The organism is Albidovulum marisflavi (assembly GCF_025751435.1).
Taxonomy (GTDB): domain Bacteria; phylum Pseudomonadota; class Alphaproteobacteria; order Rhodobacterales; family Rhodobacteraceae; genus Albidovulum; species Albidovulum marisflavi.
Window position 1 is genome coordinate 449409 of sequence record NZ_JAOWKY010000002.1, and the last position, 113931, is coordinate 563339.

General features: G+C 64.5%; 96 protein-coding genes and 2 pseudogenes (2 of these 98 running past the window's edge). 36 read left to right on the forward strand and 62 right to left on the reverse strand.

The features are described from left to right. A protein-coding gene (locus OEW28_RS11045; protein WP_263734812.1) for a polysaccharide biosynthesis/export family protein crosses the window boundary here: on the reverse strand, positions 1 to 100 show its start. 1034 nt of this gene lie to the left of the window's left edge; only the first 100 of its 1134 coding nucleotides appear in the window; the start codon lies at positions 98 to 100; its stop codon lies off the left edge, out of view. Positions 101 to 176: 76 nt separating this feature from the next. Then, the gene (locus OEW28_RS11050; protein WP_263734813.1) at positions 177 to 1433 is read right to left on the reverse strand and encodes a capsule biosynthesis protein; all 1257 of its coding nucleotides are present in this window, start codon (positions 1431 to 1433) and stop codon (positions 177 to 179) included. 209 nt (positions 1434 to 1642) lie between these two features. On the opposite strand from OEW28_RS11050, the gene OEW28_RS11055 reads away from it, so the two are divergent. From OEW28_RS11055 to OEW28_RS11080, 6 genes are all read left to right on the forward strand, one after another. Next, positions 1643 to 2251 carry a riboflavin synthase gene (locus OEW28_RS11055; RefSeq protein WP_263734814.1) on the forward strand — a complete coding sequence of 203 codons (609 nt, stop codon included), beginning with the start codon at positions 1643 to 1645 and terminating at the stop codon, positions 2249 to 2251. Next, the gene (locus OEW28_RS11060; RefSeq protein WP_263734815.1) at positions 2248 to 2841 is read left to right on the forward strand and encodes a hypothetical protein; all 594 of its coding nucleotides are present in this window, start codon (positions 2248 to 2250) and stop codon (positions 2839 to 2841) included. Before OEW28_RS11055 ends, OEW28_RS11060 begins: the two co-directional genes overlap by 4 nt. Positions 2842 to 2917: 76 nt before the next feature. Continuing rightward, a complete protein-coding gene (ribB, locus tag OEW28_RS11065; RefSeq protein ID WP_263734816.1) occupies positions 2918 to 4012 on the forward strand; it encodes a 3,4-dihydroxy-2-butanone-4-phosphate synthase in 1095 nt (364 codons plus the stop codon). A 3-nt stretch (positions 4013 to 4015) separates the two neighbouring features. Continuing rightward, entirely contained in the window at positions 4016 to 4567 is a 552-nt protein-coding gene (locus tag OEW28_RS11070; protein ID WP_263734817.1) for a 6,7-dimethyl-8-ribityllumazine synthase, read from the forward strand. Next, entirely contained in the window at positions 4564 to 5046 is a 483-nt protein-coding gene (gene nusB, locus OEW28_RS11075; protein WP_263734818.1) for a transcription antitermination factor NusB, read from the forward strand. The genes OEW28_RS11070 and nusB overlap by 4 nt, the downstream gene beginning before the upstream one ends. Positions 5047 to 5113: 67 nt before the next feature. After that, on the forward strand, positions 5114 to 5434 hold the full coding sequence (locus tag OEW28_RS11080) for a hypothetical protein (RefSeq protein ID WP_263734819.1): 321 nt from the start codon (positions 5114 to 5116) through the stop codon (positions 5432 to 5434). Here the strand turns inward: OEW28_RS11080 and OEW28_RS11085 are convergent. From OEW28_RS11085 to OEW28_RS11115, 7 genes are all read right to left on the reverse strand, one after another. After that, positions 5421 to 6323 carry a phosphotransferase family protein gene (locus OEW28_RS11085; RefSeq protein WP_263734820.1) on the reverse strand — a complete coding sequence of 301 codons (903 nt, stop codon included), beginning with the start codon at positions 6321 to 6323 and terminating at the stop codon, positions 5421 to 5423. The two genes, OEW28_RS11080 and OEW28_RS11085, sit on opposite strands and share 14 nt — an antisense overlap. After that, a complete protein-coding gene (locus tag OEW28_RS11090; RefSeq protein ID WP_263734821.1) occupies positions 6320 to 8728 on the reverse strand; it encodes a GcvT family protein in 2409 nt (802 codons plus the stop codon). The genes OEW28_RS11085 and OEW28_RS11090 overlap by 4 nt, the downstream gene beginning before the upstream one ends. Next, entirely contained in the window at positions 8725 to 11163 is a 2439-nt protein-coding gene (locus OEW28_RS11095; RefSeq protein ID WP_263734822.1) for a GcvT family protein, read from the reverse strand. The genes OEW28_RS11090 and OEW28_RS11095 overlap by 4 nt, the downstream gene beginning before the upstream one ends. Further along, positions 11160 to 12047, reverse strand: coding sequence for a phosphotransferase family protein (locus OEW28_RS11100; RefSeq protein WP_263734823.1), 888 nt, complete (start codon positions 12045 to 12047; stop codon positions 11160 to 11162). Before OEW28_RS11100 ends, OEW28_RS11095 begins: the two co-directional genes overlap by 4 nt. 73 nt (positions 12048 to 12120) lie before the next feature. Continuing rightward, positions 12121 to 14112 carry an ABC transporter permease gene (locus OEW28_RS11105; RefSeq protein WP_263734824.1) on the reverse strand — a complete coding sequence of 664 codons (1992 nt, stop codon included), beginning with the start codon at positions 14110 to 14112 and terminating at the stop codon, positions 12121 to 12123. A 3-nt stretch (positions 14113 to 14115) separates the two neighbouring features. Next, positions 14116 to 15171 (reverse strand): quaternary amine ABC transporter ATP-binding protein, encoded by a 1056-nt coding sequence (locus tag OEW28_RS11110; RefSeq protein WP_263734825.1) that lies wholly within the window; start codon positions 15169 to 15171, stop codon positions 14116 to 14118. 73 nt (positions 15172 to 15244) lie between these two features. Continuing rightward, positions 15245 to 16198: an ABC transporter substrate-binding protein gene (locus OEW28_RS11115; protein ID WP_263734826.1), complete on the reverse strand. Its 954-nt coding sequence runs from the start codon at positions 16196 to 16198 to the stop codon at positions 15245 to 15247. 189 nt (positions 16199 to 16387) lie between these two features. On the opposite strand from OEW28_RS11115, the gene OEW28_RS11120 reads away from it, so the two are divergent. Next, a complete protein-coding gene (locus OEW28_RS11120; RefSeq protein WP_263734827.1) occupies positions 16388 to 17170 on the forward strand; it encodes a DeoR/GlpR family DNA-binding transcription regulator in 783 nt (260 codons plus the stop codon). Positions 17171 to 17178: 8 nt separating this feature from the next. On the opposite strand, the gene OEW28_RS11125 is transcribed toward OEW28_RS11120, so the two are convergent. Further along, positions 17179 to 18435, reverse strand: coding sequence for an NAD(P)/FAD-dependent oxidoreductase (locus OEW28_RS11125; protein WP_263734828.1), 1257 nt, complete (start codon positions 18433 to 18435; stop codon positions 17179 to 17181). A 180-nt stretch (positions 18436 to 18615) separates the two neighbouring features. On the opposite strand from OEW28_RS11125, the gene OEW28_RS11130 reads away from it, so the two are divergent. The 3 genes from OEW28_RS11130 to OEW28_RS11140 are packed head-to-tail and all read left to right on the forward strand — an operon-like array spanning position 18616 to position 22906. Next, positions 18616 to 19323, forward strand: coding sequence for an ABC transporter ATP-binding protein (locus OEW28_RS11130; RefSeq protein WP_263734829.1), 708 nt, complete (start codon positions 18616 to 18618; stop codon positions 19321 to 19323). Next, entirely contained in the window at positions 19323 to 21692 is a 2370-nt protein-coding gene (locus OEW28_RS11135; protein WP_263734830.1) for an ABC transporter permease, read from the forward strand. Before OEW28_RS11130 ends, OEW28_RS11135 begins: the two co-directional genes overlap by 1 nt. A gap of 2 nt (positions 21693 to 21694) precedes the next feature. Continuing rightward, a complete protein-coding gene (locus OEW28_RS11140; protein WP_263734831.1) occupies positions 21695 to 22906 on the forward strand; it encodes an efflux RND transporter periplasmic adaptor subunit in 1212 nt (403 codons plus the stop codon). 4 nt (positions 22907 to 22910) lie between these two features. Here OEW28_RS11140 and OEW28_RS11145 read toward each other — a convergent pair whose 3' ends face one another. Both OEW28_RS11145 and OEW28_RS11150 read right to left on the reverse strand, forming a co-directional pair. Further along, positions 22911 to 23963: a dipeptidase gene (locus tag OEW28_RS11145; protein WP_263734832.1), complete on the reverse strand. Its 1053-nt coding sequence runs from the start codon at positions 23961 to 23963 to the stop codon at positions 22911 to 22913. A gap of 103 nt (positions 23964 to 24066) precedes the next feature. Beyond that, positions 24067 to 24897 carry a M15 family metallopeptidase gene (locus OEW28_RS11150; RefSeq protein WP_263734833.1) on the reverse strand — a complete coding sequence of 277 codons (831 nt, stop codon included), beginning with the start codon at positions 24895 to 24897 and terminating at the stop codon, positions 24067 to 24069. A 178-nt stretch (positions 24898 to 25075) separates the two neighbouring features. On the opposite strand from OEW28_RS11150, the gene OEW28_RS11155 reads away from it, so the two are divergent. Beyond that, complete coding sequence (locus tag OEW28_RS11155) at positions 25076 to 25642, forward strand: OmpA family protein (RefSeq protein WP_263734834.1); 567 nt, start codon at positions 25076 to 25078, stop codon at positions 25640 to 25642. 35 nt (positions 25643 to 25677) lie between these two features. Continuing rightward, a complete protein-coding gene (locus tag OEW28_RS11160; RefSeq protein WP_263734835.1) occupies positions 25678 to 27822 on the forward strand; it encodes a serine/threonine protein kinase in 2145 nt (714 codons plus the stop codon). A gap of 9 nt (positions 27823 to 27831) precedes the next feature. Here OEW28_RS11160 and OEW28_RS11165 read toward each other — a convergent pair whose 3' ends face one another. From OEW28_RS11165 to tssA, 23 genes and pseudogenes are all read right to left on the reverse strand, one after another. After that, positions 27832 to 28554 carry a PP2C family protein-serine/threonine phosphatase gene (locus tag OEW28_RS11165; protein ID WP_263734836.1) on the reverse strand — a complete coding sequence of 241 codons (723 nt, stop codon included), beginning with the start codon at positions 28552 to 28554 and terminating at the stop codon, positions 27832 to 27834. Next, positions 28551 to 29228 carry a type VI secretion system-associated protein TagF gene (gene tagF, locus OEW28_RS11170; RefSeq protein WP_263734837.1) on the reverse strand — a complete coding sequence of 226 codons (678 nt, stop codon included), beginning with the start codon at positions 29226 to 29228 and terminating at the stop codon, positions 28551 to 28553. Before tagF ends, OEW28_RS11165 begins: the two co-directional genes overlap by 4 nt. Beyond that, positions 29228 to 32794 carry a type VI secretion system membrane subunit TssM gene (gene tssM, locus OEW28_RS11175; protein WP_263734838.1) on the reverse strand — a complete coding sequence of 1189 codons (3567 nt, stop codon included), beginning with the start codon at positions 32792 to 32794 and terminating at the stop codon, positions 29228 to 29230. Before tssM ends, tagF begins: the two co-directional genes overlap by 1 nt. Beyond that, positions 32794 to 34299: a type VI secretion system protein TssL, long form gene (gene tssL, locus OEW28_RS11180; RefSeq protein ID WP_263734839.1), complete on the reverse strand. Its 1506-nt coding sequence runs from the start codon at positions 34297 to 34299 to the stop codon at positions 32794 to 32796. The genes tssM and tssL overlap by 1 nt, the downstream gene beginning before the upstream one ends. Before the next feature lie 18 nt (positions 34300 to 34317). Next, a complete protein-coding gene (gene tssK, locus OEW28_RS11185; RefSeq protein ID WP_263734840.1) occupies positions 34318 to 35655 on the reverse strand; it encodes a type VI secretion system baseplate subunit TssK in 1338 nt (445 codons plus the stop codon). A 64-nt stretch (positions 35656 to 35719) separates the two neighbouring features. Then, positions 35720 to 37249: a type VI secretion system-associated FHA domain protein TagH gene (gene tagH, locus OEW28_RS11190; RefSeq protein WP_263734841.1), complete on the reverse strand. Its 1530-nt coding sequence runs from the start codon at positions 37247 to 37249 to the stop codon at positions 35720 to 35722. A gap of 9 nt (positions 37250 to 37258) precedes the next feature. Then, entirely contained in the window at positions 37259 to 37558 is a 300-nt protein-coding gene (locus OEW28_RS11195) for a PAAR domain-containing protein (protein WP_263734842.1), read from the reverse strand. Then, positions 37559 to 38167 (reverse strand): DUF6931 family protein, encoded by a 609-nt coding sequence (locus tag OEW28_RS11200; RefSeq protein ID WP_263734843.1) that lies wholly within the window; start codon positions 38165 to 38167, stop codon positions 37559 to 37561. Between the two features lie 7 nt (positions 38168 to 38174). Further along, a complete protein-coding gene (locus OEW28_RS11205; protein WP_263734844.1) occupies positions 38175 to 40304 on the reverse strand; it encodes a type VI secretion system Vgr family protein in 2130 nt (709 codons plus the stop codon). Between the two features lie 29 nt (positions 40305 to 40333). After that, the gene (locus tag OEW28_RS11210; RefSeq protein WP_263734845.1) at positions 40334 to 40612 is read right to left on the reverse strand and encodes a hypothetical protein; all 279 of its coding nucleotides are present in this window, start codon (positions 40610 to 40612) and stop codon (positions 40334 to 40336) included. After that, positions 40612 to 44739 (reverse strand): type VI secretion system contractile sheath domain-containing protein, encoded by a 4128-nt coding sequence (locus OEW28_RS18865; protein WP_318527543.1) that lies wholly within the window; start codon positions 44737 to 44739, stop codon positions 40612 to 40614. The genes OEW28_RS11210 and OEW28_RS18865 overlap by 1 nt, the downstream gene beginning before the upstream one ends. 24 nt (positions 44740 to 44763) lie before the next feature. Further along, a pseudogene (gene tssB, locus OEW28_RS11220) lies at positions 44764 to 45261 on the reverse strand (type VI secretion system contractile sheath small subunit); the annotation flags it as partial. Then, entirely contained in the window at positions 45254 to 46114 is an 861-nt protein-coding gene (locus tag OEW28_RS11225; protein ID WP_263734846.1) for an ion transporter, read from the reverse strand. The gene OEW28_RS11225 and the pseudogene tssB (OEW28_RS11220), both read right to left, overlap by 8 nt. A 38-nt stretch (positions 46115 to 46152) precedes the next feature. Beyond that, positions 46153 to 47154, reverse strand: a complete 1002-nt coding sequence (locus tag OEW28_RS11230) for a hypothetical protein (protein ID WP_263734847.1) — start codon at positions 47152 to 47154, stop codon at positions 46153 to 46155. Between the two features lie 21 nt (positions 47155 to 47175). Further along, positions 47176 to 49887, reverse strand: coding sequence for a type VI secretion system ATPase TssH (tssH, locus tag OEW28_RS11235; protein ID WP_263734848.1), 2712 nt, complete (start codon positions 49885 to 49887; stop codon positions 47176 to 47178). 40 nt (positions 49888 to 49927) lie between these two features. Further along, entirely contained in the window at positions 49928 to 50950 is a 1023-nt protein-coding gene (gene tssG, locus OEW28_RS11240) for a type VI secretion system baseplate subunit TssG (protein WP_263734849.1), read from the reverse strand. Further along, complete coding sequence (gene tssF, locus OEW28_RS11245; protein WP_263734850.1) at positions 50914 to 52791, reverse strand: type VI secretion system baseplate subunit TssF; 1878 nt, start codon at positions 52789 to 52791, stop codon at positions 50914 to 50916. The genes tssG and tssF overlap by 37 nt, the downstream gene beginning before the upstream one ends. A 1-nt stretch (position 52792) precedes the next feature. Then, a complete protein-coding gene (gene tssE / locus OEW28_RS11250; RefSeq protein ID WP_263734851.1) occupies positions 52793 to 53290 on the reverse strand; it encodes a type VI secretion system baseplate subunit TssE in 498 nt (165 codons plus the stop codon). Beyond that, entirely contained in the window at positions 53283 to 54101 is an 819-nt protein-coding gene (locus tag OEW28_RS11255) for a type VI secretion system accessory protein TagJ (RefSeq protein ID WP_263734852.1), read from the reverse strand. Before OEW28_RS11255 ends, tssE begins: the two co-directional genes overlap by 8 nt. A gap of 76 nt (positions 54102 to 54177) precedes the next feature. Continuing rightward, complete coding sequence (locus tag OEW28_RS11260) at positions 54178 to 54702, reverse strand: Hcp family type VI secretion system effector (protein WP_263734853.1); 525 nt, start codon at positions 54700 to 54702, stop codon at positions 54178 to 54180. 73 nt (positions 54703 to 54775) lie between these two features. Beyond that, the gene (gene tssC / locus OEW28_RS11265; RefSeq protein ID WP_263734854.1) at positions 54776 to 56269 is read right to left on the reverse strand and encodes a type VI secretion system contractile sheath large subunit; all 1494 of its coding nucleotides are present in this window, start codon (positions 56267 to 56269) and stop codon (positions 54776 to 54778) included. Between the two features lie 3 nt (positions 56270 to 56272). Further along, entirely contained in the window at positions 56273 to 56791 is a 519-nt protein-coding gene (tssB, locus tag OEW28_RS11270) for a type VI secretion system contractile sheath small subunit (protein ID WP_263734855.1), read from the reverse strand. Between the two features lie 60 nt (positions 56792 to 56851). Beyond that, entirely contained in the window at positions 56852 to 57889 is a 1038-nt protein-coding gene (tssA, locus tag OEW28_RS11275; RefSeq protein WP_263734856.1) for a type VI secretion system protein TssA, read from the reverse strand. A gap of 255 nt (positions 57890 to 58144) precedes the next feature. Here tssA and OEW28_RS11280 point away from each other — a divergent pair, with 255 nt between their 5' ends. From OEW28_RS11280 to OEW28_RS11300, 5 genes are read left to right on the forward strand one after another with little or no spacing between them, the layout of a single operon-like run. Next, positions 58145 to 58570 carry a hypothetical protein gene (locus OEW28_RS11280; protein ID WP_263734857.1) on the forward strand — a complete coding sequence of 142 codons (426 nt, stop codon included), beginning with the start codon at positions 58145 to 58147 and terminating at the stop codon, positions 58568 to 58570. Position 58571: 1 nt separating this feature from the next. Beyond that, a complete protein-coding gene (locus OEW28_RS11285; RefSeq protein WP_263734858.1) occupies positions 58572 to 59204 on the forward strand; it encodes a MotA/TolQ/ExbB proton channel family protein in 633 nt (210 codons plus the stop codon). 19 nt (positions 59205 to 59223) lie between these two features. Then, positions 59224 to 59646, forward strand: a complete 423-nt coding sequence (locus OEW28_RS11290; protein WP_263734859.1) for an ExbD/TolR family protein — start codon at positions 59224 to 59226, stop codon at positions 59644 to 59646. Further along, positions 59643 to 60047 carry an ExbD/TolR family protein gene (locus tag OEW28_RS11295; RefSeq protein WP_263734860.1) on the forward strand — a complete coding sequence of 135 codons (405 nt, stop codon included), beginning with the start codon at positions 59643 to 59645 and terminating at the stop codon, positions 60045 to 60047. Before OEW28_RS11290 ends, OEW28_RS11295 begins: the two co-directional genes overlap by 4 nt. Further along, on the forward strand, positions 60047 to 61402 hold the full coding sequence (locus OEW28_RS11300) for a DUF4384 domain-containing protein (RefSeq protein WP_263734861.1): 1356 nt from the start codon (positions 60047 to 60049) through the stop codon (positions 61400 to 61402). The genes OEW28_RS11295 and OEW28_RS11300 overlap by 1 nt, the downstream gene beginning before the upstream one ends. Positions 61403 to 61409: 7 nt before the next feature. Here the strand turns inward: OEW28_RS11300 and OEW28_RS11305 are convergent, their stop codons facing one another. Beyond that, positions 61410 to 63035 carry an amidohydrolase gene (locus tag OEW28_RS11305; RefSeq protein WP_263734862.1) on the reverse strand — a complete coding sequence of 542 codons (1626 nt, stop codon included), beginning with the start codon at positions 63033 to 63035 and terminating at the stop codon, positions 61410 to 61412. Positions 63036 to 63223: 188 nt separating this feature from the next. Here OEW28_RS11305 and OEW28_RS11310 point away from each other — a divergent pair, with 188 nt between their 5' ends. The 8 genes from OEW28_RS11310 (at position 63224) to OEW28_RS11345 (ending at position 73530) form a co-directional block, all read left to right on the forward strand. Further along, a complete protein-coding gene (locus tag OEW28_RS11310; protein ID WP_263734863.1) occupies positions 63224 to 64345 on the forward strand; it encodes an ABC transporter substrate-binding protein in 1122 nt (373 codons plus the stop codon). 125 nt (positions 64346 to 64470) lie between these two features. Beyond that, a complete protein-coding gene (locus OEW28_RS11315) occupies positions 64471 to 65325 on the forward strand; it encodes an ABC transporter permease (RefSeq protein WP_263734864.1) in 855 nt (284 codons plus the stop codon). 2 nt (positions 65326 to 65327) lie between these two features. Beyond that, positions 65328 to 66131 carry an ABC transporter permease gene (locus OEW28_RS11320; protein ID WP_263734865.1) on the forward strand — a complete coding sequence of 268 codons (804 nt, stop codon included), beginning with the start codon at positions 65328 to 65330 and terminating at the stop codon, positions 66129 to 66131. A gap of 3 nt (positions 66132 to 66134) precedes the next feature. Beyond that, a complete protein-coding gene (locus tag OEW28_RS11325) occupies positions 66135 to 67226 on the forward strand; it encodes an ABC transporter ATP-binding protein (protein WP_263734866.1) in 1092 nt (363 codons plus the stop codon). A gap of 101 nt (positions 67227 to 67327) precedes the next feature. Further along, on the forward strand, positions 67328 to 68296 hold the full coding sequence (locus tag OEW28_RS11330) for a carbon-nitrogen hydrolase family protein (RefSeq protein WP_263734867.1): 969 nt from the start codon (positions 67328 to 67330) through the stop codon (positions 68294 to 68296). A gap of 34 nt (positions 68297 to 68330) precedes the next feature. Continuing rightward, positions 68331 to 71078 (forward strand): aminotransferase class I/II-fold pyridoxal phosphate-dependent enzyme, encoded by a 2748-nt coding sequence (locus OEW28_RS11335; RefSeq protein ID WP_263734868.1) that lies wholly within the window; start codon positions 68331 to 68333, stop codon positions 71076 to 71078. A 20-nt stretch (positions 71079 to 71098) separates the two neighbouring features. Continuing rightward, the gene (locus tag OEW28_RS11340) at positions 71099 to 72550 is read left to right on the forward strand and encodes a biotin carboxylase (protein WP_263734869.1); all 1452 of its coding nucleotides are present in this window, start codon (positions 71099 to 71101) and stop codon (positions 72548 to 72550) included. A gap of 2 nt (positions 72551 to 72552) precedes the next feature. Then, on the forward strand, positions 72553 to 73530 hold the full coding sequence (locus OEW28_RS11345) for a C45 family autoproteolytic acyltransferase/hydolase (protein ID WP_263734870.1): 978 nt from the start codon (positions 72553 to 72555) through the stop codon (positions 73528 to 73530). 3 nt (positions 73531 to 73533) lie between these two features. Here OEW28_RS11345 and OEW28_RS11350 read toward each other — a convergent pair whose 3' ends face one another. The 10 genes from OEW28_RS11350 to OEW28_RS11395 form a co-directional block, all read right to left on the reverse strand. Continuing rightward, the gene (locus OEW28_RS11350; protein WP_263734871.1) at positions 73534 to 75555 is read right to left on the reverse strand and encodes a sensor histidine kinase; all 2022 of its coding nucleotides are present in this window, start codon (positions 75553 to 75555) and stop codon (positions 73534 to 73536) included. Next, the gene (locus tag OEW28_RS11355; protein WP_263734872.1) at positions 75548 to 76921 is read right to left on the reverse strand and encodes a sigma-54-dependent transcriptional regulator; all 1374 of its coding nucleotides are present in this window, start codon (positions 76919 to 76921) and stop codon (positions 75548 to 75550) included. Before OEW28_RS11355 ends, OEW28_RS11350 begins: the two co-directional genes overlap by 8 nt. A gap of 20 nt (positions 76922 to 76941) precedes the next feature. Then, positions 76942 to 77067: a hypothetical protein gene (locus OEW28_RS11360; protein WP_263734873.1), complete on the reverse strand. Its 126-nt coding sequence runs from the start codon at positions 77065 to 77067 to the stop codon at positions 76942 to 76944. Between the two features lie 19 nt (positions 77068 to 77086). Further along, positions 77087 to 78298 carry a formate dehydrogenase subunit gamma gene (locus tag OEW28_RS11365; RefSeq protein WP_263734874.1) on the reverse strand — a complete coding sequence of 404 codons (1212 nt, stop codon included), beginning with the start codon at positions 78296 to 78298 and terminating at the stop codon, positions 77087 to 77089. Between the two features lie 87 nt (positions 78299 to 78385). Further along, the gene (gene fdh3B / locus OEW28_RS11370) at positions 78386 to 78982 is read right to left on the reverse strand and encodes a formate dehydrogenase FDH3 subunit beta (RefSeq protein ID WP_263734875.1); all 597 of its coding nucleotides are present in this window, start codon (positions 78980 to 78982) and stop codon (positions 78386 to 78388) included. Positions 78983 to 78995: 13 nt separating this feature from the next. Next, the gene (locus OEW28_RS11375) at positions 78996 to 81908 is read right to left on the reverse strand and encodes a formate dehydrogenase subunit alpha (RefSeq protein WP_263734876.1); all 2913 of its coding nucleotides are present in this window, start codon (positions 81906 to 81908) and stop codon (positions 78996 to 78998) included. A 65-nt stretch (positions 81909 to 81973) separates the two neighbouring features. Next, entirely contained in the window at positions 81974 to 82165 is a 192-nt protein-coding gene (locus tag OEW28_RS11380) for a twin-arginine translocation signal domain-containing protein (protein WP_263734877.1), read from the reverse strand. Between the two features lie 50 nt (positions 82166 to 82215). Next, positions 82216 to 82824: a TorD/DmsD family molecular chaperone gene (locus OEW28_RS11385; protein ID WP_263734878.1), complete on the reverse strand. Its 609-nt coding sequence runs from the start codon at positions 82822 to 82824 to the stop codon at positions 82216 to 82218. Beyond that, on the reverse strand, positions 82821 to 83423 hold the full coding sequence (locus tag OEW28_RS11390) for a DUF3306 domain-containing protein (protein WP_263734879.1): 603 nt from the start codon (positions 83421 to 83423) through the stop codon (positions 82821 to 82823). Before OEW28_RS11390 ends, OEW28_RS11385 begins: the two co-directional genes overlap by 4 nt. After that, positions 83420 to 83986, reverse strand: coding sequence for a DUF3305 domain-containing protein (locus OEW28_RS11395; protein ID WP_263734881.1), 567 nt, complete (start codon positions 83984 to 83986; stop codon positions 83420 to 83422). The genes OEW28_RS11390 and OEW28_RS11395 overlap by 4 nt, the downstream gene beginning before the upstream one ends. Positions 83987 to 84305: 319 nt before the next feature. Here OEW28_RS11395 and OEW28_RS11400 point away from each other — a divergent pair, with 319 nt between their 5' ends. Then, a complete protein-coding gene (locus tag OEW28_RS11400) occupies positions 84306 to 86261 on the forward strand; it encodes a 4Fe-4S binding protein (protein ID WP_263734882.1) in 1956 nt (651 codons plus the stop codon). Between the two features lie 8 nt (positions 86262 to 86269). Here the strand turns inward: OEW28_RS11400 and OEW28_RS11405 are convergent, their stop codons facing one another. Continuing rightward, the gene (locus OEW28_RS11405) at positions 86270 to 87007 is read right to left on the reverse strand and encodes a c-type cytochrome (RefSeq protein ID WP_263734883.1); all 738 of its coding nucleotides are present in this window, start codon (positions 87005 to 87007) and stop codon (positions 86270 to 86272) included. A gap of 72 nt (positions 87008 to 87079) precedes the next feature. On the opposite strand from OEW28_RS11405, the gene OEW28_RS11410 reads away from it, so the two are divergent. Genes OEW28_RS11410 through OEW28_RS11425 form a run of 4 tightly spaced genes read left to right on the forward strand, consistent with a single transcriptional unit; the run spans position 87080 to position 89538 of the window. Next, entirely contained in the window at positions 87080 to 87280 is a 201-nt protein-coding gene (locus tag OEW28_RS11410) for a DUF6494 family protein (protein WP_263734884.1), read from the forward strand. Then, positions 87277 to 88338 (forward strand): Mrp/NBP35 family ATP-binding protein, encoded by a 1062-nt coding sequence (locus OEW28_RS11415; protein ID WP_263734885.1) that lies wholly within the window; start codon positions 87277 to 87279, stop codon positions 88336 to 88338. The genes OEW28_RS11410 and OEW28_RS11415 overlap by 4 nt, the downstream gene beginning before the upstream one ends. After that, positions 88335 to 89057 carry a biotin/lipoate--protein ligase family protein gene (locus OEW28_RS11420; protein WP_263734886.1) on the forward strand — a complete coding sequence of 241 codons (723 nt, stop codon included), beginning with the start codon at positions 88335 to 88337 and terminating at the stop codon, positions 89055 to 89057. The genes OEW28_RS11415 and OEW28_RS11420 overlap by 4 nt, the downstream gene beginning before the upstream one ends. 1 nt (position 89058) lies before the next feature. Beyond that, positions 89059 to 89538: a DUF6505 family protein gene (locus OEW28_RS11425; RefSeq protein WP_263734887.1), complete on the forward strand. Its 480-nt coding sequence runs from the start codon at positions 89059 to 89061 to the stop codon at positions 89536 to 89538. A gap of 24 nt (positions 89539 to 89562) precedes the next feature. Here the strand turns inward: OEW28_RS11425 and OEW28_RS11430 are convergent, their stop codons facing one another. The 4 genes from OEW28_RS11430 to OEW28_RS11445 all read right to left on the reverse strand — a co-directional run bounded on the left by OEW28_RS11430 (position 89563) and on the right by OEW28_RS11445 (position 92426). Continuing rightward, positions 89563 to 90369, reverse strand: coding sequence for an ABC transporter substrate-binding protein (locus OEW28_RS11430; RefSeq protein WP_412174796.1), 807 nt, complete (start codon positions 90367 to 90369; stop codon positions 89563 to 89565). Continuing rightward, complete coding sequence (locus OEW28_RS11435; protein WP_263734888.1) at positions 90366 to 91082, reverse strand: ATP-binding cassette domain-containing protein; 717 nt, start codon at positions 91080 to 91082, stop codon at positions 90366 to 90368. The genes OEW28_RS11430 and OEW28_RS11435 overlap by 4 nt, the downstream gene beginning before the upstream one ends. Continuing rightward, positions 91076 to 91780 (reverse strand): ABC transporter permease, encoded by a 705-nt coding sequence (locus OEW28_RS11440; protein WP_263734889.1) that lies wholly within the window; start codon positions 91778 to 91780, stop codon positions 91076 to 91078. The genes OEW28_RS11435 and OEW28_RS11440 overlap by 7 nt, the downstream gene beginning before the upstream one ends. A 142-nt stretch (positions 91781 to 91922) precedes the next feature. Further along, on the reverse strand, positions 91923 to 92426 hold the full coding sequence (locus OEW28_RS11445; RefSeq protein ID WP_263734890.1) for a DUF2478 domain-containing protein: 504 nt from the start codon (positions 92424 to 92426) through the stop codon (positions 91923 to 91925). Between the two features lie 83 nt (positions 92427 to 92509). On the opposite strand from OEW28_RS11445, the gene OEW28_RS11450 reads away from it, so the two are divergent. The 4 genes from OEW28_RS11450 (at position 92510) to OEW28_RS11465 (ending at position 95859) form a co-directional block, all read left to right on the forward strand. Continuing rightward, entirely contained in the window at positions 92510 to 93427 is a 918-nt protein-coding gene (locus tag OEW28_RS11450) for a formate dehydrogenase accessory sulfurtransferase FdhD (RefSeq protein WP_263734891.1), read from the forward strand. Next, positions 93424 to 94026: a molybdenum cofactor guanylyltransferase MobA gene (gene mobA / locus OEW28_RS11455; protein ID WP_263734892.1), complete on the forward strand. Its 603-nt coding sequence runs from the start codon at positions 93424 to 93426 to the stop codon at positions 94024 to 94026. Before OEW28_RS11450 ends, mobA begins: the two co-directional genes overlap by 4 nt. After that, entirely contained in the window at positions 94023 to 94517 is a 495-nt protein-coding gene (gene mobB / locus OEW28_RS11460) for a molybdopterin-guanine dinucleotide biosynthesis protein B (protein ID WP_263734893.1), read from the forward strand. Before mobA ends, mobB begins: the two co-directional genes overlap by 4 nt. Positions 94518 to 94587: 70 nt before the next feature. Then, the gene (locus tag OEW28_RS11465; RefSeq protein ID WP_263734894.1) at positions 94588 to 95859 is read left to right on the forward strand and encodes a molybdopterin-binding protein; all 1272 of its coding nucleotides are present in this window, start codon (positions 94588 to 94590) and stop codon (positions 95857 to 95859) included. Positions 95860 to 95885: 26 nt separating this feature from the next. Here OEW28_RS11465 and OEW28_RS11470 read toward each other — a convergent pair whose 3' ends face one another. Beyond that, positions 95886 to 96113: a sulfurtransferase TusA family protein gene (locus tag OEW28_RS11470; RefSeq protein WP_263734895.1), complete on the reverse strand. Its 228-nt coding sequence runs from the start codon at positions 96111 to 96113 to the stop codon at positions 95886 to 95888. Positions 96114 to 96317: 204 nt separating this feature from the next. Between OEW28_RS11470 and OEW28_RS11475 the strand changes: the two genes are divergently transcribed. Further along, positions 96318 to 98003 carry an NAD(P)H-dependent oxidoreductase subunit E gene (locus OEW28_RS11475; RefSeq protein WP_263734896.1) on the forward strand — a complete coding sequence of 562 codons (1686 nt, stop codon included), beginning with the start codon at positions 96318 to 96320 and terminating at the stop codon, positions 98001 to 98003. 1 nt (position 98004) lies between these two features. Beyond that, positions 98005 to 100764, forward strand: a complete 2760-nt coding sequence (gene fdhF, locus OEW28_RS11480; protein WP_263734898.1) for a formate dehydrogenase subunit alpha — start codon at positions 98005 to 98007, stop codon at positions 100762 to 100764. A gap of 60 nt (positions 100765 to 100824) precedes the next feature. Here fdhF and OEW28_RS11485 read toward each other — a convergent pair whose 3' ends face one another. From OEW28_RS11485 to OEW28_RS11530, 10 genes and pseudogenes are all read right to left on the reverse strand, one after another. Then, positions 100825 to 101214 (reverse strand): hypothetical protein, encoded by a 390-nt coding sequence (locus tag OEW28_RS11485; RefSeq protein WP_263734899.1) that lies wholly within the window; start codon positions 101212 to 101214, stop codon positions 100825 to 100827. 256 nt (positions 101215 to 101470) lie between these two features. Next, entirely contained in the window at positions 101471 to 102016 is a 546-nt protein-coding gene (locus tag OEW28_RS11490) for a DUF4256 domain-containing protein (protein ID WP_263734900.1), read from the reverse strand. 31 nt (positions 102017 to 102047) lie between these two features. Further along, on the reverse strand, positions 102048 to 104036 hold the full coding sequence (gene rpoD, locus OEW28_RS11495; protein WP_263734901.1) for an RNA polymerase sigma factor RpoD: 1989 nt from the start codon (positions 104034 to 104036) through the stop codon (positions 102048 to 102050). A 95-nt stretch (positions 104037 to 104131) separates the two neighbouring features. Next, positions 104132 to 106096 carry a DNA primase gene (gene dnaG, locus OEW28_RS11500; protein WP_263734902.1) on the reverse strand — a complete coding sequence of 655 codons (1965 nt, stop codon included), beginning with the start codon at positions 106094 to 106096 and terminating at the stop codon, positions 104132 to 104134. Positions 106097 to 106134: 38 nt separating this feature from the next. Beyond that, positions 106135 to 106674 carry a sarcosine oxidase subunit gamma gene (locus OEW28_RS11505; RefSeq protein WP_263734903.1) on the reverse strand — a complete coding sequence of 180 codons (540 nt, stop codon included), beginning with the start codon at positions 106672 to 106674 and terminating at the stop codon, positions 106135 to 106137. After that, on the reverse strand, positions 106667 to 109603 hold the full coding sequence (locus OEW28_RS11510) for a sarcosine oxidase subunit alpha family protein (protein WP_263734904.1): 2937 nt from the start codon (positions 109601 to 109603) through the stop codon (positions 106667 to 106669). Before OEW28_RS11510 ends, OEW28_RS11505 begins: the two co-directional genes overlap by 8 nt. Positions 109604 to 109698: 95 nt before the next feature. Beyond that, positions 109699 to 109950, reverse strand: a pseudogene (locus tag OEW28_RS11515) (sarcosine oxidase subunit delta); the annotation flags it as partial. A gap of 11 nt (positions 109951 to 109961) precedes the next feature. Further along, positions 109962 to 111212 (reverse strand): sarcosine oxidase subunit beta family protein, encoded by a 1251-nt coding sequence (locus OEW28_RS11520; protein ID WP_263734905.1) that lies wholly within the window; start codon positions 111210 to 111212, stop codon positions 109962 to 109964. 151 nt (positions 111213 to 111363) lie between these two features. Beyond that, on the reverse strand, positions 111364 to 112746 hold the full coding sequence (locus OEW28_RS11525) for a Tad domain-containing protein (protein ID WP_263734906.1): 1383 nt from the start codon (positions 112744 to 112746) through the stop codon (positions 111364 to 111366). Between the two features lie 120 nt (positions 112747 to 112866). After that, a protein-coding gene (locus tag OEW28_RS11530; protein ID WP_263734907.1) for a pilus assembly protein TadG-related protein crosses the window boundary here: on the reverse strand, positions 112867 to 113931 show its 3' portion. It continues 315 nt past the right edge of the window; 1065 of the gene's 1380 nt are visible here — the last part of the coding sequence; the start codon falls outside the window, past its right edge — the gene reads right to left on this strand; its stop codon occupies positions 112867 to 112869.

Sequence of the window (113931 nt, forward strand, 5' to 3'; positions counted from 1 at the left end):
TCTTGCTGGGACCCGAACGCGGCAGGCCGCAACCGGCAAGCGAGACCGAAAGAAGCAGGACGGCAACCGATCTCGTCCCAAGGCCATATGCGCGTTTCAATGAGTCCCCCGTCTGCCCGGTATTGTTCAACAAATTTGCGGGCACACTAATGAAGTCCCCGGTCAAAAAAAAGTGCCTAAGCAGAGCTTCGCAGGGGTTGTCGCGGCGAAGCCATACCCGCTGCCAGGGCGTCGTAGGGATCCAGCTCGGACAAGAGCATGTCCACCACTTGGCGCAGCAGAATACGCCGTCCCCGGCTTGAGTAGAAGCCGCCAGGAATCTGCGAAGTTTCAAGAAGGTACTGGCGATAGTCCGAATAGGCCACCATGTCTGGGCGGTCGCAGGACGCGAAGAAGCGGTCGATCGGCAGATCGGAGACGAATTCGGGCTTGCAATAGACCGCCTTCCCGAAAGCCCTTAGCGGCAGACCGCGCCATAGCGCCTGTTGCGCCGCAGTGGAATTGACCGTGACGACCGATCGCGCGGCGCCCAGCAGCGACGCCAGCTTGCCCCCACGCAGGAAGTGCACGCGATCGGCGACACCCAGACGCCGCGCCGCCGCGCGCACGGTCGCCCGGACGGGGGCCCGGCCATCCTCAAGCGGATGCGCCTTGAAGACCAGGTGGTGATGCCGCGGCGCTCCGGCCGCGAAGCCATCCAGGCAGAGTTCGATGAACTCGGTCTGAGACGCGAAGGGAGAATGCGTTCGGAAGCTTGCGTCGTGTTCAAGCTGCAACAGAACCAGGTGGTACGGGAAGCCCCCATTCTTGACCCGGCGCGTGCTGATCCAGCGTTCCACGCGGTGAATGGGCATCATGAGAAGGCGGCGCAGATGCAAGCGGAACTCCTGCCTGACAGAGACACCGCGATGGGGCACGAAATTCTGGTAGCGGCGGTTCAGGGCCATCACGAAGAAATGGTAGAGCGCGCCGTAGAACACATGCTGCCTGAGGTCGCCCCAAAGCGCGGGGACCTCGGGTGTGTCGACGCGGCTACGGGCAAGCGCGACGCGCATCGTGGCCACGTCGGTGTCCATCAGCCGCGAATGTCCGTTCGATCCGCCACGTTCATAGGTGACCCAGTAGGGCCTCAGGTACCCTTCCTCGAACACGTGGACGCGAATGCCCCGGTCGCGCGCCTGACGGACCGCTTCGGCATGGATGGGGCGCGTGTCGCCATAAAGAACCAGATCGGTGATCCGCATCGTGGCCAGCATGTCCGAACACACGCCCGGCCAGTCCTCGGCCCGACCAAGGTAGGGGACGTAGTTCTTGCGGCCGCGCCAGAAGAACTCGTCGCCACGATTGAAGCCCACACGCCAAACCGTCGCGCCGGCAGAGCGGAGCGCATCGGCCAGAAGGCCGAAGAAGGGCCCATGCGGCCCTTGCAGCATCAATACCCGCCGGTTTTCCAAGTTGTTCCGAATGTTCCTGTCAAATATCTTCGCCTCATTAGACCGCCATGATCGTTTGTGTCACCACAATCATTGCCTGCTTGCGCCCTTTCTCATCGCATTGGGGTTAATTAATGGCCAGTTTTGGCCGGGGCTTGCGACCCTGCCGTGCTCGGGATACGCATTTGACCAGATCAAGGAGCCTGAACATGTTCACCGGCATCGTTACCGACATGGGCGAAATCATCGCGCTGGAGCAGCAGGGCGATCTGAAGGCGCGGATCGCGACCGCCTACCCGGTCGAGACGATCGACATCGGCGCCTCGATCGCCTGCGAAGGCGTGTGCCTGACCGTGATCGACACGGGAAACGGCCCGCGCGGCTGGTTCGACGTGCAGATCTCGGCCGAGACCGTATCCAAGACAAACATCGGGCGCGACGGGTGGCGGATCGGAAAGCGGATCAACCTGGAACGCGCACTCAAGGTCGGGGATGAACTGGGCGGCCACATCGTTTCAGGCCACGTCGACGGCGTCGCCGAGATCCTGAGCGCGGTGCAGGAAGGCGATTCCACGCGCTTCACCTTTCGCGCGCCGGACCATCTGGCGGGCTTCATCGCGCCCAAGGGCTCCGTCGCGTTGAACGGCACCTCCTTGACCGTAAACGAGGTCGAGGGAGCGACCTTCGGCGTCAACATCATCCCGCACACAAAGGCGGTGACGACCTGGGGCACCGCGCAAGCGGGTGACCTGGTGAACCTGGAAATCGACACGCTGGCCCGATATGTCGCGCGGCTTCAGGACTGGGCTGGGCGGTGAGCGGACCGGGGCATAACGGCGGCCCCTCGCTTGAACCCGGCGTGGGCTGGCGCCGCCACTGCTGGCGCACGGCGCGAAGCGCACTTCTGCCCACCCTGCCGATCGAGGTCGTGCGCACCCGCGTGCGCCGCGCCGCAGAGCTTGGACTTGACTACAAGACCTACGCCGGCGTCCGCGCGACGACGGGGCGCGACCTCGTGGCCTTCCTGTTTTCGACCAACGCGCTCAGGCTTCTGCGCGACAGCGACCGAATGCGGCGGGAAGAGGCGCGCCGGCTTTCGCGGATCGCGGGCGCCGATCGCCTTCTGGCCGTCCAGCCGCCCCTTTCGCCCGATGCCGCGCGCGAGGCGCTTCGGGATCAGGGCGTCGCAATCCAGGACGCGCTTCACGCGCCCGGACTTTCCGCCAGCTGGTCCGAAACCGGCCAAAGGCTGCGCGGCTTCCTGGCCGGCTGCGGGTATCCCGCGGACGGCGTGCTGGTGATCGGTGAAACCGTGCTGGAACGCGACTGGGTCGCCGCCGCGCGCCTGGCGGGCTTTGTGTCGGCTGACGCCTACTTTGCGCGGACGGTGGCGTCGCAAACGCCCTGAGCGTCGCGTCCGGGCTGGCAAAACCTGCGCGCATCCGATATCGCCTGTCCTGACATTTCCGACATTGGCGAGCACGATGACAGACGACCTCAAATCCGCCATCTCCCCTTCGGACGAGATCATCGCAGAGGCCCGCGCGGGCCGAATGTTCATCCTGGTCGATCACGAGGACCGGGAAAACGAAGGCGACCTCGTGATCCCCGCACAGATGGCGACGCCCGAGGCGATCAATTTCATGGCCACCCACGGGCGCGGCCTGATCTGCCTGACGCTGACCGAAGCGCGGATCGACGCCTTGGGCCTGTCTCTCATGTCGATCAAGAATTCCTCGCGCCACGAAACCGCATTCACCGTGTCCATCGAGGCGCGCGAGGGGGTGGAAACCGGCATATCCGCCTATGACCGCGCCCGCACCATCGCGGTCGCCATCGACCCGGCCAAAGGGCCGGCCGACCTGGCGACCCCCGGGCACGTCTTCCCGCTGCGCGCGCGCGATGGGGGCGTCCTTGTCCGCGCGGGTCATACCGAGGCCGCGACCGACGTGGCGCGGCTTGCGGGGCTGATGCCCGCCGGCGTGATCTGCGAGATCATGAACGAGGACGGCACCATGGCGCGCCTGCCTGACCTGGTGAAATTCGCCAAGAAGCACGGGCTGAAGATCGGCACGATCTCCGACCTGATCGCGTATCGCCGGCGCCACGACAACCTTGTCCGGGAAACCGAGCGCCGGGTCGTGCATTCCGCCTACGGCGGCGAATGGACCATGCGCATCTTTACCGACCAGACCGAGGGCACCGAGCACGTCGTTCTTACCAAGGGCGACATCACCACGCCGGATCCCGTGCTGGTGCGCACGCATTCCCTGAACGTGCTTGAGGACGTGCTGGCCCTTGGGCCGACGCCGGAAGGCGAACTGGCCCATGCCATGCGCATCATCGCCGAAAAGGGCCGCGGCGCGGTCTGCCTGTTCCGCGACCCCCGCGCCAAGCTCGTCGTGGCCGAGGATGAAGGTCCCCGCACGGTCAAGCAGACCGGTCTGGGCGCGCAGATCCTTTCGAACATGGGCATCAGGCAGCTGATCCTGCTGACGGATTCCCCGATGACCCGCTACGTGGGTCTTGACGCCTACGATCTTCACATCGTCGGCACCCATCCGATCACCGGGAACTAAGCCATGGCCGCGAGCGAAACCCATTACATCCTGGACCTGCCGCGCTTCGACAAGCCGGTGAAGCTGCTCATCGTCGTCGCGCCCTACTACAAGGACATCGCCGACAACCTTGTCGCGGGGGCAAAGGCCGTCGCGGTCGAGGCGGGCGCCAGCGTCGACCTGGTCGAGGTGCCCGGCGCGCTTGAGGTTCCCACGGCCATCGGCATGGCTTTCCGCATGTCCGATTACGACGGCTTCGTCGCCCTTGGCTGCGTGATAAGGGGCGAAACGACGCACTACGACACGGTCTGCAACGACAGCTCGCGCGGGCTGACCATGCTGGGCCTGTCGGGCGCCTGCGTTGGCAACGGCATCCTGACGGTTGAGAACCGCGACCAGGCGGTCGTGCGCGCGGATCCGGCCGGTCAGAACAAGGGCGGCGGCGCCGCGGCAGCGGCCTTGCATCTGGTCGCGCTTTCCCGCAAATGGGCGCGCCAGACCAAGGGGATCGGCTTCAAGCCTGCGGGTGAGGAGTTTCGGATCGCCGGAGACAGTGAAGGATCCACCCGCGCATGACCGAGAAGCCGCGAAAGCTTTCCACCGAAGAAAAGCGCCAGATGCGCTCTGCCGCGCGGCTTTACGCCGTGCAGGCGCTGTTCCAGATGGAGGCGTCAGGCCAGGCGCTTGACCGCGTCGCGCGCGAATTCGAAACGCATCGTTTCGGCGCCGTCTACGAGGACGACGAAATGGCCGAGGGCGATCCGGGCCTGTTCCGCGCCATCCTGGAAGAGGCGGTCAGCCAGCAGGCCAAGATCGACCAGATGACAGATCGGGCGCTTGTCGCCAAATGGCCGATCGACCGCATCGACCCCGTGCTTCGCGCCCTGTTCCGCGCCGCCGGTGCCGAGCTTGTGCTTCCCGCCACCCCGCCCAAGGTGGTGATCACCGAATACGTCGACGTTGCGCGCGCCTTCTTCCCCGAGGGCAAGGAGCCGAAGTTCGTGAACGCCGTTCTTGACCACATGGCGCGCGAGGCGAAGCCCGAGGCGTTCTGAACTGCGGCGACGCGCCGCTGGCGGTTTTCCGGCAATCGGGTAGAATACCCCCTTGCAGGAGGACGCCATGCCCGCACTGGTCCGTCTTTACATCATCAACGTCTTGATCGGCTTTGTCCTGTCAGCGGTCTTTACCGGGCTGCTTCTCTGGCTCGACGTGGCGGGGTTGCGCCATCTGGCGACAGCCGTGAACGGCGGCTGGATCGGCGTGCTGATGCTGTTCGTTTCGAACGGCATCGTGTTTGCCGGTGTTCAGTTCGCCATCGTCATCATGGGCATGGCCGAAGACAGCAAGGGCGGCGGAACGCGACGCCCGATCGGGCGTGTGCCTGCTTTGGTGCGTGCGGTCGCGCGAACGGCTGGCCGGATCCCGCTCAACCGGCCCTGACCGCGGCCAGGTGACGCGCGAAGTCGGGATCTGCCATCAGCGCCTTGCAGCGGGCGAACCGGCCGTCGGCATAGGCGCGGAAATCGTCCGCCGGATTGTCATTGGCCAACTGGATCAAGCCCCACAGCGTCCACAACAGGTCGCACATCGCCTTGTAGATCACCATCCTGCCGCGATCGAACGGGCTGGGCCCCCCGCCGAAATAGGCGCGCAGCATCTCTTCCTCCTGCGCCGCGTCGAAGCCGCCTTCGACGGACAGGTCGCCCAGGTCCCACATGGGATCGTTCATGCCGGAATATTCCCAGTCGACGATCCACATCCTGTCACCGGTATCCAGGAAGTTTTCGCACAAAGGATCGCAGTGACACGGAGCCAGCGGCAGCGGACGCGCGGCCAGCGCACTGCGGACCCCTTCGGCCTCGGCAACCACGTCGTGATACCCTTCGGGCAGGGCGACATCCTTGGTGGCAAGAATGCCGAGGTATTCGTCGATCATTGCGAAAAGCTCGAACCGGAAGGGAAAAACCGCGCCGGAGTCATGGAGCTTGCGAAATGCCTTTCCCGCCCTCCCGGGCGCGCCGCCGCGGTTCCGGAAGGTTTCCGGGCTCATCGTCACCGCTCCTTCGATGAAGCGCGTGACCATGACACCTGTCGCCTCGTCCATGTGCGCGACCTCCGGGCTTACCCCCGCGCGGGCGGCCTCCTGCGCCGCGACGGCTTCGTTCGCCCGGTCGATGTATTCCTCGGTTCCCTTGCCGGGGATGCGCAGGCACCAGTCGCCCACACGAAACACGAGGTTCGTCAGCCCGCCCAGACGCTCGGGTTGACCCGAGCCATGAAGGGCCGGGATGCCCCGGATCGTGTCGCGTGCAAGGTCCAGATCGCTCATGCCTTCAGCCTTTCCATCTTTGCGTCGTACAGGCACCGCGGACCGCGCGTGGCGGCATAGGGGGTGCCGAAGGCCTCGATCGTGAAGCCCTGCTCACCGGCAAGCTCTGCCGGAAGATAGGCGAAGCCGATGGTCTTGCCCAAATGGTGACCATAGCCCGCGCTGGTCAGCGAAGCGACGGGTTTGCCGTCGTAGAGGACCGTCTCTCCGGACAGGAACGGGGCGAACCCCTCGACCGTCAGCGTCACAAGCTTCCGCTTCGGCTTGTCGGCCGCCTCAAGCGCCTTGCGCCCGGTGAAGTCGCCTTTGCCCATCGCCACGGCAAACCCAAGCCCAGCCTCGTAAGGCGTCGTTTCGGGCGTGATATCGGCGGACCAGTACAGGTAGCCCTTCTCCAGGCGGCAGCTTTCGATGGCCCTATAGCCGACGTCGCGGATGCCCGCCGCCGCGCCCGCCGCCTTGAGCGTTTCATAGACATGGGCCGCGTATTCGGTCGGGATGTAAAGTTCCCACCCAAGTTCGCCGACATAGCCCACGCGGACGGCGTAGGCGGGGGCGTGACCCACCACGATCTCGCGGGCGGAAAGGAAGGGGAAGGCACCGTTCGAAAGATCCGCATCCGTGAGCGAGGACAGGACGGTTCGCGCCATCGGCCCGCAGATATTCAGGACGACGTGGGCGTTGGTCACGTCGCGCAAGCCCATCCCCTCGGGCAACTGCCGCGTGATCCAGTTCGCGTCGCGCACCCCGAATCCGGACCCGGTGACGATCAGGAAATCCTCGTCTCCCCTGTGCAGGATCGTCAGATCGGCCTCGATCCCGCCCTTGTCATTCAACAGCTGAGTATAGATCGCGCGCCCCGGATCGCCCGCGATATCGGCGGCAGCGATGCGGTTCAGCGCCGCCTGCGCGCCGGGCCCGGATAGTTCGAATTTTGAAAATGACGTCTGGTCGATCAGCGCCACCCCTTCACGGATCGCGCGGACCTCGGCGGCGACGGCAGCGTGCCAGCCTGGCTTGTCCTCGAAGCTGGGCGTATCGGTCGCGGTCGCATCGGACGACTTGAACCAGTTGGCCCGTTCCCAGCCGAAGCGCGCGCCGAAGACAGCGCCGGCCGCCCTCAGCGGCTCGTATAAAGGTGATCGCCTAAGTCCACGTCCTGCATGGTGTTCTTCGCCTGGCCAGTGCACCTTGTAGTAGGCGGCATAGGCTTCGGCCGCGCGGGCGGCCAGCCACGAGGCGCGTGCATGCGGGACACCGAAACGGCGCGCATCGAAGGGCCAGAGGTCAAGCCCCGGATCGCCGTGCAGGATCCAGTTCGCCATCGCCTCCCCCGCCCCGCCCGAGGCGGCGATACCTGCGGTGAAGCCGCAGGCGAGGTAGAAATTGTCCAATTCCGGCGCAAGCCCCATGATAGGCTCGCCATCCGCGGAAACCGGGATGGGCCCATTGATCACCGTCTTGATGCCGATGTCGTTCAGCACCGGAAGCCGCTCTGCGGCCGGTAGCGCGAAAAGTTCGAGCCGATCCATGTTGGCTGGGAAAAGCTCGCGTGCGAAGTCGAAGGGTGCCCACTGGTTCCACAGCGCGCGCGTTCCTTCCTCCCACCCGCCGATTGCCCAGGATCCGCCGACCTCGGGCTTCAGATAGAAGTTGTGGTCCGGGTCGCGAAGCGTGGTGAGGTTGTCGGGAACGTCCAGCCCCTTTTCCGTGACGAAGTACTGGTGTTCGACCACGCCCGCGGCGACGGGGACACCGGCCATGGCGCCCACCCGGCGCGCCCAGTAGCCGGCGGCATTCACCACCACATCGGCCGAGATCGTGCCGTGGTCCGTCACCACCCCCAAGGCGCGCCGCCCCTTGACGACGATGCCGGTGACGGTCACGCCTTCCTCGATCCGGACGCCGCCTTTCCGCGCGCTGGAGGCGAAGGCCATGGTGACGGCGTAGGGGTCGATGTAGCCGTCCGTCGGGATCCATGCGGCGCCGACCACGCCCTTCGGGTCGATATGCGGAAACATCCGCCGCGCCTCGTCCGGGGAAACCAGATGCGCCTCGAACCCGAAGCTCTTGGCAAGCTGAACCGAGCGGCGGATTTCGCTCCACCGCGCGTCCGAGGCGGCCAGACGCAGCGAGCCCACCTTTTTCCAGTCGGTCGCCATGCCGCTTTCACCGGCCAACCGGTCGAAGACCGCGACCGAGTTCTGCATCAGGCGTGTCAGCGACCGCTTGCCCCGAAGCTGTCCGACCAGACCCGCGGCGTGCCAGGTCGATCCGTGCGTCACCTGCGCCTTTTCCAGCACCAGCACGTCTCGTTCGCCCTGTCGGGCAAGGTGGTAGGCGATGGCACAACCGATGGCGCCCGCGCCGATGATCACGATCTTGGCGTGGCGGTCAGCCTTCATGCCTTCACCTTCAGATTTTCGGGGTCGTAAAGCGATGTCAGCGCGATCCGCGCCGGAATTCGTTCGTTGGCCACCACCAGTTCGTAGCGGCCCAAAGCCAGGTAATCGTCGCTGACGCCGTCGGGATTTCGCACGTAGCCATAACCGATCGACTGGCCAAGCGTGTAGCCGTAGCCGCCCGAGGTCAGGTAGCCCACCGCCTGACCGTCCCTCAGGATCGTCTCGCGACCGACCAGCACGGCGTCCCTATCATCCAGCGTGAAGCCCACGAGCCGCTTCTTCAGGGGCTGGCCAGCGACTGCCTCAAGCGCGCTTCGCCCGATGAAATCGGCGTTCCGCCGCATCTTCACCGCCCAGCCCAGCCCCGCTTCGAACGGCGTGTCGTTCGGCGTGATATCCGAAGACCACGCCCGGTATCCCTTTTCAAGCCGCAGGGACTCGATCGCGCGGTAGCCCACGGGCCGGATGCCCTGATCTGCCCCTGCCGCCATAAGCGCGTCGAACACCGCGCCGGTCGCGGCGATGGGCACATGCAGTTCCCAACCAAGTTCCCCCACGTAGGTGATCCTCAGCGCCCGAACCGTGGCGCCCGCGATCACGATTTCACGGACGTGGCCGAAGGGGAATGCGGTGTTGGACACGTCGGCATCCGTCGCGCGCGCCAGCACATCCCGCGACCGTGGACCCATCAGAGACAGCGTGCCCCAATCTTCGGTGATGTCACGGATCGCGACGTCGCCTTGGGGCATATGTTCGGCGATCCAGGCAAGGTCATGGGTTCGAAACCCGGTGCCGGTCACGATGTAGAAGCGGTCTTCCGCCAGTCTTGCGACGGTCAGGTCGGCCTCGATCCCGCCGCGCGAGTTCAGAAGCTGCGTGTAGGTCAGACGCCCCGGCGCCCTGGTCACATCGTTGGCGCAGACGTGGTCCAGCGCGCGGGCCGCGTCGCGCCCGGTCACCTCGTATTTGGCAAAGGACGACTGGTCGAAAAGACCGACCGCCTCACGCACGTGCCGGTGCTCCTCGCCTACGTAGGGGAACCAGTTCTGCCGGCCCATGGAATAGACGTCGCGCGTTTCCACCCCTTCGGGCGCGAACCAGTTCGGCCTTTCCCAGCCAAGCTTCGACCCGAAGACCGCGCGGCGGGCCTTCAGCCGCTCGTACAGCGGCGAAACGATCCGCGGGCGACCCGATGTGTACTCTTCATGCGGAAAGCCGATGGTATAGTGTTTGCCATAGGCCTCGCACGTCCGGTCCGACACCCACTGCCGGTCGCGGTGCATGTCGGAAAAGCGGCGTATGTCCACGACCCACAGGTCAAGCGGCGCCTCGTCGTTCATTACCCAGTCGGCCAGAACCCAGCCCGCGCCCCCGCCCGAGGCGATACCGAAGGCGTTGAACCCCGCGCCTACGTACATGTTCGCGCATTCGGGCGCGGGGCCCAGGATGAAGTTGCCGTCCGGTGTAAAGCTTTCGGGGCCGTTGATCATCTGCTTGACCCCAACCTCGGCCAGTGCCGGCACCCGCTCGATCGCCTGCACGAGGTGCTGTTCGAAATGGTCGTAGTCGTCTTCGAACAGGTGGAACTGCCAGTCATTGGGGATATCGCCCGTGGGCAGGGGTTGCGGGTTCGGCTCGTATCCGCCCATGACCAGCCCGCCGACCTCTTCCTTGAAATACGTCCTCCGGTCGGGGTCACGGATGGTGGCCGCATCGGTGGCAAGGCCCGGGATCTTCTCGGTCACGATATACTGGTGGCGGACGGCCTGAAGGGGCACGTTGATCCCGGCCATCGCCCCCACCTGCCGCGCCCACTGCCCCGCGCAGTTCACCACCTTTTCGCAGGCGATATCACCCTGCGTGGTCCTGACCGTCGTGATGCGGTTTCCATTCATCGCGAAGCCGGTGACGCCGACTTCTTCGATGATCTTCGCGCCGTGTATCCGCGCGCCCTTGGCCAGCGACTGCGTGATGTCCGAGGGGCTGGCCTGCCCGTCCGTGGGCAGCCAGCTGGCGCCGACCAAATCCGATGTTTCCATCAGCGGCCACATCCGACTTACCTCTTGCGGAGAGATCAGGTGCATTTCCATCCCGAAGGACCGCGCGGTCGTGGCCAGCCGCTTGTATTCCGTCCATCGGTCCTGGTTCGTCGCGAGGCGAAGGCAGCCGGTCATCTTCCATCCGGTCTCAAGCCCCGTCTCGGCGGCAAGCTCCTTGTAAAGCTCGACCGAGTACTTCAGCACCCTGGTGATCGAGGCCGATGAGCGGAGCTGTCCAACCAGTCCTGCCGCGTGCCAGGTGGACCCCGACGTCAGCTTGCCCTGCTCAAGCAGCACGACATCGGCCTTGTGGTCGCGGGCCAGATGATAGGCCGTCGAACATCCGATGATCCCGCCGCCGATGACGACGATCTGGGCGTGGGTGGGTACAGTCATGACTGGGTCTTTCCGTAACGGGAGTGATAGCGGTCAAGCGCGGCGCCAAGCCGGCCCAGGTAGTCGCGGGCGTGGGCGTCGTAATCGGCGCCCGGCGCAGCCAGGAAGATTTCCGAGACCATCGCCCACATTGCCTCGCGCGCGAGGGAGGCGCATTGCATCGCCTCGAAGGCGCGCAGCATCGCCTCGTCCGGGACCGTCCCGAAATAGGCGATCAGCATGGCGCGCGCCTCTTGCGCGCTCATCCCCGCGTTCGACGCCGCACCGGCAAGGTCGAACATCGCCGTGCCGAAGGCGGCGTATTCGAAATCGATCAGCCAAAGCTGGCCGCCGGGACTTTCTAGGAAATTTCCGGGAAGCAGATCGTGATGACCGAAGATGATCGGCAGCGGCACCTGCGCCGCCTCCATCTCGGCCGCCACGCCGGTCAGCCAAGGCAGGTCCTGGCCGAAGCGGCTGCCATGATCGACGAGCGTCCGGGCATAGTCGCGGATGACGTGGAACACCCAGAAGATCATTCCCGGACCGGACACCTGGGCCGGCATCCTGGTGTGGAAGTCGCGCAGCAGCCGGCCGATGCGGCCGGGATTCGCCCGCATGTCGGTCTCGGACCAGGTCCGGGCCTCCAGAAATTCGGACACCATCACGCCGCGCCCAGAATGTTCAACCCTGGGGGCAAAACCTGCCTGGTGCGCCGCGCGGGCGGCCATGACCTCGGCGGCACGGCTCACATGGTGAAACGGAAAATCCTTGCCGAAGCGCACCACATGGTCGCCTTGCGCGTCGGTCACCTTCCAGCTTTCGTTCGAAAGGCCGCCCTGAAGCCGCACGGCCCTGATCTCGCCCTGCCAGCAGGGCAAAGAGCGGATGCGTCTCAGGCTCATCCTTCCGTCCTTTCAAGCTTCCACGACTCGGGCCGGCCCGCGCGCCCTGCCCGCATCTTTCCGGTCAGCCGGGTCATGCCGCCTCCAGCCCCAGCCGCGCCCGCGCAGCGCGGGCCGAGGCCGAAATCAGCCGATCGGTGATGATGGCTATGAAAGCGACTGCAAGGCCCGCGACCAGGCCACGGCCGGGGTCGGCCTTGGTCAGCGCGATATAGACCTCCTGCCCCAGGTCGCGCGTGCCGACGAGCGCGGTGATCACCAGCATCGACAACGCGAACATCACGGTCTGGTTAAGACCAAGCAGGATTTCGGGAAGCGCAAGGCGCAATTTGATTCGCCAAAGAATCTGCCCGGGCGTGCAGCCCATGGCGCGCCCCGCCTCGGTCAGGCGCGGATCCACGCCCTTCAGCCCAAGAACCGTGTAACGAACGGCGGGCACGACGGCATAGGCCACGACGGCGATCATCGCGGTGAAGTCGCCCACGCGGAACAGCATCACCGCAGGCATCAGATAGACGAAGGAGGGCAGTGTCTGCAGCGTGTCGATGATGATGCGAACGGGCGCCCACACGCCTTCGCGCTCGGACGCGAGGATGCCGATGGGAACGCCGATCAGCATCGCGAACACGGTGGAAATCCCGCACAGGTAAACGGTGATCGCGGCCTTTTCCCACTGGCCCGTCGCCGCGATCAGCCCGGCCAGGGACGCCACGAGGACCGCCAGACGCCAGCCGCCCAGACGCCAGCCGACATAAGCCAGAAGCGCGGTCACACCGGCCCAGGGCAGGCCGCCAAGGAAGCGCTTGAACGGCACCAGCAGGTTCAGAAGCACCGCGTTCTTGACCGCCTCGATCGTGTCGAAGAAGTTGACGTTGATCCACTGGACGACGTTGCTCCAGAACGCGCCGGTCGACAGTTCGAACGCGTCCGGCCAGGTCTGCAACGCGGGAACGGCCAGCCCCGCCAATCCGGCGGCAAGGATCAGCGCCACGCCCGACAGAAGGTAGGGATGGCGCGCGACCGGGCCGTTCCCCCTTGCCGGTTCGTTGCGAAGACGGGCAAAGGCCTGGCTCAGGCGGTCCAGAGCGACAGCCAATGCGACGATCGCCAGCCCCGCCTCGAGCCCCGCGCCGAAATCCAGCCGCCGAAGTGCGGCCAGGACGTCGAAGCCCAGCCCCCCGGCCCCGATCATGGACGCGATGATGACCATGTTCAGGCTCAGCATGATGACCTGGTTGACCCCGACCATCAGGGGATCCTTGGATGCGGGCACCAGCACGCGCCACATCATCTGCCGACGCGTGCAGCCGACCATGCGGCCGAGATCGGTCAATTCGGCGGGCACCCGCCGCAGCGCCAGTTCAGTGATGCGGGTCATCGGCGGCATGGCATAGATCAGCGTGGCCACCACCGCAGCCGTGGGCCCGAAGCCGAACAGGATCAGGATCGGAACCAGGTATGCAAACACCGGTATGGTCTGCATGAGGTCCAGAACCGGACGGATCGCACGTTCGAACCAGGAATGGCGGAAGGCCAGGATGCCAAGCAAGAGCCCGCCCGCCACGCCCAAGGGAACTGCGACCAGGATCGAGGCCAGCGTGACCATCGCGCTTTGCCACTGCCCGAAGACAAGGACGAAGGTCAGGCACCCGGCCACCAGCGCGGCAAGACGCGCGCCGCCCGCGTATCCGCCCAGGATCGCGCCCGTTCCGATGACCGCGACCCAGGACAGCGGTGGCAGGATCTGCACCGCCTGCGATCCCTCGCCGCTCTGGAAACCGGTCGAAAGCAGACTGAGCACGAAGCGATAGGGCACATCCAGCACGGCGGCAATGAAGCGGGTCAGTTCCGCGAAGGTGAACAGTCCAAAGGTCGCCTCGTTCAGCAACCACTTGGTGAAGGACGTTATCCAGCGCGCCGCGGGAATGCTGATCGACCTGGGATAGTCGAATGCCCAGGGGAAAAGCTGGCCCCCATAAAGCCAAAGCCCCACGAACAGGGCGAGGGTCAGGGCCCAGCCCGCCCAGCCGGAAAGGTCGCGTTCGTCAGTCGGGCGCCGCCTCATGGTTCAGCCCCCCAGCATCAGCGCAACGACATCTTCACGGATCAGGTGCCCGACCGTCCGCCCGTCGTCATCCGTGACGCGCAGCGCCGTGGCCCCCTCAAGGAACTTGGGCGCGGCCTCGGCAATCGTCGCGCGGGCGGAAATCGTGCCGGCGGGTTCTGCCCCGCTTGCCTTCCGCATGGCGGTCGCGACCCTGACGACCTTCGCACGTGGGACTGCCCGAGTGAACTCGCGCACATAGTCGGTCGCGGGCTGGAGCACGATTTCCTCTGGCGTGCCCTGCTGGACGATCGCGCCGTCCTTCATGATCGCGATGCGGTCCGCCAGCCGGATCGCCTCGTCGAAATCGTGGGTAATGAAGACGATGGTCTTTTTCAGAACCGATTGCAGGCGGATGAACTCATCCTGCATCTCGCGCCGGATCAGGGGGTCCAGCGCGGAAAACGGCTCATCCAGGAACCAGAGTTCCGGCTCGACGGCAAGCGAGCGCGCGATGCCCACGCGCTGCTGCTGCCCGCCCGACAACTGGCGCGGCAACGAGCTTTCTCGTCCGCCCAGCCCCACGAGCGCGATCATCTTTCTTGCGCGCGCTTCCCGTTCGGCCCTGGGCACGCCCTGCACGTCCAGCGGAAAGGCGACGTTGTCCAGCACGGTCAGATGCGGCAGCAGCGCAAAGTGCTGAAACACCATCCCCATCTTGTGCCGGCGGATCTCGATCATCTCGGCGTCCGAGGCGGACAGCAGGTCGCGGTTGTGAAATAGGACCTCTCCCGCCGTGGGTTCAACCAGCCGGGACATCAGGCGGACAAGTGTGGACTTGCCCGACCCCGAAAGCCCCATGATCACGAAGATCTCGCCCTCGCGCACCGAAAGGGTGACATCGCGAACGGCAGGCACCAGGCCCGACGCGGCAAGGCGTTCCGGCGTTGCCGCATCGCCGAGTGCCGCAAGCGTTTCGCGCGCACGCGGGCCGAACAGCTTCCACAAATTCCGGCAGACGAGTTTCGCGCCTTCGGCCGCATTGGCGCTGATCGCATCGGGGGCAGGCAATTCGGTCATGGGCATCCTGAGGGCGCAGCATCCCGGCCGCCCGCGCAACGCGGGCGGTCCGGCGTTTCATCCGGCAGGTTCGTTACTGACCGATCCAGGCCTTCCAGCGGCCTTCGTTCGCCGCCATCCACTCGGCCGTCACCTGTTCGACCGTCTTGCCGTCCAGGTCGACCTCGGTGATCATCTGGCCCATCTCATCATTGTCGATGGTGAAGGCCTTGATCGCATCATAGGCGCCCGGCCACTTGTCCTTGACGCCGGCCCAGCCGACCTTCCAGATTTCACCGAAGGGCTTGCCGCAGTCATAGGCCATGTCGGGGTTCGATCCCCATGCCGGATCATTGTAGCACTCGGCCGTGTATTCCGGGAATTCGACCCATTCGCCCTCGTATTTCGCGGGCGCCCAATGCGGAGCGTAGATCCACAGCATGATCGGAGCCTGGCGTTGATAGGCGCTTTCCAGTTCCGCGAACAGCGCCGCGTCGGTCCCAGCGTGGATCACCTCGAACGGCAGATCCAGCGCCTCGACACGCTCGTCATCAAACCCGCCCCAGGTGACGGGACCACCCAGATAGCGCCCTTTCGGCGCGGTCTCGGCGGTCGAGAATGCCTCGGCGCAGGCTTCGTCCTTCAACGCCTCCCAGTTTGGCAGACCGGGGCACTTTTCCTTCATGTAGGACGGATACCACCATTCCTCCTTGGCTTTCATGCCGGTCGGGCCGAACACCTCGGTCTTGCCGGTCGCGGTCGAGGCGTCCATGGCGTCGCGGCCCGTCGTTTCCCACATTTCCATCGCGACATGAAGGTCGCCGCTTTCCAGTCCCGCGAACTGCGCAAGATAGTCGGCCTGGACATATTCGACATTGTAGCCCGCCTGCTTCAGCACCTCTCCCATCAGGTTGGTGGTGATGAGCTGGCCGGTCCAGTCGTGCAACGTCAGCTTGATCGGGTCGCTTGATTCCTGCGCCCAGCCCGAGCCGGCCATCAAGGCTACGGCAGAAGCGGCAAGGCTCAACTTGAGAAAGGTCTTCGGCATGACAATCTCCCTGTTCGGCCGGACTTTGCCGGTCAAGTTGGGACGACACTGCGTGGACAAGCATCCTGCGGCCGCCCCTTACGTCAAGTAGGGACCGGGCAAACGATTCCGTCAATCCCGATTTGTGGCTTCTTGTGTTTTTTGTGCCCGATTGGCGACTGATGATTGTGTGTTTTCGTGGGATTTTCTATGATCTGCAAAAATTACGGTCACAACATGCTGTCAAAACGCCACGCGGACATCCTTCAGATCCTTGAGACAGAGGGTTCGGTCTCAATCTCGGCGCTGGCCGAGCGTCTGGGCGTTTCGCTTGAGACCGTGCGCCGCGACGTCAAGCCGCTGAGCGAGGCGGGAACCGTCGTGCGCATCCACGGCGCCGTCGGGCTGGCCGGCCAGATCGGAGAGGCACCCTTCCAGAAGCGGATGCGGGAAAACGCCGCCGCCAAGCAGGCGATCGCGCGCGCCGTGACGGAAATGATCCGTGACGGAGATTCCGTCATGCTGGATACAGGCACAACCACCAGCTATGTCGCGCGCGAACTGACACGGCGCAGGCGGCTGACTGTTGTCACCAATTCGTCGGACATCGCGCGCACGCTGGCGACGGTGAACGGCAACAGGGTCTACATGGCCGGGGGGGAACTGCGCAGTGACTCGGGCGCCGCTTTCGGCAAGTCGGCCCTGGACTTCGTCAGCCGCTTCGCCGTCACCCATGCCATCATCTCGGCCAGCGCGGTGGACCAGACCGGCGTCATGGACTTCGACCTTGAGGAGGCCGAGATCGGGCGGCTGCTGTTATCACGCGCAGAACGGCGGATGGTTGTAACCGACCAGACGAAGTTCGGGCGAAGGGGCCTGATCCATGTCTGCGGCTTCAGCGATCTTGACATGCTGGTGACCGACCGCGCCCCGCCACCGATTATCGCCCAGGCCCTCAAGGAAGCGAACACCTCGCTGAAGGTCGCCAGCTAGAGGCGGCTTCAGGCCGGCAGCATGTGGGTCAGCACCGCGCCGGTTTCGTAGTAAAGCGCGCGCAGCTTCGGAAGCGTCTCAGGCTGCTCGGGCCGGATCGGAACCGGGAAGGTATCGGAATCGCCCATTGCCCAGCCTGCCGCGGCACGGCCAAAGACCGTGCCGGGCGAAATCCCGCGCCCGGAATAGCCCCAGATCGAAACCGCGCCCGGCCCGATTTCCGCGACCTTGGGCATGTGATCGCCGGTCATGGCGATCCGGCCTGACCAGGCGGCCTCGATCCCGATACCGGCAAGCGACGGAAAGGTTGCAGCGATCCTGCGCCGCGCCCAATTCCGATGAACGCGGGCGCCCAGATCCTCAAGGTTGCCCACCGAGCCCAACAACAACCGACCCGCCCGATCCAGCCGGTAAGAGGTCATGACGGTCGCGGTATCCCAGCACCCCTCGCCGCCGGGAAGGATGGAGCCGCGCTGCGCCGGGCTCAGGGGTTCGGTCGCCAGTTGGAAGTAGTGGACCGGCGTGAACGGGCCCGGACGGGCCGCGCCGGCGGCGTAGCCGTTGGTGGCCTGGATCAGCCTTTCAGCCCGCACCTTGCCAGTCGCGGTGCGCACCGTCCACTGCCCGCCGTCCCGCTCGATGGACGTGGCGGGGCTGGCTTCGTGTATCTTCGCACCCGCCGCGATGGCCGCGCGCGCCAGTCCCATGGCATAGGCCAAGGGCTGGATCGTGCCAGCCCGACCGTCCCAAAGCGCACCGGCGAAGCGATCGCTGCCAACCCGCCTGGCGGTTTCGGCCGCATCCAGCAACCGGACCGGCGCCTGGCGGCGCACCTGCTGTTCGTGGCGGGACCGAAGGTCGCGCAGCCCGGCGGCGCTATGGGCCAGATGCAGCGTTCCGTTGCGAACGGCCTCGCAATCGATCCCGTGGCGTGAAATCAGATCGAAGACCAGTTCGGGACCTGCCGCCAGCGCCGCGTTCAGGCGCTGCCCGTCCGCAACGCCCATTGCCGCTTCGACCTCGTCCGGTGGCGTCCAGAGCCCGGCGTTCACCAGCCCCACGTTGCGACCCGAGCCGCCATGGCCGATGGTTTCGGCTTCCAGCAGCACGACGCGCACGCCGGACTCGGCCAGGTGCAGGGCGGCCGACAGCCCCGTGAAGCCGCCGCCGATCACGACGACATCGGCCGCTACCTCTCCCTCGACCGGGGCAAGGTTCAGCGCGGGGCCGCAGGTCATCCGCCAAAGGTTCTGGATCGCTTTCATCGCCGCTCTCCGATGCATGACTGGCGCCACTAAGCACGGAACGTGGCAGGTTGGAATAGCTTGTGCATCGCAACCGTTGTGCCGGACGCGACGGACTGCCAGACTGGGGAAATCCTTGCGCCAGATCAACGCGGGATGCCACGGCTTCCTGCATCTCTGGCCCAGCGAAAGCAGGGCGGGATGAGCGAACTGATTTTCCGAAGCGAGGGTCTGACCAAGGTCTATCGCACGGGCGACGTCAGCGTGTACGCGCTGCGGGGTGTGGATCTGCGCCTGCATGCGGGTGAACTGACCGTGCTGCTTGGCCCTTCCGGAAGCGGCAAGTCGACGCTTCTGAACATCCTTGGCGGGCTTGACCGCGCAAGCGAGGGCCAGGCCTGGTTCCGCGATGCCGAACTGACCGCCATGACGGACCGCGAACTGACCGTCTATCGCCGCGATCACGTCGGCTTCGTCTTTCAGTTCTACAACCTGGTGGCGTCCCTGACGGCGCGGGAAAACGTCGAGCTTGTGACTGAAATCGCCAAGGACCCGATGCCCGCCGCCGAGGCACTGGCGATGGTCGGGCTCGACAAGCGGCTTGACCACTTCCCTGCACAGCTTTCGGGCGGCGAACAACAGCGTGTGGCAATCGCCCGCGCCATCGCCAAGCGGCCCGAGGTCCTGCTGTGCGACGAACCAACCGGCGCCCTCGACAGCAAGACGGGCGTGCAGGTTCTGGAGGCACTGGAACGCATCAACACCGAACTGGGCACGACGACGATCGTGATCACCCACAACGCGGGCATCCAGGCGATGGCGCACCGCGTCGTGTTCTTCGCCGACGGACGGATCAGCGAGGTGCGTGAGAATGACAGCCGCGCCCAGCCCTCGGACATCACCTGGTGATGGCGATGCATGTTCTCGACCGTAAACTCCTTCGCGACCTGAAGCGCATGTGGGCACAGGTTCTGGCCATCGCGCTGGTTCTGGCCTGCGGGGTCATGATCCTCGTGCTGGCGATCGGGGTGCAGCGGTCGCTGCAGGACACACTTGATGCCTACTACGAACGCAACCGTTTCGCCGAGGTGTTTTCGGGGGCAAAGCGCGCGCCGGAAAGCCTGCTGGGCGAAATCCGGGCGCTGCCGGGCGTTCGGGTCGCCGAGACGCGGATCGTCGGGCAGGTCGTTCTGGACGTGCCGGGGCTTTCCGAACCGGCGGCGGGACGCGTCATCTCTTTGCCCGAGATCGATGTCCCGGCCCTGAACCTGCCGCTGGTTGTGACCGGCCGTCCGCCCGCGCAGGATTCCGTGGACGAGGTGATGGTCACCCGCGCCTTCGCGGATGCAAACGGCTTCGTCGCAGGCGATCGTTTTTCCGCCAACCTGAACGGGCGTAAACGCGAACTGACGATCACCGGCACCGCCCTGTCGCCGGAATACATCTACGTCCTGGGGCCGGGTGCGATGCTGCCCGACAACCGCCGCTTCGGCGTCCTGTGGATGCCGCGGCGGGCGCTGGCGGCGGCCTTCGACCTGCAGGGCGCCTTCAACGATGTGTCGCTGGCGCTGACGCGCGAAGGGCGCGCCGAAGAGGTCATCCCCGCCCTGGACCGCATCCTCGCGCCCTATGGCGGCGCCGGCGCCTACGGTCGCGCCGAACAGGCTTCGCACATCTTCATCGAGGGCGAGCTGACCCAGCTGCGCGCGCTGGCCCAAATCCTGCCGCCGATTTTCTTCGTGATTTCCGCCTTTCTCGTGAACATGGTGCTTGCACGGATCGTGACGCTTGAACGCGGAGTGATCGGCTTGCTCAAGGCACTTGGCTATTCCGACCTGGCCGTCGCGGGCCACTTCCTCAAGTTCGCGAGCCTTGTCGCCGCCATCGGCATCGTGATCGGCTGGGCGGTAGGAAGCTGGCTCGCGCAGGGGATGGCGCGGCTTTATACGGAATTCTTCGAGTTTCCCTATCTCGTCTTCGACCCAAGGGGCGACAGCTACGCAATCTCGGCGGCCGCGGGCCTTGTCGCGGCTGGTCTGGGGGCCGTCCAGGGCGTGCGCCGCGCGGTCAGGATGCCCCCTGCGGTTGCCATGGTGCCCCCTGCCCCGCCCACCTTCAAGCGTGGGCTTTCGGATCGCCTGGCGACATGGGCGCGCTTCTCGCAACCCTCGATGATGGTGCTGCGCGGGATCACCCGCTGGCCGGGACGCGCCACGTTTTCGGTGCTCGCGATATCGGCCGCGGTGGCGATGCTGATGTCGGCCTCCTTCTTTCCGGATTCGCTGGACGAGATCATCGACACCAGCTTCTTTCGCCAGAATCGGCAGGACGCGATGCTGATCCTGACGCGGGACCAAACCGAAAATGTCGTCGAGGATGTGCGCCACCTGCCCGGCGTGATTGCGGCGGAACCGATGCAATACCTGCCCGTGGTGCTGCGCCATGGGCACCTGTCGCGCCGCATCGCCATCGAAGCGCGGGACCCGGATGCGACGCTCAGCCGCGTGACGGACGCATCCGGCCAGCCGGTCGCGCCCGCCGGCGGCGGAATAATCCTGTCCGACCGGCTGGCGGAGCGCCTGGCCGTCAAGCCCGGCGACAAGGTGCAGGTCGAGGTCCTGACCGGACGGCGCGACACACTGACCGTTCCGGTCACCGACATCGCCACGGTCTACTTCGGCCTTGGCGCCTACATGGATCGCGGGGCACTGGCGCGGCTTCTGCGCTCGCCGCCGCAGGCGAGCGTCGTCAACATCGCGATGGACAGGCAAAGGGCCGACGCGCTTTATGCCGCCGCCAAGGAAACACCGGGCCTGGCGGGGACGGTGCTGCTGTTTCAGACGCGCGCATCCTTCCGCGAAACCATTTCACGCAACGTGCTGAACACGACCGTCGTCTACATCCTGATCGCCGTGCTCATCACCGTGGGCGTGACCTACAACGGCGCGCGCATCCAGCTTTCGGAACGGGCCCGCGAACTGGCCAGCCTGCGCATCCTGGGCTTCAGCCGGGCCGAGGTTTCCTACATCCTCATGGGCGAGCTGATGCTGCTCAGCATCCTGGCGCAACCGGTCGGCTGGCTGCTGGGATGGGCTTTTGCCTATGCGCAGGTAAAATCCTTTTCATCGGACCTTTATTCGCTGCCATTCGTGATGAACCCTGCAACCTACGCCAAGGCCAGCCTGGTCGTGCTGGCGGCATCCGCCGCATCTGCGCTGATCGTCAGGCGGCGGATCGACAGCCTGGACCTTGTGGCTGTCATGAAAACACGGGAGTGAACATGCCGACGAAGTTGCGTTCGATTGCGATGGGGGTCGCCGCCGCGGGTGCGGTCGGCGCGCTGATCTGGGTCGCGGTGCGCCCCGAAACCGTGCCGGTGGATCTCGCGACCGTCACGACGGGCGCGATGGAGGTCACGATCAACGGTGACGGCGTGACCCGCATACGCAACATCTACGAGGTGGCGGCGCCCGTGGCGGGAAAGGCGCTGCGCTCTCCGGTCGAGGTGGGCGACACCGTCGTCGCGGGCAAGACCATCGTCGCCCGGGTCGAGCCCGTGGACCCCGGCCTGCTGGACCGGCGCAGCCGCAACCAGGCCGAGGCCGCCGTCAAGGAGGCCGAGGCCGCCGTCAGCCTGGCGCTGACGCAGATCGCCAAGGCCGAGGCGGACGTGGACTATGCAAGGTCTCAGTACGACCGGGCCGAGGCGCTTTCGAACCGCGGTGTCTTTTCCCTGACCCAGCTGGAAGATGCCGCCCAGCTTCTGAAGGTTCAGGAGGCCGCCCTGGCGGCCGCCCGCGCGCAGCACCAGCTTTCCATCGGCGCGCTTGAACGGGCGCGCGCCGCGCTGATCGGGCCGGAGAGCGACGGGATGACAGGAACCTGCTGCGTCGAAATCGCGGCCCCAGCGGACGGCGCCGTGCTTTCGCTGGCCAATGCCAGCGAGCGCCCGGTGATTCCGGGAACCGTGCTATTGTCCGTCGGGCAGCCGCGGGACCTGGAGATCGTGGTCGACCTGCTGTCGTCGGACGCGGTTCGCGTGGAAGCCGGAGCGCGCGCCGAGATCCTGCGGTGGGGTGGCGAAGGCGCCCTTGCGGCAACGGTGCGCGAAGTCGAGCCCGCCGGTTTCACCAAGGTCAGCGCGCTTGGCATCGAGGAACAGCGGGTCAACGTCATCCTGGACCTTGAAAGCCCGGTCGAGATGCGCGCCGGCCTGGGTGATGGCTTTTCGGTCTTTGCCCGCATCGTCGAATGGAGCACCGACGCGGCGCTGCTTGTGCCGATCGGCGCGCTGTTCCGCGCAAACGGCGGCTGGGCCGTCTTCACTGCCCAGGACGGTCATGCGGCCTTGACGCAGGTGAGGGTCGGCCACATGAACGACACGGTCGCAGAGGTGCTTGAGGGCCTTCAGGAAGGCGTGCAGGTGATCACCCACCCAAGCGACCGTATCGAGGACGGCACCGGGATCACCGACCGTCAGTCGCTGGAATGATCCCTTAGCCGCCCCATGTGCGCTGAAGAAGCGCAAGCCAGTTTTCATGCGCGATCTTTCGCACCAGCTCTTCGCCGTATCCGTGCTGGGCCAAGGCGGTCAGAAGGGCCTGCTGGCCCGACACGTCGCCGATAGACGCCGGCATGGTGGCCCCGTCGAAATCCGATCCAAGGCCGACACGATCCTCGCCAAGGACCCCGATCAGATGATCAAGGTGGCGCAGGATCGGGTCCCAGCCCTCGAACGTGGATTTGCGCCCGTCCTCCCGCAGGAAGATCGTCGCGTAGTTCAGCCCCACCATACCGTTCGTGTCGCGTATGACGCGCAACTGCCGATCGGTAAGGTTGCGGGTCGAGGGCGTGACCGCATGGGCGTTTGAATGCGTCGCGACCAGCGGCGCATCCGAGATCGCGGCGATGTCGTCGAAACCCTTTTCGTTCAGATGGCTGAGGTCCAGCATGATCCGAAGCTGGTTGCATTCCTTGACCAGCCGCTTGCCGGCCTCCGTCAACCCGTCGCCCGTGTCGGGACCGCCGGGGAAGCGGAACGGCACGCCGTGGCCGAAGACGGTCGGGCGGGACCACACGGGCCCAAGCGATCGCAGGCCAGCCGCGTGCCAGACGTGCAGGGCGTCCAGATCCTCGCCGATCGCCTCGGCGCCTTCCATGTGCATGACCGCCGCTATCCGGCCCGCGTCCATCGCCCGGCGGATGTCGGCGACCGAGCGGCAGATCGTCAGATCGCCCGTTCGCTCAAGCCACATCAGGTGCCCTGCCATGGCCATCGCGACCGGCAGCGCCTCATCCACCCCGATCAAGGCGCCCAGCGGCAGGTCGTAGGGCGGCGCATCCATGATCGCCTCGTAATCGCCGCTGTCGAGCTCTTCGGGCGAAGGGATGTAGATTGCGAAGAAGCCACCGACGAACCCGCCCGCCCGCATCCGCGGCAGGTCTAGATGCCCCTTGCCCTCGCCCGGGTTCCAGATCTCTTGACGGTTGGCGGGATCGCGAAGCAGACGCAGCAGAAAGTCGTTGTGACCGTCGAACACGGGGATCATGGCTGCCCTTTCCATAGGAACCGAGTCGCCCGTGCCTCGGGCAGGGTCAGATTGCCCTGCCGATCAACTGGCGCGCAAGGGGCCGCAGATGTGGCCTTTGGGGTCAGATCTTTCCCTCTGCCCGCCACTCTTCAAGCTTTTCGCGGCTGACCTCGAAATGCATGCTGTCCTCGCGGCCAAAGCCCGCGCCCCAGATCCAGCCGGCATCGCGGAAGAAGTCCGCAAGGATCGTCAGGCCAAGCTGCGTCTGGCCGTCGCCCAGCGTGTCCAGGCGGCCATCGATGTTCAGGTCGATCGACAAGCCGAAGGCATGCGACGAAAGCGAGCTTTCCGACCCGCGCACGAAGCGCACGCACAGCGACCCCGCCGTATTGATACGGTCATAGAGGTCCTGATCGGTGGCGCGGATGCGCTCGAACACCTCGCGCAGGCTATCGACCGCGGGTTTCAGCATCTTGACCCGAACGGGTCCCACCTGTTCGGTCACGAGCATCGCTGCCAGCGTCGGGTTCGTCATATCCTGACACTGGTCGCTGTAGTCTTCACGCGGATGGCCGAACATATCGATCAGGAAGTTCGTCGTCGGTGCGTGAAGCGTTGTGTTCAGTTCCCTGCGTCCGGCGACCAGCACGACCTGGGCGTAGCTGTCGATGATGCCGTTCGGGCCGAAGTTGTCGACAAATCCCTGCTGGTCGGGTGCGAGGTTCGCCATCGGGGCCGAACCAATCCGCGCCACCTCTCCCTGAAGGCGGTCGACTGTCGTGCGAAGGGCCTCGACCTGTTCGCGCAGCATCTCGATCTCGATCCGCGCGCCGCTGTCGACCGCAGGTCCGCCGAAGTCATCCTCGGGGCTGAAAACCATGGGGGTGACGTACCAGATGACGGGGGCAAGCAAGATGGCGATCGCGATCAGGATGGCCGGCAAGAAACGCATGACAAACTCTCTTGTGCGTCCGCCTTCGGGGCGAACCTGATGATTCTGTTTCAGGCAGCGATACAAGTCAACAAAGGCGCGATCACGTCAACGACGGGACGCAAATTCGTTGTCGCCCGCATGGCACTGGTATAGACTTCCGGCGATAACCGCGAAGAAACCGGGAAAGTACAATACGATGCATAGAAACGCGCTTTTTGTTGCCGGCATTGCACTGGCAGTATCCCTGGCAGGCGCCCCCATTCACGCCCAGTCGGCAGACGGTGAACTGACCGCCGAGGAAATCGCGGAGCTTTTCGCCAAGCAGAAGACCCGCGGTCTGGTGCTGGCGCCTTCGACGGCGGCCACGACCGTTACCGACACCGCCGCCGCCGCCGCGACCGAGCCGGCCTACCAGCCGGTGGCCGCCGAGGAACAGATCAACCTGAGCATCTCGTTCGACTACAACTCGTCGTCCCTGCGCGCGGACCAGACGCCGAAGCTTGCCACGATGTGCGAAGTGATGAAATCGGTGGACGTCAACCGCTTCCAGGTCATCGGACACACCGATTCTTCGGGCAGCGAGGCGTACAACCAATCGCTGTCCGAGGCGCGCGCCGAAGCGGTCGTGCAGTACCTTGTCAACGACTGCGGCATCGCCGCGGACCAGTTGATGGCGGTTGGCGCAGGAGAATCGTCGCCGCTTGATGCTGCGAACCCGGGCGCGGACGTGAACCGCCGCGTCGAGTTCCAGGCGCTTGGCTGATACTCCCCCCGGAACGTGAAGACGGATAGCCGCCGATGAACGAGTCACGCCCAGGCGACGCCTTCCGGCCCGGGGACCTTCTTAACAACACCTACCGAATCGAAGCGCTGCTGGGGCGCGGCGGCACGTCCGAGGTGTATCGCGCAAGAAGCGAAATCTCGGGCCGGGTCGTCGCGCTCAAGGCGCTTCGGTCCGAGTTTTCGGGCAATGAGGACTTCCTGCTGTTGATGACGCGGGAAGAGGAGATGCGCGACATCCGCCATGACGCAGTCGTGCGCTATTCCGACAACCAGAGAACGCCCGAAGGCACGGTCTACCTGGTGATGGACTACGTCGACGGCCCCGGCCTGGACCGGAAACTGCGCGAAGGCGGCATGTCGGCCGAGGACCTGCTGGTCATCGGCGCGCGCGTGGCCGAGGGGCTTGAGGCCGCACATTCAAAGAACATCGTTCACCGCGATCTGTCGCCGGACAACATCATCCTGCGCAACGGCAACCCGGCCGAGGCGGTGATCATCGACTTCGGGATCGCCAAGGATACCAATCCCGGCGCGGCGACGATCGTCGGCAACGAATTCGCCGGGAAGTACGCCTACGCTGCGCCCGAGCAGCTTAGCGGCAGGACCGATGCGCGGTCCGACCTTTATTCCCTGGGCGCTCTGCTTCTGGCGACCTTCCGCGGACGCCCGCCTAACGCGGGCTCGAACCCGATGGAGGTGCTGCAGAAGAAGGGCGAGCCTCTTGACACCGAGGGCGTGCCCGAACCGCTGAAGTCGCTGATCGAAAAGATGTCGCATCCGGATCCGGACAAGCGGTTCCAGACCGCGGCTGAGGTCGTCTCGGCGATCCGGTCGGGCGGCAGCGTCACCTCGGCCAGCGCGCTTGAGGACCGCACCGTCATCGTTCCAAACCGCAAGAGCGAAGCGCCCCCGGCCATCGCGACGGCCACGCCCAGCAAACCCCAAACGGCGGCGAAGAAAAGCCGGCTTCCCATTGCGATGGCGGCCGTGCTGCTTCTGGCTGGCGGGGGCGGTGCGGGTGTCTACTTTTCCGGGATATTGACGCCTTCGCTGCCGCTTGCCGATCCGTTCGTTTTCACGGCTTCCAAGACCGATGGCGGTGTGCCGGAGGCGACGGGATACGCGCCCTCGCAGGATGTGCAGCGTGCCCTGACACAAGAGATCGCGCGACAGAGCGGCACTGCCGAGCTTTCGCTCGCCCGGGGCGACATCGGTGAAGGCTGGGGCTCGGATGTCGGCCTGCTTTTGTCGACGGTCGCGGTTCTGGACGACTGGGCGCTGAGCGTGAACGATATGACCTTCACCGTCTCCGGGCAGACCTCGGACGCGGCCAAGGAGGAAAGCGTCACCGCGCTTCTGAACACCGCCCTGCCGGGCGGAATGAGCGGGACCGTCGACATCACGCGGAAGATACAGGTTCTGGAAGCCCCTAAATTGCAGGCGATCATGGACCAGGTCGCCGATTGCGGGCCGTTGTCCCAGCAGGACGTCCCGGCTGGCGGATACGCCGAGGGCGACAAGATCGTGGTTTCGGGCAGGCTGGCGGACAACGGTTCGCGGATCCGCCTTTACGATGCCCTGCGCGAGATTTCGGCCGAGCGGGATGTGGTGATCGACGCCGAGATTCTGAACCCCGCGCTTTGCCTGATCGAGTCGCGGCTGCCCGCGGCACCCGGTGGCGGGTTCGACATCAAGTTCGGCTTCGGCGACAGTTCCGATCCCAATCCTTCGGGCCGGTATTTCGTCGGCGAAAACCCTGTCATCGACGTGAACATCCCCGCCGACGTCACTGATGGATACATCTATGTCTCTGTGCTCGACGTGTCAGGGAATGTCTTCCACCTGCTGCCGAACCAGACCCGGACCGACAACTCGGTTTCCGCGCTTCGGGGCGGCCAGTCGGGCGACTTTCCCGTGCGCGTGGCCTATGGCCTTGCCGAAGCTCAGGGAACGTCGAAACTGGCCTTCACGGTCGACGCCAGTTCGCTTGGAAAAAGCAAGGTCCTGGTGCTCTACTCGAAGACGCCGCTGTTCGAAAAGATGCGGGACATCTCGGAACCCGCAGCAACTTACGCGCAGGCGCTTGCCGATCTTCAGGCAGGCGGCGACACGTCGGTCGCCTCGATCGACAGCCGCATCCTGACGACGGCCCAGCCCTGAGGCGGGCCTTCAGATGACATCGACCACGATGACCGAGATGTTGTCGGCCCCCCCGCCTTCCAGTGCGACCTGAAGCAGGGTGTCGGCCACGGTTTCGATTGGTTCGCGCGCAAGGATGCGGCGGATCATGTCGGTCGTCGCGTACTTGTTCAGCCCATCCGAGCATATGAGGAAGCGGTCGCCGGGCATGACCTCGCCCCGGATCTTGTCCAGTTCCAGCTCGTCCCCGACGCCGACCGCACGCGTGATCGCATTCGACTGGGGATGGGCATCGGCCTCGTCCCAGGTCATCTGGCCGGAAAGAACGTACTGCGCGACGAAAGAATGATCGGTGGTCAGCACCTCGACCTGTCCATCGCGGAAGCGGTAAAGCCTGCTGTCCCCCGCCCAGAAACACAGGAAATGACCATTCGCCAGCATCAGGGTCACGACCGTCGCGCCGATCGTCGAAACGCCCCTCCGATCCGCCTCCTGACGGATCACGGCATGGGCACGGTGGATCGCAGCCCTGAGTTCCTGCATCTTTTCGCGCGGCTCTAGCCCCGCAGGCAGCATCGCGATGGCGTCGACTACGCTCTGGCTTGCGAACTCGCCGCCCTCGTGACCGCCCATCCCGTCCGACACGACCCAAACGTCCTGCTCTGGCATCGCCAGGATGGAATCCTCATTCAGTTTGCGGACACGGCCGACATGGGTCGTCGCGCTGAAGCGCACGTGAAAGCCTGAACTCATGCGGCCTCCCTTTTCTGCCAGATCGCGGCGGACAGGTCGAACAATCCGACCGAAGCGCTTTCGTCGGGCAATCCCTCAAGGACCATCAGACGTGGACCGGCGTCCGTCTCGGCGCTCCAGACGCTGGGCGCACGGAAATCGCGCGCGAGGCTTCGCGCCGCCAAAGCCGGCAACGCCCCCCCAGGCGAAGATCCAGACACGACGGCGCGGCCGGGTGACAACTCCACCCGGTCAGGTTCGGCCTCGAAATGCCAAACGATCTGGCCCAGACGCTCGGCCAGCGCATCCCGCGCCATATCGTCCAGCGCATCGAGCGCCAGGCTCTCAAGCTCCTGGAACAGGGGTACCGCCGCGAAATGGGCGGCGATTGGGTCCATCCCGGTCTGCAGCGTCGCGACCAGAGTCAGCGGAAACTGCCGTCCCACGCGATCGACCGAGGGCATCAGGACCCCGATCGTCGGATTGCCGCCTGCCAGGCCCGGCGAAAGTGTAAACCGCCATATCGGCGCGGACATATAGCAGTCGTGCCAGGCGTCACCCAGCCGATCGCGCGCGGCCAGGATGGCATTCTGAAGCCAGCCGTCCCAGGCAGTGACGAACCCCGGCGCGACCTCCAGCCGGAAGAAGTCGCCAAGCGCAGGCATTTTTCCGAAGGCGCCGAAAGCTCCTGCCATCAGAACGACTTCGGACAGGCAAACTTGGACAGCGCCGGCAGGGCAAAGGGATTGAACACCGATCCCGCCTGCAGCTGGAAGATCGCGATCCGGCCGCCTACGTTGAAGATGACGCGGTTGCGGTCGGCCACGTTTGTCGCCCGCACATCCGCGGCGTCCAACATGCGGAACCAGGCCCAGGGTCCGTCCTTCATGAAGCTGCTCTCGGCGTTCTTGGCCGACGGTTCGAGCTCAAGCTTTGCGACGCCGACACCGCCGGGCCAGGCGACGGCCGTGGGCGAGGGTTCCCGATGGTTGAACGTGATCTCGGTTCCGTCGATGTTCAGCGTCACCTTCTTGGCCTTGGGGTCAAGCGCCTCTGGCGTGACCTGGAAGCTGACCGCGGGTGTCGGCCCGCCGGCGAAGAAGGCGTCCCTGATCTCTGCCGCGTACTGGAACTGCTGCAGCACCGAGGCTGAGATGCCCAGGTCGACGTCATTGACCGTCTTCCAGCTCCACGGGCGTGAGCGCGTATCGACGTACTGGAACAGGTTCTCGTTGAAGAAGCTGTCTATCATGCCGTTCGGCGCGAACAGCTTGGCGAAGTCCGCCAGCGCGATGTCGGCGCGTGATCCGCGGGTGAAGGGATAGCGGTTGTCCAGCGCCTGTTCGCAGAAGGGCAGAACCGTCGCCTGCCAGCGCGCGTTGATCGAGGCGCGCGTGCCGCCGGCGGTGATCCCCGAGGACCCCGTCGCGATCTGCGCCGCCCAGCGCTGCATCGGCCCGGGCAGTCGACCGGCCTCCTGCTGGAACTGCTGCAACGCACTGACCTCTCCGGTTGGCTGAGCGACGCCGCCCGAGAAGGACATCTTGTTCAGTTCCTGGTAAACCAGCGTCAGCGTCTGCATCAGAAGGTCCAGCTGCGAAGGCTGGCCTTCGCCGCGCGCCACCAGATCGTGCAGCCAGCTGAACCTGTCGGTGACATATTCGCCCGGCTCTTTCGGGGCGACGGTCTGTTCGCCCTGAAGAACGGTGCTGCTGGACAGTGCTTGCAGAAAGATCTGGCTTTGCACGTCGAGGTTCGAGTGCAGTTCCAGCTGACCGACCTCGGTCAGTCCTTCGGTCACGCCGCTGGAGTCAACCAGACCTCGTTTTTGCGTCAGGTTCGTTTCGGCCGAGATCGCGGTCAGCACGTTGGTGATGGGCGAGGTCGGACCGGACAGAACGTTCGTGACCTCCACCGCGTGGCTGAGCGACTCCATTGGCACGATGTCCAGATCCGACAGGATGCCGTCATACCGCGCGATGTAGTCATTGTAATAAAGGTCAAGCACATCGCGGCTGATGGCAAGAAGCGCTGCTTCGCTCTGCTCGGACGCGCCGCGCGGCCCCAGCACCCAGCTTTCGCTCTGGATGCGCTTGGCGACCCCCAGGGCCTCGCCCAGGAAGACGTTGTTGAAGCCGTTGTAGGTATAGATCCCTTCGACGCCGTCTGTCAGGGCCTTGCCCGAATTGCGGATCATCACCCGAGACATTGCCGGCCCGCCCACGTCAGAGGGCCGCCATTCCGGCAAGGCTGTCGCGGCAGGGCTGTTCACGATGCCGTTGTAGATGCGCTGCGCCAGCGACATTTCAGACAGTATACCCTGCACCTGCTCGACCAGGGGACCGTTCAGCAGGATCTCCTGCATGGGCTGGGTCAAGAGCGCCTCAAGATGCTGCGAAAGATCGGCGCGCATCTGTTCGCGCGCGGGCCCCGGATAGGCAAGCGACCAGTCGATGTTCATCCACTCAGTGATCATGTCCTTGTTCATCGGCCCCTGCAGGCCAAGCATCAGGTATATCTTGAGCGCCTCGTACAGGAAGTCGTGGTTGTTCATGTTCGCCTGCATCTGCTCCTCAAGACGCAGAAGCAGACGAGGCAGGAAGTGGGTGTTGAGCGCCGAGCGATAGGTCTGGTGCGCCTGCGTGCCGATCACCTGGCCCTGGTACAGGCCCCAGGTCAGGGCTCCGTCGGGCTCCGGGTCGCCAAGTGCGGGGTTTCCGGGCATGTCGCGCAGGATGTTGAGCGCCGGCACGATCGACGGCAGATCCGTGTCGCCGATCGGGCTGCCGGGAATGGACTGGGCCATCTGCTGGAAGGTGTCGGCCTGGGTCGCGGCATTGGCGATCATGTCGCGATTGCCAAGGAAACTGCGGGTCCACAAGCCGAAGGCGCCGATCGCCAGTAGTGTCATTGCGGCGATGGCGATGCGCTTGGTCCAGCGGTACCGGCGTTCGACCTTGTCGTCGGCCGAAACCAGCCCCGCCTCGCGGAAGATCACGTTGTCGAACAGGCGGGTCAGGAAGAAGGACCGGCCGGTGCCGCGGCCCGACCCGATGGCCTGGCGCCCGATCCCGAAGGTGCGCGCCATGTTCATCATCAGGCGGTCGATGGGCGTGCCTTCCTGGGTGCCGGAGGTGAAATAGACCCCGCGCAGCATGTGGCGCTGTTCAAAGCGGTTGTCCTGGAAGACCTGCGCAAGGAAATCACGCGCCACCTGCCGGACCGAGGCCACCTGGCCGGGGAAAGCGGCGATCAGGCTGCGGCGCTGGTGATCGGTTTCCGCCTGCAGCTTCTCCAGCGATTGCGCGTTGAGCCGCTGCAGCAGAAGCGAGAACTCCTGCTCGAAGTTCGCGATCGGAGAGACTTCGCCCTTGGATTTCTCAAGCGGGAATGTGAAGCCCCAGACCTGCTCGCGGTCCTCCTTGCCAAGTGTGTCATAGAACTCGGTGAACCCGGCAATCAGGTCGGCCTTGGTGAACAGGACATAGACCGGGAAACGCACCCCCAGCTTTTCGCGCAGTTCGTGCAGGCGCCTGCGCACCGCGTTCGCATGTTCCTTCTGCGTGGTTTCGTCCTGCATCGACAGGTCCGAAAGCGAGATAGCGATCATGGCCCCGTTGATCGGCTGCCGCTTGCGGTATTTCTTGAGCAGGCCAAGGAAGCCGAGCCAGGTTCCGCCGTCGGTCTCGGCGTCGCTTTCCTGGGTGGTATAACGGCCCGCAGTATCAATCATCACGGCGTTGTCGGTGAACCACCAGTCGCAGTTGCGCGTGCCACCGACACCGCCGACAGCCGTCTTGCCCATCGCATCGGCCAACGGGAACTGAAGGCCGGAGTTTACGATGGCCGTGGTCTTGCCCGCGCCCGGCGGTCCGATCATGACGTACCAGGGCAGTTCGTAGAGGTGCCGGCGCCCCAGCTTTGACTTGCGAAGCGCGCCAAGCGCGGTCTTCATCTTGTCGCGCAGTTCGGCAAGTTCCTGCGCCGTCATGTCGGGCTCTGCCTCGACCGAGGTCAGGTCCTCTTCCATCTTGCGATTGCGGCGGCGGCGCAGGTACCAGCGCAAGGTGATCACGAAAAGCGCGATGAACACGATCACCGCGATCGCCACGACGCGCGACATGACCGTGTCCAGCGGTCTCCAGTCGCCCCAGTGGAACAGCGGTCCGAAGTACCATGTCAGGCCGCCGAAGATCACCGCCAAAAGCAGGATGACGAAGTTCAGCGTGCCAAGAATGTGGCGGATTCTGCGAAAGATCATTAGCCGTCAGCCTTCACCAGAAGAACCTCGATGCGGCGGTTCTTTGCCCGCCCCTCTTTGGTGTCGTTGCTATCGATGGGTTCCTTGTCGGCGCGCCCCTCCGCGCTCATGCGCGAGGTGTCCTCGAGCTTTTGCGCAAGCACCTTCATCACGCTTTCGGCGCGCGCGAGGGACAGGTGCATGTTCGAGGGGAAGCGCGACGACTTGATGGGTACGTTGTCCGAATGGCCCACCACGATGATGGGCCCCTTGGAATCGTTCAACGCCGTGGCGACTCGTTCCAGCTTGGTCAGGAATTCATCCTTCACCTGGTCGGAGCCGGACCCGAACATCCCCGCGCCTGCGATCCGGACGGTGATGGTGTTGCCCTTGTCCAGAACCGTCACCAGGCCCTCTTCGATTTCGGGCTTCAGGAACTCGGCAACCTTGACGGATTCGCTTTCGGGCTGCGGAGGCGGCGGCGGAGGTGGCGGGGCGCGCCGCTGAAGTTCCGGCACGACCGAGGTCTCAAGCGCCGAAAGCTGGCCGATGAGCCGCTCTGAGCGCACGCCAAGCGCGTAGGAAAGGCCGGCGTATCCCAGCGACATGATCACGGTCGCGACCCCGGCCGCGATCCACAGTGCCTTCCATGCCGACAGCGGCTTGTGCGGCATGTCGAGCCCGGCCCAGTGGGGCGACAGGTCGCGCTCGACCGGGCCGCGCTGGCCGCGGATGATCCGCGCAAGGCCATTGCGGATCTGGAGATGCTTTTCCCCCCCGCCCTGCTCGACGCGAAGCCGCCCTTCGAAACCAAGCGACAGGCACATGTAGAGAAACTCGAGCATGTCGATGTTCGGCCCGGGCGCCTGCTCCATGCGCGCCAGAAGGTCGTAGAAGCGGTCACCGCCCACGGTTTCACGGTGGAACGTCGCCACCATGGACTGCACCGCCCAGGATGACTGTCCGCCCCAAGGCGTATTCAGCACAACGTCGTCGATCGTGGCGCACAGCGCATAGCGCGCGACCTTGACGGTCTGCGCCTCGATCCCGGCCTGGAGCGCGCGGTTTTCAAAGGCGCGCACCTCGGCGATCACGCTTTGGCGCAGCTTGTCGGCATCCATGTGCTGCGCGCGGTTGCGGATGCGGCCGATGAGCGAAAACAAAGTCGCTGCGCAGGCGTTCAGCGTGTTCATCCCCGTCATCGAGAGCGCCAGCGCCGCTTCGCCGTCGGCGTCCTGGCGTGGTCCAGGCGACGCGGCGCGCTGCGGCTGCTGCGGCACGCCATAGGACATCGGATCGGCCATGGCGTCCTGACCCGGTGCGGGCTGCTGCGGCGGGTAGCCACCTTGCGGCGCGTGTCCGGGTTGCTGCGGGGGATAGCCGGGTTGCTGGGGATATCCGGCCTGCGGCGGGTATCCGGGCTGGGCCGGGCTTGCCCCGCCGGGCGTGCGCCGCCCACCGGGGTTCGGCCGGATCACAGTCCGTTCGTTGTCATCCGGTTCGGCAAAGGGGTCCTTGTTCGACATCTTCCGTTCCTTCCCCCATCAGCCCTGACGGATCGCCCAAAGCTCCATCGAGAGTCCGGGATAATCGCCCGACACATGCACCGCGATACCTCCCGAGGTCGTCATCTTGCCCCAGTATGCGCTTTCGCTGTCCAATTCGAAATAGACGACGCCTGCGTGATACGGGATCTGGCGCGGCGCCACGGGAAGCGGTCGCAGCGTGATGCCCGGCAGGGCGGAGTTCACAAGCTGCCGGATCTCCTCGACCGGACCGATCTTCGCGTGGCCGGAAAAGTGCCGCCGGATGGTTTCGGCCGGCACATCGGCCTTGACCGCCAGGACGAAGCCCGCGCGGCTGATCAGCTTGCGGTCGGCGATGATGCCGACGCTGATCCCGTACTTGCGCGGGTCCAGGGCGATCGCGATGGCGGTCTGTTCGATCACCGAAGACAGGTACTGCCTTAGCGTCCGTATCACCGGGTTGAAGGTCGAGGTCAGTTCGCCATGACGATAGGGCGGGAATTCCGGCGGGTGCTTTTCGCCCGCCATGAAGGTCGCAAGCTCGCCCGCGAGGGCCACGCATTCGCGGTAGGCGCGTTCGGGGTGAACGTTCTCGATCGAAAGCAGATGACGGAACACCGGAAGCGCGCGGTTGATCACGGTCAGCAGAAGGAAGTCGGACACATCCGCCACGCCCTTCGCGCCGCCCTCGGCCAGGCGACCCGACAGGGCCACCATGCGGTGCGCCAGAAGCCCCTCGATCTCGCGGACGAAATCGTTCAGCGGAGGCGCCGCGCTCAGGTCCAGCGCCGAAGCGATGAACCCCCGGTCGAGCACGATCTCGCGATCCGACTTCACCTCGATGATGCGCGCGATGGGCATCACAAGCCGGTCGGCAAGATCGTCCACCGCCAGCGCGAAGGACAGGCGCAACTTGGCGACGCCGATGTTGGTTGCCTTGCGATCACGGCCCATGGAATCCATGATCTCCAACTCGGCGGGCTTGTACCGGCTGGCCGACTGATCCGCGCCCGACAGGTCCACTTCGACCGCGCCGGCGCGTCTCTGGGGCACCGTCAGATAGACGACGCAATCCTTGACCGTTTCGGGAACCTCAAGCGAGATCGGATGGTCTTCGACCTGAGGCACGCGGAAGACAGCGCCGTCCGGCGTGATGCCAGAGCAAGAGCGGATCGCGAATTTGCCGATCTTGAGCAGTTCATCGTCGATTTCGAGCGTCGAACAGCCCCAGAAATACGGCACGACCCGCCGCGCCATGCCCGAGACCAGCGCCTCGGCGTACCGGTCCGATTGCTGGAAATGATGCGGCTGAAGGAACAGGCCTTCGGTCCACAGAACCTTGCTTTCCCAGGACAAACGCGCTTCTCCCTGCTTTCTCCGGCCGAACTTGGCGGCACGAATGACTTTGTTGTGGACCCGCCTACTTCAGCCGGTCCAGCTGTTCCTGATAGGCGCGCGAAAACTCGCGCGCGAAAAGGTCGTGGAAATCGTTCTCGGCCTGATCGGAGATTTCCGCATACATCTTTTCATAGACCTCCCAGTAGCGCGCCTTCTTGCCCTTCAGGAAGTCTCCGATGCCGCCGCCGCCCTGGATCTTTTCCTCGAGCGCCTTGGGGTCAAGCCGCTTCAGCACGCCTTTCAATGCGGCCTCCATCCCGGTCACCATCGCGACCTCGTGCGCCTTGATATCGTTCAGCGCCTGTTCGGTGGCGGCGGTGGCGGCCAGGTAACCGCGCTGCGTCGGCTTGACCATCGCCTCGACCGCCTGTTCGGGGCTGATCGAGAACTTCAGCGGGTTGTTGCCGCCCGCGCTGATCATGGTCTGGTTGATCCGGAATTCGCCCTTGATCGAGGTCCGGGTCATCAGGATTTCCCGGATCCCCTCGATCATCAGTTTCAGGACGGAGCCCATGCGGCCAAGCGTGGCGGCAAGGTCCTCGTCCTTGAGGCTCAGCTCGGCAACGCCCAGCGAGTCCAGGAACGCCCTTGCGGCCGCCGCGTCCGAAGCGTCCGGCCTCGCCGCGGGGGTCTGCGGCGCCCTGGGTTCAGCGGGCGCGACGGGCTTGGCCGGCGTCACCGGCGCCTCGGGCGGCCGCACGTCCTCCGGCGCTTCGGAAGGTTCGGGTGCGGCATCAGGAACGGACGGCGCCGCAGGTTCAGGGGGCTCTGCCGGGGCCAGGAAATCGTCGTCGAAATCCGTCACGTTCTGCGGCGGGGGCGCGGGTCTGGCGGGCGGCGCAGGCGGCGCGGCATCCTTCGGCGCGCTTGGGGCCAGGAAGTCCTCGTCCCAGTCATCGGGGATGATCGACGCGCGCTTGGAAGGCGTGAAGGAATCCTCGATCGAAGGATTGTGATACTTCTGGGTCGGCCGGTCCCATTCCGGTTCCGGAGCGGGGGCTAGCAGATCGTCCTCGCCCAAGGGCGGAAGCAGCGGATCATCGGGTTCTTCCCGCTTCAACCCCTTGGGTCCGGTAGGCTGCGGGGTCCCCAGGAGATCGTCCAGAAAGTCGCCCTTGCCCCCTTCATGCGTATCCTCGAGCAACGCCAGCGGATCCGGCGCCTGGGTGGCGCGGCCGTGCGAAACGGGGCCTTCGCCCAGCGGATCGGGAATATGCGCCATCGGATCGCGCGGCGCCTGGCCGAAGCTGACCAGAAGCTCGTACCCGCCAAGGCTGAGGATATCCCCGTCGTTCAACGGTGTCGGTACGTTGCCAAGTGGCACCTTGCCGTAGTTCAGGAAGGTGCCGTTGGTCGAAAGGTCGATCACCACGACGTTGCCGTTATGATCCTCGATCACGCAATGGCGCTTCGAGATCATCCGGTCCGGATCGGGCAGAACCAGGTCGTTTTCAGGCCCCCGACCAATGGTCAGGTTCGTGCCATGCATGACCACGGGCTGCGCCTGGCCCGGCACCGTGCCTGTAGACTGGAATCTAAGCGTTACTGCCATTCTTCTATCTTATCCGCCCGTCAGTACCGTGAAACATCCGAGCGTTATCGGCCCGCCGCAGGCGCAATTGTCAAGCACGCGCGCGGCAGGAAGGCTGCAGATCAGCACCGTGGCTGATCCCTTGATGATCGGGTGCGGCGGCACCGACGCAGTGTTGTCGGTCAGCCGAGCCGCCGGAAGTGAGCCGACAAGGACGGTAGGCGCGCCCGGCATCGCGATCGGCAGCGGGACCGGCAGAACCGGCGGGGGCGGAATCGACGGCGCCATGCAGCCGTGCAGGTCGGTCAGGCGTGCTTGCGGAAACCCCATCTACCCCTCCTTTGCCTTCTGCTTGCCGGGCTCGATCCGACCATTTCCGCCACGCGCGATGTCAACCGCGCGGTCGATCACCATCTGAGTGTATTGCTCAAACTTATCAGAGTGCTTGCCCATTGCCACGATGTTCATCGCAAAAGCCGACACCTCGGACGCGCCGACCGGGCCTTGATGATGGGACAACTCGCCCGGACCAAGCGTCCCGTCGGCAAAGACGACGGCATTCGCCAGATAGACCGTGTCGTCATCCACTTCGGCCGTGTCCAGCGTCGCGCGGGCACGTTCGCAGTTCTCGGCCGTCGGCTTGAAAACCCAGGCCTCGGCCGCGGCAAGCGAGGGCGTGTTGTTCTCCGGCGCCTCGCCGATGTAGTCCCGCGCGGCCAGGCACGCCCACCAGACACGCTCGCGCGCGGGAAGCGCGACCGACAGGAGCCGGATGATGTCGACCGTGGCGCCCTCGGCCTCCAGCGTCTCGAGCACCTTCTGAACCGGGGCGCTTGCAGGCAGCGACAGCTTCGTCTGCAGCTTGGCGTTGGCCATGGCCAGCATCCGCGCGGCGGGTTCCCTGGGGATTTTCTTCAGATCTGAAAAACGTTCGCTCATGATGCCCTCAGTTGATCATCGTAAGGCCGCCCTTGAGCGTCAGAATCCCGTCGCCCTTGACCGTGGTCATCGGGGACTTGGCTTCAAGCATGGCCGTTCCTTCGATCTTGACCATTGTGCCCTTGATCGTGACGCCCGAGCTGTCGATCTTCACCGAATTCGATCCCACCTTTAACAAGATCTCGGTGCCTGCGGTCACCGTGATCTTCTGCCCGGCATCGATCGTGATGTTTGAGCCGACATCCTCGGTCAGGTTATTGCCGATCGACACCGAAGTATCGTTGCCGATCGTCAGCGTCTGGTTGTTCCCGATATCCTCGGTGTGATCGTTCGAAATGGTCTCGGTGCGGTTGTTGCCGACGGTTCGGGTGACGTCGTTGCCGATGTCCTCGGTCTGGTCCGTCGCGATCGAGCGGATTTCATTGCCGGTCTCCACGGTGAAGGTGCTATCGCCCTGCTTCACCGTCTCGGTCCGGTTGTTGTAGATCGTCTGGGTGTAGTCGCCTGCGTCCTGTGTCTCCATCCCGATGGTGATGGTGGCGTTGTTCTTGATGATCTCGAAATAGTCCTTCTCGGACTGAAGCCGGACGAATTCCGCGTCCTTCTTGTCCTCGAATACCAGCTCGTTGAAATTGGTCTCCCCGCCGCTTTTCGTGCTGCGCGTCTTGATCCCGGTCTGGGTCATGTTGGCGGGCAGCGCGTAGGGCGGCATCGTTTCGGCGTTGTAGAGCATGCCGGTGCAGATCGGGCGGTCGGGATTGCCCTCCTCGAACATGATGGCGACTTCCTGGCCGATCCTTGGAACGGCGATCATCCCCCAGCCGCTGCCGGTCCAGGGCATGACGCAACGCACCCAACAGGTCGTGTTCTCGTTCTTCTCGCCGACGCGGTCCCAGTAGAACTGCACCTTGATGCGACCGTAGTCGTCCGTGTAGATCTCTTCACCCGAGGGGCCGACGACCAGGGCGGTCTGCATCCCCGCAATCTGGGGCCAAGGGGTCGTCTTGGGCGCGCGATACTGCGTTGACTTCGGGATCACCTCGAAGATGCAGCGATAGGTGTCCACCTGATCTTCGGTGACCTGTTGCGCGCTGCGCTCAAGCACAGGGCGCGTCATTTCATCGTCGTCGTAGTCGGTCTCGATCTTCAGATGGTGCGTCGCCCGCGTGACCAGGAATTCGGTCTGGTCATTCACGCGGGGGTGGTTCGACATCTGGAACGTCATGCCCACGCCCAACGTGCGCACGTTCGCCGCGCCCCGGAACGATTGGTGTCGGGCGGCTTCGCCCTCCTGCACCATGCGCGCCAGCACAGAGCCCCTATCGGAGTCATCGAAATGGCCCGGATAGTGATAGATCTCGTAGCTCTTGTGGCTGTGGGTGCCCTTTTCGATCACCGTCATGCTCATCAGGTTCGCACTTGGGGTTTCGAAATTGTAGTCGGTCATCGCCACCTTGCCGCCGACCACCGCTTCCGAGGGCGCCCACTCGAAGATGTGGTCCATGTCGCGCCGATACTTCTTTTCGCGGAAGTGGAACTCGATCGGCGTCGGGCCGGGCACCACCGAATGCGCGCCCACGCCATCGGCCAGCACAAGCTTTTCGTTGGATCCGCTGTGATCGAAGAAGAAGTAGATCCCCTCCTCCTCCATCAGCCGGGAAACGAAGTCGAAATCCGTTTCGCGATACTGGACGCAATAAACCCTTGGCGGGTAGGTGCCTGAAAGGGAGTCGGTGTAGTCGGTGAAACCCGCAGCCGAAAACACGTCCTTGATGATGTCGACCGCCGTCATGTCCTGGTAGATGCGGTTGTCCCGCCGCTTGGTCAGGAACCAGGGCCAGCCGTGCACCTTGGCCTCGAAATGACCGAAGCCCTCGTAAAGCCCAAGGAAACGGACCGCTGTGCAGGTTCCTGTGAAATTGCGCTCGCTCTCGTCCTCGGCGGTGACGACGACGGTCATCTTCTTGCCGGCGACGGTCGCCAGGTCCAGGGCCCTGTCCTTGGCAAGGAACTCCACCGTCATCTCGGTGATCTTGTTGAAACCCTCCTCGACCACCGCCGACTTGAGGAACGTATCGGCAATGTCGCTATCGAGCCGCAACTGGCGGTTTTCGAAGACGGGGTTCACGTTGGGCATTTCAGGTTCCTCCTGCCGTTCGGCAAAGGTCAGCCAAGCGGCGCTTCGGTTTCAAGCAGGTGTTCGTCGCGGCGCAACCGTTCCACGATGTCGGGGTTGATCCCCCAGAAATCGGTCATGGGCCGCCCCGCGCCGATGAAGGCGCGCAGGGTAAGGTGATCCTCGAAACGGTAGCAAATCACCGGAGTCGGGAAATATCCGCTGCCCTTGAGCATGGGCGAAAGGAACTCCTCTCCCTCGAAGAGCCAGTAGGTCTCGTTGATCCTGAGAAGGATCATCCGCGGTTCCTGTCCGTTTCCCGTCGTCATCAAAGCCCCTCCAGCAGCGCCGCAAGCTCGGGGTCCATCTCATCCGATCCGCCGTCCGAGGCCCCCAAGTCGTCAAATCCCGCCAGCAGCGCGTCAAGGTCGTCGTCCCCCCCCTGGGACCCGTCATCCGAACCGGTATCCAGCCCAGCCAGCAGCGCGTCCAGATCATCGTCCCCGGACGAGCCGGCATCGGCGTCCGCGTCCAGACCCGACAGCAATGAATCAAGATCGTCGTCGCCCTCGTCCTTGGGCGCGGGAATATCCATCTCAATGTCCGCGGGCCTTGCAGGCGTGCCTGGCATGGACGGTGGCGGGGTCCTTGCGGGCATCGGCACGCCGGTCCAGCGGCCGCGGATCTCGTCTCCGGCCAGAGACTGGAACGAGCCAAGCCGGATCTCATCCCGGCCGCGGATCGACAGCACGGGCTGGAAGCCCCGTGTCACGACATGCTGGACCTTGGACGTTGTCAGGTTGCGCTCGGTATGCGGCAGCGCGACCTGATCGCCGTGCCGGTCCCTGACGTAGTGGAACGGAATGTCGCCGATCGACATCACGGACCCAAGGCTCATCTGCTTGCCATGCTTCGACCAGCCCATGCCCAGAAGGACGGCGACAAGCAGGACCGGGTTGGCCCACAGCATGCCCGACAGACCCTCGGCCTCGGTGAACTCCTCGAAGTCGAAGGCGTCGATCGGGTCGGTCCGCTCTCCGTAGGGGCGCCTGAGCAGGAAGCGCGGTGAGGCCATGCCCAGATATGCGGCCTCTGGCAAGGCGCGCAGTTCGTCCCAGGCCTTGGCCACCAGCGGGTGCCGATCCTCCTTCGCGACCTCGAGGAAGGCGGGGGAAATTGCCGTGAAGAAGGGCGCGTCCACATGCGCCGCTGCCTGCGCTATTCGCGCCAGAAGTTCGGCATGGGGTGGCGTTTCCTCGAATGTGTAGAGGCCGAACAGGGCCGAGTACCCCCCCGGACCCTCTTCCCCCAGCGGCCGGTCGGTCAGAAGCCGAAGGAAACCGCTTTCCGACAGGTCATCCGCGGCCGCAAGATCGACCGCCAGTTCCTCGGCCGAGACGTCGTAGAGATCGATCGTCAGCTTGACGTCGGTCTCGATCCGGCGCGCCAGGAAATCGAGTGAACGCCACAGCGCCTCGACCGACTGGAACTCCGGGTGGTGCAGGATCAGGCGCATCGCGGACGAAAGCGCGGCATCGACCGCGCTGAGCATCGCGCCAGCGTCCGGGTTAGGCGCCTCGACCACATGCGGGCCGATTATGCGCGCCACCATGTCGTCGATCGGCGACGCCTCGGTCAATCGTCCGCCGGTATCACCGATCAGCTGCTGGAACGCACCGAGCTTGAGGTTCGCAGGCACCGCGGACCCCGAGGAGCTTCGCCGCGGCGCATGCAGGCGCTGGCCATGCGCCTCGCCCCATTTTTGAAGCTGCGCCATGGCGGCAGGCGCAAGCGAGGCGCTTTTCAGTCTCTGGCGCAGCCCCGAGATGCCCGCGAATATCTCGACATTGTCGAACAGTTCGTCCGGGTGAAGGGAATCCAGATCCGAAAGGCTTACCTTGATGCCCGCGCCGTCCTGACCGACAGGAAGGATCAGATCGGTCGCGAAGCCCTCGATCACCTCCTCGACGGTGTCGACGTCCAAGGGTATCGCCCGACGGTTCGCAAGCGCATCGCCGGGCTCGATCAGGCCGCGCGCCGCACGGCCGGTGAAATCGCCGAAGATCGCCATGCGAAAGCCTGTGCGCCGCAGCTCCTCGGGTGCCGGCCGCGGCGCAGAGATGAAGCCGTAGGGGTGCTCGACCTTCCTCGCGGTGGCGACGTCCTTCGACCCGGTGTCGCGACTTTCGGACAGATCTGGCATATCTTCCCCACCTTCGTCCCCGGATGTGTCTGCCTCTTCGCCCGCCGCATCCTCGTCCGCATCCACGTCCGCCAGAAGCGCGTCCAGATCGGTGTCCGCGTCCGTTTCTTCGTCACCGGCGAGCAATGCATCAAGGTCGGAGCTGTCTTCCCCGTCGCCGGCCAGAAGCGCATCCAGATCGGATAAATCGGTCTCGTCATCCGCCGGGTCATCGGCCAGCAGCGTGTCGAGATCCGCATCGGCGGCGGCGTCCCCTGACAGCAAAGTATCCAGGTCGGTGTCAGTGTCGTCGGATCCGTTATCCGCCAGAAGCGCGTCGAGGTCCGACGCAGCGTCGTCGTCACCTGCCAGCAAAGTATCCAGATCAGTGTCAGCGTCGTCCGAGCCATCGCCAGACAGCAACGCGTCAAGGTCAGCGCTGTCACCATCATCCGACAGCAAAGCATCAAGGTCGGGGTCAGCGTCGCCCCCCGACAGTACCGCGTCGAGGTCCGCGTCGGCAGCCCCGTCACCCGCCAACAAAGTATCCAGATCAGTGTCAGCGTCGTCCGTGCCATCGCCAGACAGCAACGCGTCAAGGTCAGCGCTGTCACCATCATCCGACAGCAAGGCATCAAGGTCGGGTTCAGCGTCGCCCCCCGACAGTACCGCGTCGAGGTCCGCGTCGGCAGCCCCGTCACCCGCCAGCAAAGTATCCAGTTCACTGTCAGCGTCGTCAGAGCCATCGCCAGACAGCAACGCGTCAAGGTCAGCGCTGTCACCATCATCCGACAGCAAAGCATCAAGGTCGGTGTCGGTGTCCTCTACCGCAGCGACCGTCAGAGCCTCATCCAGACCCACGACACCTTCCTCCGGTTCGCCCTGCAGGTCGGCCAGAAGATCGGCAAGATCATCGTCGGCGCCATCACCGGCAGGCGCTTGGTCAAGATCGGAGTCCGCAAGGGCCGCCAGCACGCTCTCGGAAGTATCCGCTTCCCCTTCAGGGGCGTCATCCTGTTCGATGTGCAGCCCACCCAGGATGTCCGCGATATCGTCGTCGCCGTTCGGCGCATCATCGCCCACGGTCCCTGCCATGCCCGACAGCAGGTCATCCAGGTCCGCTTCCGCCGCAGTTTCATCCGAAGCCGTCTGAGCCAGAGCAGAAAGAACCTCATCGTCGAGGTCTTGGTCGGGTTCGTCGTCCCCGGCGAGGGTGGCCATATCCGTCAGCACGGCATCATCCGCATCGTCCTGCACGACCTCATCCGGCGCGACAGCGGCCAGACCGCCCAGAATGTCGTCCGTGCCGTCACGCTCTGCCACGTCGACCGGCGCGGCGTCCGCAAGCCCGGAAAGAATGTCGGCGGTGTCGTCGGCCTCTGGTGTGTCGGCTTCGTCCGTCGCAAGCCCGGCAAGGACGCCGTCGACGTCCTCCGGCTGGGCCTCGTCAACCGGCAGGTCGCGCAGCGATCCGAGGATATCCGCAGCCTGATCTGCCTCGGGCGCGCCATCGCCCGCGACAGCGGCCAGACCGCCCAGAATGTCGTCCGTGCCGTCACGCTCTGCCACGTCAACCGGCGCGGCGTCCGCAAGCCCGGAAAGAATGTCGGCGGTGTCGTCGGCCTCTGGTGTGTCGGCTTCGTCCGTCGCAAGCCCGGCAAGGACGCCGTCGACGTCCTCCGGCTGGGCCTCGTCGACCGGCAGGTCGCGCAGCGATCCGAGGATATCCGCGGTCTGATCTGCCCCGGGCGCGTCATCGCCCGCGACAGCGGCCAGACCGCCCAGAATGTCGTCCGTGCCGTCAGGCTCTGCCACGTCAACCGGCGCGGCGTCCGCAAGCCCGGAAAGAATGTCGGCGGTATCGTCGGCCTCTGGTGTGTCGGCTTCGTCCGTCGCAAGACCAGCAAGGACGCCGTCGACGTCCTCCGGCTCCGCCTCGTCAACCGGCAGGTCGCGCAGCGATCCGAGGATATCCGCGGCCTGATCTGCCTCGGGCGCGTCATCGCCCGCGACAGCGGCCAGACCGCCCAGAATGTCGTCCGTGCCGTCAGGCTCTGCCACGTCAACCGGCGCGGCGTCCGCAAGCCCGGAAAGAATGTCGGCGGTATCGTCGGCCTCTGGTTCTTCTGCAGGAGCTGCCTCGCGCAGCGCGGCGAGCGCGTCATCGGCCCCGTCCGGCGCCTCTTCTGCCTGCGGAGCCGCGTCGCGAAGCGCTGCGAGCACACCGCTTGCCGCATCATCATGCTGCGCTTCATCAGGGGCGCGCCGCCGCATGGCGTCCAGCACTGCATCCCCACCCGAACCATCCGCGGGCGCCGCGTTGGCCAGCGCGGCCAAGAGCGTCGGATCCGTGAGAAGCTTTTCAATGAGCGATTCCGCGCCCGCCTTTCCGTCCATGTAGGTCAGAAGGTTTTGCAGCTGCGTTCGCGCCTCCAGCAGGGCGCGCAAGGGTTCCACCTTGGCCGCGACGGCGGCAGGGGAAAAATCCTGCATGCTCTCGAATGTCAAATCGACCGGAAGGTTGCCTTCACCGGTCAGCGTGTTCGCCACCGCAAAGCTCGCGCGCGGCGCCATCGCGCGCATCCGCTCGTCGAAGTTGTCGATGTCGATCTCAAGAAACTTGCGGTCGCCCACAGCCGGCTGAGGCACCGACGACTTGCCGGCAAGATCGGACAGGACCCCCATGACGAAGGGCAACTGCACCTTCTTTTCGGAGCCGTAAAGCTCCACGTCGTATTCGATCTGCACGCGCGGAGCGCGGTTTCGGGCGATGAATTTCTGCGATCCGCTAGCCATCGGTTCGCCCCCTGAGTCCCGCGATCTCGCGCCGGAGCGCGCTGATCTCGTCCTTCAGCTCAAGAACATGCGCATCGACCTGGTCGGTTTCGCTGCGCACAAGCTCGCGCAGAACCTCGAACTCCTGCTGTTCCTCCGCTTCCACCGCGCTTTGCATGGTGTTGACCAGCAGGCCGATGAAGAGGTTGAGGACGGAGAACGCGGTGATGATGATGAAGGGCACGAAAAAGGCCCAGGCGTAGGGGAATTCCTCCATCACGGGGCGCACGATGCCCATCGACCAGCTTTCCAGAGTCATGATCTGGAAGAGCGAGTAGAGCGAGCGCCCGAGCGTGCCAAACCATTCGTCGAACGCCGCGCCGAAGATGATCGTCGCCATGACCCCGAAGACGTAATAGACGATCCCCAGCATGATGATGACCGCGCCCATGCCGGGCAACGCATCGAAAAGCGCCTGAACGACGGCGCGCATCTGCGGAACGATCGACAGCAGTCGCAGAGCGCGGATGACGCGCAGCGCACGAAGGGCGGACAGGCTTTCCGTCGCTGGCAGCAAGCCGACCGTCACGACCGCAAGGTCGAAGATGTTCCAGGCGGACCGGAAGAAGGACAAGCGGTAGGCAAAGAACTTCATCCCCAGTTCAAGGACGAAGATTGTCAGCACAAGGTTGTCGATCAGTGGCAGCGCGCCGCCCAGGTGGGCCTTGGCCCACTGAGTGGTGGATATGCCAAGCGTGATCGCGTTGAAGATGATGACGGCAAGGATCGCGTTGCGGACGCTTTCGCGCTCGACGAACTCCCTCACCGCATCCCTTAGCGACCTTTCGTGACTTACGACACCGTTGCCTGCCATCTTTTCCCCCGGTCGAACCAGCGTGCCCGCTGGCGACTTTAACCAAGTTTCCCTTCGACCCGCTTGAAATGCGCGGCCAGATCAGCAAAGTCCTTGCGCGCCTGATCGGCCTTGCTGTCAAGACCGCCGGTCTTCCGTTCGAAGTCCTTGAGATCACTCTTGACGTTGTCGCAGTCGTCTCTGCCAGCTTCGACCTCGCCGCAGGCATCCATCAGATAATTCTCGAATTTTTCAAGCTGCTTCTGAAGCTTCCGCATCGCCGGGATCTTGCCGTCCACGTCTTTCGCGAAACCCTCGACCTCCGGAATGTCCATCCGCTTGAGGCTCTTGCGAAGCCCTTCGAGCGCATCGACGGCCGAGATGATCTGCTTGACGTTCTTTTCGTACTTGTCCTTCACCTGCTTCATCGTTCGCGCGCAACGGGTATAGGCAGCGTCCCGGCGCTTGTCGGCAGCTTTCTGGAACGCCCGCTTCTTCTTGTCGTCCTCTTCATCCTTGCCAAGCGCCTCGTCCGCCTCGGCCTTGCCCAGTTCCTTGATCAGGGCATTGTAGGCCACGGTGAACTCACCCGCGGGGCCGCTGAAAACGCCCTTGAGCGAAACGGAAGAGATTTCCCGAACGAATTCCAGCCCTTCCTTCAGGAATTTCTTCTCCTCCGCGGCGCCCTGGTTCTTGAGCTCCTCAAGCGCCTTCTTGCACTTCTTCTTGATCAGCTTCTTGGTGTCCTTGAGCGCGGCATCAAGATCCTTGTCGATGATCTTCTTCAGCTTGTCGGGCGACTTCTCCGCCTCCTTCTGCGCATTGCCGACCGCCGAGGCGAGGTACTTCAGTTCGTAGACGACAAGGCCCTCAAGGGCCTTGGCCAGCTTCTTTTCGCTCCATTTCGAGTCATCAAGCTCAAGCGACTCGGAATGCTCGAGGGGTTCCTTGAAAAGCTTTGCAAGATCCGGGTTCGACTTGATCCAGTCCTTCGACTTCTTGGTGAACTCGGAGCTTGGGCTGATCTTCAGCTCCGCCACCATCATCTTCTTGCCTGCCATCTCGACCTCCCGTTTCCTGTCTCACTCGAACGAGTAACTGAAGTCACCATCGGCCACGTCGATTTCGACCTTCTTCACCTCTTCCCCCGCCATCATCCGCATGAGGAACTCTCCCGAAATATCGGGCAGCATGGTGTTGGTAACGATCGCGTCGATCATGCGGCCACCACTCTCCAGTTCCTGACACCGTGATACGATCGTATCCACCACCGCGTCGGTGTAGGAGAAGGGGACATTGTGGGTGGATTTCACCCTCTTCCGGATCCGGTCCAGCTGCAACCGCGTGATCGCCGCGATCATCGAGGGCGAAAGCGGATAGTAGGGGATTGTGACAAGCCGTCCCAGCAGCGCCGCGGGGAAGATCTTCAGCAACGGTTCCCGCAGGGCTTTCGCGATCTCTTCCGGGTCGGGCATCAGTTCGGGATCCGAACACATGTCCATGATCAGATCCGACCCGGCGTTCGATGTCAGCAGGATCAACGTGTTCTTGAAGTCGATCAGCCGGCCCTCGCCATCCTCCATCACGCCCTTGTCGAAGACCTGGAAGAAGATCTCGTGCACGTCGGGATGGGCCTTTTCGACCTCGTCCAGGAGGACGACCGAATAGGGCTTGCGGCGCACGGCCTCGGTCAGCACGCCACCCTCTCCATATCCCACGTAGCCCGGAGGCGCGCCCTTCAGCGAGGACACCGTGTGGGCTTCCTGGTATTCCGACATGTTGATGGTGATGACGTTGTGCTCTCCACCGTACAGCAGTTCGGCCAGCGCCAGCGCGGTTTCCGTCTTGCCCACACCCGAGGTGCCGGCAAGCATGAAGACCCCGATGGGCTTCGACGGGTTGTCGAGCCCAGCCCGGCTGGTGCGGATGCGCTTGGCAATCATCTTCATCGCGTGGTCCTGTCCGATCACGCGCTTGGCCAGGTGGTCTTCCAAGTGAAGGACGGTGTCGATTTCATCCTTCATCATGCGGCCGACGGGAATGCCGGTCCAGTCCCCGACAACCGTCGCCACGGCCTGAGCGTCGACGATCGGCAGGATCAGGGGGCTTTCCCCCTGGATGGCGGTCAGCTCCGCATTCTTTGCCCGCAGATCCTCGACCAGTTTGGCGCGTTCTTCAGCCGACAGCGGACTGGCCTTCGCGGCTTCCTCGCCCGCGGCGTTCGGCGCATCGACCGGCGCGCCGCCCTCGCGCAGCTTGGCGCGGATGGCAAGGATGTCCTCGACCACCGCCTTTTCCTTTTCCCAGCGATCGTTCAGACCAGCCAGGCGGGCGTCTTCCTCGGCCTTGGCGTGACTGACGGCCGCCCGGCGCTCGGCGACATCGTAGCCCGCGCTCTCGTCCCGGTCGATGATTTCAAGCTCGATCTGCAGACCCTCGATCCGCTTCCTGCTGTCATCGACCTCGGCGGGGACCGCATGTTGGCTGATGGCGACACGCGCGCAGGCGGTGTCCAGCACGCTGACCGACTTGTCGGGCAGCTGCCGCGCGGGGATGTAGCGGGCGGACAGCGACACCGCCGCCTCGATCCCCTCGTCCAGAACCTGAACCCGGTGGTGCTTTTCCAGCATCGACGCGATGCCGCGCATCATGCGGATGGCCTTGGGCACGTCCGGCTCCTCGACCTGCACCACCTGGAAGCGGCGGGTCAGCGCGGGGTCCTTTTCGATGTGCTTCTTGTATTCGGCCCAGGTCGTCGCGCCGATGGTGCGCAGCGTGCCGCGCGCAAGCGCGGGCTTGAGCAGGTTCGCCGCATCGCCCGTGCCCGCGGCCCCGCCGGCCCCCACAAGCGTATGGGTTTCGTCGACGAACATGATGATCGGCACGGTGCTGGCCTGCACCTCTTCGATCACCTGGCGCAGGCGGTTCTCGAACTCGCCCTTCATCGAGGCGCCGGCCTGCAAGAGCCCCACGTCCAGCGACAGAAGCCGCGCGTCCTTCAACGATGGTGGCACGTCCCCGCGCGCGATGCGCAGGGCAAAGCCCTCGACGACGGCGGTCTTGCCCACGCCGGCCTCGCCGGTCAGGATCGGGTTGTTCTGCCGCCGCCGCATCAGCACGTCGACGACCTGTCGGATTTCCTCGTCCCGGCCGACGATCGGGTCGATCTTTCCGTCCCGCGCCTGCTGGGTCATGTCGGTGCAGAACTGGGCCAGCGCCTCTTCCTTGCCCATCTGCGCGGGTGCACGCGCGCCCGAGGCCTCGCCCGGCTCGGCCCCACCGCCCATGACGGACCCGTCCTGCGCGCGCAGCCCGTCCTCGGGAGAACCCTCGACCGCAGCGGCGAAACTGTCGGCCAGGTCATCTGCCTTGATCTTTCCGAACTCCGGCGAAATCCCGGTCAGGATCGCCCGCAGGTGCTTGGTGCGCAGCATGCCGAGCATCAGGAAACCGGTCCTGATCTGGCCCGAATTGAACTGGAGCGAACCATAGACCCAGGCGCGCTCGGTTGCGTCGTCAAGGTGCTCGGACAGGTCCGAAATCGCGCTGGCGCCGCGGGGCAGAGCATCCAGCGCGCGCGTCATGTCGGCGGCGATCCGGCCGGGGTCAAGGTCGAAGTGCCGGATGATCCGGTGGATGTCACTGTCCTGGCCCTGCAGGATCTGGTGAAGCCAATGGACGAGTTCCACATAGGGGTTGCCGCGCATCTTGCAGAAGACGGTCGCGCTTTCGATCGCCTGATAAGCCAGGCGGTTCAGTTTGCCGAACAGGGCAACCCTGCTGATCTCGCTCATCTCTTTCACTCCCTCCGGTGGGCCGGTAGCTCCGGTCCCGTTATCCCAATCGCGACCTTGGAACGACGCAGAGGTCACCTGCGTCGCCCTTTTCCAGCCGCCTGCCGATCCACGACGTCTGGCCCAGCTGTGTATCCGCACCAAGCCGTGCCCTTGGAACCTCCTCGGACTTGAGGATCAGGTTCACATCCCAGTCCAGCGTATCGCCGATGTAGTTCCGCACGATGGCCTCGACCCGCGCCAGGGAATCGCTGCCCGGCAAGAGCCGCTGGTAGTCTGCCAGTGTAAGGGGCCCGATCATCACGCGAAACTTGGCGCTGCGCGACCAGACCTTCTGACCGATGCTTGTCGCCCGTCCCAGTCCGGCCCGCCCGCCCAGTTGCCAGCGGTCGTCCGGCTCAAGTTCAAGCCAGGAGCCCACGAACTGGCGCAGATGCACCGGGACGCGAAAGAAGGCGGAGAGGACCGCGACCAGCCCCTCGGCGTTCTTGGCGCCGACCGCCAGGTGGCCGGCGAAGTACCGTTTGGCCAGGTCCGGCATCGCGTCGCGCTCGGCAAGGCCCTTGCCGACGTGACCGGAAATCGCGGCGATCTTGCGCTGTACGGGGTCATTGGCTGGCCGGTCGAAAGACGGCGCAGGCTGAGCCGAGGTCCATGCACGGTAAAGAAGGCCCATGAACCGGTGCGTCAGCATGTTCGCGAAGGCGACGAATGTCGGATCGCGGTGATTGCGTTGACGGTCACGGGCATATTCCGTCATGTGCAGCGGCAGCGGACCGTTCGGACCGAAGAAACCGAAGAACCGGTTGGTCAGCGAACCGGGGTTGGCATCGGTCGGCGGCTCGAACGCGGCGATCGTCGAGGGCGGAAAGGCCAGCTCTGCCTCCTGGCCCAGACGCACGCGGTCCTGAGAGGGCCGGCGGCTTTCGCCCAGCCGGGGCGAGGCCGGATGGGCGGCCTCGATCACCCTGAGAGCGTGGAAGATGTGGAAGGACTGGGGGTTTCCGGTCAGCTGAGCGAGATGCGTCAGATGATCCGGCCCAGTCCCTTTGCCGGACGCCATCGCGCGATCTCTCCTCGTTGGTGGGTGGTCAGAACGGTTTCGGTGAAGCTGTTAACGGCCACATATTTTTCGAAGAACTTCTGAAGCACGGCACCCAGAAGATAGACGCTGGTCCCCTCGAAGAAGGATTCGTCGAAATCGATCTTGATCTCGATGCCGCGGATCGCGGTCGACAGGACCTCATCCTGGATACGGCGAACGATGGGGCGGCTCGTGACCGACAGAATGCCTTCAAGCTGCTTTTCCATCACCCTGTCCCCTTGGGGCGCGTAGATGCCGATCAGTTCTTTCAGCGCCTCGATGCCGCCGCCCTGGGTCGTGTCGGCGACCGAAAGATAGTTGAGGCTCAGGTGACTGATGAGGCGCCAGGCCGTATCGCCCTGTGCCATCGTGGGCCGGGGTCGCGTCGGCGGCACGGGGGTGCGAACCGTCTTGACCGGACCACCCTCGGGCAGATGGAAGACGTTGTCGGACCCGGTCGCGAGCAGCAGGGGAAGGTCGCGATTGCTGCACTGCGCCGTGACGGCAAGCTGGTTCAGGTTCGCCGAGTACGGCGCCTGCCTGCTGTCGACAAGCGAGACATACATCTCGGATCCCAGGTAGGACGTGCGAACGCCCCGCAGCCTTTCCTTTTCCGACCGTTGCCGCATCCGCCGGTGCTGCGTGTAATAGGCAGGCCAGACGTCACCCGCGGCGGTGAAGTCGTCCGAGGAATAGAACGGCCGGAACTTGACGTCATCCTCGCCCTCGCCGCTGATCCCGGTCACGGATTCGATCTGGTAAATCTCGTAATCCAGGGGCGCGGTGCGGTCGGCGACGACATGCTGTTCGACGTCACTGGCCTTGAGATGTATGCGGTCGCAGCGCCGCTGGAACAGGTTTATCGCCGGCGTCGCGAACAGCGTGAACGCGGACGCAGAGATATCGGCCGCGATGCTGGGCCGGCCCTCGCGCAGAAGGATGTAAAGATCCAGCTGGTCATTGGCGGACTTGCGGACCGCAGGGGAAAGACCGCAAAGGTCTACAAAGTGGAACCGCTCAGGCATCGCGAAGTATTCCTGAAGCAGCCTGTAGCCGTCGAACGACCTGCGCGGTGTCGGCAACAACGCCTCGGACCGATCGAAGCCGCGGGGTCGCGTCTCTCCTTCCGGCAGCTGCAAGGTCCAGTCCGCGCGGCGGTCGGTCGAGCGGCCGATGATCCCCGTCACTTCGGTGCACAGAATCTCGTGCAGTTGCCAGTTCGCGCCGGACTGGCTGTTAAGGAACAGGCTCAGCCTGTCCAGCGCCAGATCCGCCATCGGGATCTGGCCAAGCGTGCGCAGCCTGAGCCGGATGCCCGCCTTGGCCTCAACGTCCTTGGCGACGCCAGCGGCGACCAGTTCCCCGCGGCCATCAATATATTCCGCCTCGGAGATCTCGATCGGCCAAAGCGTCACATCATGGGCAGTGCGGAACTGGCAGGCGGTCTGCGCGCCCTCGGCGATCTTGCTGCGCAGGCTTGTTCCGCGCGGCAGGGTGAAGCCATCCACCATCGGCGCTTTCGACGGATCGGGCTGGAACGAGGTCACCATGACCGACGGCGTCGGCGCAAGATAATGAGGATAAACGATTTCCAGAAGATGAGAGGTCAGCGTGGGAAACTGCAGCTCAAGTTCAAGCTGAACCCGCGCGGACAGAAAGGCCGCACCCTCGAGCAGGCGTTCGACATAGGGGTCGACCACCTCGAGCCCCTCCATCCCCAGCCGCGCCGCGATCTTCGGAAACGCCTTGGAGAATTCGGCGCCCATTTCGCGTAGAAAGGCAAGCTCGCCCTCGTAATGTCGAAGAAGCCGGGTATCCATCTCAGCCTCTCCGTTCCAGTTTCAGTTCGCCTGTGGTCACGTCGACCTCGGAGCGCAGATAAAGCTCCATCGGCACCGGTTGCGCCCACATGTCGGCCCGGATCTCGAAGGTGACAATCGACTGGCGCGCGCTGTCGCCCGGCAGCAGTTCGACATCAAGCGAGCCGGCGGCGATGCGCGGCTCGAACAGGGTGATCGCGCGGTTGATCGCGGCGCGGATCATCTGCGCGCGCTCGACCGAGGAATACTCTCCCGTCACCTCCTTGAGCCCGTAGTTCAGCACCGATTTCGACGCATTCGGAAACCGCGTCGCGTCGATCAGGTTTTCCGCGTTCTGCGAATTCAACAGCCAGGACAGGTCGCGCTGGATGATGTCCCTCAGCCTGCGGATGTCGATGACACGGCTGTCGCGTGTTTCGTTCGGATTGGTCGGGTCGGTATCAGTCAGCCTGTCGAGCAGAGACGGCTGAAGCCGCTCGGTGATCGTCAGGTCAGCCATTGCCCCCCGCTTCCCCGCTCTCATCCTGATGGATTGACAGCGTCCGCAGTTCCATGATCGGCGTTTCGCCGGCATCCGTCGCCAGAAGCCGCTGCCCGACACCAAGGAACGTGTCGGCGCCCGCGTCACGCCAGTCCGTCGAACGGGCGAGCTTGGCGGCGTCGTCTCCCTGGGCAAGCGTTCCCGGATAGCGCGTCGGAACCAGCGCCACGACGTCGCCGCCGTTGCGCAGCGTCAGTGTTGCCGGCATCCAGACGCAATCGCGCAGATCCTTGGGCGGTTCGACGATCATCGAACCGATCGCGGTGAAAGGCATCCAGAAGTAGCGCCCGTTGACGATGATCTCTAGCAGCGGGCCAAGCCGCATGTCGGCGTCGGCGATCCATTCGAAAGGCATGCCGTTGATTTCGCCGCGCGCGGCGGGGGCCGCGTCGAAAGCGCGTTCGCGAAGTGCCGCGGCCTCTTCGGGGCGCCCCTGCCCCAGCACCTTGACCGCCTCGACCATCAGGGCCGCCCATTCCTGGGGCTCACCGAAGATAAGCGGGCTCTTTTCACCGGCGAAGACCTTTTCGCGGAACACCTCGCAGATGATCGCTTCGCGGTAGGTCTGGGCCATCGGTACAGCGGATGGCTCCATCTCCGCCGACAGTTTCAACTGAGCGACGGCGCGGGTCCAGTCGCCGCGTACGCACAGAAGCTGAAAAAGGAAAATGCGCAGCTTGGGATCTGAGGCGCGCTTGCGCACCTCGGCCTGCAGTTCCTGAAGGGCGCCGTCCAGGTCCCCTGTTTTCAACAGTTCTTCGGCGCGCATAATCGGTCCTTCCCGGAAACTCGTATTCAGAATGGCAAGGGCCGCCCGAAATCCCGGACGGCCCGGAAGTTCTTGATCAGTAGATCATCGACTTGTTGTTCTTGACGCGGTTCCACATGGCTTCCTTCGGGGCGCCCATCTTGCCCTTCCCGTCCTGCGCCATGTAGTGGATCTTGATCGCGCCGTACTGAAGAACGACGGTTTCTTCGCAGACGTCGTCGCCGTCCGAACCCGACCAGGAAATGTCCTGCACCATCACGAGATGCATTTCGAACTTCATGAACACGCCGCCGGATTTGGTGTCTTCGTGACCCGAACGGCGCAGTTCGATGATCATGTTGTCGAAGTGCTTGCCCGTCACCAGCGCGTGGAACAGGCCCGTGGACGCGGTGTCGGTCTTCTTGGTGATCGAAACTTCCTTGAAGGTCGCCTTGCCGGCGCCGCCGCCGCCCGAGATCGAGCCGATGTTGATGTTGTTCTCGGCACCGAGTTCGAACGAGATGATCTCGAACGCCTTTTTCTCGTTATAGGTCTCGTCCTGGGTTTCGCCGGGAATGTCTTCAGCGTTGGTGGTCGAGTAGCAGAAAGCGTCAAACGACATTTGGTGTTCTCCTGAGTTTCAGATTTGCAACTTATTGTTTTTGCAGGGCGACCCTGTCCGGGTCGCCCTGATGTCAACCTTTCTCCGACGGCAGCTTCGACACGAGACGAAGCGACACAGAGAGCCCCTCAAGCTGATAGTGCGGTCTAAGGAAGAACTTGGAAGTGTAATAACCCGGGTTGCCCTCGACCTCCTCGACCACGACCTCCGCCGCGGCCAGCGGACGCTTGGCCTTTTCGCTTTCCGCCGATGTGTCGGCCGAGAAGTCGACGTACTGGTTGATCCAGTCCTGCAGCCACGCCTGCATGTCCGACCGGCTCTTGTACGACCCGATCTTGTCGCGAACGATGCACTTCAGGTAGTGCGCGAAGCGGCAGGTCGCGAACAGGTAGGGCAGACGCGCAGCGAGGTTGGCGTTCGCCGTTGCGTCCGAGTCGTCGTATTCCGCCGGCTTGTGCAGCGACTGTGCGCCGATGAAGGCCGCCACGTCCGAGTTCTTGCGGTGGATCAGCGGCATCATGCCGTTCTTGGCCAGTTCCGCTTCGCGACGGTCCGAAATCGCGATCTCGGTGGGGCACTTCTGGTCCACGCCGCCATCGTCGGTCGGGAAGGTGTGCGAGGGCAGGTTCTCAACCGCGCCGCCAGACTCGATCCCGCGGATGCGGGAACACCAGCCATACTGCTTGAACGAACGGTTGATGTTGACCGCCATGCCGAAGGCCGCATTGACCCAGCCATACTTGTTGGAATCCGCGCCCTCGGTGTCCTCCTCGAACGCGAACTCCTCGACCGGATCGGTCTTGGACCCGTAGGGCAGACGGCCCAGGAAGCGCGGCATCGCAAGGCCGACGTACTTTGAATCCTCGCTTTCGCGCAGGCTGCGCCAGGACGCGTACTCCGGCGTCTGGAAGATCTTGGTCAGGTCGCGCGGGTTGGCCAGTTCAGACCAGCTGTCCATCTGGAAAAGCGAAGGCTTGGCGCCGGTGATCAGGGGGGCGTGGGCCGCTGCGGCGATCTTGGCCATTTCGCCCAGCAGCTCGACGTCGGGGGGCGAATGGTCGAAATGGTAATCGGCAACCAGGCAGCCATACGGCTCACCACCGAACTGGCCGAATTCCTCTTCGTAGACCTTCTTGAAGATCGGCGACTGATCCCAGGCCGTTCCTTTGAACTTGCGCAGCGTCTTGTGCATGTCCTTCTTGGAGATGTTCATGACGCGGATCTTGAGTTGTTCGTCGGTCTCGGTGTTGTTCACCAGGTAGTGCAGACCGCGCCACGCGCTTTCCAGCTGCTGGAAATCCTCGTGGTGCAGGATCAGGTTGACCTGTTCGGTCAGCTTCTGGTCGATCACCGAGATGATGCTTTCGATCGAGCGCAGCGCGTCGTCGGAGATCAGTGCGGTGTTTTCCAGCGCCTGCTGGGCCAGCGTCTTGACGGCCTGCTCGACCGCGGACTTGGCCTGATCCGACTTCGGGCGGAACTCCTTCTGCAGGAGGTTTGCGAAATCGGACGACCCGAAGGCGGTTTCCGTCGCGGCGCCAGATTGGACTTGTTCAGCTTCGGCCATGTCTTACTCCGTCCCTTCCGCTTCGTCCGCCTTCGGCGCGGGCGTCGAGGCCAGCGCCTTCAAGAGAGCGGGATCCTGGATGATCTTGCCGATCAGGTTCTCGGCACCCGTCTTGCCGTCCATGTAGGTCATCAGGTTCGACAGCTGGGAGCGCGCATCCAGAAGCTTGCGCAGCGGCTCGACCTTGCGGGCGATCGCGGCGGGCGAAAAATCGTCCATGCTTTCGAAGGTGATATCCACCGCGAGGTTGCCGTCGCCCGTCAGGGTGTTCGGCACCGTGAAGGCCGCGCGCGGCTTCATGGACTTCATCCTGTCGTCAAAGTTGTCGACGTCGATTTCCAGGAACTTGCGGTCTGCCACGCCGGGCTGCGGCGCCTCGGACTTGCCAGCGAGATCGGACATCACGCCCATCACGAACGGCAGCTGAACCTTCTTTTCGGCGCCATAGAGCTCGACGTCGTATTCGATCTGCACCCTTGGCGCGCGATTGCGCGCTATGAACTTCTGTGAACTTCCCGCCATCTAGAACTCCCTCTTACGTCTTGCCGCTCCGGTTCCCGGGGCCGGTGGTCATTAAAAAAATCAATCGTCGTCAAGCCCGCCGATCAGGTTGACGTTCTCGACGCCCCTGGGCGCCATGTCCTTGATAATCGTTAGAAAATCGGCGTTAACAAGGCGCTTTGCCCGCACCAGCAGGATCGGCACCGGACTCGAAGGCTCCGCGCGCTTGTAGTAGGCGATGATGCGGTCCAACGCGTTCGAAACATCATTGGGCGAATTGATCGCGCCGCCGCCAGCGGCGGCCGGCTGCCCCGCGCGCGGCGCGGCGGCAGGCGCGGCCTCGGCTACGGCGCCCTCGCCTTCTGCGGCCGGATCAGACTCGGCGCCGCCGCCCATCGCGTTGCGAAGCCGCGCGACGATCTGGTTCATCATGCGCGTCAGTGGCTCAAGATCGGGGCCCTGACCCGGTGTCATCTCGTCGAAGCGCGCCGAGATCGCCTTGATGTTGTCCGCCGCGCGCTCTGCCGCGTCGCGCAACGCGCCCATCTTTTCGGGGCCGGTTTCCTGGAATGCCGCGCCGATCAGCGTCGTGTCCGGGACGTTTTCATCCTCGGGGCCAGCGACGATCTCGCCCTCGGCGATCAGGACGTCGCGCAGCGTGAAGCGCCCGAAGGCGCGGCTATCGGTGAGGGGCGCGCGGCGCAGCCCGCGAAGGATGGTGTTCGCATCGGCAAGCGCCAGCACGGCGTTGACCCGCATCGTCGGGTCGTCATCATCGTCGGCGTCAAGCTGCGGGTGGCAGGTATCCCAGTAATCCTGCAGGCAACCGCGGATATAGCCCGTCACTTCGGCAAAGCCGGGCAGCCCGCGCAGCGCAAGTTCGGCAGTGGCAAGGTAGACGGCGGCACGCAGATCATGGCTCTGCTCGAGAACGGCTGTCGCTTTTTCCGCGACCTCCCGCCAGTCGGGTTCCTCGGCGGCAAGCACGCTGTCGCCCATCTGACGCTCTTCGCCCGGCGCTGCCGCAAGCTCCATCTCTGTGAAAACCGGATCATACTCCAGGTTTTCGCCGCTGGGCTCCGCGTCACCGAAGCTTCGCAAGAGCGAAGTCACGTCCATGTTCCCTCCACTGGCACCGACCTGTCGGGCGCATCTGGCTGCTGCGCCATCGTTTCTTATTACGCTACGTTAACAAACAGTATTGGCGAATTCGTGACACCTTGCATAGCCTCAAATGCGGTATTTTTAAGGCCCCCCCGCGCCCAAATCCATTACGCTGAGGCTTCCGGACGCATCTTGACCGTCGCCGTTTCTTGCATCGAGACAGGCACCGTGCCCAAGATGCAAGGTAGGATCTGGACAGGGGAGCGAGGAATGGGAAAGTTTCGCGAAATTTCCATCTGCGTCGCGCTTGCGGTCTCGCAGGTGTCCGCCGCAGCGGCTCAGGAGGGCCGGCTGACCGTCGAGCTGAACAAGTTCGAATCGGCTGAAGGCGGCGGATGCCGCGCGTTCTTCCTGTTCCGAAATGAAACCGGCATGGCGCTTGAGCAGTTCGAGATGTCGCTTGCCGTTCTGGATCAGGGCGGCGTCATCGACAGGCTGCTGACGATCGACGCGGCCCCCCTGCCCGCCCATCGCACGACATTGAAACTGTTCGAAATTCCGGGACTTGGCTGCGATGCGGTTTCGGAAATCCTCATGCATGACATTCCGGCATGCAAGCCGCAGAACGCCGATCCGGTGGACTGCTATTCGTTCCTGTCGCTGTCCTCCAAGGCCAGCGCGCGTCTGGTTGAATGACATGGGCGGGCTTTCCCTGGAGATGCTCAAGTCCGGCGGTCCGATCCTGGCCGTCCTCGCGCTGCTCTCGATCGCATCGCTGGCCCTGATCGTGGTCAAGACGCTGGACCTGTGGACCTGTCGTTCCGGCGAATCTCTTCGCAGGGGCGCGATCGCAAAATGGGCGGCGGGCGACACGACGGGTGCGCGGGCCGCCGTGCTTTCCGGCAAGGCCCCGGCGGATCGGGTTACGGCCGCGGCAATGGCGGGTCTTCAGTCGGGCATGCCGCGCGAACATCTGGTCGCCGAGCTCACGCGCCGCGGGAACGCCGAGCTGGACCGCATGACGCGCCACATCCGGCTGCTCGAACTGATCGCCGTCATCAGCCCGCTTCTGGGGCTTCTGGGCACCGTCACCGGGATGATCCAGTCCTTCCAGGAACTTGCGGCGGCCGAAGGTGCGGCCAATGCATCGGTTCTGGCCGGCGGGATCTGGCAGGCGCTTCTGACCACCGCCGCAGGGCTTGTCGTCGCCATTCCTGCGGCGATCGCGGCCTCGATCCTGTCCGGGCGCGCAGAGGGTGCGGCGGCGATGATCGAACAATCCGTCGGTGCGCTTCTGGTGGCCGCGGACGGCCACCGTCTGGAAAGCTGAGGTCTGAAAGGGGGCGCGCGTGGAACTGCGTCGGCGATCACAAGAGAGGCGGCTGATCTCTCTGGTGCCGATGATCGACGTGATGCTGATCCTGCTCGTCTTCTTCATGGTCACGTCAAGCTACCTGGACCTGGACATGGTGCCCATGCTGGAGCGGCAGGATGAAACTGCGACCGCGCCTTCGGTGGGGGGCGGGGACGGCGGCGGTCCTCTGTTCGTGCGCATCGGCGCGGATGGGACGCTTCGTGTCGGCGCCAGAAGCCTGGACCGCGCAGGCTTCGGCGCGCTTCTGGCCGAGCGCCTGTTGCGGGACCCGGGCCTTCAGGTTCTGATCCTTCCCTCGGGCCACGCGCCCACACAAGCGCTGGTTTCGGTGATGGACCTTGCGACCGGCGTCGGGGTTCAACGGCTGAGGATCGTTCGGTTGCAGGGGGCGCCATGAAACTTCGTCGCGCCCCGCACCGCAACGAGCAGGAAACCATCGTCGCACTGATCGACGTGGTGTTGTTCCTGCTGATCTTCTTCATGCTGATCGGACGGATGGATGCGACCGCGCCCTTCATGGTGTTCCCTTCGACGGCCCGGACAGGTCAGGACCTGCCCGCTGGGGGCGCGACCGTGGCCATAGCCGCTGATGGGCGCATGGCGCTGAACGGGCATGAGATCGGGCCCGCCGCGCTTGAGGACGCGCTGGCCGAAGCCGTCCGGCGCAATCCGGAGCTGGTGGTGCGCATCAACGCCCACCGCGACGCCGAACTGCGGCACACGCTGGCGCTGACCGGTCGCCTGGACGAGATGGGGGTGAAGGACATCGTGCTGATCGTCACCCCGAAGGAGCCGTGATGCGCGGCGTGGCGCCTTGGCTGCTGGGCGGGTCGGTGTCGCTTGCCTTTCACGGGGCGGCGGTGCTTGTGCTGCCCGGCCTTTGGGCGCCTGATCCGGTCGAGGACCAGCCGATGCCGGAAGCGAAGCTCGAGATGACCACCTATGAGGTCGCCCGCGGCGAAGCGGTTCCAAGGGAAGCCGAGGGCGAGGCTGCCCCAGAGGCCAACACGACCGGTGTGCGGGCGCGCCAGGATGTGGTGCCTGTCGTGCGGGCCGAACCCTTCGCGCCCGAAATCAGCCAGGCCGCCACCGCGCCGATCGAGGCCGACCGGATCGCGCCCGCAGCCGCGCCCGCCGCAACCAAGGCGGATTTGCCCGACGCCGACGCGCTGGCTGCCGCCGCACCCGCGCCGGTTGTCCTCGCCGCGGCTGAGTTTGCGGGGGGCGATCGCCCGAACCAGATCACCCCCGAAGGCGCGCCGCTGCTGGCCGCGCCCCCGCCGTCCGTGGACACGCCGCCATCAGATATTCCGGGCGAACGCGCGACCGCCACGCTGGCATGGAGCGGCGACGGGGACGCGATCGTCGACCCAGTCTCGATTGCCGCGATACAGTCCTTCATGGAACCCGGCGATGCGGCTGCCTCCCAATCGAACGCGGGCGATGTGCGAGACGCGATCGGGCAGCTTCTGGCCTCGGTCCCCTGCGCGCGGCTGCAGGCAGCATTCATCCCCGAATCCGGCGCGTTGGAACTGCGCGGGCATGTGCCTGAGGAGGGGTTGCGCGGCCCTGTGCTTGACGCCTTGCGGGCGCAGATCGGCGACGCCATTCCGGTGACCGACAATGTGCTGATCCTGCCGCGGCCCCAGTGCGGCGCGCTGTCCGGCATCGCAGCGGCCGGACTGCCACAGTCGACCGACCAGGACACCGACGAGCGCCTCGTGGGCGAAAACGCCCATGCCCGCGAATATGCCTACGCCGAGGGCGAACGGTTGACCTTCGACCTCGTCACGCCCGACTATCCCGCCTTCGTCTATGTCGACTTCTTCGACGCCGACGGCAATGTCGTGCACCTTGTGCCGTCGGAATACGCCGCGCTGAGCTTGCTGGAACCGGCCTCGCGTCTGGTGGTTGGCGCTGACACAGGCGCGGCCGCCTTCCGCATCACTGTCGGCCCGCCCTTCGGACAGGAAATCGCAGCGGCCTTCGCAGCCTCCTCCCGGCTCTCGGACGCGCCGCGCCCGGTCGTGGAACCGGCTGGCCCCTACCTTGACTGGCTGAGGAACGCCGTCGCGGTGGCGCGGGCACAAGACCCCGACTTCAAGGGCGAATGGGTGTATTTCTTCATCTCGACCATGGCCGCGTCGAACTGACGCCGCATCAGCCGATCCCGCCGTGAACCACCTTTCCTCCGAGCATGGTCATCAGCACCTCGGTGTCACCGATGTCGCGTGGATCCGTCACCCAGAGGTCGCGGTCGATCACGATCAGGTCGGCCCACTTGCCCGGCGCCAGCGAGCCGGTCGTAGCCTCCCGCCAGCCTGCGCGGGCGGCGTTGATCGTGTAGCCCGCGACGCATTCGTCCAGAGTCAGGCGCTGTTCGGGCAGGAAGACGGGGAAGTCGCCCTCGGCCTTCGGCGGCTGGCGGGTGATCGCGGTTTCCATGATCTGGAACGGGTTCAGGGTCGAAACCGTCCAGTCGCTGGACAGCGCCGCCATCGCACCCGCGTCGACGAGCGAGCGGAAGGCGTACATCCAGCGCCCACGCTCTGGTCCCACCATTGGCAAGGCGACCTCGGAAACGGAGGGCTCCAGGCGCGCCCAGAGAGGTTGGATGTTCGCAACGACCCCAAGCTCTGCGAAGCGCGGGACGTCGGTGGGGTCGATGCATTGGATGTGCGCGATCTGGTGCCAGCTTGGCCACGGTGCATTCGCCCTGCGCGCGGCCGCCATCCCATCCAGCGCCGCGCGCACCGCAAGGTCGCCGATGGCGTGCACGTGGATCTGGAACCTTGCCGCGTCGAAGGCGGTGAACATGTCGCTGATCTGGTCGGGGGAAAACATCAGATCCGCGTTTCCGCCCTCGGCGTCCGAATAGTCCCGGATCATCGCGGCCGTTCGGTTTTCGATCACCCCGTCCAGAAAGAACTTGGCCGAATGAATGCGAAACATCTCGGACTGGTGCGCCGCGCGCAACGCGCTGACCCTGGCAAGCGCCCCCTCGGTCGTCTCCGAGGCTTCGACCCGAACGGTCGCCAGAATGCGCGCCGTCAGCGCATCGCGCTCCACCAACCGCTTGTAGACGCGCGCATGGCGTTCCCCGATCGAGGCGTCCAGAAGCCCTGTGAACCCGTTCCGGTTCGCGTGAGCCTGCGCAAAAAGCACGCCGCCCTCGTAGGACGAATCCGGGACCGGAGGCATCCTGTGTTCGGCCCACATCGTCGCGGTTTCATGCAAAAGCCCCGTCGGAACCCCGTTCGCGTCCACCACGAAATGCCCGTTTTCCGGGTCGGGCGTGCCCTTGACCAGCCCGACCGCCTCGCATCCCTTGCTGTTCAGGCAGCCGTTGTGACCGTCAGAGGCCATGATCAGGCAGGGACGATCCGGGACCGCCGCGTCCAGCACATGACGGTCCAGATTGTGCTCTCCAAGAACGCCGGAATAGTAGAAGCCGCCCAGCACCCAGGGGCGCTGATGCGTCGCGGCGAAGTCGCGCAACACCTGTTGCACCATCTGGACCGACATCGCGGCGGACAGGTCGGCGCTTTCGGCGTAGTGCTGCCCACCGTCCTGCACGTGTAGATGCGTGTCGTGAAATCCCGGCAGGACCTGCCTGCCCCGCGCATCGATCACTTCCGCGCCCTCGCCCGCCAGCGCAGATATCTCGGCGTCTGCACCCATAGCGAGAATTCTGCCCCCCGCCACCGCAAGCGCCGTCGCCCTGGGCTGCAAGGGGTCCATTGTCCGGATGTCGGCGTTCAGAAGGACAAGCTCGGCGCGGCGCATCGGGTAACTCCCATCGGACAAGGCCGTATCTTTCAGCGCGAACCCCTTGATACGCAAGTGAATGATGCAGACTGCCGAAAGATTTTGAAAATTCCACCAAAATGACGATGGCCGCCATACGTTTTGTACTTCCCAGACGGAAATCCGGTGTTACGCTTCCATCAAAATCACAACGGGGAGACGATCAAATGCAGCGGATCAAGTTCATTGACCGGATGAGCCAGGGCAAGGTCAGCCGGCGTGAGATGATGAAGGCGGCAACCGCGTTCGGGGTGGGTACGCTGGTCCTGCCGAAGGTGGCAAACGCCGCAGAAGTGCTGACCTGCCTCGAATGGGGCGGCTACGACTCCGCCGATTACTTCCAGGCCTATGTCGACAAGTATGGCGCCCAGCCCAACTTCTCGATCTTCGCGGGCGAAGAGGACGCTCTGGCCAAGGTACTTGCGGGTTTTGCCGCCGACGTCATGCACCCCTGCAACTATTCCGTCGCCAGGTTCGTGAACGCAGGTGTCGCCAGTGAGCTTGACACATCGCGCCTGTCGCACTGGAACGACGTCTTCCCCGCGCTGCAATCGGCCGAGGGCGTTATCTGGGAAGGCAAGACGGTGATGGCGCCAGCCGACTGGGGCAATTCCTCGCTTGCGTTCCGGCCCGATCTCATGCCCGCCGAATTCGCCGAGGATCCGACCTGGGCGATCTTCTACGACGAGGCCTACAAGGGCAAGGTCGCGATGAACGACAACGAGATGGCGATCATCATCGGCGCCATGGTCGGCGGGATGCCCTACGACGAAGCTTACAAGCTGGAAGGCGCGGCGCTCGAGGCGGCCGCCAAGGAATGGGGTGCCAAGGCCGTCAATGTCAGCCGCTTCCTGTGGAACGACAGTTCGGAAGTGCAGCAGGCCATGGCATCGGGCGAGATCGTCGCCTGCTATGCCTGGAACGACCTGGTCGCGAACCTGCGCGCCGAGGGCGTGCCGGTGACTTTCGCGAAGCCGAAAGAGGGCATGTTCACATGGTTCTGCGGGCTGACGCTTCTGAACACCGGCAAGGCGGACGAACAGGCGGCCTACGATTTCATCGACGCCTGGCTGTCGCCTGAAACCGGCAAGGCCCTGATCGAGGGTTCGGGCTACGGCCACGCCAACATGAAGGCGTTCGAGATCTCCGATCCCGAAGCGATCGCCAACATGGGCATCACCGATCCGGTCGAAATGATGAAGGACACCATCGTCTTCAAGACGCCGACGGACGAGGTTCAGGAAGGCTTCAACAAGGTGTGGTCGGATACCAAGGCGCTGAAGGGCTGACCTCCGCCGTGACCACCGCATCGATCGAAAGACCCGCGGAAAGACCGGCGGGGCCGCGCAGCGACCCCGCCGTCATCAGGAAGCGGCTTGCCGGTTTCGGGTTGCTTGCGCCGGCGCTCGTACTCATGTTCATGATGCTGGCGCTGCCAGTCGTGGCGCTGGTTTTGATGAGTTTCTGGACCCAGAGCGGGTTCGAGCTTGACCGCAGCATCTCGCTGGAAAACTACCGCCAGCTTGTCGCGCCATCGGACGAAACGACCTGGTGGTACGGCATCCCCTTTCCACTCGCCTATCCGGTTCCGGCGATCCTCATGCTGAAGTCGCTGGCGATGTCGCTAGTCGCGACGATCGCAGTGATCGCGGTGTCCTACCCGATGGCCTATTTCATGGCATTCCGGGTCACGCGCCACAAGGCGCTTTGGATCATCCTCATCACGATCCCCTTCTGGACAAGCTACCTGCTGCGCGTCTTTTCGTGGAAGATCGTGCTTGGCTTCAACGGGGCCATAAACTCGGGCCTCAAGGCGATGGGGCTGATCGAAGAGCCGCTTGAGTTCCTGCTTTACAACCCCACCGCCGTCGTCATCACGCTGGCGCACGCCTGGGTCGCCTTCGCGATCCTCCCGATCTATGTTTCGCTGGAAAAGATCGACCGGAACCTGCTTGAAGCCGCGTCCGACCTGGGCGATTCCCGGCTCAAGCGTTTCTTCCGCATCACGTTGCCGCTGTCCGCGCCCGGCACGATCGCGGCATCGCTGCTGGTATTCATTCCGACCGTGGGCGACTACGTGACGCCCGCACTTGTCGGTGGGCCGGGCGGCACGATGATCGGCAGCCTCGTGCAGGACCTGTTCCTGAAGCAGAACAACGCCCCCCTCGGCGCGGCGGTGTCGATCGTGATGATGCTGATCATCGCGGTGCTTGTGCTCTTGTTCCTCTGGGCCATCGGCTACGGCAAGCTCAGGGCGAGGAGGTCGTGACAATGCTCAGGCGTCCCGACTTCCTCTGGGTCTACGCGATCGTCTTCATCGCGTTCCTTTACGGCCCCGTGCTGCTGATGCCGCTCTTCAGCCTGAACGACGGCAACTTCGCCACCTTTCCGCTGAAGGGGTTCACGCTGCGCCACTACAGTTCGATGGCGGCGAATACCTCGATGATCCTCGCGCTGGAAAACAGCCTCAAGATCGCGGTCGTCGTGTCGGTGGTATCCACGGGCCTGGGCATTCCGGCGGCCCTTGCGCTGACGCGCTTCAGGCTGCCGGGGTCGCGCTCGATCGTCAGCTTCATGATGCTGCCGCTCGTGATCCCGTCGATCGTGATGGGCGTGGCGCTGCTGGTGATCATCCTGAAGTTTCTTGGCATTCAGCTTTCGCTTTGGACGGTGGCGGCCGGGCACATCCTGATCTGCCTGCCTTACTGCATGTCCGTCCTGATGTCGCGGCTTGAGGGGTTCGACCCCTCGCTTGAGGAGGCTTCGCGCGACCTTGGCTGCAACGCCTGGCAGACCTTCGTGCGGGTCACCCTGCCCCTGGCCATGCCGGGTGTGATCTCGAGCCTGCTGATGGGGTTCATCATCTCGTTCGACGAATTCGTCATCGCCTTCTTCCTGACCGGCACCGAAAACACGCTGCCCGTCTATCTTTACAGCCAGCTGCGCTTTCCGAACAAACTGCCCGGCACGCTGGCGCTTGGCTCGCTCATCCTGCTTGTATCGGCCGTGCTCGTCGTCGTGGCCGAGATCATCCGCAAGCGCGGCGTGCAGTCGGGCAACCCCGGAGACCTGTGACCCATGACCCAGACTGCCCCGATCATCGCGATGTCCGGCCTCGTGAAGCGTTTCGGAACGCTGACGGTGCTGCACGGCATCGACTTCAACATCGAGCGGGGGGAGTTCTTTTCGCTGCTTGGCCCGTCCGGCTGCGGCAAGACAACGCTGCTGCGCATCCTGGCGGGGATCGAGCAGCCGTCCGAGGGGGCGCTGCTGATCGATGGGCAGTCCATGTCGGGCGTTCCGGCGAACAAGCGCCCCACAAACATGGTCTTTCAAAGCTACGCGATCTTTCCGCATCTGAATGTCGAGGAAAACATCGGCTACGGGCTGAAGAACATCGCGATATCCAGGGCCGAGGCGGCAGAGCGGGTCGCCGAGGCGATATCGCTCGTCAAGCTCGAGGGCCTTGGCAAACGCAACGCGCACCAGCTTTCGGGCGGCCAGCGACAGCGGGTTGCACTTGCGCGCGCGCTGGTGTGCCGTCCCAAGGTCCTGCTGCTGGATGAACCGCTTTCAGCGCTGGACAAGAAGCTCAGGGAAGAGATGCAGCTGGAGCTGCGCGCACTGCAGCGCACCGTGGGGATCACCTTCGTCTTCGTCACCCATGATCAGGAAGAGGCTCTGACGCTGTCGGACAGGATCGCGGTGATGGACCGGGGCCACGTCCTTCAGATCGACACTCCGCGCGGGTTGTACGAGCGGCCCGCGAACCGAACCGTGGCCGAATTCATCGGTTCGATGAACCTTTTTTCGGGCCGCGTCACCCGCATCGACCCGGACGGCACCGTCGAGATCGAGGGGGCCGAGGGCACGTTCCGCGGAACGGCCAGATCTGGCTTCAAGGCCGGAGACGCAGCCGTCGCCGCTGTGCGGCCCGAACGCATACGGATCAATGCTGCCGCGCCCGAGGCCGGCGCAAACGGCGTTTCGGCGCGGCTTCAGGCCAGTTCGTACCTGGGTGACCGCAGCCTGCATGTCCTGACGAGCACGGCCAGCGGCCAGCAGATCACGGTCCAAAGCGGGCCTTCGGCCGAGGACATGCCAGCCGCCGGCGCAGGCGGTCTTTGGTTGCATTGGCCGACCGATGCCGGGTTGATCCTGCCGGATTGACGCAAGGGAACCGTGCCACTTGACTGTGCCATGCCTCTGGTGCCCTCCGTTAATGTGTGCAATCACTTGGGTAACAGCGCGCAAACGGAGCAGTCTAAAGCATGACGCCCTTCGCCATCGCCGGCATCCAGATGCATGTCGCGGCGGTCCATTCGAACGTCGAGGCCATGCGCCACCGGATAGAGATCGCCATGGCGCGATTTCCCTGGACACAGATGGTCCTGTTCTCCGAGCTTGCGCCCTTTGGCCCTCTGGACCATTACGCCCAGCCCTTCCCCAACCAGGTGCTCGACCAGTTCTGCGTCGATGCGCGCCGCTTCGGCATCTGGCTGATCCCCGGCTCGATGTTCGAAAAGACGCCCGACGGGCGGATCTTCAACACCTCTGTCGTGATCAACCCCGAGGGCGAGATCGTCGCGAAGTACTCCAAGATGTTCCCTTTCCGCCCGTATGAGGCCGGCATTTCCGCGGGAACCGAGTTCTGCGTGTTCGACGTGCCAGAGGTCGGGCGGTTCGGGCTTTCGATCTGTTATGACATCTGGTTTCCGGAAACCACGCGGCAGCTCACGTCCCAGGGCGTTGAGGTCCTGCTGCACCCTGTGCTGACGGGCACCACGGACCGCGACGCCGAACTGGCCATTGCGCGCGCGACCGCGGCGCAATTCCAGTGCTATGTCATCGACGTCAACGGTCTGGGCGCAGGCGGCGTGGGCCGGTCGCTGGTGGTGGACCCGACCGCGACGGTGTTGCACCAGTCGGCGGGCCAGGAGGACATCTTCCCGATCGAGATCGATCTGGACTACGTCCGGCGGCAACGGGAAACGGGCATCAAGGGCCTGGGCCAGGTGCTGAAAAGCTTCCGCGACCGGGAAGCGGACTTCTCCGTCTACGACCGCACCAGCGGCGCCGACGCCTATCTGCACACGCTTGGGCCGCTGGCCATGCCCCAGAAGGGATCGCGCCTTGGTGTGCATGCCGACAACCCCCGCAGCGCCCTGTCGGCGCTGACCGACAAGCAGACCAGCATCGGTCAGGTGACCTATCTGAAGGGGAGATCGGCCATCGACTAGACGCCCCGTCGGCGTCGCCACGGAGGGAGAAGGGATGAACGCTCAGACCCACGGCCGCAAGATACCGAGCATCGGCGACTATTACAGCGCCACGCAGCTTCGGGCGGACAGATGGAGCGCGCTGCGCGAAGCGGTCGAGGCGTTGAGCCGCCACGGTGTCGAGGGTCGTCAGGGCCAGAAGATACTCGCCTCGGTCGAGGAGCTTTTCGAAGCCTTGGCCCCCATCGAGCTCTACTGGGCGTTTCCGGGCGCGGGGGCCTTCGACCATCTGCGCCGCCTGCTTGAAAACCGCAACTTCGAAGACCTGACGACCGTCATACGGCGTGTGGTGCGGGCCCTGACCTCGGGCGCCTACCGCCGCCGCAGCATTCCCCTTGTGGCCAACGAAGCGGATGCGGAGGATTACGAGGACGAAGGCGCGCTCGCGCCCGAGGCGCGCGCGCTTGGTCGGCCCTACTTCGAGATCATGATCGTCGATCATGTGAACGAACACCAGGAAAGGTTCCTGAAATCGAGCCTGCAGCGGATGCGCCGGCCCGAGGACCCGTTCATCTACGAGGCCGTCATCGTGCCCTCGCTTGAGGATGCGCTCATCGGCATCCTGTTCAACCACAACGTCCAGGCGGTCGTCGTCCGCCCAGGATTGACGCTGAAGTCCCGCAACACCCTGGAGATCCTCAACAAGTACCTGCGCCGCGTCGGCGAGGAAGAGGACGTGGACGCGCTGGAGCCAAGCGACTACGGACCCGAGGCCTGCCGCCTGATCGCGAAGGTCCGCCCCGAGCTTGACGCCTACCTGGTCACGGATCGCTCGGCCGAGGAAATCGCCGGACTGGACCTGGGCCGGTGCCGTCGCGTCTTCTACAATCAGGAAGACTTTCTTGAATTGCACCTGAACCTGCTGCGGGGCGTGAACCGGCGCTTCAAGACGCCCTTCTTCAACGCCCTCAAGGAATATTCACGGCAACCGACGGGCGTCTTTCACGCGCTGCCCATCAGCCGCGGCAAGTCGATTTCCCGCAGTCACTGGATCCAGGACATGGGGGCTTTCTACGGCCCCAACATCTTCCTCGCGGAAACCTCCGCGACATCGGGAGGGCTCGACAGCCTGCTTGAGCCGCGCGGCCCGATCAAGGAGGCGCAGGAACTGGCTGCCCGCGCGTTTGGCGCAAAGCAGACCTTCTTTGCCACCAACGGCACATCCACCTGCAACAAGATCGTGGTTCAGGCGCTGGTGCGTCCGGGCGACATCGTCCTGATCGACCGGGACTGCCACAAGTCGCATCACTACGGCATGGTGCTTGCGGGGGCGAGCGTCGTCTACATGGAAAGCTATCCGCTTCATCCCTATTCGATGTACGGCGCGGTGCCGCTGAGCGAGATCAAGGGAAAGCTTCTTGCGCTTCGCGCGGCGGGCAAGCTTGAGAAGGTCCGCATGGTCCTGCTGACGAATTGCACGTTCGACGGCATCGTCTACGACGTCGAACGCGTCATGTCGGAATGTCTTGCCATCAAGAAGGACCTGATCTTCCTGTGGGACGAAGCCTGGTTCGCCTTCGCGCGTTTCGGCCCGACATACCGCCAGCGAACCGCGATGAATGCCGCGAACAACCTGCGCGAAAACCTGAAACGCCCCGCAACGGCAAAGGCGTTCGAAAAGCAGGCAAAGGCGCTTCAAGGAGCGGCGGACGACGTCTGGATCAGGACCCGGCTGGCTCCGCCACCGGACGCCCGCGTGCGCGTCTACGCGACCCATTCGACCCACAAGACGCTGACCGCGCTGAGGCAGGGATCGATGATCCATGTCAACGACCAGGACTTCAAGGGCGAGGTGGAACAAAGCTTCCACGAAGCCTACATGACCCACACTTCGACCTCGCCGAACTACCAGATCATCGCATCGCTCGACGTGGGCCGGCGGCAGGTCGAACTTGAGGGCTTCGAGTTCGTCCAGCGCCAGATCGAAAGTGCGATGTCGATCCGCCGCGCGGTTGCGACCCATCCGCTTTTGCAGAAGTATTTCAAGGTGCTGACCGCAGGTGACATGATCCCGGCGGAATACCGCGAAAGCGGCATGACCAGCTACTACGACCCCGAACAGGGCTGGCAGGACATCTGGCACAGCTGGGCGCAGGACGAATTCGTGCTGGACCCCACGCGGATCACGCTTGCCGTGGGCGGCACCGGCTGGGACGGCGACACGTTCAAGACGCAGATCCTGATGGACAAGTACGGGATCCAGATCAACAAGACCTCTCGCAATACGGTGCTGTTCATGACGAACATCGGCACCACGCGATCCTCGGTCGCCTACCTGATCGAGGTGCTGGTCGAGATCGCGAAGGAGCTGGACGAGCTGCTTGACGACGCCTCGCGGATGGAACGGATGGCATTCGAGCGCAGGGTGACAAGCCTTGTCGAACACGTCCCGCCGCTGCCCGATTTCTCGCGCTTTCACGCCGCCTTCCGCAGCGCCGAGGGGACGCCTGCGGGTGACATACGCAGCGCGTTCTTTCTCGCTTATGACGAGGACGATTGCGATTACGAGGAGCTGAGCAAGTCGCTGATCGAACGCGTCGAGGCGGGGGAGGAACTTGTTTCCGCCTCCTTCGTCATCCCCTACCCGCCCGGATTTCCGATCCTGATGCCGGGACAGGTCATCAGCGCCGAAATCCTGGCCTTCATGCGCGCGCTCGACGTGAGCGAGATCCATGGCTACCGCCACGATCTGGGGTTGAGGGTGTTCAACAAGGCCGCGCTCGCGCGCGCCGCCAATCGATAGACAGGGACAGGGAGGATCAGATGCCCAAGAAGGAACTCGGCAACATCTCGGAAATCCGCCGCTTCTTCCACACCAACAAGGACCCGATCTATTTCGTGTCGGCCACCAACTTCAACCTGCTCGGACTTGATGAGTGGGTGAAGAACTTCAAGTACATCTGCTACATCGACTGCTTCGACGGGCGCCACCCGAACGTCTTTGTCCCCTCTGAAGCCCCGCATGAGGAATTCCAGTCGATCGAGGACATCAACAACTACCTGCTGAGCCACAAGGAGGTCATCGACCTTGTCAAGCGGCGCGGCGGAAAGCCCAAGTTCGTGTTCCTGATGTTCGACAAGAAGACCGAGGAACTGGTCAAGCAGTTGGGCGGGGAACTGTGGTTCCCGAAGGCGAAGTTGCGCGAATACTGCGACAACAAGATCAACACCGTCCGCATCGGCAACAAGGCGGGCGTGCCCTCGGTCCCCAACACGCTGTCCGAGGTCAAGAGCTACGACCACTTGACGAAGGTCTGCGAAAAGGCCGGTCTTGGAAGCGACCTGGTGCTGCAATCGGCCTTCGGCGACAGCGGGCACACCACATTCTTCATCAAGTCCGCCGCCGATTTTCGCCGGCATGAACACGAGATCGTCGGGCAGGGCGAAATCAAGATCATGAAGCGGATCGACTGCCGCGGCTCGGCAATCGAGGCCTGCGCGACCAAGGAAGGAACGATCGTCGGTCCGCTGATGACGGAACTGGTGGGCTTCAAGGAGCTGACCCCGTATCGTGGCGGCTGGTGCGGAAACGAGATCTTTTCGACCGCCTTCCCCGCCAAGACCCGCCAAAGGGCGCGGGAGCTGACCTTCCAGTTCGGCGAGCAGCTTCGCAAGGAGGGTTACCGGGGCTATTTCGAGCTTGATTTCCTTGTCGACAAGAAGACCGGCGACATCTGGCTGGGTGAGTTGAACCCGCGCATCACGGGCGCATCCTCGATGACGAACCACGCGGCCTTCGCCCATGCCGACGCGCCGCTGTTCCTGTTCCACCTGCTGGAGTTCACCGGCCAGAAGTTCAAGCTGGACGTGGACGAACTGAACGCCCGCTGGGCCGACCCCGAGATGATCGACAGCTGGTCGCAGATGGTGATCAAGCACACCGAGGACACGGTCGACATCGTCACCCACGCGCCGCAATCGGGCATCTACCGGATGCTTGAGGACGGGCGGGTCGTCTATGACCGCTTCGACTATCACCGCCGAGCGGTCGAAAGCGAAAACGAGGCGTTCTTCCTGCGCATCGCGCGCCCGGGCGATTTCCGATACGAAGGCGCGGATCTTGGCATCCTCGTGACGCGCGGGCGGTCGATGACATCGGGCTTCAAGCTGACGGACCGGTCACAGCGCTGGATCCACGGCATCAAGCAGGCGTTTTCGGCCCGTCCGCTGCCAGCGGTCAACGCCTTTGAGGATCACGCCTTCAAGATCATGTGACGATGCACCTGACGTTCCGTGCAATATCGGAACCCCAGCCCGGCCCCCGCTGGGCCGGGCTTTTCGAGGAATACTGGCCCGCCTACCGCCGCTGGTGGGCAAAGGACGGGGTGTCGGTGCGCCCCTCCTTCGCGGAATGTCAGCGCGCGCTCAAGCGCCACATGCCCGAAATCCTGCCCCTGTGGGAAGAACTGACGGACCTTGCCGGCGGCGGCGACGACGCGGCGCGGTTTCTCAGTTTCTATGGTCCGCCAGCCTATCTTTCGGCCTGTTCGCAGGCGATCTGGCCGGGGGAAGAGCCGCTTCTGGTGCGCAACTACGACTACAGCCCCCGGGCTTTCGACGCCCTGATCCTTCGCAGCGAATGGCAGGGACGCTTGGTCCTGGGCATGACCGACGGGCTTTTCGGCCTGGTGGACGGGATGAACGACGCGGGCCTCTGCCTGTCTCTGACCTTCGGCGGACGGCGCGAAGTGGGTGAAGGCTTCGGCGTGCCGCTGATCCTGCGCTACATCCTTCAGACCTGCGAAACCACGGCCGAGGCGGGGGCGGCGCTGAAGCGCATCCCCTCGCACATGAGCTACAACGTCACCGTTATCGACCGTGACCGGCGCTACCTCACGGCCTATCTGGCGCCGGACCGTGAAACGATCCTGACCCACGCAGCGGTGGCGACGAACCACCAGGAGCGGGTCGAATGGGTGGGCCATGCGCGCTTTACCGCCACGATCGAACGCGAAAGGTTCCTGCTGCAGCGACTGACACTGCACGTCGACCCAGAGGACAAGTTCATCGGCGCCTTCCTGCGTCCGCCCCTTTACTCGACGGCTTTCGGACAGGGCTTCGGCACCCTCTACACCGCCGCGTACCGCCCCGCCCGCGGCCTTCTGGACATCCACTGGCCCGGATCTGTCTGGCCCCTGTCCATCGCTGACTTCGCCCAGGGCGGGCGTTCGATCGTGGTTCCGGTCTCTGGCTAGGTATCAGACGGCATTGGGCACCAGCGGAAGCAGGATCTCAAACGTTGTCCCCCGGCCTTCCACGCTTTCCGCACTGATCCGGCCCCCGGCCTGTGCAACGATCTTGCGGCTGATGGACAGGCCCAGGCCGGTGCCCAGGCTGCGCTTGGTGGTAAAGAACGGGTCGAATATCCGGTTCACGATTTCCGGCGGCATCCCGTGCCCGGTATCGCGGACGATGATGCGCATGGCCTGGCCGATCTCGCTTTCCTCGACGCGCTCCGTTCCCAGGGTCAGCGTCCCGCCATCCGGCATCGCCTGAATCGCATTGACCATCAGGTTCACGAGAACCTGCTGAAGCTCGGTGCCGTTCAAAGCGATCTGCCCGGCCGATCGGAGGTTCAGTTCGATCCGGATCTCGGACTTCGACAGGATATGCTGAACAAGCGGAAGCGTGTCATGGATCACCTGTCCCGGATCGGTGCCGGTGTCGTCGTCGGCATATTCTTCGGGGCGCGCGAAGCGCAGAAGCTTGCTGACGAGGACATGGATTGCCTGAATCTGTTCCTGGATCAGGGAAAACTCCGTCGAAAGCGGCTTGGCGCGCGCGCCCAGATCATCGCGCACGACGTCCAGGTTTCCCTGGATCACGGCAAGCGGGTTGTTGATCTCATGCGCGACGCCTGCGGTGATCTCGCCGATCGCGGCCAGCTTCTCGGACACGATCAGCTGGCGCGTCGTCGTTTCCAGTTCCCGGTTGGCATTCTCAAGGTCCAGGGTGCGCTCGGTGACCCGCCGCTCGAGTTCCTCCGCCCATTCCCGCAGACGCCGGTCGCGGTCCTGCAACTGATCCAGAAGCGTATCCAGATGGGCCGAGACGCGGCTGATCTCGTCCTGCCCGGTCTGCGCGCCCGTCCGCGCCCCAAGATCGCCCGCCTCGACCTGTTCGATCGTCGCGTTCATCCGTTCAAGCGGGGCGAAGATGCCCCGCGCCCATCGCAGCAGCACCGGCACCGCAATCGCAATAACAAGGGCAAAGGTTATGGCGATCTCGATCAGGGTGGCCCGCTGGGCATCCCGGAACGGTCGTTCCAGAAACCCGACATACAGCATCCCCACACGCTTGCCGAAGCTGTCGATGACTGGTTCGTAGGCTGAAACGTACCAGTCGTTCACCACGAATGCCCGATCACGCCATACCTGCCCGTCGTCCAGAACACTGGCGCGAACGGCGGCAGAGACTCGCGTGCCCAGGGCGCGAACGTCCTCGAACAGCCGGACGTTGGTGCTGATGCGTACGTCGTCAAGGAACAGCGTGGCGGTGCCCTGTCGATCGCCGGGCAGGCTGCCCACGGGGTAGACCAGGTTGTTGATCTCGTCGATGAAGCCAAGGTTGCGGTTCAGAAGCGTTCCACTGACCAATGCCCCGCCCGGCGCCGGCGCAGCGGCATGGACGATCATGCCCCGCTCTTCTTCGCTCCGGTCACTCGGCACTGCAGCCTCGGTCGGCACCAGTTGCAGGCTCGCGTGTTCGGCAAGGTGAGACGATATTTCCGCCAGGTCCGATGGCAAGAAGATGTCGATCTCGGTCCTGCTCTGCCCTTTCAGCGCCGCGGCCACCACAGGCCAGTCCAGCGGAGCGGACATGGTGCCGTTGCGCGGGGACATCGTGACCGCGCCCCGCCGATCCACGAAGTAGAGAAAATCCAGTCCCAACGCCTGACGCTGGCGTTCAAGGAAATCGGCAAGCGCATCGCCGCGTCGGGGATCGATCGAGGCGAATTCTGCGGAACGGCTCAGGGCCGCGACGTCGGCGCCGCGGCTTGCCAGAAGGCCCGCAAGGTGCTGGTGCGCGATCGTCAACTCGCCGCCGACCCTGTCGATCAGCACCTGTTCGAAACGGTCGGTCCAGTTCTTGGCGGTTGACAGAAGCAGAAGGGGCAGCAGGATCAGTGTCGGGATCAGCGCGATCAGCAGAAGACGGGCGCGTACCGACTTGCGGAAAGGCAGTCCGCCGAGGGACGCAGAGGACGCCCCTTCAGACATTCCACATCGCGCATTTCCGGTCGATGGTCTTGCGCGACACGCCCAGCCTTCGCGCGGCCTCTGCCCGATTGCCGCCGCAGGCCTCGAGCACGGACAGGATGTGCTGCCGTTCGACGGCATGAAGGGATTCGGTCGGTTCGCCCCCCGCACGTTCGCCGTCGTCGGCGAACTCTGGCGGGATCTCCCCCAGGATCAGCGACCGCTCGATGAGGTTTCGCAACTCGCGCACGTTACCCGGCCAGCGGTAGCGCGCGAAGTTCAGCAGTACCCCTTCGCTCAGCTTCAGGGGCGGCACGCCAAGCTGGCGGGCGAACTTGCCGACGAAAAGCTCTGCCAGTTCCGCGATATCCCCAACCCTTTCGCGCAGGGGCGGCATTTCGACCCGCAGGACGTTGATGCGGTGGAACAGGTCGCGCCGGAAGCGTCCCTGCTCCATCGCCTTTTCCAGGTCGGCATTCGTCGCGAACAGGAACCGCAGGTTCAGCGGCACCTCTCGTTCGGATGCGCCGGGCCTTATGCGATTGTCCTCGATCACCCTTAGCAGGGTTGCCTGCACGGGCAGCGGCAACTCGGTCACCTCGTCCAGAAGCATGACGCCGCCGCTGGCGTTCAGCAGCAAGCCATCCCGACCTGCCGCGCCGTCGCCTCCGAACAGTTCCGCCGCCATCCGATCGGGCGAAGTGGCCGCGCAGTTGAACGGAACAAAGGGTTTGTCCGCCCGATCGGACATGGCGTGCAGCGTGCGCGCGGCGATTTCCTTGCCGGTTCCGCTTTCGCCGGTGAACAGGACCGGCGTCGGCAAGGGCGCCAGCCTTTCCAGTGTCTTGCGGATCGCCTCGATACGGGGTGAGCGACCGATCAGCCGACCCTGGGCAGCCATCCGGTCGGTGCGCAGTTCGTACTTCAGCAGGAAATTTTCGCGACGAAGATAGCGTTGGTCCATGCAGCGCGCGACCGCATTGAGGATCTGGTTCGAGCGGAAGGGCTTGAGCACGAAGTCCGCGGCGCCGACCCGCAGCGCGTGGATCGCGGTCTCCAGATCCGCGTAGGCGGTCATAAGGATCGCCTCGGCAAAGAAACCGACGCGACGCTGCTCGGCCAGCCAGTCAAGACCGGACTGCCCCGGCATGACGTTGTCCAGAACGACAAGATCGAAATGATGGACATCCAGAAGGCGCGACGCTTCTTCGGCGCTGCCCGCCGCCTCGACCCTACGGCAGCGCGGGCCCAGCGTCCGCACGAGGAAGTTGCGCATTCCGGGTTCGTCGTCGACCACGAGGACCGACACATGTTGCAGAACACGCCCGATGCCCCCGGACGGAGCATCGTCCCCGCCCTGCCGGGAGGGTGTCGGTTCTTCTGGCATCAGCTCTCGAAATCCTTCGATCAATCCAGCCGGACGTCCGGTCCACTGGTCACATCGCGGGTGGAAAAGCCCGCGTAGTCAAGCCCGAAATGGGCTGCCACCGCGATCAGCGCAGAGGCCAGGAACGCGAGATACATCGACTTCATGCGTTTCCCCCTTTGCAACCTACTCTGCCGGCGCGCGATGGTGCGCATCCTGGCCCGTCACGTCCTCGTACCAGAGGCTGTGGTGTTCCTTTGCCCACTGCACGTCGACTTGGCCAGAGCCCATCGCGTCGAACGCGCCCTCCATGCCGACCGATCCGATGTAGATATGCGCGAGGATCACGGCAATGAAGACGAACGCGACGATCGCGTGCCAGCCCTGCGCGAACTGCATTTCCTGATGCGGGGTCATCGTGGCGGGCAGTTCGCCCAGTCCCAGCAACTGGGGCAGCCCGGTCGCGTTCAGGATGTCGAATGTCTTGGCGAACATCGGCATCTCGAACGGGAAAAGCAGGGAAAGCCCCGACAGCGATATCGACACGCCCAGCAGCACGACAAGCCAGAAGATGATCTTCTGTCCGGCGTTGAACTTGCGCGCCGGGGGATGGACACCCTTTGAAAACAGCCCGCCGCCCTTGGCAAGCCAGACAAGGTCCTGACGGTTGGGAATGTTGTGGGCGACCCACATCACGGTCACCATCGCCAGCCCCAGCATGAAGGCCCAGGCGACATTGTTGTGGACCCATTTTCCCGCCCCCATGATCGGGGCGTAGATATCCTTGCCGAAAAGGGGGATCAGGGCGACGCGGCCGAACAGCATCATCAGGCCGGTCAGGCCCAGGACGATGAAAGACCCGGCCATCAGCCAGTGGCCGAAACGTTCCAGGGAAGTGAATCGCAGGACTGTCTGCCCCGTCCAGCCGCCGTCGATGCGTATCCGCCCCCTGAGTAGATAGAACAATGCCAGAAGGGCCAGCATCGCCAGCAACAGATAGCCGCCGTATTCAAGCAGTGGGCCTTCGCGGAAACTGAGCCAGGTCATCCCGCTGTCCTGGATGATCACATCGGCTGCGGGGCTGCGCGACGCGACGGTCACGTCGGCCGAACCGAAGCGAAGCGCGCGCCAAAGGTCAGGATCGGAGGCGCCGCCGAGCGTGCCAAGCTGACCGGTGATCGGCGCCGCGCTGTCAGGGTCGCCCACAGCATCGCGTCGAAAGGATTGGTCGACCTTCAGCCCTTCTTGACGGGCCAGGATATCCTCGAGCGTCGTCGCGCCACCGGTGGCCTCGCGGTCGAAGGAAGCTTGCGCGATGGCCGGCGCACCCAAGCCGCCAAGCAGCAGGGCCGCCGTCAGCACCAGCGCCACGCAAATTCGAAGCGTCATCCGAGCCATCTTGTCCACCTTGCCCAGTTTCCCGACTTTGCCTGCGCGAGGGACTGCAGCGGCGCCCTGTTGAGGAACGCCGCCTGCCCCGGCAGGTCAGTTCCCGGCCTTCTGTTCGTAAGCCGTTCCCCAGCCCCAGGCGCCGGACCCGAAACCGCGCGCGACCACGCGTTCCCGGTAGATCGCCGACACGACGTCGCCGTCACCCGCAAGAAGCGCCTTGGTCGCACACATCTCGGCGCAGAGCGGCAGCTTGCCCTCGGCAATCCGGTTGCGACCGTACTTCTGGAACTCTGCCGCCGAATTGTCCTCTTCGGGACCACCCGCACAGAAGGTGCACTTGTCCATCTTGCCGCGCGACCCGAAGTTTCCGGCCTGCGGATACTGCGGCGCGCCGAAGGGGCAGGCGTAGAAGCAGTAGCCGCAGCCGATGCACAGGTCCTTGGAGTGAAGGACGATGCCGTCCTCGGTCTGGTAGAAGCAGTCCACCGGACAGACGGCCATACAGGGCGCGTCGGAACAATGCATGCAGGCGACCGAGATCGACCGTTCACCGGGCATGCCGTCGTTGATCGTCACGACGCGGCGGCGGTTGATGCCCCAGGGGACCTCATGCTCGTTCTTGCAGGCGGTGACGCAGGCATTGCACTCGATGCAGCGTTCGGCGTCACAGAGGAATTTTACACGTGCCATATCTCTGAACTCCTTAAGCGGCGCTGATCTTGCAAAGCGTGCACTTGGTTTCCTGCATCAGCGTGACCGAGTCGTAGCCGTAGGTCTGCGCTGTGTTTGAGGCTTCGCCCAGAACATAGGGGTCCGCGCCCTCCGGGTAGTTGCTTCGCAGATCCTTGCCCTGGAAATGCCCGCCGAAGTGGAAGGGCATGAAGGCGACGCCCGCCCCCACCCTTTCGGTGATCATCGCCATGACCTTCACCGCCGAGCCTTCGGCGCCCTCGACCCAGACCTGCTGCCGGTCGCGGATGCCAAGGTTGTTGGCGTCGCGCGGGTTGATCTCGACGAACATGTCCTGCTGAAGTTCCGCAAGCCAGGGGTTCGACCGGGTTTCGTCGCCGCCACCTTCGTACTCCACAAGGCGGCCAGAGGTCAGGATGATCGGGTATTCCTGGCTGAAGTCCTTCTGCTGGATCGACGCATAAAGCGTCGGCAGACGATATAGCCGCCGGTCGTCATAGGTCGGGTAGTCGGCGACCAGATCGCGGCGGTTGGTGTAAAGCGGCTCGCGATGCAGTGGCACCGGGTCGGGGAAGGTCCAGACCACCGCGCGGGCCTTCGCATTGCCGAAGGGCGCGCATTCGTGCTTGATCGCGACCCTCTGGATGCCGCCCGAAAGGTCGACCTTCCAGTTGGCCTTCGGACCGCCGGCCACCTCGATCGCGGCGCGCTCATCGTCTGTCAGGTCGCTATCCCAGCCCAGGTCCATCAGCATCTGCATGGTGAATTCGGGATAGCCGTCCTGGATCTCAGAACCCTGCGAATAGACACCCTCGGCCAGCAGGTTCTGGCCGTCACGCTCCACCCCGAAACGGGCGCGGAAGGTCAGGCCGCCCTTGGACACAGGCAGGGACATATCATACAGGTTCGCCGTGCCCGGGTGGTTCAGTTCGGGCGTTCCCCAGCATGGCCATGGCAGCCCGTAGAAGTCACCGTCGCAGGGGCCGCCGTTCGCGCGAAGCGTGGTCTTGTCGAACGTGTGCTGGTTCGCCATGTGCAACTTGAGCCGTTCAGGCGACTGGCCGGTGTAGCCGATGGTCCACATGCCGCGGTTGAACTCGCGGGTGATGTCCTCGACAACCGGTTCGCCGTTTTCAACGGCGATATTGCGGAACAGACGGTCGGCGAAACCGAACTTCTCGGCGAACTTCGCGATGATGGTCTGGTCCGGAAGGCTTTCGAACACCGGCGCCACGATCTCTTCGCGCCATTGCAGCGACCGGTTCGAAGCGGTGACCGACCCGCGCGTTTCGAACTGCGTCGACGCAGGCAGCAGATAGACGCCGTCGGTCCGGTCATGCATCACGGCCGAAACGGTCGGATAGGGATCGACGACGACGAGCGTGTCGAGCTTTTCCATCGCCGTCTTCATCTCGGCCCCGCGGGTTTGCGAGTTCGGCGCGTGGCCCCACAGCACCATGACACGGACGTTGTCGTTCTGTTCGATGTTCGCCTTGTCCTCCAGAACGCCATCGATCCAGCGGCTGACCGGGATGCCGTTTTCGTTCATCAGGCTGCGGTCGTTGCCGTCCTTGTCCTTGGCGACATTGCCATCCGCATCAAGAAGCATGGCGAACCGGCCCTTGAGCCAATCCAGATCCTCGCCCCAGACCCGCGCCCAGTGCGCCCAGGCGCCGGGGGCCAGGCCGTAGTAGCCAGGCAGGTCGTGCGACAGAACGCCCAGGTCGGTCGCGCCCTGCACGTTGTCGTGGCCGCGGAAGATGTTCGTGCCGCCGCCGGAAACCCCCATGTTCCCCAGGGCGAGTTGCAGCACGCAGTAGGCGCGCGTGTTGTTGTTGCCTGTGGTGTGCTGGGTGCCGCCCATGCACCAGATCACGGTGCCCGGCCGGTTGTTCGCCAGCGTCCGGGCGACACGCTCAAGCTGGCTGCCCGGCACGCCGGTGACCCGCTCGGTTTCCTCGGGCGTCCATTTCTTCACCTCGTCGCGGATCTGATCCATCCCCCAGACGCGGGTGCGGATGAACTCCCTGTCCTCCCACCCGTTCTCGAAGATGTGCCAGAGGATCCCCCAGACGAGCGCGACGTCCGTTCCCGGACGCAGGCGGACATATTCATCCGCATGGGCCGCGGTGCGGGTGAAGCGCGGGTCGCAGACGATCAGAGGCGCGTTATTCTCCTCTTTGGCCTTCAGGATGTGCATCAGCGAAACGGGATGCGCCTCGGCCGGGTTGCCGCCAATCAGGAAGATCGCCTTCGACTTGTGGATGTCGTTGTAGCTGTTGGTCATGGCGCCGTAGCCCCATGTGTTTGCAACACCCGCAACGGTCGTCGAATGGCAGATCCGCGCCTGGTGGTCGACGTTGTTCGATCCCCAGTACGCCGCGAACTTGCGGAACAGATAGGCCTGTTCGTTGGAATGCTTTGCCGATCCCAGCCAGTAGACGCTGTCCGGTCCGCTTTCCTCGCGCACCTGAAGCATCTTGTCGCCGATCTCGTTGATGGCGTCGTCCCAGCTCATGCGCTTCCAGACGCCGCCTTCCTTCTTCATCGGGTACTTCAGCCGGCGTTCGCCATGCGCGTGTTCGCGCACGGATGCGCCCTTGGCGCAATGCGCACCAAGGTTGAAGGGGCTGTCGAAGCCAGGCTCCTGTCCGACCCAGACCCCGTTGTCCAGTTCGGCGATCACCGTGCAGCCGACGGAACAGTGCGTGCAGACCGACTTGGCCGTGGTCAACGCGCCCGTCGCCGCCTGCGCCGCGGCCTTGGTCACGGTCCCGCCCGTCGCCCCGACAAGCGCCAGCCCGCCGATGGCAAGCCCCGACCCCCGCAGGAAGGCACGCCTGTCGACCTTGGCCTCGGCGACCTGCGACAGGATCGTCGAACGCTGCGCCTGCCTGGTAACTCCGCTGGTCTTTTTCCTGAGCATTCTCATCTCCCCATCTGTTCCGGCGCCACTGGCCGGGGGCGGCGCACCGCCCGCTCATGCCGGTGTCAGAACCGGGCGCTATCGTAGTAGGCGCGCGTATGCGCGGTATCCTGCAGGCCGCCGCTCTTGGCCGTTTCCGATGCCTCGGCCTCGGTGCCGGTCATGACACTGGCGGCAACCGCGGCGGGCGCCGCGGTGGTCGCGAGCTTGAGAAATCCGCGGCGGTTGGTGCCTTCGGTCTTGCTGGTGTTTCCCATCTGCATATCCTCCGTCCGTCTGCCTCGGCGGCTCACGCCGCCACGTTTGGTCACGCCCCGATCAGCCGGAACGCCTCTCTTTCAATCTGCATGAACAACCGCCCGATCGCGCCCACAGGCGTGTAGAATACCGAGGTCTTTGCGCCTTCGAGGTCCGCGAAGAAATGGCCCGCCCAGGGGCCGATGTTGCGGTTGAAAAAGTCGCGCTGCTCCTCGACAGATGCTGGCGGCCCAAACCGGCCCTCGATCAGGGAGGCCATCATCTCCATCAGGCTTGCGATGCCGTCTTCGGGTTCAAAGACGCCCTTGGCGCGGGCAAGGCCATGGCGCGCCATGTCGCCGCGCAGGACCGCCAACGGCTTCTCATTAAGAAAGCCCGTCAGGTAGAAACTGGCGTAGGGCACAAGTTCCCCGCGTCCAAGGCCGATGAAAAGATCGTTGAACTCACGCTCGACCGATCCCGGAGTCGCTGCCCTTGCGAGCTTGTTCAGGGTGGTGATCGCGGCGCCAAGCTGCGTCGCGTCGCCCTTCAACCGCGCGCATTTGTCCAGCAACTCTCGGCTGGGTGGCGCGGCGAGCAAGGCCGAAAGGAACGAATAAAGATCGGCGCGCATCCGGTCTTCTTCGGCAATCCGCGTATCCGTGGCAGCTTCGGTCATCTCATACCCTCTGATGCGGAACCCGCAAAGGTGAACCGCGGGCTGCGGCGCACGGGCTGGTTTTCAGGTTCTTCCTGCACAGGCGCAGCGACCGCTTCAACTTCCGCGTCCTCTTCGTCGATCGGCTCCGGAGGAACTGCGATTGCCGCAGGCTCGGCGACCGCCGGGGTTTCATGCTCCGCTTCGGCAGCGCGGGCGAGGGCCTCGATGTGGCCCATCATGCCGCGGCCGACCTGGTAGGCCGTCTTCATGCCATCCTGCACGGTGGCCGCATTTGAAAAATCCTCGCCGTGGTCCACAAGACCGTCAAGGTTAGCCAGAACCGGGTTCGAGCGCCACAGCCGCCGAAGTGCGCGCTGACGCAGATGCAGCGGCACGCTCTCTTTCAGGAACGCGGCGAAGTCATCGCCCTGTTCCATCGTGTCGGGATCCTTCAGCCCCAGTTCGGCAAGAATATCGGCGTCGGAGCGTTGCACTTCTGGCGCCTCTTCGACAGCCAAGTCCCTATTCGGCTCGCTGGACGCTTGCCGGGCCTCTTCCTCGGCGCGGACTGCGGCGCGGCGGCGAGACCAGAAATCCGTGGGGGCGTTCCGGCTCACTGGACATCCTCCCGGCCGCCGCCACGCGGGGCGCGGAACACGTCAGACATCTGGCGAATGCGCGCATCCCCCTTGCCGTCCTCGACAAGGTCCACCCTCATGCGGTCGCGCTTGCGTTTGATGAAGCCTTCCTCGACGTGGTGCTGCCTGACGAAGTCACGAACCCAGCCAATCATGCTCAGCGGCATCGGCACCAGTTCGATCAGGCCGTCGCCGCTGTCCATGTAATCCTGCCCCTCGTAAGGGGAGGCGGTGATGATTGCGGGCTTCCAGGGGATGTCCCTGTCCGGGTCCGGATCGTCGCGCAACACGACAACAACGCCGGGCGTCTTGGCTGCAAGCGCCGCGCGGTAGGCCTCGGTGTCGGAAGACCAAAGATCAAGCGTCAGCGTCGCGGCGTGGTATTCGACCGCATCGCCTTCGCGCCGAAGTTCGCGCCAGTTCGCCGGGGGCGCACCGGGAAGCACCGCGACAACTTTCCAGGCCCATTTTGCCCAACGCGTGACGCCCGGTGTTCTACGGACGACAATTCCGACGGGCATGCTCGCGCGTTCAAGCGCCATGGTTCCGTCCTTCCTCCCCTAGGGTCCTCCAACCCTCTGGTCGAAGCCTGTACCGAAGCTGTTGTCCCACCAAGGAAAAACAGCGTGATTCGCGGGAAAATTTCCGTGTACTCGAACGAGTTGGACAAAATGTCCCAACTTGAGCGGCAGCGCCCCGCCACGCCGGACGTAATGTCCAGTTTCGGCTTGCCGCCTGTTTTGGTCAGGAAAACAGACCAACAAATTACCCCCGAATCACACAGCTTTGATGGCAGGTCCTTTACGGGCGCGGCCCATTCATGCGTAGCTTCGTTCGAAGAAAGCACGACAAGGGGGGAGCATGACCAAAAGCGTCCTGCTTTGCGATTGCCTGGGAAGCCAGTCGGTCGACGGGAAGGCCATTGAAAAGGCAACCGGCCTTGCCTGTTCCCGTGTCCACAGCGCGCTTTGCACGCGTGAGATCGACCTCGCCGCAAAGGCGATGGCCGAGGGCGAGGTGATCATCGCCTGCGGCCAGGAAATGCAGCGATTTTCCGAACTTGCCGCCGATCTTGGCTGCTCGCCCCCCGATTGCGTGGACATTCGCGACCGCGCCGGCTGGAGCGATCATGACGGCACGACGCCGAAGATGGCGGCCCTGCTGGCGATGTCGCGTGTCGCGGTAAGCCCTGCCAGGACGATGGACGTGGAGTCCGAGGGCAGCTGCCTGATCATCGGCGGCGGGGACTGCGCCTTTCAGGCCGCCGACCGCCTGGCTGGATCGCTCGCGGTCACGGTTCTTCTGACCGAACCTTGCGACATCCCGCCGATCCGCGCCTACGAAGTGGCGTCCGGCCGAATCCGCTCGGCGACCGGAAGCCTGGGCCACTTTGTCCTCACGCTCGACGCCGTCCGGCAGCTTGAGCCAGGCGGCCGGGGCGCCCCTGCGCTTGGCGAAGCGCGCGATGGGGCGGAAACCCGGTGCGACGTCGTGCTGGACCTGTCCGGAAATGCGCCGCTGTTCCCGGCCTGGCGCAAGCGCGACGGATATCTGCGCGCCGATCCGGGCGATCCGGCCGCCGTGGCCAGCGCAGTCTTCGAGGCTGCACAGCATCAGGGAACCTTCGAAAAGACCGTCCATGTGAGGATGGAGGAACACCTTTGCGCGCATTCGCGGGCAGGCAAGACCGGCTGCACCCGCTGCCTGGACAACTGCCCGACCGGGGCCATCACCCCCGCGGGCGATCATGTTTCCGTCGATCCGCTGATCTGCGCCGGCTGCGGCGCCTGTTCATCGCTCTGCCCCTCGGGCGCGATCAACTATGACGCGCCGCCAGTGGGCGATGTGCTGCGGCAAGTGCGCGTGCTGGCCGAAACCTACGGCAAGGCGGGCGGCACTGCACCACGGCTCCTTGTGCACGATGCCGAACACGGATTGCCCATGATCGCCCTCGCAGCGCGCTTCGGACGCGGTCTGCCGGCCGACGTCCTGCCGCTTGAGGTGGCTGCCCTGACCGGCTTCGGCCATGCCGAGATCCTGGCGGCAGTGGCGATGGGCTTCGTCTCGGTCGATGTCCTGGCCGGACCACGCACGGAGCGACCGGTGCTTGAGCGCGAGATCGAGCTTGCGCGCGCGATGGGCGCCGACGGGCGTATCCGCCTTCTTGACCTGAACGACCCCGACGCTCTTTCGGACGCGCTTTATGACCAGCCACGGCAGGCGCCCGCCTCTGCGCCCATCCTTCCGATGGGAAGCCGCAGGCAGATCGCCCGGCTTGCCGCCCGGACCCTGTTGTCCGATGCGACGGAACCGGTTGCCCTGCCAGACGGCGCCCCCTACGGCGCCGTCGTCGTGGACACCGATGCCTGCACGCTGTGTCTGTCCTGCGCCTCGCTCTGCCCGTCTGGGGCCCTTCTGGACAACCCCGACAAGCCGCAGTTGCGGTTCCAGGAAGACGCCTGCCTGCAATGCGGACTTTGCGCCACGATCTGTCCTGAACGCGCGATCACGCTGGTGCCGCGCTTCGATCCAAGCGACGCAGCGCTGACGCAGAAGGTGATGCACGAAGAGGAACCCTTCGAATGTATCGAATGCGGCAAGCCCTTTGGCGTCAGGTCGACGATTGAAAAGATTATGGACAAGCTTGCGGGCAAGCATCCGATGTTCATGGAGACGGATGCCGGCCGGCTGATGCAGATGTGCGACGACTGCCGTGTCAGGGCGCACTATCACGGCACGTCCAATCCGATGCAGCTGGGGGAAAGGCCACGTCCGCGGACGACGGATGACTACCTGTCCAAGCGCCGGGATCATTGATGGTGGCCTCAGCGGTTCTGGATCTGCGCGCCGAGATCGGCGGGCTTCACGTCGCTGGCGTAGGCAAGAAGCGCCTCGAATTCATCCAGCGTGATCTTCAGCGGGACGATCGCCGGCGGGCTGGCCGGATCGAAAGGCGCGCTCAGATCCTCGATCTGGACGAAGGTGGGGTGCGGCCTTCGGACGAAGAACGTCTGAAACCGCTCGTCCCAGTCGGGCAGAGCTCTGAGCGCGGCAAAGGACGGGGTCGTGCCGATCCCCATCGCCTTGCCCTCCTCCACGCGGTGACAACGGGCGCAATGCCGCCGCGCGATCTCGCGGCCCAAGGCCGCGTCGCCTTCGAACGCCGCCTCGGCAAGGGCTTCCTTGCGTTCGGGGACGTGGAAGGCCGGCCCCTCACCGGGCTCGAATCCTGTGATCGCCGCCCGTCCGGGGGCCGAGGACAACCAGCCTGCGAAAAGCGCGGCTGCCGGGTTGTCGGTGACAAGCGTCAGGCTATAGCCGGTGTCGCCCCTGGCGAGTTGGGGCTGCTCATTCGGCCCGGCGACGCGGATTTCGGCATCGCCGTCCGAATTGACGATGACGGCGCGCCGTCCCGTCTTCAATGTGAAGCGCGGCAGGATATATTCGATAAGGCCTGTTTCGATGACTTCGGGCGTGACGAAAAGCGCAAAGCTACGCTCTTCTTCGGCCCGGACAGAGCCGGCCGCAAGACTTGCGACAAGAATGACAAGACGCAGAAGCATGACCGCCACCTTCGGCCCTGAATCTAGGAAAGATGGCGAAACGCGGTCAAGCAAAGACGAAGGGAGAAGACGATGGACGACGAATTCAACATGTCGATGCGGAAGTTCCTCAAGCAGGTCGGTGTGACCTCGCAGCAGGCGATCGAGGCGGCGATGCGCGATGCCGGGGCCTCGGCCACGGGCAAGACGTTCGAGGCCCGCGTGGTGCTGACCATCGACGGGCTCGACCTTGAACATGTCGTGACCGGAAAGATCGTGAGCCCCAGCGAATGAGCGTCACGCGTGAGGCGGTTCTGAAACTGCTGGGCACCGTCACCGATCCGATCGGCGGAAAAGACATCGTCAGCGCCGGGCTGGTCCGGGCGCTGAACATCGAGGACGGCAACGTCCGTTTCGTGCTTGAAATCGACCCGGCCCGCGCCTCGCGGATGGAGGCTGCGCGGGCCGAGGCGGAAGCGAAGCTGCGCGACGTGCCGGGCGTCGCCTCGGTCTCGGTCGTCATGACAGCCCACAGCGCCCCGCCACCCGACCTGAAACTTGGCGGCCACGCCAAGCCCAAGGGACCGGAGAAGATACCCGGCGTCGCGCGCGTGATCGCCATCGCCTCGGGCAAGGGCGGCGTCGGGAAATCGACGGTCGCGGCGAACCTTGCCGTGGCGCTTGCCGCCGAAGGGCGCCGCGTCGGGCTTCTGGACGCGGATGTCTACGGACCGTCTCAACCGCGAATGCTGGGCGTGTCGGGGCGCCCCGCATCGCCTGACGGAAAGACCATCCTGCCACTGCGAAACCATGGCGTGACGCTGATGTCATTGGGCCTTCTCACGCAAGAGGACGAGGCTGTCGTCTGGCGCGGGCCGATGCTGATGGGGGCGCTGCAGCAGATGCTGTTCCAGGTGCAGTGGGGGGCGCTCGACGTGCTGATCGTCGATCTTCCGCCGGGCACGGGCGACGTACAGATGACCCTGGCGCAGAAGGCCGAACTGGCAGGCGCCATCGTCGTCTCCACGCCGCAGGACATTGCACTGCTGGATGCGCGCAAGGGGATCGACATGTTCCGCAAGATGGGAACGCCGATCATCGGGCTGATCGAGAACATGGCCGTTCACATCTGTTCGAAGTGCGGCAATGCAGAGCATATCTTCGGCCACGGCGGCGTTGCCGCCGAGGCGGGAAAGCTGGGCGTACCCCTGCTGGCGGAAATTCCGCTGCACATCGGCATCCGCCGCGCCGCGGATGGTGGTGCGCCCATCGTCGTGTCGAACCCCGAGGCGGCCGAGGCGCGGGCCTTCCGCGACCTTGCCCGCGACCTTGTCGAACGAGGAGTCGCATGAGCAGGACGCCCGTCTTTCCGCCGCTGATGAAAGGGCTTGCGGCGGGACCGGCCAACCCCTTTGTCATCGCCTGTGATCAGGCGCGGCGCGGGGTGGACGCTGGCCTGATCGCCTGGTCGGTTTCGAATGAACGGTTGCGCGCGGCACTGGTGCTGGCCCCGGAGGAGCCGCTGGAAAAGGCCATGGTGGCCTTGATCGCCTGTGGCGTCGGGTTCCAGAACGCCTTCGGCGCGCTGGCGCCGTCCGAAACCGCCCTGCATCTGGAATGGGCGGGCGGCATCCGCGTGAACGGCGCCCATTGCGGCGCGCTTCACGTCGGCGCATCGACGGCCGATCCCACCGCCGTTCCAGGTTGGCTTGTCGTCGCGCTCGACCTGACACTCAGCCTTCCCGATGAGTGGGAGCCAGGCGAAACCCCGGACTGGACGGCGATCGACCAGGAAGGCTGCGGCCAGATCGACCCGATCGACCTTCTGGAAAGCTGGTCGCGCCACACGCTGCGGTGGATCAACACGCTGGAAGACCCGGACGGCCGCAGCGTCCTCGCGCGTGACTGGCAGGGGCTGGCTTGGAACCTTGGCAGCCAGATTTCCCTTGCCGCGGACGGGATCAGGCTGGATGGCACATTCCTTGGCGTCGACGAAAACTTCGGCATGCTGCTGAAAACCGGCGGGGAAACGCGCCTGATCCCGCTTACCGCCCTGCTTGAAGAGGTCTAGAATGCTTCTTGCCCGCGCCATTCACTTCGACGAAAGCGACCAGAACGTCTTTCACAACCCGGCCCGGACGGGCGAATGGGCCATCTCGGGCGGTTTCGAGTTCTCGAACTGGGCCGAGGCGGACTTGGTCGGTAAGTCGCGGCAGGCATTCGCCAATGGATGGCTGGGGGTCGAGACGTTCGGCCGCGTGACCTTCGTCGCGGTGACGCAGATCGAACCGGCCGAATACGATGCGCTGGTCGAGCGGCTTACACGGCACTTCGTGGACGTCTACGGCGCGCCCTCGCCCGAAGTCGCGCGCCCGGTGGCCGAGGAAGAGCTGTCGCAGATGGCCGCACTTTGTGCCGACCACGCGCCCAACACCATCCTGACCGTGATGCGCACCCTGACCGAGGCTGGGGTGCGCGAACAGTATCGCTTCATCGAACCCGGCGAGGCGGGGCTTGAGATGTTCGCCATCCACGCCACGCCGGAGGAATAGGCCCGCAGGCGCGGGACCGCCGGTTTATTCGGACGTTGCGTTGAAGTTGAACAGCTGCTGACCCGCGATCTGGTAGCCGTTGATCAGCTCTTTTGCCTTGTCCGAGGTGAGCCAGGCCTCAAGCTGTTCGGCAGCGGCGGCCTTGACATGCGGATATTTCGTCGGGCTCACCGGCAGGTAGGCATACTGGTTGAACAGCGCCGGGTCGCCTTCGAACAGCAGCTCAAGACCGGCCTTGTTCTCAAAGCTCAGCCAGGTCGCGCGATCCGAGAAGATGTAGGCGTCAAGCCCCGCGGCGGTGTTCAGAGCCGCGCCCATCCCCTGCCCGACAGCTTTGTACCAGTCGCCAGTCGGTTCGACGCCCGCGGCTTTCCAGAGCTTCAGTTCGGCCTTGTGGGTTCCGCTGTCGTCACCGCGCGATACGAAAGGCGCCTGCGCGGTCGCGATGGCGGCGAAGGCGTCGGCCGCGGTCGCGGCAGAATGCGCGCCGGCCGGATCGGCGGCAGGGCCGACCACGATGAAGTCGTTGTACATGATCTCGCGCCGGTGGGTGCCGTTGCCCTCGGCAAGCCACTTTTCCTCAGCCGCGCGGGAATGCACCAACACCGTATCCACGTCTCCGTTCGCGCCCAGTTCCAGCGCCTGGCCGGTGCCCACCACCAGCAGTTCGACGGTGATGCCCGTGTCCTTTTCGATCTCTGGAAGCAGAACCTCGGCCAGACCCGAGTTCGCGAAGGAGGTCGTGACCGACATCTTCATCGTTTCCGCAAGACCAGCGGTCGCCGTGAATGCGGCAAGTGCGATTGGCAAAAGGGCTTTCACAAGTTTCATGGCAACAGGTCTCCGTTGATATGCGCCCTTGCCTCGGGCGTCTTGGGTAAGGCGAAGAAGGCGTCGGACGGGGCGGCCTCGATCACCCGGCCGTCACAAAGGAACAGGATGTCCTGGGCAAGCCGCCGGGCCTGGCCCGAGTCGTGGGTCGACATCACGATCTTGGTTCCCGCATCCGCGGCCTTGCGCAGGATCGTCTCGATGTCGCGCATGGCGCGCGGGTCAAGGTTGGCGCAGGGCTCGTCCAGGAACAGGACCTCCGGCTCGCGCATCAGGGCGCGCGCGAGCGCGAGCTTCTGCTTCTCGCCGCCGGAAATGACCTGGGCGGGTCTGCCAAGCAATTCGCCCAGACCAACTTCTTCGGCCCGCGCGGCGGCCAGCGCCCGCGCCGCCTTGCGGGACATGCCGTCAAGGATCAGCGGATAGGCGATATTATCGACGACCGAGCGGCGCAGCACGATGGGCGACTGGAAGACGAACGCCTGGCGCGCGCGCGTCTCGATCTCGGGGACGCGCCAGTGCAGGCTTCCCGCGCTTAACCGCTCAAGCCCGTGCATGGCGCGCAACAGGCTGGTCTTGCCGCTTCCGTTGGGGCCCATCAGGATCGTGATGCCGCCCGCCTCGACGTTCAGCGACACCGGCCCCAGGATCCGCCGCCCTTGCCGGCGCAGCACGATTTCATCCAGGACGAGCGGGAGGATAGCGGCTACCATCTGCTGCTCCTTTCGGTCCGCGTTCCGTAGTGGATGGCAAGATTGACAAGCACCGCCAGCGCGATCAGCACGAACCCAAGCGCAAGGGCCAGGTCGAAGTTCCCCTTGCCGGTTTCAAGCGCGATGGCTGTGGTCAGCACCCGCGTGGAATGGTCGATATTACCGCCCACGATCATGATCGCCCCGACCTCTCCGATCGCGCGGCCGAAGCCTGCCAGCGATGCCGTCATCAAAGCGCGGCGCCCATCCCACAAAAGTGCGCCGATGCGCTGCCAGCGGCTGGCATGCAGCGATATCAGAAGGTCGTGGTAGTCGGCCCAAAGATCGCGAACCGCCTGGTGGGCAATCGAGGCGACGATCGGAGTGATTATGATGACCTGCGCGATCACCATCGCCGTGGGCGTGAACAGAAGCCCCAGCACCCCCAGCGGTCCTGACCGTGAAAACAGCACATAGACGAACAGACCGACGACCACCGGCGGCAAGCCCATGAGCGCGTTCAGGATCGCGATCACCAGCCTGCGGGCGCGAAATCGGTGAACGGCGATCCAGGCCCCCAGTGGCAGGCCGATCAGAGACGCGATGGCGGTCGCGCTGAGCGTTACAGCCATCGACAGCCGCGTGATCTCGACAAGGTCGGGGTCCAGCGTCACCACGCGCCGTGCGGCTTCAGCAAGCCCTAACAGGATATCATTCATGGGTTTTCTTCGGTCTTCCGTGGCGCCTTCGGATCTGATCTAGGTCTGAATAACTTGCGCAAACGCGCTCAAGAACGGACAAATTGGGGGTTAATGCGGCGCGACACGGACAAATTGTCCACGTCAAACCTGATCGCGCCCGTCAGCGCGCCATCGCGGCCTTGCACCAGCCAAGAACCGCGTCCGCTTCGGATGGCAGTTCCCTTTCCATCCCGGCGGCAAACTCGGCGAACTTGGCGGCGTTATCGCTGTTCACGGCGCAAAGCACCGGGACGCCATCGGCCAGCGCACGTCCGATCAGCGGGCGAAAGCCGCGCCCGTCCAGTTCCTGCTTGCCGAACTTGTTCACGATCAGCAGTTGCGGGCCGCGGTCCAGGGCGCGCTCCACATGGCCCACCACAGACTCAAGCGCGGCGGGATCAAGCCGGCACCCCTTGGCAAGCGCACCAAGGTTCTGGCTGATGCGGATGACCTTGTCCAAGGCCAGAACATGCAGGTCCATTTCGCAGGGGCGCCCATCGCGCGTCTCGACGTTGACCTGCACCGCGCCGGCCAGCTTGCAGCCGTCGGACATCAGCCGATCAGCGACATCGGCCAGAAGCAGATCGGCCTCGCCCCGCCCCCTGGATACGATAAAGCCAAGCATCGCCGCCCCCTGCCCCGCGAAATCCGGGGCCTTGCACCTGCCCGAACCTCATTACAAGATGCCCGGCACAGAGGAAACACCCCATGACGCCCGACCTGCCGATCCTTCCCAACCTGTCCGATCCCCGCCTGACGAGGCGCGTGACCGGCACCGATCAGACCGGCGCCGCGGTCGAGATATCGGTGGTCGAAGAACGCCCCCTGACGATCTACCTGAACTCTCAGGAAATCGTCACGGCGATGACGATCGGGGACTATCCCGAATACCTGGCGCTTGGCTTCCTGCGGAACCAGGGAATGTTGCGTCCCGACGACCGGGTAACTGCCGTCGATTTCGATGACGAGATCGAAACGGTCGTGGTGCGGACCGAAAGGGTCACGTCCTACGAAGAGAAGGTGAAGAAGAAGACCCGCACATCCGGCTGCGCGGTCGGGACCGTCTTTGGCGACATGATGGAGGGCCTTGAGGGCCTGCTCCTTCCCCGCTCAGAGGTGCGGACAAGCTGGCTTTACGCGCTTGCCCACCAGATCAACACGACGCCTTCGCTGTACCTCGAGGCGGGCGCCATCCATGGCACCGTTCTGTGCCAGGCCGACCAGCCGTTGGTCTACATGGAGGACGTGGGCCGGCACAACGCCGTCGACAAGATCGCCGGTTTCATGTTCCGGCACCAAGTCCCTGCGGCGGACAAGATCCTGTACACGACGGGGCGTCTGACCTCGGAGATGGTGATCAAGACCGCGCTGATGGGCATTCCCGTCCTGGCGTCCCGGTCGGGCTTCACCGCCTGGGGCGTGGAAATCGCGCAGCAAGTGGGCCTTACGCTGATCGGCCGGATGCGGGGGCAACGCTTCGTCTGCCTTTCGGGCGAGGATCGGTTGTTGCGCGACGCCGACCCCGCGTCCGTACCGGACGAAGGCCGCAAGCATCGCCGCAAGGGTGCCGATCATGACGACCGCGGGGGCTACTCCGCGTCGGCAAGCGGGGAAACGGCAGAATGACGGTGCCCGGGGTCATCCTGGCAGGTGGGCGCGCAACCCGCATGGGCGGCGGCGACAAGGGCCTGCGCAGCGTCGCCGGGCGTCGGTTGCTGGACCGCGTGATCGACCGCCTTTCGCCCCAATGCGCACCGTTAGCGATCAATGCGAACGGCGACCCGTCCCGCTTCGCCGAGTTCGGCCTGCCGGTTCTTGCAGACAGCCTGCCGGATCATCCGGGACCGCTGGCCGGTGTTCTGGCGGGGCTGGATTGGTCGGCGGCGATCGGCGCGGACGCGATCGTGACGGTGGCCGCCGACACGCCCTTTTTCCCCGAGGATCTTGTAGCGCAGCTTCGCGCCGCTGCCGGGCCTTCGGGGCTCGCGCTTGCGGCCAGCCGGGACGGGACGGGCAAGCTGTGGCAGCATCCGACCTTCGGCCTCTGGCCGGTCGCGCTGCGGAACGATCTGCGCTCCGCGCTTGAGGGCGGTTTGCGCAAGATCGTGCTCTGGACCGAACGGCACGCCGCAGGGTCCGCCGAATTCGCATCCGACCCGTTCGATCCGTTCTTCAACATCAACACGCCCGAGGATATCGAGATCGCCGAAAGGCTGATCGGATGAATATCTATGGCGTCACAGGCTGGAAGAATTCGGGCAAGACGCATCTGATGGTGCGGCTTGTCGAAGAGATGACCCGGCGCGGACTTGTCGTGTCGACCATCAAGCACGCGCATCACGCCAGCGACGTCGACCATCCCGGCCGCGACAGCTTTCGCCACCGGGAAGCCGGCGCGCAAGAGGTGATCGTCGCCTCTCCGGGCCGGTGGGCCCTTATGCACGAACTTCGCGGCGCGGCCGAGCCGCCACTGGCAGAGCTGCTAGCCCGGCTTTCCCCCGCCGATCTGGTCTTGATCGAAGGGTACAAGCGCGAGGCCCATCCGAAGATCGAGGCGCACCGCACCGAAACCGGTCGCCCGCTGATCGCGCCGGGCAACACGACGATCCGGGCGGTGGCGTCGAACTGCGCGCCTGGCGGATTGACCGTCCCCGTGCTCGACCTGGACGACACGTCGGGGATCGCGGATTTCATCTTGAAAGAGGTCGGCCTGTGACCTTCTTCGGCTGCGCCACGCCCCAGGGCCGGGGCGGACACCGACCTGCACAGCGCCTTCGGAGGCAGACATGAGTGACGAACTGACCCCGCCGCGTCTGCGCAACGATTGCTTCGCGATGCCGCAGGGCGTTTCCTGGGTCCCGGTGGAAGAGGCGCTGGAGCGGTTGCGCGGCGTTCTGAACCCGGTGGTCGCGACCGAAACCGTGGCGACCGCGAAGGCCGCGGGGCGGGTTCTTGCCACCGACGCCGTGGCCCGCCGCGCGAATCCGCCCGCGCCCAATTCCGCCGTGGACGGGTACGGCTTCGCCCACACATCCACGGGCGAGGGCGTTCAGCGCCTTCCTCTGGTTTCTGGCCGCGCCGCTGCGGGGCAGCCTTTTGCAGGCGCGGTCCCGCCCGGCCACGCCGTGCGTATCCTGACCGGCGCGATCCTGCCCGATGGTGTCGATACCGTCGTGCTTGAGGAAGACTGCGCGACGGACGGGGCGACTCTTGCCTTCGACGGACCGGTGCGGCACGGCGCCAACACCCGAAACGCCGGCGAGGACGTGACTGCGGGCGCGCGGGCGCTGCCCGCCGGACGGCGGCTGACCCCGGCCGATCTCGCCCTTCTCTCGGCGCTTGGGGTCGCAACGGTCGAGGTCTATCGCCCTTTGCGCGTCGCCGTCCTGTCGACAGGGGACGAGATCGTGGGCGACCCGGCCCAGTCTGCCGCGCCGCACCAGATCTTCGATGCCAACAGGCCGATGCTGCTGGCGCTGGCCGCGGCCTGGGGCTGCGTTCCCGTCGATCTGGGCCATGCGAACGACAGTCCCGACCTCATCGCCGCCCGACTCGATCGCGGTGCCGCCGAGGCGGACGTGATCCTGACCTCGGGCGGGGCATCTGCGGGGGATGAGGATCACGTGTCCGCCCTGCTTGGCCGCCATGGCCAATTGTCCTGCTGGCGCATCGCGATGAAGCCGGGCCGACCGTTGGCGCTTGCGCTGTGGAAGGGCGTGCCGGTCTTCGGACTGCCCGGAAACCCGGTAGCGGCCTTCGTCTGCGCGCTGATCTTTGCACGTCCGGCGCTGGACGCCATGTCTGGCGCGGGCTGGTCCGCCCCGCTGGCCTTCACCGTTCCCGCCGCCTTTTCGAAGCGCAAGAAGGCGGGGCGGCGCGAATATCTGCGCGCGCGGCTGAACGCGGAAGGGCGCGCCGAGGTCTTCGCATCGGAAGGGTCGGGTCGGATCAGCGGCCTGAGCTGGGCGACAGGACTGGTCGAGCTTCCCGATGGCGCCGCGGAATTCGCGCCGGGACATGCGGTCCGATACCTTCCGTTCGCGGGATTTGGCCTGTAGCGCGCGCCGCTGTCCTGCGGCGCTTGTCAGGTGCGGCGGATCAGGTAGACTTGGGCGGCGCCTTCCGAGGATGTGCTGACAAGTTCGTGCCCGGATTGGGCGCAGAAGTGTGGAACATCGACCACGGCGGCGGGATCGGTGGACACAAGGCGCAGAACCGCGCCCGGCGCCATGCCCGCAAGGCGCTTGCGCGCCTTCAGCACCGGCAGGGGGCACAGCAGACCCGTCGCGTCGATTTCCTGATCCCAGTTCATGGCGCAGGAGATATGCAAAGCGACGCATCCTGTCCATTGATCTTATAGGGGCCATGAGAAGATAATTCACTGGAAATTGCCCATTACGATTAGGAATCCCTATCGGGCAACGGAAATACCGAATTGATCTGGCCCAAGCGCTTTGACACTAGGGCGCGAACGGAAAGTAGCCCTGACGGGCGTGGAAACGAACGGAAGAAGGTCATGGCACTGGACGACAAGAACGGAATCTGGAAATCCGGCAAGGGGCGTGGCCGCAAGACCCCGAAGGGGCGGCAGCTGGAAGACCAGGCCTGGGCCGAGGTCCGCGTGCTTCTGGGTGAAGCGCCCCGGCGGCGCGATCTGCTGATCGAGTATCTGCACCGCATCCAGGATACCTACGGGTGTCTGTCGGCGCCCCACCTGCGCGCCCTGGCGGAGGAACTGGGAACCGGCATGGCCGAGATCTGGGAAGTCGCGACCTTCTACGCCCATTTCGATCCCGTGCGCGAAGGCGAAGCCCCGCCCCCCGACCTGACCATCCGCGTGTGCGAGTCGCTGTCGTGCGAGCTGGCCGGGTCAGAGGCGCTGATCTCGGCGCTGGAAGCGGGCATGGACCCCAAGAAGATCCGCGTGCTGCGCGCGCCCTGCATGGGCCGCTGCGACACCGCCCCGGTTCTGGAAATCGGCCACCTGCACATTGACCACGCGACCCCCGAAAAGGTCGAGGCCGCGCTGAGCGAAGGCCACTTCCACCCCGAGATCCCGGCCTACGAAACCTTCGAGGCCTACCGCGCCGCCGGCGGCTACGAAAAGCTGTCCGAACTGCGCAAGTCCGGCGACTGGAAGGCGGTGCAGGGACAGGTGGCGGCCTCTGGTCTCAGGGGCCTTGGCGGGGCGGGCTTCCCGTCCGGCCGGAAATGGGAATTCGTCCGCGCCAATCCGGGCCTGCGCTACCTTGCGGTGAACGGTGACGAAGGCGAACCGGGGACGTTCAAGGACCGCTACTATCTTGAACGCACGCCGCACCTGATGCTTGAGGGCATGCTGATCGCCGCCTGGGCGGTCGAGGCCGAGAAGTGCTTCATCTACATGCGCGACGAATATCCTGCGGTGCTCGAGATCCTGCGGCGCGAAATCGCCGCGCTCGAGGAGGCGGGGATCGTCCTGCCCGGCGAGGTCGAACTGCGCCGTGGCGCGGGCGCCTACATCTGCGGCGAGGAAAGCGCGATGATCGAGTCGATCGAGGGCAAGCGCGGCATCCCGCGCCTGCGCCCGCCCTACGTCGCCGCGGTCGGCATCTTCGACCGTCCGACCTTGGTCCACAACGTCGAGACGCTGCACTGGGTCGCGCGCGTCCTACGCGAAGGACCCGAGATCCTGTCTTCGACCGAAAAGAACGGCCGCAAGGGGCTGCGTTCCTACTCGGTCTCGGGCCGCGTGGCGAAACCCGGCGTATACCTGCTTCCGGCGGGCTCAACGATCACCGACATCATCGAAGCCTGCGGCGGCATGGCCGAAGGGCACTCGTTCAAGGCATACCAGCCGGGCGGGCCGTCCTCGGGCCTTCTTCCCGCCTCGATGCACGACGTGCCGCTGGACTTTGACACGCTCCAGCCGCACGGCACCTTCATCGGATCGGCCGCGGTTGTCTTGCTGTCCGACAAGGACAGCGCAAAACAGGCGGCGCTCAACATGCTGCGGTTCTTCGAATCCGAATCCTGCGGCCAGTGCACGCCTTGCCGCGTCGGTTGTGAAAAGGCGGTCAAGCTGATGCAGGCGGACCGCTGGGATCGCGACCTGCTTGAGGACCTTTGCCAGGTGATGGGCGATGCTTCGATCTGCGGCCTGGGCCAGGCCGCGCCGAACCCGATCCGCCTGACCATGAAACATTTCCCGGAAGAAGTCTGACATGACCGACATGATCAAGTTCACCCTCGACGGCCGCGAAGTCACCGCCGCCCCCGAAGAGACGATCTGGGAAGTGGCCAAGCGGGAAGGCACGACCATCCCGCACCTGTGTCACAAGGACCAGAACGGCTACCGCCCGGACGGCAACTGCCGCGCTTGCGTGGTCGAGGTGGAAGGCGAACGGGTGCTGGCCGCCTCGTGCTGCCGCAACCCCTCGAACGGCATGGTCGTCAAGACCGACACCGAGCGGGCAAAGAAATCGCGCGAGATGGTTATGGAACTGCTTCTGGCCGACCAGCCGGAGCAGGCCAAGGCGCATGACAAGTCCTCCCACCTTTGGGACATGGCCGTAGCCAACGGCGTGTCCGAAAGCCGCTTCCCCAAGCTGGAGCGCGAGCGGATCCCGCTTCTGGACGACAGCCACGTCGCCATGCGTGTCAATCTTGACGCCTGCATCCAGTGCGGGCTTTGCGTGCGCGCATGCCGCGAGGTGCAGGTCAACGACGTGATCGGCATGGCGGGCCGCGGCCACGACGCCTACCCGATCTTCGACATGGCCGATCCGATGGGGCAATCGACCTGCGTGGCCTGCGGCGAATGCGTGCAGGCCTGCCCGACCGGCGCGCTGATGCCCGCCACGGTCGTCGACGCCGAACAGCTGGGCGACAGCGCCGATTTCGATAGCGAAACCACTTCGGTCTGCCCGTTCTGCGGCGTCGGATGCCAGGTGTCGCTGAAGGTGAAGGACGGCAAGGTCAAGTATGTCGAGGGTATCAACGGCCCCGCGAACGAAGGCCGCCTTTGCGTCAAGGGCCGCTTCGGCTTCGACTACATCCACCACCCGCACCGCCTGACCAAGCCGCTGATCCGGCGTGAAGACGCCCCGGCAAAGGGCCTGAACGTCGATCCGGCGAATTGGCAGGCGCATTTCCGCGAAGCCAGCTGGGAAGAAGCATTGGACTTCGCCGCCGGCGGCCTCAAGCGCCTTGCGGACCAGAACGGCGGTCGCGCGGTGGCGGGCTTCGGGTCGGCCAAGTGTTCGAACGAAGAGGCCTATCTGTTCCAGAAGTTCATCCGCCAGGGCTTCGGTCACAACAACGTCGACCACTGCACCCGGCTTTGCCACGCCTCTTCGGTGGCGGCACTTCTTGAAAACGTCGGCTCGGGCGCCGTTTCCGCGACCTTCAACGAGATCGAGAACGCCGACGTCGCCATAGTTATCGGCTGCAACCCGATTGAAAACCACCCCGTCGCCGCGACCTACTTCAAGCAGTTCACCAAGCGCGGCGGCAAGCTGATCGTCATGGATCCGCGCGGCGTGGGTCTGCGCCGCTTCGCGACGCACATGCTGAAGTTCCGTCCCGGCGCCGACGTCTCGATGCTGAACGCGATCATGAACGTGATCGTCGAGGAAGAGCTTTACGACCGCCAGTATATCGAGGCCTATACCGAGAACTGGGAAGCCGAGAAGGCGCATCTGGCAAACTTTACGCCCGAGAAGATGGAGTCGATCTGCGGCATCCCGGCAGAGCAGCTGCGTCAGGTTGCCCGCGACTTCGCCACGGCAAAGGCCGGCATGATCTTCTGGGGCATGGGCGTGTCGCAGCACATCCACGGCACCGACAACTCCCGCTGCCTCATCTCGCTCGCGCTGATGTGCGGCCATGTCGGCCGTCCCGGCGCCGGCCTTCACCCGTTGCGCGGCCAGAACAACGTTCAGGGCGCCTCGGACGCGGGCCTGATCCCGATGTTCCTGCCGGATTACCAGACCGTCACCGACGACTCGATCCGCTCCAAGTTCACGGGCGTCTGGGGTTCGGACGACTTCTCGAACGAAAAGGGTCTGACCGTGACCGAGATCCTCGATGCCGTCCACCATGGCGACATCAAGGGCATGTACATCCTGGGCGAAAACCCGGCGATGTCGGACCCGGATCTGAACCACGCGCGCGAAGCGCTGGCGATGCTGGAACACCTTGTGGTGCAGGACATCTTCCTGACGGAAACTGCGAACTATGCCGACGTAATCCTGCCCGCCGCGGCGTTCTACGAAAAGAACGGCACGGTCACGAACACCAACCGTCAGGTCCAGATCGGACGCGCGGCGGTCACGCCTCCGGGTGAGGCGCGCGAGGATTGGGTTATCACCGTGGACCTGGCGAACCGGATCGGACTGGGCTGGACCTATACCCACCCGTCCGAGGTCTTCGCCGAGATGAAGAAGACGATGAAGTCGCTGGACAACATCACCTGGGAACGCCTGGAAAGGGAAGGCGCTGTGACCTATCCGTCACTTTCGCCGGAAGATCCCGGCCAGCCGATCGTCTTCGGAACCGGGTTCCCGCGTGCGGGCGGCCGCGCGAAGTTCACACCGGCCTCGGTCATTTCTCCGGCAGAGTTGCCCGATGCCGATTATCCTATGATCATGACCACCGGCCGTCAGCTTGAGCATTGGCATACCGGATCGATGACCCGTCGATCCAAGGTCTTGGACTCCGTCGAACCAGAGGCGAACTGCTCGCTCCATCCCGACACGCTGAAGCGTCTGGGCGTGGAACCGGGCGGCCGGGTCAAGCTTGCGACCCGGCGCGGCGAGATCGAGATCATGGCGCGCGCCGACCGCGCCATCGCCGAGGACATGGTGTTTGTCCCCTTCGCCTATGTCGAGGCGGCGGCCAACATCCTGACCAACCCACAGCTGGACCCTTACGGCAAGATCCCGGAGTTCAAGTTCGCCGCCGTGCGTGTCACGGCCGCTTGAGAGCAAAGGAAGGGCCGCCGGAAACGGCGGCCCTGTCCTTCATAGCCGGGCAGTACACGATCAGTCGGCGCCCCGATCCGATGAATTCCTGGGACGCCGGTTTTCGCACAAACCTTGGGCATGCCCGGCAGTGATGCCACCGCCGCGCGCGCCCAGAACGAAAAGCCCCGTCTTCGCCGCAGATTGGGACGGATCAAGGGTAAATCGCACGGGCTCACCCGCCTTCCGCTTCGGCGGCGAGGCGCGGTAAACGATCTGCGTCGGGTTCAGGCGCAGCGCACGGATCGCGTAATCACCCGCAGCGCACCAGAAGCTGTCGGGCCCCGCCAAACCGCGCCATGAAACCACGAAACCATCGCCATCCGGCTCGACGACAAGGCCGTTCTGGGCGGTGAAGGCATGGACCGGGGCGGCCAGGGTCAGGGCGAGAAGGAAAGCCAAGGGGCGCATTGGTAGGCCTTTCGGTTGGTCTGGTCCCAAGATAAGCCCGCGATGCGGACAATCCAAGCGGCGCCGTCGCGGGGCCGGCGAGAAATCCGAGTCCGAAAGCCGTGTGCGGGGCTTTGCGCCGCGTGTGAGCCGGGCCCCGGCCAGAGGTGCCGGACCGGGCTGCATGATCCGGGCCGCATGATCCGGGTATCGGTGGATGTGCGCGAACCGTACTGCGGTCGCGTCGCGGCCGGCCCGAACGCCTGGTCGCGGCCCTTCACACCACCAGCCGGGTACGAAACCCGCGTGATGCGTAATAGGAGTCCGCGCCGTTGTGATAGGTGAACACGGCGCCATAGCGCCGGTCGCAGAACAGTGCGCCGCCGCGATCCCGGATCGCGGACGGGGTCTGGATCCAACTCGATGTCTTGCGATCGAACTCCCCGAGATCCTGCAGGGCGCGATACTGCGACTCGGTCAGCAACTCGGCGCCCAGTGCCGCGGCCAGTTCGAGCGCGGCACCCCGGGGCTTGTTGGCCCTGCGCGCATCCAGCGCCTTGCGGTCGTAGCAGAGGCTGCGGCGCCCCGCGGGGCTTTCGGCGGCGCAGTCGACGAAGACCAGCGCCCCGTCCGATCCGGCGCGCCCGACGACATCCGGCTCGCCCCCGGTGCGTTCCATCTCTTCGAGAACGCGGCATTTGTCCGGGTTGCCGCGCAGCCGCGCCTCCACCTCGGGCCAGGCCAGTCCGGGGTGTCGCTGCTGGTTCATCGCGAAGCGATCCTTCAGCACCCGGATCATCTCCTCATCTGGCGATGTCGTCATGCGTTGACCCCCATGCGACCCCGATGGGCTTTCACTGATCCAGGAAGCTCCTCAGCTTGCGGCTGCGGCTCGGATGCTTCAGCTTCCTGAGCGCCTTTGCTTCGATCTGGCGGATGCGTTCGCGGGTGACGGAGAACTGCTGGCCCACCTCTTCGAGCGTGTGATCGGTGTTCATGCCGATGCCGAAACGCATCCGCAGAACCCGCTCCTCGCGCGGGGTCAGCGAGGCCAGGACCCGCGTCGTCGTTTCCTTCAGGTTTTCCTGGATGGCGCTGTCCAGCGGCAGGATCGCGTTCTTGTCCTCGATGAAGTCGCCAAGCTGGCTGTCCTCCTCGTCGCCGATGGGCGTTTCGAGGCTGATCGGCTCCTTCGCGATCTTCATCACCTTGCGGACTTTCTCCAGCGGCATCTGGAGCTTTTCGGCCAGTTCCTCGGGCGTCGGTTCGCGGCCGATCTCGTGCAGCATCTGGCGGCCGGTGCGGACCAGCTTGTTGATCGTCTCGATCATGTGGACCGGGATGCGGATCGTGCGGGCCTGGTCGGCAATCGAGCGGGTGATCGCCTGACGGATCCACCATGTTGCATAAGTGGAAAACTTGTAGCCGCGGCGGTATTCGAACTTGTCCACCGCCTTCATCAGGCCGATGTTCCCTTCCTGAATGAGATCAAGGAATTGCAGGCCGCGGTTCGTGTATTTCTTGGCGATGGAGATAACGAGGCGAAGGTTCGCTTCCACCATTTCCTTCTTTGCCTGACGGGCTTCCTTTTCACCCTTCTGGACCTGGCTGACGATGCGGCGGAACTCCTGGATGTCGACGCCGACATACTGGCCGACCTGCGCCATCTCTGCGCGCAGGTCTTCCACCTTGCCCTGGCTTCTTTCCAGCAGCGTCTGCCAGCCGCGACCCGACTTTTCCGCCATGCGGTCGACCCAGGTCGGGTCCAGCTCGTAGCCGCGGTATTCGTCGATGAATTCGCGCCGGTTGATGCGGGCGGCGTCCGCCAGCTTCACCATGTTCGAGTCGATCTGCATGATCTTGCGGTTGATGCCGTAGAGCTGGTCGATCAGCGCCTCGATGCGGTTGTTGTGCAGGTGCAGTTCGTTCACCAGCAGCACAATCTCGGAGCGCAGCTTCTGATAGGCGGCCTCGTCCGAAAGCGAGAAGGTGTCGTCCTCGTTCAACGTCGCGGACATGCGCTGGTCCTGCATGTCGGCCAGCTTGGCGTAGTCGCGCGCGATGATTTCCAGCGTTTCCAGCACGCGCGGCTTCAGCGTCGCTTCCATCGCGGCAAGCGACATGTTGGAGCCGTCGTCCTCGTCCTCGTCGTCATCGTTGCGCGCAATCGGGTTGCCGTCCGCGTCCAGCTCCGGTTCGTCCGCGTTCTGGCGCTTGGGCTGCTGGGACTCCGAGACGTCACCCATCACCGGCTCGTCGATATCGCCATCGCCGTCCAGATTCCGCCCGAAAGTCGCCTCGAGGTCGATCACGTCGCGAAGCAGGATGTCTTCGTTGAGCAGTTCGTCGCGCCAGATCGTGATTGCCTGGAAGGTCAGAGGGCTTTCGCAAAGCCCGGCGATCATCGTGTTGCGCCCGGCCTCGATCCGCTTCGCGATGGCGATCTCGCCCTCACGAGACAGCAGCTCGACCGAGCCCATTTCGCGCAGGTACATCCGCACCGGATCATCGGTCCGGTCCAGCGTTTCGCCGGCGGAGCTGGCGATAGCCACCTCACGAGAGCCCGAGGTTTCGACGACCGCACCGCCCTGGGACGGCTCGTCCTCGGCTTCCTCCTCCTCAATCACGTTGATGCCCATCTCGGAGAGCATCGACATCACATCCTCGATCTGTTCCGAGGACACCTGTTCCGGCGGCAGAACCTGGTTCAGCTGGTCATAGGTGATGTAGCCACGCTCGCGCGCGTCGGCGATCATCTTCTTGACCGCGGCCTGGCTCATGTCGAGCGTATGCTCGTTGTCATCGCCTTCCGGTTTCTGGTCGTCGGTGTCTTTGGCGGCCATAGGCGCTCCTTCGGTCATCGTCGGGCGAATCGCACAGGGCGAATCGACTAAGTGTTTCTATCGAATCGTGACGGCGAATCACAGGGCAGGCGGCATCAGTGCCGCTTCTTCTCCCAAACCGCGCGATCTATCAGGTTCTGCAGCTGCGCCGACAGCGCGGCGCGGTCCTCTCCCATGTCGCTGTCGTCGTCAAGTTTTGAGCGTTCGGCCTTGTGACGGGCAGCCGCGGCCTGGCTGAGACGCCAGGTAAGGCCCTCATCCACGAGCCCGGTCAGATCCTCCATCGCCTCTTCGACTTCGGCTGCGGCACCCCGTCGCGCCTCTAGCTTCGCCAACTCTTCTGCCAGACACATCGTGGCCAGATCGCTGTCCTCGAAATTGCGAACCGGGGGGGCGATGCGGACGTGGGCAAGCGACATGAGCTTTTCAAGGTCATCGCCCGCCTGAGCCGCGATTTTGTTCCGAAACGCGCCCGGGTCAACCGCGATCGCGGGATCGTGCGAGGCCAGAAGCAGCGCATGGCGCAACCGGTCATGGCCCGGATCGCGCATCGCGACCGTCTCCAGCTGGCTTTCGAAGCGCGTAACGCAGGCGGGATGCGTCAGGCAAATGGCAAGTATCATGGCCTCGCGCAGGTGTTCCTCGACCTCCGCGCCGCCGGGCGTCGCCAGAAGCGAGGTCCGGGTGACCGGCAACGGCGCGTCGGGCACGAACGGCCGCCCCTTTCCCGGCGCCATCCGCGCTGCCCGCGTTCCCGGCTGCGGTGCGCGGCGATTGGTGCCGAACAGCTCCCACCTCAGCCGCTTGATCTCCTCGCCGTAATGGCTGCGGATCGAGGGGTCAGCGATCTTGCGCAGGGTTTCGCGCAGGGTCTTGTCCAGCGCCGCCTTGCGTTCGGGACTGTCGAATATCTTGCCTTCGGTCTCTCTCTGCCAAAGCAGGTTGACCATCGGCTGCGCCGCTTCCAGCAGGTTGCGCATCGCCTGTGCGCCCCGCGCGCGGATCAGGTCGTCGGGGTCCATGCCCTCGGGCAGGATGACGAAACGCAGACCATAGCCCGCCTCGAGCATGGGCAGGGCAAGGTCGATCAGGCGCATGGCCGCGCGGATGCCGGCCGCGTCCCCGTCAAGCATCACCAGGGGTTCATGGTGGATGCGCCACAGAAGCCTCAGCTGGTCTTCGGTTACGGCGGTGCCCAGCGGGGCGACGGCCGCGTGAAGCCCCGCCGTCACCAAGGCGATCACGTCCATGTAGCCTTCGGCGACGATCAGGGGCTCACCCTTGCCGGCGGCCTCGCGCGCGGGACCGTGGTTGTAAAGGCTGCGGCCCTTGTCGAACAGCTCGGTTTCGGGGGAGTTCAGGTATTTCGCGCTGTCGGCCGGGTCCATCGCCCGCCCGCCGAAGGCGATACAGCGGCCGCGCGCATCGCGGATCGGGAACATGATCCGGTTGCGAAACGTGTCGTAGGGCGCCTTGCCCCCGGCGACGGGCTTGGCAAGTCCGGCGGCAAGGATCAATTCGTCCTCGATGCCCTTGGCCTTCAGGTGATCCCAAAGCCCGCGCCAACCCTCGGGGGCAAACCCGATCTCGAACCGGTCACGGTCTGCCTCGGACAGCTTGCGCTTGGCCAGGTAGTCGCGCGCGCCCGCGCCCGTGCCGGTGCGTAGCTGCATGCGGTAGTGCTGGACGGCCGCTTCCATGACCTCGGCCAGCTGGCTGCGTCGGTCGGCCCTTTCGGCGGCCTGCGGATCGCGCGCGGGCATCTGCATGCCCGCCTCGCGTGCGAGGACCTCGATCGCCTCCATGAAGCCCATGTTCTCGGCCTCTCGCAGGAAGCTGACGGCATCGCCCTTGGCGTGGCAGCCAAAGCAATAGTAGTAGCCCTTGCGGTCGTCGACATGGAAGCTGGCGGTCTTTTCCTGGTGGAACGGACAGGGCGCCCAAAGGTCGCCCTTGGCCTGGTTGGACTTGCGGTTGTCCCACGTCACCTTTCGCCCCACGACGCGCGACAGCGACGTGCGGTTCCTCAGTTCATCAAGAAATCCGGGGGGCAGACTCATCCCGCGAATATCGGCCCTTGCGGGCCGATCGGCAAGGGTCAGACCGCAGCCCGGGCTGCGAGCGCCTTCATGGCGTGATGAAGCTCATGCACTGCCGTCGCCGCCATGGACCGGAAGACCATGATGTCGAAGATCCCCGGCGCGGGAGAGATCAGGATCATCATCATGTGCCCAAGTTGCGATCGCGCGGCCTGTCCGGGCGCGAAGGCGCGCAGATCCAGCGGGACAAGACGGGCCAGAACGTCCGCTGCCCCCGGCCCCTCAAGCCGAATCCTTGCCCATCCGTCGGTTTGGTCGGTCAGCGCGGCAAGCCCCGCAAGCGTGTCAGGGTCGGCACCGATCAGGAAGGCCTGATCACGCCCCGTCCATGTGATCGACGCCCGATCCTTCGCGATCACGCGGTTGGGCTCGGGCCAGGCAAGCCCAAGCTTCTTGAGGGCGGCGGCCAGTTTGGTCTTCTGGCCGCGGAGCGGTGCGACCGATGTCACGCGGTCCCCCACCAGTTCCCTCAGCGTCAGGGCGCCGCAGGTGACGGGCAAAAGCGCCTCGCACGGGGTCTTTTCGATCAGCCTAGCCACGGGCGCGCCCTCCCTCGGGGTCGAAGAACACGGGGTTTACCACCTCGCACAGGATATCGTTGCCGCGCACATGGTCGACCAGGCGCACGGTTTCGCCATGGCGGGCGCGACCGTTCCTGAGGAACGCGAGCCCAAGGTGGGTCTTGAGCGTGGGCGACCAGCAAACCGAGGTCACGTAGCCCTGGTCATTCGCGGAGACCGGCTTGGCGTCCTTGTCGAAAAGGTGCGCGCCCGCGCCGAAACCCTTGGTCGGCTGAACCGGGCGCAGGCCGACAAGCTGCTCGCGCTCCGGCCCGGAAAGACCCGGCCGCTGGCTTGCCGCCTTGCCGATGCAGTCCTTCTTCTTCGACACCATGCCCTGCAGGCCGATGTCGAATGCGGTGGTCCGGCCGTGGATCTCGGCATGGGTTATGAAGCCCTTTTCGATCCGCAGGACGTTGAGCGCCTCCATCCCGTAGGCGCCACCGCCCATGCTTTCGGCCCGCGCGACCAGATCGCGGAACAGCCCCTCGCCAAAGCGGGAAGGCACCGCGATCTCGTACCCAGCCTCGCCCGAGAACGAGATGCGGAAAAGCCGGGCTGGAACGCCCCGGATCTCGATTTCGCCACAGCCCATGAAGGGGAAATCGGCATCTTCAAGCGGCGCCAGCAGCATCGAGTTCAGCAATTCGCGCGACCTGGGCCCTGCAACCGCGAACTGCGCCCACTGCTCGGTGACCGAGATCATGTGCACGTCCCAGTCCGGGCAATGCGCCTGGTGGACGAACTCCAGATGGCGCATCACGAGCCCCGCCGCGGCGGTCGTCGTCGTCATCAGATAGTGGTTCTCGCCCAGCCGCGCGGTTGTGCCGTCGTCCAGAACAAGTCCGTCCTCGCGCAGCATCAGCCCGTAACGGACGCGACCGACGGGAAGGGTCGAGAAGGTGTTGGTGTAGACGAAGTCAAGGAAACGCGCCGCGTCCTTGCCTTGTATGTCGATCTTGCCAAGGGTCGAAACATCGCAGACGCCCGCCGCCTCGCGCACCGCCATGACCTCTCGGTCGCAGGACTCGCGCCATGTCTTTTCACCCGGGCGCGGGAAGTAGGACGGCCGGTACCACAGCCCCGCCTCGAGCATGGGCGCGCCACGTTCAACACTTGCCTTGTGCGAGGTCGTGAACCGTTGCGGCGCGAAACCCGCGCCCTGCCCGCCCGCGCCCATCGCGGCAATGGACACGGGAACGAAGGGCGGGCGGAAGGTTGTCGTTCCGGTTTCGGGAATTCCGCGGCCCGTCGCGTCGGCCAGGACGGCAAGCGCGGAGATGTTGGAATTCTTTCCCTGATCCGGCGCCATGCCCTGGGTGGTGTACCGCTTCATATGCTCGACCGAGCGGTAGTTTTCCTGTGCGGCCAGCCGCACGTCCTTGGTCGTGACGTCGTTGGCGAAATCAAGCCACGCGCGGCCCTTGCCTTCGGTCACCTCCCAGAAGGCCGTGATCCGCGTGCCACCGTTTTCGGCGTTCGGCAGATCGATCGACTTCGCCTCGATCCCGAGGTCGGACAGCGCGGCCTCGGCCGCCCGGCGGCCATCGGCCAGGGCGCCCGCGGTGGTCATGACGCCCGCCGCCGCGCCGCAGGCGGTCAGCCCCGGCACCATGCCGGGCTTCGGAACGAAGGCGGCAATCGTGTCGTCCCACGCGGGGCGGCCGTTCATGTGGCAGGTCAGATGCAGCGCCGGGTTCCAACCACCCGAGACGGCCAGGCAGTCAGCCTCTATCCGTTCCTCGCCCGATGCCGTGGTCACGGTGATCTCGCGCAGGCCCAGTCGACCGCGCGTGCCAGTCACCTGACCGCCCGAAATCACGCGATAGCCTGCGGGCTGGGGCGCGTCTTCGCGCACGTCGATCAGCGCCGCGACCTCAACCCCCGCGGCGACAAGGTCACGCGCGGTGCGATGGGCATCGTCGTTGTTTGCGAAGATCGCGACACGCCGCCCAGACGCCACACCCCAGCGGTTCAGATAGGCGCGCACCGCACCGGCGGTCATCACGCCGGGACGGTCGTTCATCGGAAACGCTATCTGGCGCTCGTGCGCGCCGGCGGCAAGGATCGTGCGCCGTGCCACGATCCGCCAGAAACACTCGCGCGGCAGTTCGGCGGGCGCGTTCGCCAGGTGCAGGCCCACACGTTCCAGCGCACCATAGGTACCGTCGTCGTAGGCACCGGTCACGGTCGTGCGGGTCATGAGACGAACGTTGGGCATGGCTTCAAGCTCTGCCAGAACCTCGTCTGCCCACAGATGCGCAGGCTTGCCGTCTATCTCTTCGGATTCTGCCAGCAGGCGGCCACCCATGCGGGCGTCTTCTTCGGCCAGGATCACATCGGCCCCCGAACGCGCCGCCGTCAGCGCCGCCATGAGGCCCGCAGGCCCGGACCCGACGACCAGCACATCACAGAATGCGAAGGCCTTTTCATAGCTCTCGTCGTTGTGCTTGCCCGACAGCGCGCCAAGGCCCGCGGCGCGGCGGATCAGAGGTTCGTAGACGCGTTCCCAGAAGGCCCGCGGCCACATGAATGTCTTGTAGTAGAAGCCGGCGCTGAAGAAGGGCGCCATCAGGTCATTGACCTGCATCATGTCGAACGCCAGCGACGGCCAGCGGTTCTGGCTTTTCGCCTCAAGCCCCGGAAAAACTTCCTGCATCGTCGCGCGCACGTTCGGAACCATACGGGCGCCCTGCCCCACGGTGACCAGCGCGTTGGGATCCTCGGAGCCCGCCGTCATCACGCCGCGCGGGCGGTGATACTTGAAGGACCGCCCGATCAGCCGGTTCCCCCCAGCCAGAAGCGCGGATGCCAAAGTGTCGCCCGCGAAGCCGACGTGGTCCCGTCCGTCGAAGCGGAACCCGACACTTGCGCCGCGATCGATAAGGCCCTTGCCCGCGATCCTCATTCTTCTGTCCCTTTCGGCTCGGGTTTGGTCGCTTGCGGCTTGATTTCCCTCAGATCGCCCTCTTGGTAGACGAACTTGTCGCGCCGGCTGTTGCGTTCGCTGACAAGCCGCGTGCCAAGGATCGCGTGGGTGACGGTGTTGCGCGTCACTTCGATCCAAGATGAGCAGCCCATCTCGTGATACCACAGGTCGCGTGTTTCGCCGGCCGGGTTGTCACGAAGGTGCAGATAGTCATTCCAGGCTTCGGGCACGGCGCCCGCATCCGGGCGATCGGCATAGACCGCATCGCCGTAGTAGTAGAATTCACGCCGGTCGCGGGTGCCGCACAGGGGGCAGGTAATGCGCATGTCGTTCTACCTCAGTGCAGGTTGTGCTGGCTGCCCGTGCCTTCCTCGTCGAGGAGGTGGCCGGTCACGAAGCGGTCAAGGCGGAAACGGCGGGCGACCTCATGCGACTCTCCGGTTGCCATGAGATGCGCCATGCACCAACCCGAGGCGGGCACGGCCTTGAAGCCGCCGTAGTTCCAGCCGCAGTCGATGAAGAGCCCGTCGATATGGGTCCGGTCGATGATCGGGGATCCGTCGGGCGTCATGTCCATGATGCCGCCCCAGGACCGCAGCACCTTGGCCTTGCCGATCATCGGCATCAGCGTCATGCCGGCCTCCATCACATGCTCGACCATCGGCAGGTTCCCCCGCGCGGCGTAGGAGGCGTAGAAGTCCAGGTCGCCACCAAAGACAAGACCGCCCTTGTCGGACTGGCTGATGTAAAAGTGTCCCATGCCGAAGCTGACGACATGGTCGATCACCGGCTTTAGCCCTTCGGTCACGAAGGCCTGCAGGATGTGGCTTTCGACCGGCAGGCGCATGCCCGCCATGGCCGCGACCTGACCCGAGCGCCCCGCGACGATGATCCCCACCTTCTTTGCCCGGATCGCACCGCGCGTGGTCTGAACCCCGGTCACCCGGCCGTCTTGAATGTCGATGCCCGTGACCTCGCAGTTCTGGATCAGGTCCACGCCGCGCCGGTCGGCGCCGCGCGCGTAACCCCAGGCGACCGCGTCGTGGCGCGCCGAGCCGCCGCGGCGGTGCAGAAGACCGCCGTAGATCGGAAAGCGCGTCTGCTCGAAATCCAGATAGGGCAGAAGCCGGCGCACGCCCTCGCGGTCAAGCAGTTCCGCGTCGTCGCCCTGGTTGATCATGGCGTTGCCACGCCGGGCGAAGGCATCACGCTGACCGTCGCTGTGGAACAGGTTGATCAGGCCCCGCTGCGAATGCATCACGTTGTAGTTCAGCTCGGATTCGAGCCCTTCCCACAGCTTCAGGGAGTGGGAATAGAACTCCTGGTTGCCGGGAAGGAAATAGTTGGCGCGCACGATCGTGGTGTTGCGCCCGACGTTGCCGCCGCCAAGGTAGCCCTTTTCCAGCACCGCGATGTTGGTCAGGCCGTGGTTCTTGGCCAGGTAGTAGGCCGTGGACAGACCGTGCCCGCCGCCCCCGATGATGATGATGTCGTATTCGGGCTTCGGATCGGGATCGCGCCAGGCCGGTTTCCAGCCCTTGTTGCCGCCAAGCCCCTCGGCAATGACCTTGAACCCCGAATATCGCATTCCCGCCTCCGCTTCGGCCGCCTCTGCAGCCTAGGCAGCAATGCTATCTTCTGCCAATCGCTTTCCAATAGCTTTGCGACAAAAGATGTCGGTATCAATCCAGGCAGGAAAAAAGCGCGCCGCGGCCTGGGTGGCGGCGGCGCGCGTCAGTTCAGTTCACCATGCGGAAATAGGATGCGTCGTAGTTGTTGCCCATCCCCGCACCGCCGCAATAGCCGAAGGTGCCGTTCGACGTCGCGCTGATTTCGCCACCCGCGACCAGCGAGATACCCTCGACCCCGTTGGTCTGCGCGGTCAGGTTGATATTGGCGAGCGAGATCAACTGGCTTCCAAAGAAGTTCACCTGGCTCGTCATCGAGATCGTTCCGCTGCTGATGATCTGAACGTCGCCGCCATCGTTGCAGCCATCATTCTTGCCAAGGGTCACATTCTGGGAATCGCTGACCGCGTTGTTCTTGTCGGCGTTGGTCGTCAGGATCACCGCGTCTTCAAGGATCGTTCCATTGGCAAGCTTGACCTGGCAGTTGGTGACCAGCGCCATCTCCTTGAACCAACTGCCGTCGATCGTGATCGTGTTGTTGCCACCGGCGCAGGTGTATTCGTGCACGTATCCGGTCTTGAACTGGTCGGACAGCTGCGGCTTGTCCTTGCCCTTGCCCTTCGGGTCCGTGACCGTGATCACCGTGCTGCTGGTGATGTAGGACCGGTAGTAGGGCGAATCCGGGTTCATGATCCCGAACCTTGCGTCCTGGGGGTTCAGAAGACCCTGCTTGATCTGATTGACCCGATCCAGGACGCGGATGGCGTAGGATCCGTCGCGCAGTGCCTGCTGAAGGCCGATGTTGGTATCGAAGCCTGAATTCGGCTTCACCAGGTCGTTCTTGTCCGGCATCGATACGACCGATCCGGTTTCGAACACGCTGTTCGAGTTCACCTCGACATGGGTTTGCGAGTGAACGCAGAAGCCGGGAAGATAGCGGTTGTTGCTTTGCGTGTCGACGCGGCCCTCTGCCATGAAACCTTCGCGGGCGCAGTTCGGAACATAGGTTTGGAAAACCGATCCGGCGGCGATGTCGAAGTCATCATGACCGGCCAGGCGCAGGAACCAGGTACCCAGGCTGTTGTTGCGCGACGCGTAGCGGCGGGTCGAGACAAAGACCGCCGCCTTCGAGGTCGCATCCGGCGTGAATGTGCGGGTGCTGGCGTCCCATGAGCCAAACACGATGTCGTCGGCTGTCAGCACGTTGCCGTAGCGCGACGTCGGCATCATGTTGGTCGCCACCTCGATCGCCTTGGCCTTCGCGGCATCAGCCGAGTTCCACTCGCGCGACCAAAGGGCCGCGTGGGCGGCGGAATCGGCAGTCGCCTGCAATTGCGTCCTGGTCTGGAACGCGTTCCCCACGTCGACCGCGAAGCCGCCGATGATCAGGCTGCACAGCAGCATCTGCAGGCTCAGAACGGAAATGGCGCCACCCGTTCCGGCGGCGAAGCGATGCAGGATTTGAGATGCCCTTCGGGCCGCTCTGCACTTCATTTGAAACCCCTTGGTTCAAATCTGGACAAAAATCAGTTGGTACAATGGGTTGTGCTGCACAAAGGCCCGCCGGCCACCACTTGGTGCGCCGACGGGCCAAGGATTGCTGCCTTGGGTCGCTTACCTGACCATTCGGAAATACTTCGCCTCGTAGTTGTTGCCCATCCCCGCCCCGCCGCAGAAGCCGAACGAACCGTTCGACGTGATGCTGGCTTCGCCGCCGGCAACGAACGACGCGCCTTCGATCCCGTTCGCGTTGGCGGTGGCATAGATGTCGCCGGCCGCGATGAACTGGCTGCCGTAGACCTGGATCCCCGACGCCAGGTCGATGCCACCCTTTGTCACCACCTGCACGTCGCCGCCAGCGGTGCAGTTGTCATCCTTGCCGAAACGCACACCCGAACGACCATAGAACGACTTGCCATCAACGTTGGTGTTCAGGAAGACCACGTCTTCAAGCGACGCGCCGTCGCCCAGGTCGGTGCCGAACTGGATCCGGCAGTTCGTGACGATCGCCATCTTGCGCAGCCAGTCACCCTTGACCTGCTTGTGCTGGTTGTCGTTCTTGCAGTCGAGAATGTGGACGCGGCCCTGCTTGAAGTCGGCTTGCGACAGCTCGGTCTTGCCTTGCCCGTTGATCTTCACGGCAACCTTGTTGGTGATGTAGCTGCGGTAATAGGGCGAAGTCGGCTCCATGATCCCGTATTTCGCGTCGGCCGGGTTCAGAAGTCCCTGTTCGATCTGGTTGATCCTGCCAAGGATGCGCATCGCATAGGAACCGTCTCTCAGCGCCTCGCGCAGGCCGGTGTTCTGGTCGAAACCCGAATCCGGGATCACCACGTCGGTCTTGTCGGGCATCGAAACGATCACGCCGGTGTTGAAGACGTTGTTCGAGTTGATCTCGACATGCTCCTGCGAGTGGATGCAGTAGCCCGGTTCATAGTTGTTGTTGCTTTGCGTATCGACCCGCTCGGCCGCGACGATGCCTTCACGGAAGCAGCTTGAGGCGTAGGTTTCCCAGACCGAACCCGATCCGACGTCCAGCCGATCCTGGCCCGCAAGCCGCAGGAAGAAGGTCCCCAGGCCGTTATTCTGCGCCTCGTAGCGCTTCGTGGACACGAAAACCGCATTCTTGGAAGCGGAATTCGCGGTGAATTTCTTCGTCGTCGCGTCCCAGTCGCCAAA

Excerpts from the sequence above, each read along its gene's own strand:
- OEW28_RS11050 (WP_263734813.1), bottom strand. The coding sequence starts at position 1,433 with ATGCTGCAAGGGCCGCATGGGCCCTTCTTCGGCCTTCTGGCCGATGCG.
- OEW28_RS11055 (WP_263734814.1), top strand. The coding sequence starts at position 1,643 with ATGTTCACCGGCATCGTTACCGACATGGGCGAAATCATCGCGCTGGAG.
- ribB (WP_263734816.1), top strand. The coding sequence starts at position 2,918 with ATGACAGACGACCTCAAATCCGCCATCTCCCCTTCGGACGAGATCATC.
- OEW28_RS11070 (WP_263734817.1), top strand. The coding sequence starts at position 4,016 with ATGGCCGCGAGCGAAACCCATTACATCCTGGACCTGCCGCGCTTCGAC.
- nusB (WP_263734818.1), top strand. The coding sequence starts at position 4,564 with ATGACCGAGAAGCCGCGAAAGCTTTCCACCGAAGAAAAGCGCCAGATG.
- OEW28_RS11080 (WP_263734819.1), top strand. The coding sequence starts at position 5,114 with ATGCCCGCACTGGTCCGTCTTTACATCATCAACGTCTTGATCGGCTTT.
- OEW28_RS11085 (WP_263734820.1), bottom strand. The coding sequence starts at position 6,323 with ATGAGCGATCTGGACCTTGCACGCGACACGATCCGGGGCATCCCGGCC.
- OEW28_RS11090 (WP_263734821.1), bottom strand. The coding sequence starts at position 8,728 with ATGAAGGCTGACCGCCACGCCAAGATCGTGATCATCGGCGCGGGCGCC.
- OEW28_RS11095 (WP_263734822.1), bottom strand. The coding sequence starts at position 11,163 with ATGACTGTACCCACCCACGCCCAGATCGTCGTCATCGGCGGCGGGATC.
- OEW28_RS11100 (WP_263734823.1), bottom strand. The coding sequence starts at position 12,047 with ATGAGCCTGAGACGCATCCGCTCTTTGCCCTGCTGGCAGGGCGAGATC.
- OEW28_RS11105 (WP_263734824.1), bottom strand. The coding sequence starts at position 14,112 with ATGAGGCGGCGCCCGACTGACGAACGCGACCTTTCCGGCTGGGCGGGC.
- OEW28_RS11110 (WP_263734825.1), bottom strand. The coding sequence starts at position 15,171 with ATGACCGAATTGCCTGCCCCCGATGCGATCAGCGCCAATGCGGCCGAA.
- OEW28_RS11115 (WP_263734826.1), bottom strand. The coding sequence starts at position 16,198 with ATGCCGAAGACCTTTCTCAAGTTGAGCCTTGCCGCTTCTGCCGTAGCC.
- OEW28_RS11120 (WP_263734827.1), top strand. The coding sequence starts at position 16,388 with ATGATCTGCAAAAATTACGGTCACAACATGCTGTCAAAACGCCACGCG.
- OEW28_RS11125 (WP_263734828.1), bottom strand. The coding sequence starts at position 18,435 with ATGAAAGCGATCCAGAACCTTTGGCGGATGACCTGCGGCCCCGCGCTG.
- OEW28_RS11130 (WP_263734829.1), top strand. The coding sequence starts at position 18,616 with ATGAGCGAACTGATTTTCCGAAGCGAGGGTCTGACCAAGGTCTATCGC.
- OEW28_RS11135 (WP_263734830.1), top strand. The coding sequence starts at position 19,323 with ATGGCGATGCATGTTCTCGACCGTAAACTCCTTCGCGACCTGAAGCGC.
- OEW28_RS11140 (WP_263734831.1), top strand. The coding sequence starts at position 21,695 with ATGCCGACGAAGTTGCGTTCGATTGCGATGGGGGTCGCCGCCGCGGGT.
- OEW28_RS11145 (WP_263734832.1), bottom strand. The coding sequence starts at position 23,963 with ATGATCCCCGTGTTCGACGGTCACAACGACTTTCTGCTGCGTCTGCTT.
- OEW28_RS11150 (WP_263734833.1), bottom strand. The coding sequence starts at position 24,897 with ATGCGTTTCTTGCCGGCCATCCTGATCGCGATCGCCATCTTGCTTGCC.
- OEW28_RS11155 (WP_263734834.1), top strand. The coding sequence starts at position 25,076 with ATGCATAGAAACGCGCTTTTTGTTGCCGGCATTGCACTGGCAGTATCC.
- OEW28_RS11160 (WP_263734835.1), top strand. The coding sequence starts at position 25,678 with ATGAACGAGTCACGCCCAGGCGACGCCTTCCGGCCCGGGGACCTTCTT.
- OEW28_RS11165 (WP_263734836.1), bottom strand. The coding sequence starts at position 28,554 with ATGAGTTCAGGCTTTCACGTGCGCTTCAGCGCGACGACCCATGTCGGC.
- tagF (WP_263734837.1), bottom strand. The coding sequence starts at position 29,228 with ATGGCAGGAGCTTTCGGCGCCTTCGGAAAAATGCCTGCGCTTGGCGAC.
- tssM (WP_263734838.1), bottom strand. The coding sequence starts at position 32,794 with ATGATCTTTCGCAGAATCCGCCACATTCTTGGCACGCTGAACTTCGTC.
- tssL (WP_263734839.1), bottom strand. The coding sequence starts at position 34,299 with ATGTCGAACAAGGACCCCTTTGCCGAACCGGATGACAACGAACGGACT.
- tagH (WP_263734841.1), bottom strand. The coding sequence starts at position 37,249 with ATGGCAGTAACGCTTAGATTCCAGTCTACAGGCACGGTGCCGGGCCAG.
- OEW28_RS11195 (WP_263734842.1), bottom strand. The coding sequence starts at position 37,558 with ATGGGGTTTCCGCAAGCACGCCTGACCGACCTGCACGGCTGCATGGCG.
- OEW28_RS11200 (WP_263734843.1), bottom strand. The coding sequence starts at position 38,167 with ATGAGCGAACGTTTTTCAGATCTGAAGAAAATCCCCAGGGAACCCGCC.
- OEW28_RS11205 (WP_263734844.1), bottom strand. The coding sequence starts at position 40,304 with ATGCCCAACGTGAACCCCGTCTTCGAAAACCGCCAGTTGCGGCTCGAT.
- OEW28_RS11210 (WP_263734845.1), bottom strand. The coding sequence starts at position 40,612 with ATGACGACGGGAAACGGACAGGAACCGCGGATGATCCTTCTCAGGATC.
- OEW28_RS18865 (WP_318527543.1), bottom strand. The coding sequence starts at position 44,739 with ATGCGGCGGCGCGCCCCTGATGAAGCGCAGCATGATGATGCGGCAAGC.
- OEW28_RS11225 (WP_263734846.1), bottom strand. The coding sequence starts at position 46,114 with ATGGCAGGCAACGGTGTCGTAAGTCACGAAAGGTCGCTAAGGGATGCG.
- OEW28_RS11230 (WP_263734847.1), bottom strand. The coding sequence starts at position 47,154 with ATGGCAGGCAAGAAGATGATGGTGGCGGAGCTGAAGATCAGCCCAAGC.
- tssH (WP_263734848.1), bottom strand. The coding sequence starts at position 49,887 with ATGAGCGAGATCAGCAGGGTTGCCCTGTTCGGCAAACTGAACCGCCTG.
- tssG (WP_263734849.1), bottom strand. The coding sequence starts at position 50,950 with ATGGCGTCCGGCAAAGGGACTGGGCCGGATCATCTGACGCATCTCGCT.
- tssF (WP_263734850.1), bottom strand. The coding sequence starts at position 52,791 with ATGGATACCCGGCTTCTTCGACATTACGAGGGCGAGCTTGCCTTTCTA.
- tssE (WP_263734851.1), bottom strand. The coding sequence starts at position 53,290 with ATGGCTGACCTGACGATCACCGAGCGGCTTCAGCCGTCTCTGCTCGAC.
- OEW28_RS11255 (WP_263734852.1), bottom strand. The coding sequence starts at position 54,101 with ATGCGCGCCGAAGAACTGTTGAAAACAGGGGACCTGGACGGCGCCCTT.
- OEW28_RS11260 (WP_263734853.1), bottom strand. The coding sequence starts at position 54,702 with ATGTCGTTTGACGCTTTCTGCTACTCGACCACCAACGCTGAAGACATT.
- tssC (WP_263734854.1), bottom strand. The coding sequence starts at position 56,269 with ATGGCCGAAGCTGAACAAGTCCAATCTGGCGCCGCGACGGAAACCGCC.
- tssB (WP_263734855.1), bottom strand. The coding sequence starts at position 56,791 with ATGGCGGGAAGTTCACAGAAGTTCATAGCGCGCAATCGCGCGCCAAGG.
- tssA (WP_263734856.1), bottom strand. The coding sequence starts at position 57,889 with ATGGACGTGACTTCGCTCTTGCGAAGCTTCGGTGACGCGGAGCCCAGC.
- OEW28_RS11280 (WP_263734857.1), top strand. The coding sequence starts at position 58,145 with ATGGGAAAGTTTCGCGAAATTTCCATCTGCGTCGCGCTTGCGGTCTCG.
- OEW28_RS11285 (WP_263734858.1), top strand. The coding sequence starts at position 58,572 with ATGGGCGGGCTTTCCCTGGAGATGCTCAAGTCCGGCGGTCCGATCCTG.
- OEW28_RS11295 (WP_263734860.1), top strand. The coding sequence starts at position 59,643 with ATGAAACTTCGTCGCGCCCCGCACCGCAACGAGCAGGAAACCATCGTC.
- OEW28_RS11300 (WP_263734861.1), top strand. The coding sequence starts at position 60,047 with ATGCGCGGCGTGGCGCCTTGGCTGCTGGGCGGGTCGGTGTCGCTTGCC.
- OEW28_RS11305 (WP_263734862.1), bottom strand. The coding sequence starts at position 63,035 with ATGCGCCGCGCCGAGCTTGTCCTTCTGAACGCCGACATCCGGACAATG.
- OEW28_RS11310 (WP_263734863.1), top strand. The coding sequence starts at position 63,224 with ATGCAGCGGATCAAGTTCATTGACCGGATGAGCCAGGGCAAGGTCAGC.
- OEW28_RS11315 (WP_263734864.1), top strand. The coding sequence starts at position 64,471 with ATGTTCATGATGCTGGCGCTGCCAGTCGTGGCGCTGGTTTTGATGAGT.
- OEW28_RS11320 (WP_263734865.1), top strand. The coding sequence starts at position 65,328 with ATGCTCAGGCGTCCCGACTTCCTCTGGGTCTACGCGATCGTCTTCATC.
- OEW28_RS11325 (WP_263734866.1), top strand. The coding sequence starts at position 66,135 with ATGACCCAGACTGCCCCGATCATCGCGATGTCCGGCCTCGTGAAGCGT.
- OEW28_RS11330 (WP_263734867.1), top strand. The coding sequence starts at position 67,328 with ATGACGCCCTTCGCCATCGCCGGCATCCAGATGCATGTCGCGGCGGTC.
- OEW28_RS11335 (WP_263734868.1), top strand. The coding sequence starts at position 68,331 with ATGAACGCTCAGACCCACGGCCGCAAGATACCGAGCATCGGCGACTAT.
- OEW28_RS11340 (WP_263734869.1), top strand. The coding sequence starts at position 71,099 with ATGCCCAAGAAGGAACTCGGCAACATCTCGGAAATCCGCCGCTTCTTC.
- OEW28_RS11345 (WP_263734870.1), top strand. The coding sequence starts at position 72,553 with ATGCACCTGACGTTCCGTGCAATATCGGAACCCCAGCCCGGCCCCCGC.
- OEW28_RS11350 (WP_263734871.1), bottom strand. The coding sequence starts at position 75,555 with ATGTCTGAAGGGGCGTCCTCTGCGTCCCTCGGCGGACTGCCTTTCCGC.
- OEW28_RS11355 (WP_263734872.1), bottom strand. The coding sequence starts at position 76,921 with ATGCCAGAAGAACCGACACCCTCCCGGCAGGGCGGGGACGATGCTCCG.
- OEW28_RS11360 (WP_263734873.1), bottom strand. The coding sequence starts at position 77,067 with ATGAAGTCGATGTATCTCGCGTTCCTGGCCTCTGCGCTGATCGCGGTG.
- OEW28_RS11365 (WP_263734874.1), bottom strand. The coding sequence starts at position 78,298 with ATGGCTCGGATGACGCTTCGAATTTGCGTGGCGCTGGTGCTGACGGCG.
- fdh3B (WP_263734875.1), bottom strand. The coding sequence starts at position 78,982 with ATGGCACGTGTAAAATTCCTCTGTGACGCCGAACGCTGCATCGAGTGC.
- OEW28_RS11375 (WP_263734876.1), bottom strand. The coding sequence starts at position 81,908 with ATGCTCAGGAAAAAGACCAGCGGAGTTACCAGGCAGGCGCAGCGTTCG.
- OEW28_RS11380 (WP_263734877.1), bottom strand. The coding sequence starts at position 82,165 with ATGGGAAACACCAGCAAGACCGAAGGCACCAACCGCCGCGGATTTCTC.
- OEW28_RS11385 (WP_263734878.1), bottom strand. The coding sequence starts at position 82,824 with ATGACCGAAGCTGCCACGGATACGCGGATTGCCGAAGAAGACCGGATG.
- OEW28_RS11395 (WP_263734881.1), bottom strand. The coding sequence starts at position 83,986 with ATGGCGCTTGAACGCGCGAGCATGCCCGTCGGAATTGTCGTCCGTAGA.
- OEW28_RS11400 (WP_263734882.1), top strand. The coding sequence starts at position 84,306 with ATGACCAAAAGCGTCCTGCTTTGCGATTGCCTGGGAAGCCAGTCGGTC.
- OEW28_RS11405 (WP_263734883.1), bottom strand. The coding sequence starts at position 87,007 with ATGCTTCTGCGTCTTGTCATTCTTGTCGCAAGTCTTGCGGCCGGCTCT.
- OEW28_RS11410 (WP_263734884.1), top strand. The coding sequence starts at position 87,080 with ATGGACGACGAATTCAACATGTCGATGCGGAAGTTCCTCAAGCAGGTC.
- OEW28_RS11415 (WP_263734885.1), top strand. The coding sequence starts at position 87,277 with ATGAGCGTCACGCGTGAGGCGGTTCTGAAACTGCTGGGCACCGTCACC.
- OEW28_RS11420 (WP_263734886.1), top strand. The coding sequence starts at position 88,335 with ATGAGCAGGACGCCCGTCTTTCCGCCGCTGATGAAAGGGCTTGCGGCG.
- OEW28_RS11425 (WP_263734887.1), top strand. The coding sequence starts at position 89,059 with ATGCTTCTTGCCCGCGCCATTCACTTCGACGAAAGCGACCAGAACGTC.
- OEW28_RS11430 (WP_412174796.1), bottom strand. The coding sequence starts at position 90,369 with ATGAAACTTGTGAAAGCCCTTTTGCCAATCGCACTTGCCGCATTCACG.
- OEW28_RS11435 (WP_263734888.1), bottom strand. The coding sequence starts at position 91,082 with ATGGTAGCCGCTATCCTCCCGCTCGTCCTGGATGAAATCGTGCTGCGC.
- OEW28_RS11440 (WP_263734889.1), bottom strand. The coding sequence starts at position 91,780 with ATGAATGATATCCTGTTAGGGCTTGCTGAAGCCGCACGGCGCGTGGTG.
- OEW28_RS11445 (WP_263734890.1), bottom strand. The coding sequence starts at position 92,426 with ATGCTTGGCTTTATCGTATCCAGGGGGCGGGGCGAGGCCGATCTGCTT.
- OEW28_RS11450 (WP_263734891.1), top strand. The coding sequence starts at position 92,510 with ATGACGCCCGACCTGCCGATCCTTCCCAACCTGTCCGATCCCCGCCTG.
- mobA (WP_263734892.1), top strand. The coding sequence starts at position 93,424 with ATGACGGTGCCCGGGGTCATCCTGGCAGGTGGGCGCGCAACCCGCATG.
- mobB (WP_263734893.1), top strand. The coding sequence starts at position 94,023 with ATGAATATCTATGGCGTCACAGGCTGGAAGAATTCGGGCAAGACGCAT.
- OEW28_RS11465 (WP_263734894.1), top strand. The coding sequence starts at position 94,588 with ATGAGTGACGAACTGACCCCGCCGCGTCTGCGCAACGATTGCTTCGCG.
- OEW28_RS11470 (WP_263734895.1), bottom strand. The coding sequence starts at position 96,113 with ATGAACTGGGATCAGGAAATCGACGCGACGGGTCTGCTGTGCCCCCTG.
- OEW28_RS11475 (WP_263734896.1), top strand. The coding sequence starts at position 96,318 with ATGGCACTGGACGACAAGAACGGAATCTGGAAATCCGGCAAGGGGCGT.
- fdhF (WP_263734898.1), top strand. The coding sequence starts at position 98,005 with ATGACCGACATGATCAAGTTCACCCTCGACGGCCGCGAAGTCACCGCC.
- OEW28_RS11485 (WP_263734899.1), bottom strand. The coding sequence starts at position 101,214 with ATGCGCCCCTTGGCTTTCCTTCTCGCCCTGACCCTGGCCGCCCCGGTC.
- OEW28_RS11490 (WP_263734900.1), bottom strand. The coding sequence starts at position 102,016 with ATGACGACATCGCCAGATGAGGAGATGATCCGGGTGCTGAAGGATCGC.
- rpoD (WP_263734901.1), bottom strand. The coding sequence starts at position 104,036 with ATGGCCGCCAAAGACACCGACGACCAGAAACCGGAAGGCGATGACAAC.
- dnaG (WP_263734902.1), bottom strand. The coding sequence starts at position 106,096 with ATGAGTCTGCCCCCCGGATTTCTTGATGAACTGAGGAACCGCACGTCG.
- OEW28_RS11510 (WP_263734904.1), bottom strand. The coding sequence starts at position 109,603 with ATGAGGATCGCGGGCAAGGGCCTTATCGATCGCGGCGCAAGTGTCGGG.
- OEW28_RS11520 (WP_263734905.1), bottom strand. The coding sequence starts at position 111,212 with ATGCGATATTCGGGGTTCAAGGTCATTGCCGAGGGGCTTGGCGGCAAC.
- OEW28_RS11525 (WP_263734906.1), bottom strand. The coding sequence starts at position 112,746 with ATGAAGTGCAGAGCGGCCCGAAGGGCATCTCAAATCCTGCATCGCTTC.